At 36.2% G+C, this 115,343-nt stretch carries 113 protein-coding genes and 1 pseudogene (1 of these 114 running past the window's edge); 74 read left to right on the top strand and 40 right to left on the bottom strand.

The window, feature by feature from the left end; genetic code table 11:
* The 7 genes from tenA to tpx all read left to right on the top strand — a co-directional run.
* On the top strand, positions 1 to 293 hold the 3' end of the coding sequence (gene tenA, locus BMX18_RS00555) for a thiaminase II (protein ID WP_074602030.1). It extends 388 nt beyond the left edge of the window; only the last 293 of its 681 coding nucleotides appear in the window; the start codon falls outside the window, past its left edge; the stop codon is at positions 291 to 293.
* The gene (gene thiD, locus BMX18_RS00550) at positions 286 to 1,083 is read left to right on the top strand and encodes a bifunctional hydroxymethylpyrimidine kinase/phosphomethylpyrimidine kinase (RefSeq protein WP_093814586.1); all 798 of its coding nucleotides are present in this window, start codon (positions 286 to 288) and stop codon (positions 1,081 to 1,083) included. Before tenA ends, thiD begins: the two co-directional genes overlap by 8 nt.
* Positions 1,084 to 1,881 (top strand): hydroxyethylthiazole kinase, encoded by a 798-nt coding sequence (gene thiM / locus BMX18_RS00545; protein WP_093814584.1) that lies wholly within the window; start codon positions 1,084 to 1,086, stop codon positions 1,879 to 1,881. It abuts the gene before it with no gap.
* A complete protein-coding gene (gene thiE, locus BMX18_RS00540) occupies positions 1,874 to 2,506 on the top strand; it encodes a thiamine phosphate synthase (RefSeq protein WP_093814582.1) in 633 nt (210 codons plus the stop codon). Before thiM ends, thiE begins: the two co-directional genes overlap by 8 nt.
* Positions 2,507 to 2,617: 111 nt before the next feature.
* Positions 2,618 to 3,898, top strand: coding sequence for an O-acetylhomoserine aminocarboxypropyltransferase/cysteine synthase family protein (locus BMX18_RS00535; protein WP_093814580.1), 1,281 nt, complete (start codon positions 2,618 to 2,620; stop codon positions 3,896 to 3,898).
* 116 nt (positions 3,899 to 4,014) lie between these two features.
* Complete coding sequence (locus BMX18_RS00530; RefSeq protein ID WP_074560232.1) at positions 4,015 to 4,674, top strand: DNA alkylation repair protein; 660 nt, start codon at positions 4,015 to 4,017, stop codon at positions 4,672 to 4,674.
* Between the two features lie 115 nt (positions 4,675 to 4,789).
* Positions 4,790 to 5,281, top strand: a complete 492-nt coding sequence (gene tpx, locus BMX18_RS00525; protein WP_093814578.1) for a thiol peroxidase — start codon at positions 4,790 to 4,792, stop codon at positions 5,279 to 5,281.
* 44 nt (positions 5,282 to 5,325) lie between these two features.
* Here tpx and BMX18_RS00520 read toward each other — a convergent pair whose 3' ends face one another.
* Positions 5,326 to 5,874 carry a TetR/AcrR family transcriptional regulator gene (locus BMX18_RS00520; RefSeq protein ID WP_093814576.1) on the bottom strand — a complete coding sequence of 183 codons (549 nt, stop codon included), beginning with the start codon at positions 5,872 to 5,874 and terminating at the stop codon, positions 5,326 to 5,328.
* 146 nt (positions 5,875 to 6,020) lie between these two features.
* On the opposite strand from BMX18_RS00520, the gene BMX18_RS00515 reads away from it, so the two are divergent.
* The 25 genes and pseudogenes from BMX18_RS00515 to BMX18_RS00395 all read left to right on the top strand — a co-directional run bounded on the left by BMX18_RS00515 (position 6,021) and on the right by BMX18_RS00395 (position 31,367).
* On the top strand, positions 6,021 to 6,722 hold the full coding sequence (locus tag BMX18_RS00515) for an ABC transporter ATP-binding protein (RefSeq protein ID WP_093814574.1): 702 nt from the start codon (positions 6,021 to 6,023) through the stop codon (positions 6,720 to 6,722).
* A 10-nt stretch (positions 6,723 to 6,732) separates the two neighbouring features.
* Positions 6,733 to 9,369: an FtsX-like permease family protein gene (locus BMX18_RS00510; protein WP_093814572.1), complete on the top strand. Its 2,637-nt coding sequence runs from the start codon at positions 6,733 to 6,735 to the stop codon at positions 9,367 to 9,369.
* 111 nt (positions 9,370 to 9,480) lie between these two features.
* Positions 9,481 to 10,077, top strand: a complete 597-nt coding sequence (locus BMX18_RS00505) for a restriction endonuclease subunit S (protein ID WP_093814570.1) — start codon at positions 9,481 to 9,483, stop codon at positions 10,075 to 10,077.
* Positions 10,078 to 10,148: 71 nt separating this feature from the next.
* Positions 10,149 to 11,486, top strand: a complete 1,338-nt coding sequence (locus BMX18_RS00500) for a DUF2130 domain-containing protein (RefSeq protein WP_039696847.1) — start codon at positions 10,149 to 10,151, stop codon at positions 11,484 to 11,486.
* 87 nt (positions 11,487 to 11,573) lie between these two features.
* The gene (locus BMX18_RS00495; RefSeq protein ID WP_093814568.1) at positions 11,574 to 11,813 is read left to right on the top strand and encodes a DUF1858 domain-containing protein; all 240 of its coding nucleotides are present in this window, start codon (positions 11,574 to 11,576) and stop codon (positions 11,811 to 11,813) included.
* Positions 11,806 to 13,167, top strand: coding sequence for a DUF438 domain-containing protein (locus BMX18_RS00490; protein ID WP_093814566.1), 1,362 nt, complete (start codon positions 11,806 to 11,808; stop codon positions 13,165 to 13,167). The genes BMX18_RS00495 and BMX18_RS00490 overlap by 8 nt, the downstream gene beginning before the upstream one ends.
* Before the next feature lie 74 nt (positions 13,168 to 13,241).
* Positions 13,242 to 14,123, top strand: coding sequence for a tRNA pseudouridine(55) synthase TruB (gene truB, locus BMX18_RS00485; protein WP_074964623.1), 882 nt, complete (start codon positions 13,242 to 13,244; stop codon positions 14,121 to 14,123).
* A 13-nt stretch (positions 14,124 to 14,136) separates the two neighbouring features.
* A complete protein-coding gene (locus BMX18_RS00480) occupies positions 14,137 to 15,069 on the top strand; it encodes a bifunctional riboflavin kinase/FAD synthetase (protein WP_307770174.1) in 933 nt (310 codons plus the stop codon).
* 42 nt (positions 15,070 to 15,111) lie between these two features.
* Positions 15,112 to 15,516, top strand: coding sequence for a Spx/MgsR family RNA polymerase-binding regulatory protein (locus BMX18_RS00475; protein WP_006532216.1), 405 nt, complete (start codon positions 15,112 to 15,114; stop codon positions 15,514 to 15,516).
* A gap of 81 nt (positions 15,517 to 15,597) precedes the next feature.
* Positions 15,598 to 15,873 (top strand): UPF0223 family protein, encoded by a 276-nt coding sequence (locus BMX18_RS00470; protein ID WP_006532215.1) that lies wholly within the window; start codon positions 15,598 to 15,600, stop codon positions 15,871 to 15,873.
* Positions 15,863 to 16,627: an inositol monophosphatase family protein gene (locus BMX18_RS00465; protein WP_074964625.1), complete on the top strand. Its 765-nt coding sequence runs from the start codon at positions 15,863 to 15,865 to the stop codon at positions 16,625 to 16,627. The genes BMX18_RS00470 and BMX18_RS00465 overlap by 11 nt, the downstream gene beginning before the upstream one ends.
* A 97-nt stretch (positions 16,628 to 16,724) precedes the next feature.
* Positions 16,725 to 17,549 carry a ZIP family metal transporter gene (locus tag BMX18_RS00460; protein ID WP_074964626.1) on the top strand — a complete coding sequence of 275 codons (825 nt, stop codon included), beginning with the start codon at positions 16,725 to 16,727 and terminating at the stop codon, positions 17,547 to 17,549.
* A gap of 118 nt (positions 17,550 to 17,667) precedes the next feature.
* Complete coding sequence (locus BMX18_RS00455; protein WP_039696877.1) at positions 17,668 to 17,994, top strand: putative quinol monooxygenase; 327 nt, start codon at positions 17,668 to 17,670, stop codon at positions 17,992 to 17,994.
* Between the two features lie 46 nt (positions 17,995 to 18,040).
* Positions 18,041 to 18,373 carry a DUF6568 family protein gene (locus BMX18_RS00450; protein WP_074601994.1) on the top strand — a complete coding sequence of 111 codons (333 nt, stop codon included), beginning with the start codon at positions 18,041 to 18,043 and terminating at the stop codon, positions 18,371 to 18,373.
* Between the two features lie 13 nt (positions 18,374 to 18,386).
* Positions 18,387 to 19,741, top strand: a pseudogene (gorA, locus tag BMX18_RS00445) (glutathione-disulfide reductase).
* 300 nt (positions 19,742 to 20,041) lie between these two features.
* Positions 20,042 to 21,352, top strand: coding sequence for an RsmF rRNA methyltransferase first C-terminal domain-containing protein (locus BMX18_RS00440; RefSeq protein WP_093814562.1), 1,311 nt, complete (start codon positions 20,042 to 20,044; stop codon positions 21,350 to 21,352).
* A gap of 143 nt (positions 21,353 to 21,495) precedes the next feature.
* On the top strand, positions 21,496 to 22,362 hold the full coding sequence (locus BMX18_RS00435) for a phosphate ABC transporter substrate-binding protein PstS (protein WP_093814560.1): 867 nt from the start codon (positions 21,496 to 21,498) through the stop codon (positions 22,360 to 22,362).
* 9 nt (positions 22,363 to 22,371) lie between these two features.
* A complete protein-coding gene (gene pstC, locus BMX18_RS00430; RefSeq protein ID WP_039696856.1) occupies positions 22,372 to 23,289 on the top strand; it encodes a phosphate ABC transporter permease subunit PstC in 918 nt (305 codons plus the stop codon).
* Complete coding sequence (pstA, locus tag BMX18_RS00425) at positions 23,279 to 24,166, top strand: phosphate ABC transporter permease PstA (RefSeq protein ID WP_039696857.1); 888 nt, start codon at positions 23,279 to 23,281, stop codon at positions 24,164 to 24,166. Before pstC ends, pstA begins: the two co-directional genes overlap by 11 nt.
* Before the next feature lie 10 nt (positions 24,167 to 24,176).
* Entirely contained in the window at positions 24,177 to 24,980 is an 804-nt protein-coding gene (gene pstB / locus BMX18_RS00420; RefSeq protein WP_039696858.1) for a phosphate ABC transporter ATP-binding protein PstB, read from the top strand.
* Positions 24,981 to 24,991: 11 nt separating this feature from the next.
* On the top strand, positions 24,992 to 25,750 hold the full coding sequence (pstB, locus tag BMX18_RS00415; protein ID WP_039696859.1) for a phosphate ABC transporter ATP-binding protein PstB: 759 nt from the start codon (positions 24,992 to 24,994) through the stop codon (positions 25,748 to 25,750).
* A gap of 30 nt (positions 25,751 to 25,780) precedes the next feature.
* Positions 25,781 to 26,434 carry a phosphate signaling complex protein PhoU gene (phoU, locus tag BMX18_RS00410; protein WP_039696860.1) on the top strand — a complete coding sequence of 218 codons (654 nt, stop codon included), beginning with the start codon at positions 25,781 to 25,783 and terminating at the stop codon, positions 26,432 to 26,434.
* A 230-nt stretch (positions 26,435 to 26,664) separates the two neighbouring features.
* Positions 26,665 to 29,208 carry a M1 family metallopeptidase gene (locus BMX18_RS00405; RefSeq protein WP_093814558.1) on the top strand — a complete coding sequence of 848 codons (2,544 nt, stop codon included), beginning with the start codon at positions 26,665 to 26,667 and terminating at the stop codon, positions 29,206 to 29,208.
* A gap of 166 nt (positions 29,209 to 29,374) precedes the next feature.
* Positions 29,375 to 30,049, top strand: coding sequence for a response regulator transcription factor (locus tag BMX18_RS00400; RefSeq protein WP_074563738.1), 675 nt, complete (start codon positions 29,375 to 29,377; stop codon positions 30,047 to 30,049).
* Positions 30,039 to 31,367 carry a sensor histidine kinase gene (locus BMX18_RS00395; RefSeq protein WP_093814556.1) on the top strand — a complete coding sequence of 443 codons (1,329 nt, stop codon included), beginning with the start codon at positions 30,039 to 30,041 and terminating at the stop codon, positions 31,365 to 31,367. The genes BMX18_RS00400 and BMX18_RS00395 overlap by 11 nt, the downstream gene beginning before the upstream one ends.
* Before the next feature lie 85 nt (positions 31,368 to 31,452).
* Here the strand turns inward: BMX18_RS00395 and rpsT are convergent, their stop codons facing one another.
* Together rpsT and coaA are read right to left on the bottom strand one after the other, a co-directional pair.
* Positions 31,453 to 31,704, bottom strand: coding sequence for a 30S ribosomal protein S20 (gene rpsT / locus BMX18_RS00390; RefSeq protein ID WP_004231769.1), 252 nt, complete (start codon positions 31,702 to 31,704; stop codon positions 31,453 to 31,455).
* Between the two features lie 75 nt (positions 31,705 to 31,779).
* Complete coding sequence (gene coaA, locus BMX18_RS00385) at positions 31,780 to 32,700, bottom strand: type I pantothenate kinase (protein WP_074964631.1); 921 nt, start codon at positions 32,698 to 32,700, stop codon at positions 31,780 to 31,782.
* Between the two features lie 131 nt (positions 32,701 to 32,831).
* Here coaA and BMX18_RS00380 point away from each other — a divergent pair, with 131 nt between their 5' ends.
* The 7 genes from BMX18_RS00380 (at position 32,832) to nox (ending at position 41,023) form a co-directional block, all read left to right on the top strand.
* Complete coding sequence (locus tag BMX18_RS00380; RefSeq protein ID WP_093814554.1) at positions 32,832 to 33,425, top strand: class I SAM-dependent methyltransferase; 594 nt, start codon at positions 32,832 to 32,834, stop codon at positions 33,423 to 33,425.
* A gap of 501 nt (positions 33,426 to 33,926) precedes the next feature.
* Positions 33,927 to 34,592, top strand: coding sequence for a deoxyribose-phosphate aldolase (gene deoC, locus BMX18_RS00375; protein WP_093814552.1), 666 nt, complete (start codon positions 33,927 to 33,929; stop codon positions 34,590 to 34,592).
* A 194-nt stretch (positions 34,593 to 34,786) separates the two neighbouring features.
* Positions 34,787 to 35,851: a BMP family lipoprotein gene (locus tag BMX18_RS00370; RefSeq protein ID WP_039696865.1), complete on the top strand. Its 1,065-nt coding sequence runs from the start codon at positions 34,787 to 34,789 to the stop codon at positions 35,849 to 35,851.
* A 147-nt stretch (positions 35,852 to 35,998) separates the two neighbouring features.
* Positions 35,999 to 37,543, top strand: coding sequence for an ABC transporter ATP-binding protein (locus tag BMX18_RS00365; RefSeq protein WP_039696866.1), 1,545 nt, complete (start codon positions 35,999 to 36,001; stop codon positions 37,541 to 37,543).
* Positions 37,536 to 38,588, top strand: coding sequence for an ABC transporter permease (locus tag BMX18_RS00360; protein WP_074564775.1), 1,053 nt, complete (start codon positions 37,536 to 37,538; stop codon positions 38,586 to 38,588). The genes BMX18_RS00365 and BMX18_RS00360 overlap by 8 nt, the downstream gene beginning before the upstream one ends.
* A 1-nt stretch (position 38,589) precedes the next feature.
* The gene (locus BMX18_RS00355) at positions 38,590 to 39,546 is read left to right on the top strand and encodes an ABC transporter permease (RefSeq protein WP_093814550.1); all 957 of its coding nucleotides are present in this window, start codon (positions 38,590 to 38,592) and stop codon (positions 39,544 to 39,546) included.
* Positions 39,547 to 39,655: 109 nt separating this feature from the next.
* Entirely contained in the window at positions 39,656 to 41,023 is a 1,368-nt protein-coding gene (nox, locus tag BMX18_RS00350; protein ID WP_093814548.1) for a H2O-forming NADH oxidase, read from the top strand.
* A gap of 52 nt (positions 41,024 to 41,075) precedes the next feature.
* Here nox and BMX18_RS00345 read toward each other — a convergent pair whose 3' ends face one another.
* Positions 41,076 to 42,065: an L-lactate dehydrogenase gene (locus BMX18_RS00345; RefSeq protein WP_039696869.1), complete on the bottom strand. Its 990-nt coding sequence runs from the start codon at positions 42,063 to 42,065 to the stop codon at positions 41,076 to 41,078.
* Positions 42,066 to 42,415: 350 nt separating this feature from the next.
* Here BMX18_RS00345 and gyrA point away from each other — a divergent pair, with 350 nt between their 5' ends.
* The 6 genes from gyrA to BMX18_RS00315 all read left to right on the top strand — a co-directional run bounded on the left by gyrA (position 42,416) and on the right by BMX18_RS00315 (position 49,615).
* Complete coding sequence (gene gyrA / locus BMX18_RS00340; RefSeq protein ID WP_039696870.1) at positions 42,416 to 44,869, top strand: DNA gyrase subunit A; 2,454 nt, start codon at positions 42,416 to 42,418, stop codon at positions 44,867 to 44,869.
* A gap of 1 nt (position 44,870) precedes the next feature.
* On the top strand, positions 44,871 to 45,614 hold the full coding sequence (locus tag BMX18_RS00335; protein WP_257609185.1) for a class A sortase: 744 nt from the start codon (positions 44,871 to 44,873) through the stop codon (positions 45,612 to 45,614).
* Positions 45,615 to 45,680: 66 nt separating this feature from the next.
* A complete protein-coding gene (locus BMX18_RS00330; RefSeq protein WP_039696872.1) occupies positions 45,681 to 46,094 on the top strand; it encodes an SMU1112c/YaeR family gloxylase I-like metalloprotein in 414 nt (137 codons plus the stop codon).
* Between the two features lie 105 nt (positions 46,095 to 46,199).
* On the top strand, positions 46,200 to 47,144 hold the full coding sequence (locus tag BMX18_RS00325) for a DUF1002 domain-containing protein (protein ID WP_374057261.1): 945 nt from the start codon (positions 46,200 to 46,202) through the stop codon (positions 47,142 to 47,144).
* Positions 47,145 to 47,260: 116 nt separating this feature from the next.
* Positions 47,261 to 48,160 (top strand): TDT family transporter, encoded by a 900-nt coding sequence (locus BMX18_RS00320; protein WP_093814542.1) that lies wholly within the window; start codon positions 47,261 to 47,263, stop codon positions 48,158 to 48,160.
* A 195-nt stretch (positions 48,161 to 48,355) separates the two neighbouring features.
* The gene (locus tag BMX18_RS00315; protein ID WP_074867579.1) at positions 48,356 to 49,615 is read left to right on the top strand and encodes an NRAMP family divalent metal transporter; all 1,260 of its coding nucleotides are present in this window, start codon (positions 48,356 to 48,358) and stop codon (positions 49,613 to 49,615) included.
* Positions 49,616 to 49,814: 199 nt separating this feature from the next.
* Here the strand turns inward: BMX18_RS00315 and BMX18_RS00310 are convergent, their stop codons facing one another.
* The 4 genes from BMX18_RS00310 to BMX18_RS00295 form a co-directional block, all read right to left on the bottom strand.
* Positions 49,815 to 51,530 (bottom strand): phospho-sugar mutase, encoded by a 1,716-nt coding sequence (locus BMX18_RS00310; protein WP_074625722.1) that lies wholly within the window; start codon positions 51,528 to 51,530, stop codon positions 49,815 to 49,817.
* A 218-nt stretch (positions 51,531 to 51,748) separates the two neighbouring features.
* Positions 51,749 to 52,321: an ECF transporter S component gene (locus tag BMX18_RS00305; protein ID WP_093814540.1), complete on the bottom strand. Its 573-nt coding sequence runs from the start codon at positions 52,319 to 52,321 to the stop codon at positions 51,749 to 51,751.
* 89 nt (positions 52,322 to 52,410) lie between these two features.
* A complete protein-coding gene (coaC, locus tag BMX18_RS00300; RefSeq protein ID WP_074867577.1) occupies positions 52,411 to 52,950 on the bottom strand; it encodes a phosphopantothenoylcysteine decarboxylase in 540 nt (179 codons plus the stop codon).
* Positions 52,943 to 53,629, bottom strand: a complete 687-nt coding sequence (locus BMX18_RS00295) for a phosphopantothenate--cysteine ligase (RefSeq protein ID WP_093814538.1) — start codon at positions 53,627 to 53,629, stop codon at positions 52,943 to 52,945. Before BMX18_RS00295 ends, coaC begins: the two co-directional genes overlap by 8 nt.
* Before the next feature lie 367 nt (positions 53,630 to 53,996).
* On the opposite strand from BMX18_RS00295, the gene BMX18_RS00290 reads away from it, so the two are divergent.
* From BMX18_RS00290 to dapA, 4 genes are all read left to right on the top strand, one after another.
* A complete protein-coding gene (locus BMX18_RS00290) occupies positions 53,997 to 55,667 on the top strand; it encodes a formate--tetrahydrofolate ligase (RefSeq protein WP_074867570.1) in 1,671 nt (556 codons plus the stop codon).
* Between the two features lie 114 nt (positions 55,668 to 55,781).
* Complete coding sequence (gene cls / locus BMX18_RS00285) at positions 55,782 to 57,371, top strand: cardiolipin synthase (RefSeq protein ID WP_093814536.1); 1,590 nt, start codon at positions 55,782 to 55,784, stop codon at positions 57,369 to 57,371.
* Between the two features lie 343 nt (positions 57,372 to 57,714).
* Entirely contained in the window at positions 57,715 to 58,791 is a 1,077-nt protein-coding gene (locus BMX18_RS00280; protein ID WP_093814534.1) for an aspartate-semialdehyde dehydrogenase, read from the top strand.
* Positions 58,792 to 58,878: 87 nt separating this feature from the next.
* The gene (gene dapA, locus BMX18_RS00275; RefSeq protein ID WP_014334769.1) at positions 58,879 to 59,814 is read left to right on the top strand and encodes a 4-hydroxy-tetrahydrodipicolinate synthase; all 936 of its coding nucleotides are present in this window, start codon (positions 58,879 to 58,881) and stop codon (positions 59,812 to 59,814) included.
* Between the two features lie 54 nt (positions 59,815 to 59,868).
* Here dapA and BMX18_RS00270 read toward each other — a convergent pair whose 3' ends face one another.
* Positions 59,869 to 61,134 carry an aminotransferase-like domain-containing protein gene (locus tag BMX18_RS00270; protein WP_093814532.1) on the bottom strand — a complete coding sequence of 422 codons (1,266 nt, stop codon included), beginning with the start codon at positions 61,132 to 61,134 and terminating at the stop codon, positions 59,869 to 59,871.
* Between the two features lie 138 nt (positions 61,135 to 61,272).
* Between BMX18_RS00270 and BMX18_RS00265 the strand changes: the two genes are divergently transcribed.
* The 9 genes from BMX18_RS00265 to BMX18_RS00225 all read left to right on the top strand — a co-directional run bounded on the left by BMX18_RS00265 (position 61,273) and on the right by BMX18_RS00225 (position 69,229).
* Positions 61,273 to 62,133, top strand: coding sequence for a pyridoxamine kinase (locus BMX18_RS00265; RefSeq protein ID WP_093814530.1), 861 nt, complete (start codon positions 61,273 to 61,275; stop codon positions 62,131 to 62,133).
* Positions 62,130 to 62,687, top strand: coding sequence for an ECF transporter S component (locus tag BMX18_RS00260; RefSeq protein ID WP_093814528.1), 558 nt, complete (start codon positions 62,130 to 62,132; stop codon positions 62,685 to 62,687). Before BMX18_RS00265 ends, BMX18_RS00260 begins: the two co-directional genes overlap by 4 nt.
* A 158-nt stretch (positions 62,688 to 62,845) precedes the next feature.
* Positions 62,846 to 64,384, top strand: coding sequence for an ABC-F family ATP-binding cassette domain-containing protein (locus BMX18_RS00255; RefSeq protein WP_074560162.1), 1,539 nt, complete (start codon positions 62,846 to 62,848; stop codon positions 64,382 to 64,384).
* Between the two features lie 93 nt (positions 64,385 to 64,477).
* Positions 64,478 to 65,173: an ABC transporter ATP-binding protein gene (locus tag BMX18_RS00250; protein ID WP_074560160.1), complete on the top strand. Its 696-nt coding sequence runs from the start codon at positions 64,478 to 64,480 to the stop codon at positions 65,171 to 65,173.
* Positions 65,170 to 65,889 carry a lantibiotic immunity ABC transporter MutE/EpiE family permease subunit gene (locus BMX18_RS00245; RefSeq protein ID WP_093814526.1) on the top strand — a complete coding sequence of 240 codons (720 nt, stop codon included), beginning with the start codon at positions 65,170 to 65,172 and terminating at the stop codon, positions 65,887 to 65,889. Before BMX18_RS00250 ends, BMX18_RS00245 begins: the two co-directional genes overlap by 4 nt.
* On the top strand, positions 65,882 to 66,550 hold the full coding sequence (locus tag BMX18_RS00240) for an ABC-2 family transporter permease (protein WP_093814525.1): 669 nt from the start codon (positions 65,882 to 65,884) through the stop codon (positions 66,548 to 66,550). The genes BMX18_RS00245 and BMX18_RS00240 overlap by 8 nt, the downstream gene beginning before the upstream one ends.
* A 51-nt stretch (positions 66,551 to 66,601) precedes the next feature.
* The gene (locus BMX18_RS00235; protein WP_093814523.1) at positions 66,602 to 67,288 is read left to right on the top strand and encodes a response regulator transcription factor; all 687 of its coding nucleotides are present in this window, start codon (positions 66,602 to 66,604) and stop codon (positions 67,286 to 67,288) included.
* Positions 67,281 to 68,618 carry a sensor histidine kinase gene (locus tag BMX18_RS00230; RefSeq protein WP_093814521.1) on the top strand — a complete coding sequence of 446 codons (1,338 nt, stop codon included), beginning with the start codon at positions 67,281 to 67,283 and terminating at the stop codon, positions 68,616 to 68,618. The genes BMX18_RS00235 and BMX18_RS00230 overlap by 8 nt, the downstream gene beginning before the upstream one ends.
* Before the next feature lie 293 nt (positions 68,619 to 68,911).
* Positions 68,912 to 69,229, top strand: a complete 318-nt coding sequence (locus BMX18_RS00225) for a hypothetical protein (RefSeq protein WP_039696897.1) — start codon at positions 68,912 to 68,914, stop codon at positions 69,227 to 69,229.
* A gap of 218 nt (positions 69,230 to 69,447) precedes the next feature.
* On the opposite strand, the gene BMX18_RS00220 is transcribed toward BMX18_RS00225, so the two are convergent.
* A complete protein-coding gene (locus tag BMX18_RS00220; RefSeq protein ID WP_093814519.1) occupies positions 69,448 to 69,855 on the bottom strand; it encodes a DUF4231 domain-containing protein in 408 nt (135 codons plus the stop codon).
* Between the two features lie 188 nt (positions 69,856 to 70,043).
* Here BMX18_RS00220 and ylqF point away from each other — a divergent pair, with 188 nt between their 5' ends.
* From ylqF to BMX18_RS00145, 15 genes are all read left to right on the top strand, one after another.
* The gene (gene ylqF, locus BMX18_RS00215; protein ID WP_039696900.1) at positions 70,044 to 70,898 is read left to right on the top strand and encodes a ribosome biogenesis GTPase YlqF; all 855 of its coding nucleotides are present in this window, start codon (positions 70,044 to 70,046) and stop codon (positions 70,896 to 70,898) included.
* Positions 70,885 to 71,664 carry a ribonuclease HII gene (locus tag BMX18_RS00210; RefSeq protein WP_093814517.1) on the top strand — a complete coding sequence of 260 codons (780 nt, stop codon included), beginning with the start codon at positions 70,885 to 70,887 and terminating at the stop codon, positions 71,662 to 71,664. The genes ylqF and BMX18_RS00210 overlap by 14 nt, the downstream gene beginning before the upstream one ends.
* Positions 71,665 to 72,216, top strand: coding sequence for a sugar O-acetyltransferase (locus BMX18_RS00205; RefSeq protein WP_039696902.1), 552 nt, complete (start codon positions 71,665 to 71,667; stop codon positions 72,214 to 72,216).
* Positions 72,217 to 72,286: 70 nt separating this feature from the next.
* Positions 72,287 to 73,129: a DNA-processing protein DprA gene (gene dprA / locus BMX18_RS00200; RefSeq protein WP_093814515.1), complete on the top strand. Its 843-nt coding sequence runs from the start codon at positions 72,287 to 72,289 to the stop codon at positions 73,127 to 73,129.
* Between the two features lie 94 nt (positions 73,130 to 73,223).
* Positions 73,224 to 75,362 carry a type I DNA topoisomerase gene (topA, locus tag BMX18_RS00195; RefSeq protein WP_074601924.1) on the top strand — a complete coding sequence of 713 codons (2,139 nt, stop codon included), beginning with the start codon at positions 73,224 to 73,226 and terminating at the stop codon, positions 75,360 to 75,362.
* Between the two features lie 144 nt (positions 75,363 to 75,506).
* Positions 75,507 to 76,172, top strand: a complete 666-nt coding sequence (locus BMX18_RS00190) for a SatD family protein (protein WP_093814513.1) — start codon at positions 75,507 to 75,509, stop codon at positions 76,170 to 76,172.
* Positions 76,172 to 76,894 carry a DUF3307 domain-containing protein gene (locus BMX18_RS00185; protein WP_093814511.1) on the top strand — a complete coding sequence of 241 codons (723 nt, stop codon included), beginning with the start codon at positions 76,172 to 76,174 and terminating at the stop codon, positions 76,892 to 76,894. Before BMX18_RS00190 ends, BMX18_RS00185 begins: the two co-directional genes overlap by 1 nt.
* 11 nt (positions 76,895 to 76,905) lie before the next feature.
* Complete coding sequence (locus BMX18_RS00180) at positions 76,906 to 77,388, top strand: hypothetical protein (protein WP_093814509.1); 483 nt, start codon at positions 76,906 to 76,908, stop codon at positions 77,386 to 77,388.
* 173 nt (positions 77,389 to 77,561) lie between these two features.
* A complete protein-coding gene (gene trmFO, locus BMX18_RS00175) occupies positions 77,562 to 78,899 on the top strand; it encodes a methylenetetrahydrofolate--tRNA-(uracil(54)-C(5))-methyltransferase (FADH(2)-oxidizing) TrmFO (RefSeq protein ID WP_093814507.1) in 1,338 nt (445 codons plus the stop codon).
* Positions 78,900 to 78,927: 28 nt separating this feature from the next.
* Positions 78,928 to 79,749 (top strand): TIM barrel protein, encoded by an 822-nt coding sequence (locus BMX18_RS00170; protein WP_093814505.1) that lies wholly within the window; start codon positions 78,928 to 78,930, stop codon positions 79,747 to 79,749.
* A 453-nt stretch (positions 79,750 to 80,202) separates the two neighbouring features.
* Positions 80,203 to 80,955 (top strand): ABC transporter ATP-binding protein, encoded by a 753-nt coding sequence (locus tag BMX18_RS00165; RefSeq protein WP_039696908.1) that lies wholly within the window; start codon positions 80,203 to 80,205, stop codon positions 80,953 to 80,955.
* Position 80,956: 1 nt separating this feature from the next.
* Complete coding sequence (locus BMX18_RS00160; protein WP_093814503.1) at positions 80,957 to 82,933, top strand: FtsX-like permease family protein; 1,977 nt, start codon at positions 80,957 to 80,959, stop codon at positions 82,931 to 82,933.
* A gap of 101 nt (positions 82,934 to 83,034) precedes the next feature.
* On the top strand, positions 83,035 to 83,697 hold the full coding sequence (locus tag BMX18_RS00155) for a DNA-binding response regulator (RefSeq protein ID WP_093814501.1): 663 nt from the start codon (positions 83,035 to 83,037) through the stop codon (positions 83,695 to 83,697).
* On the top strand, positions 83,694 to 84,641 hold the full coding sequence (locus BMX18_RS00150; RefSeq protein WP_093814499.1) for a sensor histidine kinase: 948 nt from the start codon (positions 83,694 to 83,696) through the stop codon (positions 84,639 to 84,641). The genes BMX18_RS00155 and BMX18_RS00150 overlap by 4 nt, the downstream gene beginning before the upstream one ends.
* An 83-nt stretch (positions 84,642 to 84,724) precedes the next feature.
* On the top strand, positions 84,725 to 85,405 hold the full coding sequence (locus BMX18_RS00145) for a LexA family transcriptional regulator (protein WP_093814497.1): 681 nt from the start codon (positions 84,725 to 84,727) through the stop codon (positions 85,403 to 85,405).
* A gap of 102 nt (positions 85,406 to 85,507) precedes the next feature.
* Here BMX18_RS00145 and xerS read toward each other — a convergent pair whose 3' ends face one another.
* From xerS to BMX18_RS00115, 6 genes are all read right to left on the bottom strand, one after another.
* Positions 85,508 to 86,578 (bottom strand): tyrosine recombinase XerS, encoded by a 1,071-nt coding sequence (gene xerS, locus BMX18_RS00140; RefSeq protein ID WP_093814495.1) that lies wholly within the window; start codon positions 86,576 to 86,578, stop codon positions 85,508 to 85,510.
* Positions 86,579 to 87,116: 538 nt separating this feature from the next.
* On the bottom strand, positions 87,117 to 88,499 hold the full coding sequence (locus tag BMX18_RS00135; RefSeq protein ID WP_093814493.1) for an ATP-binding cassette domain-containing protein: 1,383 nt from the start codon (positions 88,497 to 88,499) through the stop codon (positions 87,117 to 87,119).
* Between the two features lie 4 nt (positions 88,500 to 88,503).
* Positions 88,504 to 89,193 (bottom strand): energy-coupling factor transporter transmembrane component T, encoded by a 690-nt coding sequence (locus BMX18_RS00130; protein ID WP_039696913.1) that lies wholly within the window; start codon positions 89,191 to 89,193, stop codon positions 88,504 to 88,506.
* Between the two features lie 67 nt (positions 89,194 to 89,260).
* Positions 89,261 to 89,848: an MptD family putative ECF transporter S component gene (locus tag BMX18_RS00125; protein ID WP_074867501.1), complete on the bottom strand. Its 588-nt coding sequence runs from the start codon at positions 89,846 to 89,848 to the stop codon at positions 89,261 to 89,263.
* Between the two features lie 9 nt (positions 89,849 to 89,857).
* The gene (locus BMX18_RS00120) at positions 89,858 to 91,591 is read right to left on the bottom strand and encodes an ABC transporter ATP-binding protein (protein ID WP_093814491.1); all 1,734 of its coding nucleotides are present in this window, start codon (positions 91,589 to 91,591) and stop codon (positions 89,858 to 89,860) included.
* Complete coding sequence (locus tag BMX18_RS00115; protein WP_200769641.1) at positions 91,588 to 93,324, bottom strand: ABC transporter ATP-binding protein; 1,737 nt, start codon at positions 93,322 to 93,324, stop codon at positions 91,588 to 91,590. Before BMX18_RS00115 ends, BMX18_RS00120 begins: the two co-directional genes overlap by 4 nt.
* A 171-nt stretch (positions 93,325 to 93,495) precedes the next feature.
* On the opposite strand from BMX18_RS00115, the gene BMX18_RS00110 reads away from it, so the two are divergent.
* Positions 93,496 to 94,524 (top strand): helix-turn-helix transcriptional regulator, encoded by a 1,029-nt coding sequence (locus BMX18_RS00110; protein WP_093814489.1) that lies wholly within the window; start codon positions 93,496 to 93,498, stop codon positions 94,522 to 94,524.
* A 33-nt stretch (positions 94,525 to 94,557) separates the two neighbouring features.
* Here BMX18_RS00110 and BMX18_RS00105 read toward each other — a convergent pair whose 3' ends face one another.
* From BMX18_RS00105 to BMX18_RS00005, 24 genes are all read right to left on the bottom strand, one after another.
* Positions 94,558 to 94,866: a DUF4176 domain-containing protein gene (locus BMX18_RS00105; RefSeq protein WP_093814487.1), complete on the bottom strand. Its 309-nt coding sequence runs from the start codon at positions 94,864 to 94,866 to the stop codon at positions 94,558 to 94,560.
* Positions 94,859 to 95,677, bottom strand: a complete 819-nt coding sequence (locus BMX18_RS00100; protein ID WP_074482994.1) for a hypothetical protein — start codon at positions 95,675 to 95,677, stop codon at positions 94,859 to 94,861. Before BMX18_RS00100 ends, BMX18_RS00105 begins: the two co-directional genes overlap by 8 nt.
* Positions 95,677 to 95,802, bottom strand: coding sequence for a hypothetical protein (locus BMX18_RS09435; protein WP_257609152.1), 126 nt, complete (start codon positions 95,800 to 95,802; stop codon positions 95,677 to 95,679). The genes BMX18_RS00100 and BMX18_RS09435 overlap by 1 nt, the downstream gene beginning before the upstream one ends.
* A gap of 533 nt (positions 95,803 to 96,335) precedes the next feature.
* The gene (locus BMX18_RS00095) at positions 96,336 to 96,569 is read right to left on the bottom strand and encodes a hypothetical protein (RefSeq protein WP_142350380.1); all 234 of its coding nucleotides are present in this window, start codon (positions 96,567 to 96,569) and stop codon (positions 96,336 to 96,338) included.
* 115 nt (positions 96,570 to 96,684) lie between these two features.
* Positions 96,685 to 97,500, bottom strand: a complete 816-nt coding sequence (locus BMX18_RS00090; RefSeq protein ID WP_074867481.1) for a tetratricopeptide repeat protein — start codon at positions 97,498 to 97,500, stop codon at positions 96,685 to 96,687.
* A complete protein-coding gene (locus BMX18_RS00085) occupies positions 97,490 to 98,188 on the bottom strand; it encodes a hypothetical protein (RefSeq protein WP_074482225.1) in 699 nt (232 codons plus the stop codon). The genes BMX18_RS00090 and BMX18_RS00085 overlap by 11 nt, the downstream gene beginning before the upstream one ends.
* Complete coding sequence (locus tag BMX18_RS09320; protein ID WP_159427428.1) at positions 98,154 to 98,324, bottom strand: hypothetical protein; 171 nt, start codon at positions 98,322 to 98,324, stop codon at positions 98,154 to 98,156. The genes BMX18_RS00085 and BMX18_RS09320 overlap by 35 nt, the downstream gene beginning before the upstream one ends.
* A gap of 178 nt (positions 98,325 to 98,502) precedes the next feature.
* The gene (locus BMX18_RS00080) at positions 98,503 to 99,279 is read right to left on the bottom strand and encodes an outer membrane protein assembly factor BamD (RefSeq protein WP_093814483.1); all 777 of its coding nucleotides are present in this window, start codon (positions 99,277 to 99,279) and stop codon (positions 98,503 to 98,505) included.
* Entirely contained in the window at positions 99,269 to 100,819 is a 1,551-nt protein-coding gene (locus BMX18_RS09430) for a T7SS effector LXG polymorphic toxin (protein WP_257609151.1), read from the bottom strand. Before BMX18_RS09430 ends, BMX18_RS00080 begins: the two co-directional genes overlap by 11 nt.
* 115 nt (positions 100,820 to 100,934) lie before the next feature.
* Positions 100,935 to 102,503 (bottom strand): signal recognition particle protein, encoded by a 1,569-nt coding sequence (ffh, locus tag BMX18_RS00070; protein ID WP_074867479.1) that lies wholly within the window; start codon positions 102,501 to 102,503, stop codon positions 100,935 to 100,937.
* A 63-nt stretch (positions 102,504 to 102,566) separates the two neighbouring features.
* Positions 102,567 to 102,899: a putative DNA-binding protein gene (locus BMX18_RS00065; protein ID WP_093814481.1), complete on the bottom strand. Its 333-nt coding sequence runs from the start codon at positions 102,897 to 102,899 to the stop codon at positions 102,567 to 102,569.
* Between the two features lie 137 nt (positions 102,900 to 103,036).
* Entirely contained in the window at positions 103,037 to 103,735 is a 699-nt protein-coding gene (locus tag BMX18_RS00060) for a GntR family transcriptional regulator (RefSeq protein ID WP_093814479.1), read from the bottom strand.
* Positions 103,736 to 103,896: 161 nt separating this feature from the next.
* Positions 103,897 to 107,754, bottom strand: coding sequence for a YobI family P-loop NTPase (locus tag BMX18_RS00055; protein WP_093814477.1), 3,858 nt, complete (start codon positions 107,752 to 107,754; stop codon positions 103,897 to 103,899).
* Between the two features lie 24 nt (positions 107,755 to 107,778).
* Positions 107,779 to 109,509, bottom strand: coding sequence for a DUF2075 domain-containing protein (locus tag BMX18_RS00050; RefSeq protein ID WP_093814475.1), 1,731 nt, complete (start codon positions 109,507 to 109,509; stop codon positions 107,779 to 107,781).
* Positions 109,510 to 109,649: 140 nt separating this feature from the next.
* Positions 109,650 to 109,802 (bottom strand): hypothetical protein, encoded by a 153-nt coding sequence (locus BMX18_RS09315; RefSeq protein ID WP_180366614.1) that lies wholly within the window; start codon positions 109,800 to 109,802, stop codon positions 109,650 to 109,652.
* Between the two features lie 20 nt (positions 109,803 to 109,822).
* The gene (locus BMX18_RS00045) at positions 109,823 to 110,182 is read right to left on the bottom strand and encodes a hypothetical protein (RefSeq protein WP_074964671.1); all 360 of its coding nucleotides are present in this window, start codon (positions 110,180 to 110,182) and stop codon (positions 109,823 to 109,825) included.
* A gap of 1 nt (position 110,183) precedes the next feature.
* Entirely contained in the window at positions 110,184 to 111,599 is a 1,416-nt protein-coding gene (locus BMX18_RS00040; RefSeq protein WP_093814473.1) for a Y-family DNA polymerase, read from the bottom strand.
* Complete coding sequence (locus tag BMX18_RS00035; RefSeq protein ID WP_074560101.1) at positions 111,600 to 111,803, bottom strand: hypothetical protein; 204 nt, start codon at positions 111,801 to 111,803, stop codon at positions 111,600 to 111,602.
* A 1-nt stretch (position 111,804) separates the two neighbouring features.
* Entirely contained in the window at positions 111,805 to 112,491 is a 687-nt protein-coding gene (locus BMX18_RS00030) for a LexA family transcriptional regulator (RefSeq protein WP_093814471.1), read from the bottom strand.
* 135 nt (positions 112,492 to 112,626) lie between these two features.
* A complete protein-coding gene (locus BMX18_RS00025) occupies positions 112,627 to 113,247 on the bottom strand; it encodes a TipC family immunity protein (RefSeq protein WP_093814469.1) in 621 nt (206 codons plus the stop codon).
* A 9-nt stretch (positions 113,248 to 113,256) separates the two neighbouring features.
* Complete coding sequence (locus BMX18_RS00020) at positions 113,257 to 113,877, bottom strand: TipC family immunity protein (RefSeq protein WP_093814467.1); 621 nt, start codon at positions 113,875 to 113,877, stop codon at positions 113,257 to 113,259.
* Between the two features lie 6 nt (positions 113,878 to 113,883).
* On the bottom strand, positions 113,884 to 114,501 hold the full coding sequence (locus tag BMX18_RS00015) for a TipC family immunity protein (RefSeq protein WP_074868697.1): 618 nt from the start codon (positions 114,499 to 114,501) through the stop codon (positions 113,884 to 113,886).
* Between the two features lie 6 nt (positions 114,502 to 114,507).
* Positions 114,508 to 115,119 (bottom strand): TipC family immunity protein, encoded by a 612-nt coding sequence (locus BMX18_RS00010; protein WP_093814465.1) that lies wholly within the window; start codon positions 115,117 to 115,119, stop codon positions 114,508 to 114,510.
* Between the two features lie 9 nt (positions 115,120 to 115,128).
* Positions 115,129 to 115,343: TipC family immunity protein (locus BMX18_RS00005; protein ID WP_180366615.1), on the bottom strand; the 215-nt coding region annotated here is incomplete at its 5' end.

Here is a 115,343-nt window from a genome sequence, read left to right as displayed (position 1 = left end):
CCATGCTTCCATGTCCGTGGATTTATCAGCAGGTTGCTAAAAAAGCACTTGAGACTGGTAAGGTTGCAAGTGATAATCCATTTAAAGCATGGTTTGAGTTTTACGCAGCTGACGAAGCAACAGCTTGTTTACCGACGTATTTTGACCTACTAAAGCGATTTAGTAGTCAACTACCAGAAGAAAAAAGAAAAGAAATGATTCGTGTCTTTTTGGAAAGTTGTCAGCATGAACGCAATTTTTTCCAAATGGCAATTGATCAGGAAGAGTGGCCAGAGGAGGTAAGAAATGTCTAAATTACAAGTAGCTCTAACAATTGCTGGAACTGATCCAAGTGGTGGGGCGGGTATCATGGCTGATTTAAAGAGCTTTCAAGCGCGTGGGGTTTATGGTATGGCGGTTGTTACCAGTGTAGTTGCACAAAATACCCAAGGTGTTCAAGCTATTTGTAACCTTGATCAAATGATTCTTGATGAGCAGCTAAAAAGTGTCTTTTCTGATATTAAGCCAGATGCGATTAAGACAGGGATGCTGGCGGAAGTTGAAACCATTGAATGCGTGAGTCAGTATTTGAATACTATGTCATGTCCTTACGTCCTTGATCCTGTCATGGTAGCAACAAGTGGCGATCGTTTGATTAGCCAAGAAGCAGTAGAGGCTCTTAAAGAAAAATTGCTTCCTTTGGCAACCATTATCACACCAAACTTACCAGAAGCTGAAGTACTTTTTGGACAAGAATTAAAAGACGAAGATGCCATTTTCAAAGCTGGAAAGTCTATTCAAGCTAAATACGGCGTTAAAAATGTTGTCATCAAAGGTGGCCATTTACAAAATGAAGCTAAAGACTTTCTCTTTTTAGAAAATGGTCAAGTGCAGACACTTACCTCTGAACGCATTGCGACCAAACATACACACGGAACGGGTTGTACTTATGCTGCAGTAATCACGGCAGAATTAGCCAAAGGTCGTTCTGTTCAAGAAGCAGTTGGAACAGCTAAGCGATTTATTACAGAAGCTATCAAAACCGCTCCAGAACTCGGTCATGGAAATGGTCCAGTTAATCACGTCACATACAAAGGAGATTAAATGACTTATTTAGATGACTTACGAGAGAATAATCCTTTGACCATTTGTTTGACAAATAATGTCGTCAAGAATTTCTCAGCAAATGGTCTGTTGGCTCTTGGTGCCTCTCCAGCCATGAGTGAATATCAGCCAGATTTGGAAGATTTTTTGCCAAATGCAAGTGGTCTGTTGGTTAATATTGGTACTTTGCACGAGGGAAGTTGGCAACTTTACAAGGACGCTCTAGATATTGCTGAGAAGTATTCGGTGCCAACTGTTTTGGATCCAGTTGCTGCTGGTGCTGGACCTTATCGCAAGAAAGTTGCGTCTGATTTGCTAAATCATCACAAGATTTCACTTTTACGCGGAAATGCCGGGGAAATTGCTGCGCTAGTTGGACAAGATGTTAAAAGTAAAGGTGTTGATTCTGCAGACGTTGATGACATTGGACATCTTGCTTGGTTAGCTAATCAAAAACTTGGAATTCCAGTTGTCATCACAGGAAAAACAGATGCCATTGCGGTCAATGGTCACGTTAAACTTCTTAAAAATGGTAGTCCCTTAATGCCACTTGTTACAGGAACAGGCTGCTTACTCGGAGCAGTGCTAGCTGCATTTATCGGTCTTGCTAAAGAAGGCGATTTACTTGCTTGCTTAGAAGAGGCAATCTCAGTTTATAATATCGCAGGTGAGCTGGCAGAAGTTGCGTCAAGCAATGGTCTACCTGGAAGTTTTCAGATAGCATTTCTAGATGCTCTTTGCAAAATCACAAATCAAGATGTTGAGCGCTTGAAGAGAGTTGAGGTATATTGTGAATAAAGAACAGTTGCAGGTCTATTTTATTTGTGGCACGCCAAATTGTCCTAAAGGGAAATTTTTGGATGTCCTAGAAGCAGCTTTTAAGTCAGGGGTGACATGCTTTCAATTTCGTGAAAAAGGTCAAGGTGCACTTTCTGGGCAAGAAAAAAAGGAACTTGCTTTAAAGGTTAAAGCCCTTTGTCGTAAGTACCACGTTTTATTTTTCATCAACGATGACATTGATTTGGCTTTAGAAATTGGTGTTGATGGTGTCCATCTTGGTCAAGATGATATGCCAGTCCGCGAGGCTAGAAAGTTGTTTCCAGATAAGTTGATAGGTCTATCGGTTGGAAATGCTAAAGAATATCATTTATCAGCAATTGATGTTGTTGATTACATTGGCGTAGGGCCTATTTTTCCAACTTCTTCAAAATCTGACGCTGGCCAAGTTATCGGATTAAATGGTTTGAGAGAAATGCGTGAATTAGATAAAGACATTCCAATTGTGGCAATTGGTGGCATTACATTTGGTGATGTAGCTGCTATTCGGCAATCTGGAGCAGATGGTGTTGCAGTGATTTCAGCCATTGCTCAGTCCAAAGAAGTTGAACTTGATACTCAGCGATTTGCCAGAGCATTTGATTAGGGTATAGTTTGAAACTATACCTAGTCTTTTTTAATAAGTATTAGTCAAGAATTTTAAAAGAGTGTAAAATTGTATGTACATTCAGAAAATTTAATGATTGGAGTACATGCCATGACACGAAAATATAACTTTGAAACTCTACAATTGCATGCTGGTCAAGAAGTTGACCCAACAACAAAATCTCGTGCTGTTCCAATTTACCAAACAACATCATATGTTTTTGATAATGCTCAAGAAGGTGAAGATTTATTTGGTTTGAAAAAACCAGGAAATATCTATTCACGTATCGGGAATCCAACAGTAGAAGTCTTTGAAAATCGTATTGCTGCCCTTGAAAATGGGGTCGGAGCAGTGGCGACATCATCTGGTATGGCAGCTATTACTTATGCTGTTCTTGGACTTGCACACTCTGGCGATCACGTGGTGGCAGCGACAACTCTTTACGGTGGAACATTTAACTTACTCAAAGAAACTCTTCCACGTTATGGCGTGACGACAACATTTGTTGATGTTGCCAATCTTGAGGAAGTTGAGGCAGCTATCAAGGATAATACAAAACTTGTTTTGATTGAAACGCTTGGAAATCCTGTTATCAATATTCCTGATATCGAAAAGATTGCTCATATTGCGCATGCTCACAAGATTCCATTGGTAACTGATAATACCTTTGGTACACCATATCTAATCAATGTTTTCTCACACGGTGTTGATATTGCCGTTCATTCAGCGACAAAATTTATCGGTGGACACGGAACAACTATTGCAGGTGTAGTTGTGGATTCAGGAAACTTCGATTGGGAAGCATCTGGTAAATTCCCACAATTTGTAGATGAAGACCCATCATATCACAATATCAGCTACACTCGTGATATCGGAGCTGCAGCTTTTATCACAGCCCTTCGTGTGCAATTATTGCGTGACACTGGTGCAGCTTTGTCACCATTTAGTGCTTTCTTACTTTTGCAAGGTCTTGAAACATTGTCACTTCGTATTGACCGCCATATTGAAAACACTAAGAAAATTGTCGACTTTTTGGCAAACCATCCAAAAGTTGAAAAGGTCAACTACCCAAGCTTGCCATCAAGCCCATATTATGACTTGGCTCAAAAATATTTCCCTAAAGGTGCTGGTTCAATCTTTACTTTCCACATCAAGGGAGGGCAAGAAGAAGCGCATAAATTTATCGATAACCTTGAAATCTTCTCTGATTTAGCAAACGTTGCGGATGCCAAATCTCTTGTTGTTCACCCAGCGACAACAACTCACCAACAACTTTCTGAAGAAGATTTGAAAGCTTGTGGAGTAACTCGAAATCAAATTCGTGTATCTGTTGGTCTTGAAAATGCTGATGACTTGATTGAAGATTTGCGTCTAGCTTTGGAAAAAATCTAATCAAACAATCGTATTGATGTTCATAGGGTAAAAGCAAGCAGTCTGTATGCCAAACAGACTGCTTTTTGATAGAATGAAAGTGAAAAATAGCTTAGTTACTCCAAGGAGGAAGAAAGTTGTCAAAGCTTGAAGAAATGACTCGATTATTTGAAGAAAACGCTGATTCGGCAAAAGCGCAAGTTATGTCAGCCTACATGAAAAATCGATTTTCTTTTTATGGCATTCAAACACCAAAACGCCGAGCACTTTATAAATCATTTTTAGCCAATGAGAAAAAATCAGAAAAGCTTGATTGGGCTTTTTTAAAGCAGGTCTGGCAAGATGACCACCGTGAGTGTCAGTATTTGGTTCTTGATTACTTGCGTACGATGCAAAGATTTCTGACTTATGATGATATTGAAAAGCTTGAATATTTTGCAAGAAGCAAACAGTGGTGGGATAGTATTGACATACTAGCCGTTGTTATTGGTCGCATTGGATTAACGGATGAGAGAGTTGATAAGGTGATGAAAGCGTGGGCACATGATGATAATATCTGGCTATGTAGACTAGCCATTCTTCACCAGCTTGGTAGAAAAGATCAGACTAAGATTGATTTACTCCAAGAGATTCTTCTGAGAAATCTAGGTTCAAAGGAATTTTTTATCAATAAAGCCATAGGTTGGGCTTTACGTGATTTGTCAAAAACTAACGCTGCTTGGGTTAGACAGTTTATCATGACAAACAAAGAACACTTATCACCACTTTCAGTTAGAGAGGCAAGCAAGTATCTTTAACTTTCAAGCATATTCTTCGTTTAAAAAGAGATTTTTCGGTAAAATGAAAGGAGAGTAAAAGGCTTTCTTTTCTTGCAAATAACAAAAAAACTCTCATAAATGGAAGGAATAAACGATGACAACTTTTCTTGGAAATCCCGTAACTTTAATTGGTAAACAACTAAAAATTGGTGAAACAGCACCAGATTTTTCATTGCGAGCATCTGATTTAAGTATTAAAAGCTTGTCTGATTTTGCTGGAAAGAAAAAAGTAATTAGCGTTGTGCCATCAATTGATACAGGGATTTGTTCAACACAGACACGTACGTTTAATAAAGAACTTTCAGCTATGTCTGATACCGTGGTAATTACGATTTCAGCAGACTTGCCATTTGCTCAAGTACGCTGGTGTGGTGTTGAAGGTCTTGATCAAGCGGTTATGTTGTCTGATTACTATGACAATGAATTTGGGAAGACTTATGGTCTTTTAATGGCAGAATGGCATCTTCTAGCGCGTGCTGTGCTTGTTTTAAATACGGATAATCAATTGGTTTATGCTGAATACTTGGAAAATGTTAACTCAGATCCAGATTATCAAGCGGCTCTTGCTGCCGTAAACTCACTATAGTTAAAAAATCTCACTTAAACTAAAGTGAGATTTTCTTAGTATTATCATACCATTTTATCAAGCGAAGCAACTTTAAGGATTATATCGGTGACTTCTTCAGAACTTTCAATTCCACCATTACTTACCCAAAGAGAGATAATACTTTCAATAGAAGATAAATAGACTTCAAGCGCATATTGATAAGGAATTTCATAATAGCTCACGAGAATATCTTTGAAATCAGGGATAGTTAAAAGAAAGCTGTAAATAAAATCTTTGATGGTTTTAGAGAAATCGGAAGAAGATGATTTTGAAATGGCATAAATAAACTCAAAATTCTTGTGGATGTAGTCCAGACACTGGATGATAACAGTCCGACTATCAGAAAAAAGAGAGTCGTCATTTAGAATAGCTAATAACTCATCAAGTGTTTCATTTTTTAGTTGGTCCATCATGTCACATTTATCAACATAGTGAAGGTAGAATGTTCCACGATTAATGCCAGCAGTTTTGGTTAAATCTGAGACACTAATCTCCTCAAATCGTTTTTCCAACAAAAGTTTAGCTAAAGCTTGCTTAAGATAGTTCTTGGTTTCTGTTTGTCGCTTGGCCATAAAAAATCAGCTCCTTTCTTAGTCTTGGTCTAAAATGAACAGATTGTCTATTTTTGTCCTTGTTTAATAATTTATCAAATTATATAATATAGTCCAAATTAAATCAACAAGATGTCTAATTAAGAAAAAATAAAGAGGTGAATCTCATGTCATATATTGAAATGAAGCATTCTTATAAACGTTATCAAGCAGGTGAAACTGAAATTGTGGCTAATAATGATATTAATTTTGCCATTGAAAAAGGAGAATTGGTCATTATTTTAGGGGCTTCAGGAGCTGGAAAATCAACTGTCTTAAATATTCTCGGTGGTATGGACACGAACGATGAAGGACAAGTTTTGATTGACGGGGTTGATATTGCTAAATACAATGCTAAAGAATTGACAACTTATCGTCGTAATGACGTCGGTTTCGTCTTTCAATTTTACAATTTGGTGCCCAATTTGACCGCTAAAGAAAATGTGGAACTAGCTTCAGAAATTGTTAGCGATGCAAGAGATGCTGAGCAGACATTGATTGATGTGGGACTTGGAAAACGTCTTAATAACTTCCCAGCTCAGCTATCTGGTGGTGAACAACAGCGTGTATCAATAGCTCGTGCGGTGGCAAAAAATCCAAAATTATTGCTCTGCGATGAACCGACAGGTGCCCTTGATTATCAAACCGGAAAACAAGTTCTAAAAATTTTGCAAGATATGTCACGTCATAAAGGCTCAACCGTGATTATTGTTACACACAACTCAGCTCTTGCTCCAATTGCTGACCGAGTGATTCATATGCATGATGCCACGGTAAGTAGTATCGAAGTGAACGAGCATCCTCAAGATATTGAAACACTAGAATATTGAGGTGATGGGTATGTCAAAAAAGACTTATTGGAAAGATATCAGAAAATCAATCGGAAGTTCTAAAGGTCGTTTTTTATCCATCATGCTCTTGATGATGCTTGGAGCCTTTGCCTTTGTCGCCTTGAAAGTAACAGGACCTGACATGCAAAGGACAGCAAGTGCTTATCTTAAAAAGCAAAATACCATGGACTTGTCAGTCATTGCAAGCTATGGTTTTAGTGATGATGATCAAAAAGAGCTAGCAACGATCAAAGACAGCGAAGTTGATTATGGCTATCTGACGGATGTGACAATTAAAAATACCGATGATGCTATTCGTGTGTTTTCAAACAGCAAGCGTATTTCAAAATATGAGTTAGTTTCAGGTGTTTATCCTAAAGCTACTGATGAGATTGCCTTAGCTTCAACCATGCAAAAGAAATACCATCTTAGTGATAAGATCAGCTTTACCCAATCTGACGAACAAGGCATTTTGAAAAAAACGACATTCAAAGTTGTTGGCTTTGTCAATTCCTCAGAGATTCTTTCAAAATCTAGCCTTGGAACATCAAGTGCTGGAAACGGAGTATTGAAATACTATGCCGTCGTTCCAGAATCAGCCTTTGACAGTGACTTTTACACGATTGCTAGAATTCGTTATGATGATTTAAAAAAACTAAATCCATTTTCAGAGACTTATAAGAAAAAATTAGCTAAAAAAGAAAAAGCCTTAGAGGACTTGCTTTCTGATAATCCTAGCCAACGCTTAGCACAATTAAAATCAGAAACACAAACCTCACTTGATGCTAATCAAGCAAAGGTCGATGCAGCTAAATCTCAACTGGAAGCGCAAAAAGCCATGCTCGCCCAATTACCAAATGAGCAACAATTGGCAGCACAAGACTCAATCAAGCAAGCGCAAGCTCAAATTGCTGAGAGTGAAAAGCAGCTTAGTGACGCTAAAACGAAGCTTGATTCTATGAAAGAGCCGACTTATACAACGTATACTCGCTCAACCTTGCCAGGTGGTGGAGGTTATCAAACCTACATTTCAAGTACCTCAAGTATTGGCAGCATCGGCAATGTCTTTCCGGTTGTCTTATATGTTGTTGCTGCTTTAGTGACTTTCACAACAATGACACGATTTGTTGATGAAGAACGCACTAATTCGGGTGTTTTAAAAGCTCTCGGTTACAGCAATAGCGACGTTATTAAGAAATTTGTTATCTATGGTTTTGTTGCCAGCATGACAGGAACCATCTTGGGAATTTTTGCGGGACATTACATTTTGTCACGAGTCATTGCTGAGATTGTTACAGGTGATACAACTTTAGGAAGTACGACTTATTATTTCTATTGGTCGTATACTTTGATTGCCATTGTATTTGCTCTTGTTAGTGCGGTTTTACCAGCCTTTATTATTGCTAGAAAAGAGCTTAGTGAGAAACCTTCTCAGCTTTTGTTGCCAAAACCACCAGTCAAAGGTTCAAAAATTTTCTTAGAACGTATCGGTTTTATTTGGCGCCGTTTGTCATTTACACATAAAGTTACTGCCCGAAATATTTTCCGATACAAGCAGCGCATGTTGATGACCATATTTGGTGTTGCCGGTTCGGTTGCCCTTTTATTTGCTGGACTAGGCATTCAATCGTCATTAGGAAAAATCATTGATAATCAATTTTCACGTTTGATGCCTTATGACATGATTGTGGTCACTAGTGATGATAGCAGTAGCCAAAAAGAGTTGACGTCTGTTTTAGATTCTAAAAAAGTATCCAAATACCAAAGCATATATTTATCACATGTCACAGAAAGTATTTCTGGATTGACAGATAAGCAAGACATTTCAATTTTGGTTAGTCAAGGTAAAAGTTTTGGTGACTTTATTCATTTGAAAGATGCTAAAACAGCACAAGACTTGACCTTAACAGATGATGGTGTTGTCCTATCAGAAAAATTAGCTGACTTATATCACATTAAAGCTGGTGATTCATTTGATTTTAAAGATCAAAATGGGAATAAGCATTCTCTTAAAGTCTCTGCAATTGTTGAAATGAATGTTGGTCATTATCTCTTTATGTCACAAAAAGCTTATGAAAAACTCTTCGATGAAGAGGTTAAAGATAATGCTTACCTTGTCACACTTAAAAATCATTCTAGTAAGAATATCGAAGATATGTCTACAAGATTATTAGCCATGGATAGTGTATCAGCTGTTAGCCAAAATGCTTCATTGATTAAGAATGTTAACTCAGTCGTTGTCTCTCTTAATGGCGCAATGACGATTCTAATCATTATATCCATTTTACTTGCTGTAGTTATTCTTTATAATTTGACTAATATTAATGTGGCTGAACGTATTCGAGAATTATCAACGATTAAGGTTCTTGGATTTTATGATAATGAAGTGACCATGTACATTTATCGTGAAACCATTAGCTTATCATTAATTGGTATTGTTGTTGGATTGATTGGCGGAAAATACTTACATCAACTGATTATGAATATGATTGGTTCAGATTCAATTAAGTTTGGGACTGAAGTTGGCTTATCAATCTACGTCATTCCAATTATCGTTGTTATTGGAATACTATTCTTGTTAGGTTGGCTTGTTAACCATATCCTAAAAACAGTTGATATGCTAGAAGCTTTGAAATCAGTTGATTGAGTTCTTGGAAAAAAACGAATAAATAGTAAAGGAGCAGTGAGTCTACTGCTCTTTTAACTTGTTTAATGTTCGAATTAGTATTATAATACTAACATGTAAGGAGAGATAGCTATGAGTGAATTGATTGAGAAATATGAAGCAAATCCGATTGCCAAAGTTTCTTTAAGTGACGTGACAGAGCATTTTAAAGGAAAGGCTGTTTCAAAATTAGGAGATACAGGAAATGTATCGGTTGTTAACTTAAGTGATATGACTGAGACTGATATTGATTACGACCATTTGAAAAAGATTGATGTCGAACAAGACAGTGTCTCACGTTACCTTTTGAAAGATGGAGATGTTTTAATTGCCTCAAAAGGAACAGTTAAAAAAGTCGCTGTTTTTCATGAGCAAGATAGGGCAATCATTGCCTCTGCTAACATTACTGTTTTAAGACCGACTGCTGACATTTCAGGGACATATATCAAATTATTCTTAGAATCTGAATTAGGTCAAGAACTTCTTGAGACAACTAATACCGGAAAAAATGTGATGAATTTGAATACGAAAAAGATTGTTAGTATTCAAATACCAAAACTTCAGCCACTCAAACAAGCTTTTCTCATTCAACGATATGAACAAGGTTTGAAAGATTACAAGCGAAAAATTACTAGAGCAAACCAAGAATGGCAACATATTCGTGATGATGTTGCAAAGAACCTATTCTAGATATATAGAAGAAGTCCCCGAGACTTCTTTTTGTTATAATAGGAGTAATTATAAAATCAAGCGAGGAAATTATGAATAACATTAAGTGTCCCCATTGTGGAACAGTCTTTACCATTAATGAAACAGAATACAGTCAATTGCTAGCTCAAGTCAGAAGTAGCGAATTCGACAAAGAAATTCATGAGCGTTTAGAAAAAGAAAAGGCACTTTTAGAAGAAAAATCAAAAAATGATTTGCAAGTTCAAGCTAGTGCTAAAGATAAAGAAATTGCAGATTTGACTACGCAATTAGAGCAGCTAAAACAAAGTTTAGAGCTTGACAATCAACGCCAACTAGCTAAGAAAGACCAAGAAATTCTCGAGTTAAAATCTAGCTTGGAAAATTTCCAATCAAATAAAGATTTGGAACTAACAAAAGCTTTAACGGAAAAAGATAAAGAAGTAGCTGAGCTTAAAAATCAACTCGAACGTTTATCACTTGAAAATAAAACAAGTCTGGTAGAAGCAGTTGCTAGCGTTGAAAAAGAACGTGATGATGTTAAGTCAAAATTAGCTCTCCAAGAAAAAGAAGCTGAATTATCTCTTGCATCTGTTAAAAGAGATTACGAAGCTCAATTGAAAGCTGCCAATGAACAAGTTGAATTCTACAAAAACTTTAAAGCTCAGCAATCAACTAAAGCAATTGGTGAAAGTCTAGAAGTATATGCCGAGACAGAATTTAATAAAGTGCGTGCCTATGCTTTCCCAAATGCAACCTTCGGCAAAGATAATGAAGTATCAAGCCGTGGCTCAAAAGGGGACTTCATTTATCGTGAAACTGATGAAAATGGTATTGAAATACTATCTATCATGTTTGAGATGAAAAACGAAGCCGATGAGACAAAAACTAAACACAAAAACAAAGATTTTTACAAAGAATTAGATAAAGATCGACGTGAAAAAAATTGTGAGTATGCGGTTTTAGTTACCATGTTAGAAGCTGATAATGATTACTTTAACACAGGAATTGTCGATGTTAGCCATGAATATGAAAAGATGTACGTGGTTCGTCCGCAATTATTCATCCAATTGATTGGTATTTTGCGAAATGCTGCGCTTAATTCTCTTAAGTACAAACAAGAATTAGCCTTGGTTCGTGAACAGAATATCGATATTACACATTTTGAAGATGACCTTGAAACCTTTAAAAATGCCTTTGCGAAAAACTATAATTCAGCAAGTAATAACTTCAAAAAAGCCATTGATGAAATTGACAAATCAATCCGTCGTATGGAAGAAGTGAAACGATTTTTAACAACAAGTGAAAACCAACTCCGCCTTGCAAATAATAAACTTGACGACGTTTCAGTCAAGAAATTAACCCGAAAAAATCCAACAATGCGAGCAAAATTTGAAGCTCTGAAAGATTAAAAAGATGTCATCTTTTATGACAGATGAAGTCAGTTTTAAAATTCTTGTGCTATAATGAACCTATCCCTAATAAAAGAGGTTATTATAATGAACAATATTATAGATTTGACAAGACCAGTAGCTGAGGTTGTAAAAGAACATCCTGAGATTAAAGCTATTTTGGTTGATTTAGGTTTTAAACCTTTAGCACAAGTAACTATGCTAAATACCGTTGGCAAAGTGACTTCTCTGAAAGCAGGAGCAAAACTGGCTAATGTCTCACTTGATAAAATTCAAAAAGTACTTGAATTTAACGGTTATGAAGTGATTGGAGGCAACAATGACTGAAAATCGTATTGAAGTACTAAAAGATATTTTGTTGCGTTTGCATCACGGTGCAGATGCTGATTCTGTTCAGGAAGATTTCAATCAAACCTTTAAAGGAGTTTCCGCGCTTGAGATTTCAATGATGGAGCATGAGCTAATGGGAGATGAGACAGGCATTACTTTTGAGGATGTGATGGGCTTGTGTAATGTCCACGCTAACCTTTTTAAGGGAGCTGTGTCAGATGTTGATGTCCCAGATACGGAACAAGAAGGACATCCTGTTTATGTGTTTAAACAAGAAAATCTCGCTTTACGCTCAGCCATGTTGCGTATTCGTCGAATCATTGAAAACTATGAGAAACCTGAAAATGCAGACTTTCGTGATGATTTGTTACGTGGTTTGAAATTTCAAATGGCTCTTCTAGGGCAATTCGATAATCACTACAAGCGTAAAGAAGAGCTCTTTTTCCCATTGATGGAACAACATGGTCATGATGCTCCGCCACGCGTCATGTGGGGTGTGGATGATGATATTCGTGAGCTCTTTAAAAAAGCACAAGCAGCAGTAGGTAAGTTGCCAGAAGTATCAATTGCTGAAGTGTCACAAGCCTTTGAAACTTTTGCTCATGAATTTGAAGAAATGATTTTCAAAGAAGAAGCTATTCTCTTGATGATTCTTCTTGAAGCTCTTACCCAAGATGATTGGTTAGCAATTGCTGATGAAAGTGATGCGTACGGTTATGCCATTATTAAACCAACAGCTAAATGGCAACCAAAACGTGAGTCATTTGACAATGAGAAACCAGAATCTGCTTCTGTAACAGTTAATTCTGATGACTCTTGTCAAACTAATGCTGAATCAAATGATAATCAATTGACGAAAGTTATCGATACGCCGGAAGGACAGTTCACCATTAGCTTTACACCTAAAAAAGAAAAGCCAGCTGTTAATCGTACAACCACTCAACCATTTGGCAACGGGTATTTGTCAGTAGAACAAGCCAACCTGATTTTAAATCATCTCCCTTTGGAAATAAGCTTTGTTAATAAAGACGATATTTTCCAATACTTTAATGACAATACTGTTCCAGAAAAAATGGTGTTTAAACGTACACCAAGTCAAATTGGACGTAATGTTGAACTTTGCCACCCACCAAAAGTGTTAGATAAAGTCAAAAAAGTCTTTAAATTACTTCGCTCTGGCGAACGCGATAAAGTGGTTATGTGGTTTAAATCTGAAAAAATGGGCAAATTCATCCACATTACCTATGCAGCAGTTCGTGATGAAAACGGTGAATTCCAAGGTGTTTTAGAATACGTCCAAGACATTCAAGAATTCTTAGATATTGATACAGATGTTAACCGTGACATCTAGAAAGAATGAACAAGTTAAAGCAATACAAAGTTTTAACTTGTTTTTTATTGATGAAAACAGGTATAATATTATTTATGATTAACGGAATTATTAATTTGAAAAAGGAAGCTGGGATGACAAGCCATGATGCTGTCTTTAAGCTTCGTAAAATTTTACATGAAAAGAAAATCGGTCACGGTGGTACGCTAGATCCAGATGTTGTTGGAGTCTTACCAATTGCTGTCGGAAAAGCAACTCGTGTGATTGAATATATGACTGAAGCTGGAAAAGTATATCGTGGGCAGATTTGCCTAGGATTTTCAACAACAACTGAAGATGCCAGTGGTGAAGTTGTTGAGAAGACTCCAGTTTCAACAGAGCTGACAGAAGATACCATTGACCATGCTATGGCGAGTTTTGTTGGTGAAATTACTCAGATTCCACCAATGTACTCAGCTGTTAAGGTCAATGGAAAACGTTTATATGAGTATGCTCGCGCTGGACAAACAGTTGAGCGACCTGAACGCCATGTGACAATCTATGATTTCAAACGCACTAGCCTGTTAGAATTCAAAGATGATTGTTGTTATTTTGACTTTGAAGTTGCTTGTAGTAAAGGAACTTACATTAGAACCTTATCAGTCGATTTAGGAAAATCACTTGGTTTTGCCAGTCATATGTCTTACTTGGAGCGCCAAGCTTCAGCTGGTCTTCAATTGGAAGATGCATTGACTTTGTCTGAAATCACTGAAAAAGTTGCGCAAGATGATTTTTCATTTCTTTTGCCAATCGAGTATGGCGTTATGGATTTGCCACGTATAGATTTGACAGAAGATCAAGTTACAGAGATTTCATTTGGGCGTAAAATTGCTTTAGATAGAACTGAAGAACAATTAGCTGCTTTCTATCAAGATAAAGTTGTTGCTATTCTAATTCCACGTGATGACCTATACAAACCAAATAAAGTGTTTATATAATGGAATGGAAAAAATGAATATTCAACATATAAAAGATGCTCGAGATATCAATCGTACTCGAGACAGTGTTTTAGTATTAGGCTACTTTGATGGCCTGCATAAAGGGCACAAAGCCCTGTTTGACCAAGCTAGATCAATCGCAAAACGCAATCAGCTAGACTTAACTGTTTTGACTTTTAATGAATCACCACGTCTAGCTCTTGCTCGTTTTACACCAGAATTATTATTGAATTTAACGGCGCCAGAAAAGCGTTACGAAAAATTTGCTGAGTACGGCGTTGATGATCTTTACTTAGTTGATTTTACATCAGCATTTTCAAAAGTGTCGTCAGAAGAATTTTTGAGGACTTATATCAAAGCTTTGCGAGCAAGAACTATTGTCGTTGGTTTTGATTATAAGTTTGGACACGATAGAAAAGACGCAGCTCATTTATCAGAAATTTTTGATGGTGATGTTATTGTAGTTCCTGAAGTTCAAGATAACGGAGAGAAGATTAGTTCTTCACGTATCCGACAAGAAATTCTATCAGGAAATGTTTCTGAGGTGAATCGTCTTCTGGGCTATGAATTTTCAACTAAAGGGATTGTTGTTCATGGCGATGCTAGAGGTCGCACGATAGGATTCCCGACAGCAAATCTTGCCGTTTTAGACCGTGTTTATCTTCCAGGTGATGGTGTTTACGTGACAGATATTATTGTTTTGGGAAAACGCTACCGCTCAATGACAAGTATCGGAAAAAATGTGACTTTTGGTGGCCAAGATTTACGACTGGAAGCAAATATTTTCGATTTTGAAAACGATATCTATGGCGAAACGGTCGAAATTATCTGGTTAGATAAAATTCGAGGCATGATTAAGTTCGCTGGAGCCGATGAATTGGTTGAACAGCTAAAATCTGATAAAAAATTTGCCCAAAATTGGGGAAAAAATAGAAAACTTTTTTAAAATTTTGTATAATTAAGTTAAGAAGATTAGAGAGGTGGTTTTATGATTACTTTATTTTTGTCACCAAGTTGTACAAGCTGCCGAAAAGCACGAGCTTGGCTTAATGAACACGATGTTAAATTTCAAGAACACAATATCATTACCAGTCCTCTTAGTCGCGATGAATTAATGGCTATCTTGGCCTTCACAGAAAATGGAACAGAAGATATTATCTCAACTCGTTCAAAAGTTTTCCAAAAGTTAGATATTGATCTTGACGAGTTATCTGTTTCAGAATTGATTGATTTAATTGCGAAGAATCCTGGTTTGCTTCGTCGTCCAATCATTTTGGATAACAAACGCATGCAAATTGGGTTTAATGAAGATGAAATTCGTGCATTTTTACCACGTGATTATCGTAAACAAGAATTGCGTGACGCAACGATAAAAGCAGAAATTGAAGGATAGAAAGGAATAACTCTTCAACAGGTTGATGTCTGTTGAGCTATGGAAAACGATTCGTTTTCTTAAGAGTTTGGGCATCTTTGTATGAAAAACTACAGCTATCCACTTGATTTGTCTTGGAGCACTGAAGAGATAGCATCAGTGCTTCATTTTTTGAATCAGGTTGAGGCCGCATATGAAAAGAAAGTTGCTGTTAGCGATTTATTAGACAGCTACGCAACCTTTAAGACAATTGTGAAAAGTAAAGCACAGGAAAAACAAATTGATCGCGAATTTCAACAAAGCAGTGGCTATTCAACTTATCAAGCCGTAAAAGCTGCTAAAGCAAAGGAGAAAGGATACATTTCCCTTGGAAAATAAGTTTCAATTTGCTAAAGACATTATTCGTGACGCAGGTGACTTTATTAAGTCTAATATGGTCAAGGATCTTGAAATTGAAGAAAAGACGCGTTTTGATGATTTGGTAACGAATCTAGATAAAGCAACTCAAGAATTACTAATTACCAAAATTAAGCAAGCTTATCCAAGTGACCATATCTTAGCGGAAGAAAATGGCGTACACCATGATATTACCGATGGAAATGTCTGGGTACTTGACCCGATTGATGGTACTGTCAATTTTGTGGCGCAAGGTACGCATTTTGCTGTTATGATTGCGTATTATGAAAATGGTGTCGGTCAGTTTGGTTTGATTTATGATGTGATGAACGATACCTTGTATAGTGGCGGTGGTCAATTTGATGTTTATATGAACGATCAAAAATTACCACCATTTCAAGATCGACCAATGAACCGATTCTTGGTAGGCTGCAATGCTAATATGTTTGCGTATAACTACCATGGACTCCATGATATGATTGAGCATACTTTAGGAGTTCGTGTTTATGGCGGTGCTGGAATCAGTATGGCAGCAGTTATGGCTGGACAATTATTGGCTTACTTTTCTTACATTCAGCCTTGGGACTATGCAGCCGCTAAGGTGATGGGAGAAAAACTTGGTTATGTCTTATTAACTATTGATGGTGAAGAACCAGATTTCACACATCGTCAAAAAGTCATGTTTGTTCCGAAAGCAAAATTATCAACGATACAAACTTATTTATCTCAAACCTAGTATTTTTACTAGGTTTTTCTTTTACACCTATGGTAAAATAAGAATGAATTTACAGAAAACGTTTTTATTGGAAATACACATATAAGGAGATTTGTTTATGATGAATTGGCTAATGACACAAAATGTTGTCTTTTTAGCCTTGTTAGCAGGCCTTTTTACTTGGGGATGTACCATTCTTGGATCTGCCGTTGTTTTTTTCTTTACTAAAGTTAGCCGAAAATTGCTAGATATTATGATGGGATTTGCCGCAGGTGTCATGATTGCAGCGTCCTTTTGGTCTTTGCTTGACCCAGCACTTTCTTATGCTAAGGCTGATTATGGTAATTTTGCTTGGGTACCCGCAGCAGTTGGATTTTTACTCGGTGGCTTTAGTCTCCGATTGATTGACGCCCTTGTTCCTCACTTGCACTTAGGGTTAGATGTTTCTGAAGCTGAAGGGATTCAACCAAAGAAAAAACTCTCAAAAACTGCTCTTCTCTTCTTAGCGATTACTATTCATAATTTTCCAGAAGGTCTAGCGGTCGGTGTTACTTTTGGAGCTTTGGCTTCTGGTAATATGACTAGTTCGGCGCTTATTGGTGCTATTGGTCTTGCCATTGGGATTGGTTTACAAAATATCCCAGAAGGTGCTGCGTTGTCGATTCCGATTCGAGCTGATGGGAGTTCTCGTTTTCGAGCTTTCTTTCTTGGCGCAATGTCAGCCATTGTTGAACCAATTGGGGCTGTTTTAGGAGCAGCTCTAGTGATTATTATGCTACAAATCATACCGTATGCCCTAGCTTATGCAGCTGGTGCCATGATGTTTGTGGTTGTCGAAGAGTTGATTCCTGAATCACAGACAAATGGAAATACTGACGTGGCCACTCTTGGATTAATGGTTGGTTTTGTTATCATGATGGTAATGGATGTAGCGCTGGGCTAATAACTTCATATTTAAAAAAGAGATTGAGATAAAATACCTCAGTCTTTTTTTGTGTGCAAATTATTTGAAACAGTTTTCAAAATTTATTAAAATGGACAAAAAAGAAAAAGGTGATGCTATGGCAATTACAGTCAATTTATATTATAAAGGTGTAAACGGCAGTGCTAGACAGTTTGTGGAAGAAATGGAAAAATCTGGTATAGCAGATGCTATTCGTGCTGAAAAAGGTAATTTACGCTATGACTATTTCTTTCCGGCTAAAGAAACTGAGACAGTTTTATTGATTGATAGTTGGGAAAATCAAGAAGCCCTTGATATTCACCATGCTTCACCAATGATGACTACTTTAGCGAAATTGCGCGATAAATATGATTTGCATATGACAGTTGAACGTTATATTTCAGATAATAGTGACGTTGATGACAGTGCTTTTATTCGCCATTAATTTATCAATTACATCGATTATTAAGTTTTCTACAGGAGGTATTCAGATGACATCATTTGCATCATTTTTTACAGAAATTACTGCACAAGAAGCTAAAAAGTGTTTAGAAGTAGCAGAAGGTTTTATTCTCTTTATTGGTCGCCCTAGTTGTCCATATTGTCGCCGCTTTGAACCGAAGTTAACTCAAGTTGCTAAAGATAATCAACTTACTGTTTACTTTATAAATAGTGAAGCAGCCGATTCTGATATTCAAGACTTAAGAACAGCATATAATGTTCCAACAGTACCAGGATTATTAGTTGCCAAAGCTGGTCATGTTAAAGTGGTGTGTGATTCGTCGTTGTCAGAAGAAGCAATTTTAGATTTTATCAAGAATTAGATTAGGAGAATATATGGACGTTAAGCAATATGACTATATTGTTATTGGTGGTGGTTCTGGTGGGATTGCTTCAGCTAATCGCGCAGCTATGCATGGTGCTAAGGTGATTCTTTTTGAAGCGAAAGAAGTTGGTGGTACCTGTGTCAATTTAGGATGTGTTCCTAAAAAAGTGATGTGGTACGGGGCTCAAGTCGCTGAGACGATTCAGACATATGCTAGCGAATATGGTTTTCACACGGCTGATGCTACCTTCGATTTCAAAACTTTAAAAGCTAATCGCGAGGCTTATATTGACCGTATTCATGGCTCTTATGAACGCGGATTTGATAACAATGGTGTTGAGCGTGTTTATGACTATGCTAATTTTGTTGATTCTCATACGGTTGAAGTTGCTGGTCAATACTATACAGCTCCGCATATTTTGATTGCGACTGGTGGTCATGCTCTTTATCCTGATATTCCAGGTGCTGAATACGGCATGATTTCAGATGACTTTTTTGCCTTAGATAGTCTTCCAAATAGCGTTGCTGTTGTTGGAGCTGGCTACATTGCTGTTGAACTTGCCGGAGTCTTACATGCACTCGGTTCAAAGACGGACCTTTTTGTTCGTAATGAACGACCACTTCGTACGTTTGATAAAGAAATTGTTGAAACCCTTGTTAAATACATGGCCGAAAGTGGTCCACAATTACATACGCACTCAATTCCAAAAGAAGTTAAAAAAATGTCGATGACTCTTTGACGTTAATTTTAGAAAATGGCGAATCTTACACGGTAGACGCTATCATTTGGGCAATTGGCCGTAAAGCAAATGTGAGTGGATTCGGACTTGAAAAAACAGGAGTAGAATTAACCAAAGAAGGTTTCATTAAAACAGATGCCTATGAAAACACCTCTGTTGACGGTATTTATGCTCTAGGAGATGTTAATGGCAAACTTGAATTAACGCCAGTAGCAGTTAAGGCAGGAAGACAATTATCAGAGCGTCTTTTTAACAACAAACCAAATGCAAAAATGGATTATAAAGACGTTGCCACAGTCATTTTTAGCCATCCAGCGATTGGTTCTATTGGCTATTCGGAAGAAAAAGCTACTGAAGTATTTGGTGCAGATAAGATTAAAGTTTATCGCTCAACTTTTACGCCCATGTATACTGCTCTAGGTAATCATCGCCAACCAAGTAAAATGAAATTGGTTACTCTAGGTGAGGATGAGAAAATTATTGGTTTGCACGGTATAGGCTACGGTGTTGATGAAATGATTCAAGGCTTCTCAGTTGCTATCAAAATGGGAGCTACTAAAGAGGATTTTGATAATACGGTAGCCATTCATCCAACAGGAGCTGAAGAATTTGTAACAATGAGATAACTTTTTTCGTTGCTATAACTTTATTTGATGCTTCAAAAGTCACATCTGTTGTCTGAATGCCTTCCATTTAAATAAGAGAAAGAGTGTCCTCTTTCTCCTTTCAAATCTTCCCCAAAGATTTGAAACTATTCATCCAGCAGGGGCCGAAGAATTTGTGACGATGAGATAGATTTAAAATTTTTATAAACAAACAAAGCAGTTCGGATAAGAACTGCTTTTTATTGGTTAAATTGCTTATTAAATCAGTCATATGCTTATCTTAAAGTTGTAATTAACATGTGAAATTGTTATCATATAAGTATGAAATTACCTGATAAATTTATTGAAAAATACCGTAATCTTCTTGGACAAGAAGCAGATGATTTCTTTGCAACTTTTGATCAAGAAGCTGTTTCTGGATTTCGTGTAAATCCTCTTAAAAATGCTCAGCATGTTTTTGAAGATTCTATTCCAAATACTCCTTGGGGTCATTATGGAAAAGTTTCTGGTAAGTCTGCTGAACATGTTTCTGGTCTGGTCTATTCTCAAGAACCTGCTGCTCAAATGGTTGCTCAAGTTGCAGCACCGGGTGATCACATGCGCGTGCTTGATTTAGCAGCAGCACCGGGTGGTAAATCCACTCACCTTCTTTCTTACATGAATAATACTGGCGTTTTGGTCAGTAATGAAATTTCCAACAAACGCAGTAAAATTCTGGTTGAGAATGTGGAACGCTTCGGAGCTAAAAATGTTGTCGTAACCAATGAAAGCTCAGACAGATTAGCCAAAGTCTTCAAAGAATACTTTGATTTGATTGTTTTTGATGGACCTTGTTCTGGAGAGGGCATGTTTCGTAAGGATCCTCAAGCTACTCAGTATTGGCATGAAGGTTATCCCGCAGAGTGCGCGAGTCTTCAAAAAGAGATTTTAGAAGAAGCAATGAAAATGCTAGCGCCTGGTGGAACACTGGTCTACTCAACATGTACTTGGTCTCCAGAGGAAAACGAAGGCGTCGTGAACTGGCTATTGTCAGAATACGATTATCTTGAGCTTCTTCCGATTGAAAAAATCAATGGAATGGCTGAAGGAATTGATATGCCAGAGGTTGCTCGCATGTATCCACACCGCTTTAAAGGTGAAGGGCAATTTGTTGCTAAGCTACATGATACGAGGGAACCAGCTCACCGTAAAGTTAAGCCAGTTAAATCTAATCTAACAAAAGATCAGCTTAATCTTTGGCAAGATTTCGCCAAAAAACATCTAAAAATTGAGCTAAATGGGCTCCTACAAACCTTTGGTGATAACCTTTATTTGTTGCCAGAAGGATTGCCTGATTTAGGTAAATTAAAAATTGCTCGCAATGGACTTCATCTAGGAACATTTAAGAAAAATCGTTTCGAACCATCTTTTGCATTGGGCTTAGCCCTTTCACCAAATGACGTAGAACAGTTTGTAGAAATTGATATAGAACAGTTCAAGGTTTATGTTACAGGAAATGTCATAAACTTAGAAAACCCATTAAAAAATGATTGGTATTTAGTTTCTGTAAACGGCAACGGCATAGGTTTTGCAAAAGTTACTGGGAATATTCTGAAAAATTACTTTCCAAAAGGACTTCGCTTTAATCCTTAAACTGTTATAGGTACAATTTTTGAATGTGATGGCCTGAAAACCACTTTTCAAGCTTTCAGTGATATGTTACTATTTGCATGTGAGGTGTTTGTAACACTTTATGTCAATTACTTTTTATTTTCAAAAAGAAGTAGGAATCGCAAATGAAAAAAATTAAAATTCTTAGCTTTTTATTGCTAGCTACCTCAGTAGCCTTTGTCTTATCTGGTTGTTCAAGCTGGATTGACAAGGGTCAGTCGATTACCAGCGTAGGATCGACAGCTCTACAACCACTTGTTGAAGCTGCCGCTGATGAGTTCGGATCGACGAATATTGGTAAGACAGTCAATGTCCAAGGTGGTGGATCTGGTACAGGTCTTTCACAAGTTCAGTCAGGGGCTGTTCAAATAGGTAATAGCGATCTTTTCGCAGAAGAAAAAGAAGGTATCAATGCTGATAAGTTGGTGGATCACCAAGTAGCAGTAGCAGGTCTTGCGGTTATTGTTAACAAAAAAGTCGCTGTTAACAATTTAACCACCGAGCAATTACACCAAATCTTCACTGGTAAAATTACAAACTGGAAAGAAGTTGGTGGACCAGACTTAGCTATTTCTATTATTAACCGTGCAGCAAGTTCTGGGTCGCGTGCGACATTTGATAGCATCATCATGAAAGGTGATTCAGCTATTCAAAGTCAAGAACAAGACTCAAACGGTATGGTTAAGTCAATCGTATCGCAAACTCCAGGAGCTATTTCTTATCTTGCTTTTGCTTACGTTGATAGTTCTGTTAAGACAATTCGTCTAAACGGTTATAAACCAACAGTTGAAAATGTAACCAAAAATAATTGGCCACTTTGGTCATATGAACATATGTACACTAAAGGTAAACCAACTGGTTTGACTAAAGAATTTTTGGATTTCGTTATGAGTGATGAGATTCAAAAAGGTGTCGTTGAACATATGGGTTACATTTCAGTTAACGAAATGAAAGTTACCAAATCAGCTGATGGCACTGTTACAGCAAAATAAGGAGATACTATGAGAAATCAAGATCTTGAGAAACAGTTAACAACGCCTTCAAAAAATTCTCGCCTTGAGAAGTTCGGAAAAGGCATCACATTCTTTTGTTTAGTACTAATTGTTTTCATCGTGGCAATGATTTTAATCTTCGTTGCCCAAAAAGGATTATCAACCTTCTTCGTTGATGGTGTTAATCCGATCACATTCCTCTTTGGAAGTAAATGGGATCCAAGTTCAGGATCATTTGGAGCTCTTCCAATGATTTTGGGATCATTTATTGTAACTATTTTGTCTGCCTTGGTAGCAACTCCGATTGCTATTGGTGCGGCAGTCTTTATGACAGAAATTTCTCCAAAATATGGAGCCAAAATTCTTCAACCAGCTATTGAATTATTGACAGGTATTCCATCTGTTGTTTATGGATTCATTGGTTTGCAAGTTATCGTTCCATTTACACGTTCTATCTTTGGTGGAACTGGGTTCGGTATCTTATCTGGTGTCTGCGTTTTGTTTGTTATGATTTTACCAACGGTAACCTTCATGACAATCGATAGTTTAAAAGCAGTGCCAAGACATTATAAAGAAGCTAGTTTAGCGATGGGAGCCACTCGTTGGCAAACAATCTGGCGTGTTATTTTAAATGCTGCTAGACCTGGTATCTTTACCGCAGTTATTTTCGGTATGGCACGTGCCTTTGGTGAAGCCTTAGCTATCCAAATGGTCGTTGGTAACTCAGCCGTTGTTCCAACCTCTCTAACAACTCCAGCAGCGACCCTAACATCCGTTCTTACAATGGGAATCGGTAATACCGTTATGGGAACTGTTCAAAATAATGTTCTTTGGTCACTAGCGTTGGTTCTACTCATTATGAGTTTAGGATTCAACATGCTTGTTAAATTTATTACAAGAGAAAGAAAGAGAAACTATGCACGCTAAGAAATTTGATAAGTTAGCAACAGGAATTCTCTATACAATTGCTGGAATTATTGTTGCGATTTTGGCATCATTACTACTATATATCTTGGTAAATGGATTACCTCATGTTAACTGGTCATTCTTGACTGGTAAATCATCATCGTATGAAGCAGGTGGTGGTATCGGGATTCAATTGTATAACTCCCTCTTTCTTTTGGTAATCACATTGGTTATTTCTATTCCTTTGTCAATGGGAGCAGGGATTTACTTATCTGAATACGCGAAAAAAGGACGTTTTACTAACTTCATCAGAACATGTATTGAAATCCTTTCATCTTTACCATCTGTTGTTGTTGGTTTGTTTGGTTATTTGATTTTCGTTGTTCAATTCCAATATGGATTCTCAATCATCTCAGGTGCCCTTGCTCTTACTGTTTTTAACCTTCCACAAATGACACGTAATGTTGAAGATGGTCTTCGTAATGTTCACCACACACAACGTGAAGCAGGTCTTGCGCTTGGTTTGTCACGTTGGGAAACAGTAGTTCACGTGGTTATTCCAGAAGCTCTTCCAAGTATTGTGACTGGTATCGTTCTTGCTTCAGGTCGTATTTTCGGTGAAGCAGCAGCGCTTATCTACACAGCCGGTCAATCAGCACCAGCTCTTGATTGGTCAAACTGGAATCCGCTAAGTATTACAAGTCCGATTTCAATTTTCCGTCAAGCCGAAACTTTGGCTGTTCACATTTGGAAAGTTAATAGTGAAGGAACGATTCCTGATGCGACTCAAGTATCGCAAGGAAGTGCTGCAGTTCTCTTGATTTTCATCTTAATTTTCAACCTCTCAGCACGTTATATCGGTAAAAAACTTCACGCCAAATTAACGTCAGCAAAATAAAGGAGAAGAGATGACAAAGTATAACTGGAATGAAAGACATATTATTACTTTTCCTGAAGAAAAATTAGCCCTTGCGACAAAAGACCTTCACGTTTATTATGGTCAAAAAGAAGCTATCAAAGGGATTGATATGCAGTTTGAAAAAAATAAAATCACTGCTCTTATCGGACCTTCAGGATGTGGTAAATCAACTTTTCTTCGTAGCCTAAATCGTATGAACGATACCATTGACATTGCAAAAGTTACTGGACAAATCTTGTACGAAGGTATTGATGTTAATGCCAAAAACATTAACGTTTACGAAATGCGTAAGCACATCGGAATGGTTTTCCAACGACCAAATCCATTTGCTAAATCAATTTATAAAAATATTACATTTGCCTATGAACGCGCAGGTGTTAAAGATAAACAATTTTTAGATGAAATCGTTGAGACTTCTCTAAAACAAGCCGCTCTCTGGGATCAAGTGAAAGATGATTTGCATAAATCAGCCTTCACTCTTTCAGGTGGTCAACAACAACGCTTGTGTATCGCTCGTGCTATTGCAGTGAAACCAGATATTCTTCTGATGGACGAACCTGCATCAGCCCTTGACCCTGTTGCGACAATGCAATTGGAAGATACAATGTTTGAGTTGAAAAAAGATTACACAATCATTATTGTTACTCATAACATGCAACAAGCCGCACGTGCTAGTGATTATACAGCCTTCTTCTATTTGGGGGATTTGATCGAATACGATAAAACCAATAATATTTTCCAAAATGCCAAATTGCAATCAACTAGCGATTATGTGTCAGGACACTTTGGTTAGAAAGGCAAGACATGACAGAACCTATTTTAAAAGTAAGAGACTTATCTGTTTACTATAATAAGAAAAAAGCGCTCAATAATGTCTCTATGGATTTCTATCCTAATGAAATTACAGCCCTTATTGGGCCATCTGGTTCAGGAAAATCAACTCTTCTTCGTTCAATCAATCGAATGGGAGATTTGAATCCAGAGGTGACTTTAACAGGCTCAATCGTTTATAATGGACATAACATCTATAGTCCACGAACAGATACGGTTGAACTTCGTAAAGAAATTGGAATGGTTTTCCAACAACCGAATCCATTTCCAATGTCGATTTATGAAAATGTTGTTTATGGCTTACGTCTAAAAGGAATTAAGGATAAACAAGTTTTAGATGAAGCAGTTGAAAGTTCCTTGATTGGTGCTTCAATCTGGGACGAGGTTAAAGACCGTCTGCATGATTCAGCGCTTGGTCTATCTGGTGGTCAGCAACAGCGTGTCTGTGTTGCGCGTGTTTTGGCAACGAGTCCAAAAATCATTTTGCTTGATGAACCAACATCAGCCCTTGACCCAATTTCAGCAGGTAAGGTTGAAGATACCCTTTATGGTTTGAAAGACAAATATACAATGCTTCTTGTAACACGTTCAATGCAACAAGCTTCACGTATTTCAGACCGTACAGGATTCTTCCTAGATGGTAAACTTATTGAATACGGAAAAACTCATGAAATGTTCATGAATCCTAAATGTAAAGAAACCGAAGATTATATCACTGGTAAATTTGGTTAGTTTTGGGAACACTCAAAAGGAGATGATATTATGTTAAGATCAAAATTTGATGATGAATTAGAAAAATTGCATAACCAATTCTACGCTATGGGTACTGAAGTGTTGTCACAAATTAACAAAACAGTTCGTGCTTTCATCAGCCATGACCGTGAATTGGCAAAAGAAGTTATTGAAGGTGATGAAATTGTCAATAACTTTGAAACAAAACTTGAAAAGAAATCTCTTGAGATTATTGCCCTTCAACAACCTGTATCACAAGATTTGCGTACAGTTATCACAGTTTTGAAAGCTTCAAGTGATGTTGAACGTATGGGTGACCATGCAGCCTCTATCGCAAAAGCAACTATTCGCGTTAAAGGCGAAGAACGTTTGCCAGAAGTAGAGGCAGAAATCAAAAAAATGGGTAAAGCTGTTCGCAACATGGTAGAAGAAGCGCTTGACGTTTACGTGACTGGTGATGAAGAACGCGCTTATGAAGTTGCTGCTTCTGATGAAGTGATTGATAACTACTTTAAAGAAATTCAAAATATGGCTGTTGAATCTATCCGCCAACAACCAGATACAGTGTTTGCGGGTAAAGAATACCTTCAGGTTATTACTTACTTAGAACGTATCGGTGATTACGCTCGTAACCTTTGTGAATGGGTTATTTACCTTAAAACAGGAAAAATCATTGAATTATAAACAAAAAGAAGGCTGCCACTAACAGGCAGCCTTCTTTTGTTCACAAGATTTTTAAAACTGACATATATCATATTTTGTGATATAATGATGAAGTTTGAAAGTATTGTTTGTCAATTCTGACATTTGCAAAAAATGAAAACAATACTTGGTAGCAAACTTAAAATTTAAAAGATTAGGTGATATGGGGCAAACAATACGTTGGTCCTCATTCTACGTTTTAAAGGAGTTATATGAAAACTGTAGAACATTTTATTGAAAAGTTTGTTCCTGAAAATTATAATATTTTCCTTGATATTAACCGTCAAGCTAAAACTTTTTCAGGTAACGTTGCCATTAGTGGTGAAGCTTTAGATAATGTTATTTCATTCCACCAAAAAGATTTAACGGTTGCTTCTGTTTTGTTAGATAATCAAAATCTTGAGTTTAAGATTGATAAGGACAATGAAGCTGTTCATGTTGAGTTGCCAGAAACAGGAACAATGACACTTGTTGTTGAGTTTTCAGGTAATATTACTGATAACATGACTGGTATTTACCCATCATATTACACTGTTGATGGTGTTAAAAAAGAAGTCATTTCAACTCAATTTGAAAGTCACTTTGCGCGTGAAGCATTCCCATGTATCGATGAGCCAGAAGCAAAAGCAACATTTGATTTGAGCATCAAATTTGACCAAACTGAAGGCGAAATCGTACTTTCAAACATGCCTGAAGTTGATGCTGAACGTCGTAAAGAAACTGGTCTTTGGACATTTGACACAACACCTCGCATGTCATCATACTTGCTAGCTTTTGCTCTTGGTGATTTGCAAGGTAAAACAGCTAAAACTAAAAATGGTACAGAAGTAGGAGTCTTCTCAACAAAAGCGCATGCTCTTAAAGCATTAGATTTCTCACTTGATATCGCTGTTCGTGTTATTGACTTTTATGAAGAGTACTTCGGTGTTAAATACCCAATTCCATTGTCATATCACGTTGCTCTTCCTGACTTCTCAGCGGGAGCTATGGAAAACTGGGGCTTGGTGACTTATCGTGAAGTTTATCTTCTTGTTGACGAGAACTCAACTGTTAAGAGCCGCCAAAGCGTTGCGCTTGTTGTTGCTCACGAATTAGCTCACCAATGGTTTGGTAACCTTGTTACAATGAAATGGTGGGATGATTTATGGTTGAATGAATCATTTGCCAACATGATGGAATATGTTTCTGTTGATGCTATTGAACCATCATGGAATATCTTTGAAGATTTCCAAACAGGTGGTCTTCCATTAGCTCTTAAACGCGATGCTACTGATGGTGTTCAATCAGTTCACGTTGAAGTCAAACACCCTGATGAAATCAATACTTTGTTTGACCCAGCTATCGTTTACGCCAAAGGTAGTCGCTTGATGCACATGCTTCGTCGTTGGTTAGGAGATGACGATTTCCGTGCAGGTCTTAAAATTTACTTTGAAAAACACCAATATAGCAATACAATCGGTCGTGACCTTTGGGATGCTTTATCAGAAGCATCAGGAAAAGATGTTGCTGCCTTCATGGATGCATGGTTAGAACAACCAGGATATCCAGTGGTTACTGCTGAAGTGGTTGATGATACACTCGTTCTTAGCCAAAAACAATTCTTCATCGGTGAAAGCGTTGATGAAAACCGTATTTGGCCAATTCCACTTAATAGTAATTGGAAAGGACTTCCAGATACTCTAACAGAAGCTCGTCTTGAAATTCCTAATTACAGCAAGCTTGCTGCTGAAAACGAAGGTGCTTTCCGTTTAAATACAGAAAATACTGCTCACTATATTACAAACTACAAAGGTGACTTGTTAAATACAGTTCTTGAACAATTGACTGAACTTGATACTGTTTCAAAACTTCAAGTTATCCAAGAACGTCGTTTACTTGCTGAAAGTGGTGAAATTTCTTACGCTGAGTTAGTTCCACTTTTGACAAAACTTTCTGATGAAACATCATACTTAGTAGCGGAAGCTATTTCTCAAGTTGTTGAAGGTTTGGATATCTTCTTAGAGGAAGGAAGTCAAGCACAAGCACAATTTAAAGCCTTGATTAGCCGTTTGATGCAAAAGAACTACGATCGTCTAGGATTTGAACCAAAAGCTGGTGAATCAGACGAAGATGAAATGGTTCGTCAAAACACTATTTCATTAATGTTGTATGCTGATAACGAAGATGCTGTCACAAAAGCGGAGGCTATTTTCCACCAACACAAAGACAATATCGAAGCGATTCCAGCCTCAATTCGTATGTCAGTTCTTGCTAACCAAATCAAACACGCTGAAACTGAAGAATTAGTATCTCTATACCTTGATACTTATGTGAAAACTAATGATGGTAACTTCAAACGTCAATTAGCATCAGCGTTGTCAAATACAAAAGAAAATGCAACGGTTGAACGTGTCTTGGCTGAATTGAAGAACAAAGACGTTGTTAAACCTCAAGACTTGGCAATGAGCTGGTACCGTCCATTCCTTGATAAACCATTCTCTCAAGGGGCATTTTGGACTTGGGCTCGTGAAAACTGGGATTGGATTAAAGCTGCACTTGGTGGCGATATGAGTTTTGATAAATTCGTTATCTACCCAGCTAACTCATTCAAGACAACTGAACGTCTTGAAGAATACAAAGCGTTCTTTGAACCCCAATTAAATGATATGGCCATCAGTCGTAACATCACAATGGGTATCAAAGAAATCTCTGCTCGTCTTGATTTGATTAGCACAAGTAAAGTTGCTGTCGAAGAAGCTCTTGCAGCTGTAAAATAGTAGAAAATATAAAGGGCGTTTGAGTGAAAACTCAGACGCTTTTTGTGTTTTTAGGAAATCTTAAGCTGCTTACGATATGCTTTTGATAAACTGAAATTATTGTATTAAATACTTAGACTTAAGGGTTAAGTCATGATATAATAAGACGAATAAGGGAGCAAGATATATGATTAAGATTTTATTAGTAGAAGATGATTTGAGTTTATCAAATTCAATCTTTGATTTTTTAGATGATTTTGCAGATGTTATGCAAGTCTTTGATGGTGAAGAAGGGCTTTATGAGGCAGAAAGTGGTGTTTATGACCTCATTTTGCTTGATCTGATGTTGCCAGAAAAAGATGGTTTCCAAGTTCTGAAAGAATTACGTGAACAAGGTATTACGACACCTGTCTTAATTATGACAGCCAAAGAAAGCCTTGATGATAAAGGACACGGTTTTGAACTTGGTGCTGATGATTATTTGACAAAACCATTTTATCTTGAAGAGTTGAAGATGCGTATTCAAGCGCTTTTAAAACGCTCTGGAAAATTCAATGATAATACTCTTTCTTACCACGAATTAACAGCTGATACATCAACTAACACAACAACTGTTAACGGTGAAAAGGTGGAGTTACTAGGTAAAGAATTTGATTTATTGGTTTATTTCTTGCAAAACCAAAATGTTATTTTGCCAAAATCACAAATTTTTGACCGTATTTGGGGATTTGATAGCGATACTACAATTTCAGTTGTTGAAGTTTATGTTTCTAAGATTCGCAAAAAATTAAAAGGAACAAATTTTGCTAAAAATCTACAAACACTTCGTAGTGTAGGGTATATTCTAAAAGATGCTGAATAACATACACAAAAAATTATCAACAGGAACGTTTTCTAATTTTTTCCATTTCTTCATTGTATTTACAGGAATTTTCATCATTATGACCACGATTATCTTGCAGATTATGCGTTATGGTCTATATTCTTCTGTAGATACCACTTTAAAAAATGCAGCTGACAACGCAAGTGATTACGTCACACGAACAATGGAGCGTAGTGATTCCTTACAATCTAATAATAGTTTTAGTAATTCTGGAAAGGGAAAACCTAGCTCAAATGTGGCAAGTTTAAGTAATGTCAGTGTGCTATTGTACGATACAAATGGAAAAATCGTAAATGCAATTGATGCGTTTGTCCAGTTCGGGACATTAGCATCTAGTGTTGATGAAGACACTATTGGTGAGATTAAAGACGAGAAAATGACAACTATCTTTGGTCAAACCGAAAAATACCATGTTTTAACGGTTAGAGTGTATAGTAGTGACTATCCAACGATTGAATACGCGACTTTCTTAATCAGTGTTAGTCAGCTTGATGAGGCAAACGAACGTTATGTAACCATAACTGTTTCAGTCATGATTATTTTCTGGATGATTTCAATTTTAGCAAGTATTTACTTGGCAAATTGGATGCGTAAACCAATTTTAGAAAGTTATGAAAAACAAAAGCGTTTTGTTGAAAATGCTAGTCACGAATTAAGAACGCCGTTAGCGGTGCTTCAAAACCGACTTGAAAGTCTTTTTAGACGACCGAATGCAACAATTCTTGATAACAGTGAAAGTATTGCAGCGAGTCTTGACGAAGTTCGTAATATGCGTATTTTAACAACCAATCTTTTGAACCTTGCTAGGCGAGATGATGGATTGAAAGTTGAATTAGAAGAAATCCAACCTTCAATCTTTAATGAAATTTTTGAGAATTACAACATGATTGCCGAAGAAAATGGTAAAACTTTTGTTGCTCATAATTCTGCGGATCGTCCGATAAAAACTGATCGCACCTTGCTTAAACAATTGATGACAATCTTGTTTGATAATGCGATTAAGTACACTGATGACGACGGTTTTATTGAATTTGCAGTTAAAACAACAGAACGCCAGACTATTCTAACCGTCGCTGATAATGGGCCGGGTATTAGTGACGCTGATAAAGCGAAAATTTTTGATCGCTTTTATCGCGTTGATAAGGCAAGGACACGTCAAAAAGGTGGCTTTGGACTTGGTCTATCCTTAGCTAAACAAATTGTTGATGCCTTAAAAGGTGATATTCAAGTTAAGGATAATCATCCAAAAGGAACTATCTTTGAAGTTCGTTTTAACCGACATAATTTTGGTAAATAAAAAAAGGATGCTTTAAGCATCCTTTTTAGTTTGTAAGAGTGTTCATTAGAAAAAGAAAAACTCCATTTGGAGTTTTCATTGGATATTATTTAGCCAATTTAGCAGCAAGACGTGCTTTATCGCGGCTAGCTTTGTTTTTGTGAATCAAACCTTTTGATTCAGCTTTATCGATGCTTGCAGAAGCAGCACGGAAAAGCTCTTCAGATGGGTTAGCTTCAAATGCTTTGATAGCAGAACGCATAGCTGATTTTTGTGCTGAATTTTTTTCGTTTTGTTTAACGTTAAGTTCAGCGCGTTTGATAGCTGATTTAATATTTGCCAATGTTTTCACCTCCAAATTAATCTAACTACATTATTATATAGAATTTATTGCGTTTTGGCAAGTCTTAATCACTGTTTCAGGAAAATTTACTTATTTTTTCAAGTAAATGTGATCGATTTTGTGATTATCAGTTTTGTGTAAAATTAATTCTGCCCTATTTCGAGTGGGTTCAATATATTTTTCTAGGTTTACAAGATTGACAGTTTTCCAAACCATTTTGGCAAACTCTAACGCGTCTTTGTGTGGCATTTTAACAAATCTATTATAGTAGTTTGTCTTGTCTGTCTTAGCAAGTTCTAGTAAGCTGTCAAAACGTTCTAGGTACCATTTTTCAATTAAATCATTTTCAGCATCAATATAGATAGAAAAATCAAAGTAGCCAGTCATATAGATACGTTTGTTTTTTTGATTCTGAAAAACGTTGATACCTTCGACGATTAAGAAATCAGGTGCTTCGATAACTTGTTCTTGATCAGGAACTATATCGTAAACTTCGTGTGAGTAAACAGGAATGCGAGCTGTCATTCCATTTTTGACAGTGTCAAGAAAGTTTAAAAGAAGTTCCATATTATAACTTTCAGGAAATCCTTTACGGTCTAAGATATTTTGCTCTATCAAGACCTTATTGGGATAAATAAATCCATCGGTCGTCACCATTTCAACTTTGCTATCCTTAAATGTTCGAGATAGTAGAAGTTGTAGAAGACGACTGGTCGTTGATTTCCCAACAGCTACAGAACCAGAGATTCCGATAATAAAAGGTCGTTTACTCGCATCTTTTTTTAAAAAGATGCTTTTTGAAAACGAAAGGTTTTCTTGAGCGTTTTTGTAAATTTGAATCAAACTGATTAAAGGAAGATAAACTTCAACAACATCCTGGATACTGATATTATCATTTAAACTTTTAATCGATTCAAGCTCCTCAGCTGTGAGAAGCGGCTGAGTTTTTCGATGCAATTCCTGCCAAGTCTCGCGAGAAATAAGATCAAAATTAATAAATTCGTTAGTCATACGAAACTCCTTAAAGAGGTTATGTACCTTATTATAGCATTTTAAGCTTTAGTTGAAAACAGTTACAATGCTTGATATGATAGAAGAGTATGATAAAATAGAAGTGCATTATAAGAGAAAGTGATAGAAGAATGACTAAAATGTATTATGCAGAAAACCCTGATAGTGCTCACGACATTCATGAATTAAAAGTTACCTTGCTTGGGCAATCGTTTACTTTTTTAACTGATTCAGGCGTTTTTTCAAAAAAAATGGTAGATTATGGGAGTCAAGTCCTTTTAAATACCCTAGATTTCGAAAAAGGGAAGACACTGTTAGATCTTGGTTGTGGGTATGGTCCTTTAGGAATTTCACTAGCAAAAGCTCAAGGTGTTAAACCAACTATGGTTGATATCAATAATCGTGCAATTGATTTAGCGAAACAAAATGCACAAAAAAATGGTGTCGAAGCTGATATTTTCCAATCAAATATCTACGAGAAAGTCAATGGAACATTTGATTATATCATCAGTAATCCGCCAATTCGTGCAGGAAAACAAGTTGTCCATACAATTATTTCTGAAAGTATTAACTATTTAAAAGTTGGTGGCAATTTGACAATTGTTATTCAGAAAAAACAAGGTGCACCAAGTGCAAAAGCCAAAATGGAAGAAGTTTTTGGAAATGTTGAGATTTTAAAACGCGATAAAGGCTATTATATTTTACGAAGTGAAAAAACAAAATAAGTGAATAAAAAATCTTTATTGAATTAGTTATTATTTCTAGTTCAATAAGGATTTTTTTGTTAAATTCCTTTAATGACAAGCTTTGTGACAAATGTCATAGAATAATTATGACATCGTAGTCACTTTTTAAAGTATAATTATTCACATAAAAATCATAAAATACACTAATATAAAGCGATTACAAAACCGAAAGTCACTAATTTTACGGTCGCAAAATCTTGTTGTTTATAGTAAAATGATAGAAAAAGGTTCAGAAATACCGAATATGACATATGACACATATGTCATATTTAGTGCGAAAAGGTTGCTATAATAAGGTTTTTATATAGAAGTGAAACGAAATAAGCGTTTTAATGAATTTTCGGTTTTTGCCATTTTTACTCTTTATTAAAAAAATAGCAAAAAAGACTTACATTCTATCAAAAAAATGGTAGAATAGATAGAGTGTAATTATTAATGAAATGAAAATAACATTTTCAGGAAGGAACGGAAATTATATTAATGTCAATTAACAAATACATTGATCACACTTTATTGAAACCTGAAAGCACTCAAGATCAAATTGATAATCTTATTGCTGAAGCTAAAGAATACAACTTTGCTAGTGTCTGTGTTAACCCAACTTGGGTTTCTCATGCTTCAGAAGCCTTAAAAGATTCTGATGTAAAGGTTTGTACTGTTATCGGCTTCCCTCTAGGAGCTAACACAAGCCGTGTGAAAGCATTCGAAACAAAAGATGCTATTGAAAATGGTGCTGACGAGATTGATATGGTAATTAACATCGGTCGCTTGAAAGCAAAAGAGTATGATTTTGTTGAAAATGATATTCGTGCTGTTGTTGAAGCAAGCGGAGATAAATTAGTAAAAGTTATCATTGAAACATGTCTTTTAACTGATGAAGAAAAAGAAAAAGCATGTCAATTGTCAGTAGCCGCTGGAGCTGATTACGTTAAAACATCTACTGGTTTCTCAACTGCAGGAGCAAATGTACATGATGTTGCTCTTATGCGAAAAACAGTCGGTCCTCACATTGGTGTAAAAGCTGCTGGTGGTGCACGTTCATATGCTGACGCTGAAGCGTTTGTTAAAGCTGGTGCAACACGTATTGGTGCCTCATCTGGTGTTGCAATTGTTAATGGTGAAACAGCTGCAGAAGGTAGCTACTAATCATTAATTAGAAGATCTTCAAACGATAACTTATTTTTGATTGTGGGACGGTCGTGACGACGGTCAGGTGGTAACATTGCCACAGTTTTGTAGACTTTTTGGAGTCTATTTTCAGAGTGTTCATTAAGCCATTTGGCTTGATAGATTTTAGCAACAAAAGTTGCTTATAAGTTTTTTAGGAGGGTTCATTTTTCATGAACAAGAAAATTGTTGGTCTTGGACTTGCTGCAGTAGCAACATTAGCGCTTGGCGCATGTAGTCGTTCAAATTCATCTAGCTCTAGCTCAAACTCAAGCGTAAAAGCTGCAATCGTTACTGATACAGGTGGTGTTGATGATAAATCATTCAACCAATCTGCTTGGGAAGGTATGCAAGCTTGGGGTAAAGAAAACAAATTGAAAAAAGATACTGACTACACTTACTTCCAATCTGATAGTGAGTCAGACTATGCAACAAACCTTGACTCAGCTGTTTCAAATGGTTACAACCTTGTTTTTGCAATTGGTTACAACCTTCACGATGCAGTTGATGAAGCTGCTCCACAAAACGAAGATACAAACTATGTTATCATCGATGATGTTGTTGCAGACCACAAAAATGTTGAAAGTGTATTGTTCGCAGATAACGAAGGTGCTTACCTTGCAGGTATCGCAGCTGCAATGCAATCTAAAACAAAACACGTTGGTTTTGTAGGAGGTGTCGAATCTGATACAATCACTCGTTTTGAAACTGGATTCAAAGAAGGTGTTGCTTCAGTAGATAGCTCAATCAAAGTTGACGTTCAATATGCTGGTTCATACTCTGATTCAGCTAAAGGTAAAACAATCGCTGCAACAATGTATGCTAGCGGTGCTGATGTTATTTACCATGCTGCTGGTGGTTCAGGTACTGGTGTCTTCTCACAAGCTAAAGAAATCAATGAAAAATTACCAGCTGATAGCGACAAAAAAGTTTGGGTTGTTGGTGTAGACCGTGACCAAACTGAAGAAGGTAACTATACTTCATCTGATAAAGTGAAATCAAACTTTGTTTTGACTTCAACAATCAAAGAAGTAGGTCAAGTTGTTAAAGATATCGCTAACGGTCAACTTAAAGATGAAAAATTCGGTGGTAACCAAACTCGTACATACGGTCTTAAAGATGGTGGTGTAGATCTTGTTACTACAAACCTTCCAGATAACATCAAATCTGCTGTAGAAACTGCAAAAGAAAAAGTTATCAAAGGCGAAGTAAAAGTTGATGATGGCGTAAACAAATAATCGCTCTTTTGAAAAAAGCGACCAAATTGGTCGCCTTTTTTCAGGGGCTGAGGTAAAAAGTCATTTTTATCTCAGTTAAGTTCATTAAAGGTCTTTTAATGGGCTTAACTGACCTAAAAATTATTATTAGACTGAAAGGGATCACACATGACACATGAAAACGTCATAGAAATGCGTGAGATTACCAAGAAATTTGGTGATTTTGTCGCAAATGACCATATTAATTTAGAAGTCAGAAAAGGTGAAATCCACGCTCTCCTCGGAGAAAATGGTGCCGGTAAATCGACTTTGATGAATATGCTTGCTGGTCTTCTACAACCAACAAGTGGTCAAATCTTAGTAAAAGGTGAAGAGGCTACACTAGATTCACCATCTAAATCAGCTAAGATGGGTATCGGAATGGTTCACCAACACTTTATGTTGGTTGAAGCTTTTACAGTTGCTGAAAACATTATCTTAGGTAATGAAGTAACAAAAGGTCCTGGAATTCTTGACCTTAAAAAAGCAAGTAAAGAAATCAAAGAATTATCTGAAAAATACGGTTTAGCGGTTGATCCGTCTGCCAAAATCTCTGATATTTCAGTTGGTGCGCAACAACGTGTTGAAATCTTAAAAACACTTTACCGCGGAGCTGATATCATTATCTTTGATGAACCAACAGCTGTTTTGACACCTTCTGAAATTACTGAATTGCTTGATATTATGCGTAATTTGGTTAAAGAAGGCAAATCAATCATCTTAATCACTCACAAACTTGATGAAATTCGTGCCGTAGCAGACCGAGTTACAGTTATCCGTCACGGTAAATCAATTCAGACAGTTCCAGTTGCTGATTCAACAAGTAACGAATTGGCTGAAATGATGGTTGGTCGTGCTGTTTCATTTAAAACAGATAAAATTCCAGCTAATCCAAAAGACGTTGTTCTTTCAATCAAAGATTTGGTTGTTAACGAAAACCGTGGTGTTCCAGCTGTTAAAGAATTGTCATTGGATGTTCGTGCTGGTGAAATCGTTGGTATCGCAGGTATCGATGGTAATGGTCAAACAGAATTGGTTGAAGCATTGACTGGTTTGCGTAAAGTTGAATCAGGTAATTTCTTCATCAAAGGTGTTGACATGACAAACCAACGTCCACGTAAGATTACTGAATTGGGTGTTGGACACGTGCCAGAAGATCGTCACCGTGATGGTATGGTCCTTGATATGACCATTGCTGAAAACATCGCTCTTCAAACTTACTACAAAGAGCCGTTCAGTAAACATGGTTTCATGAACTATCATAAGTTGAATGAACATGCTCGTCAATTGATGGCTGAATTCGACGTTCGTGCCGCAAGTGAATTAGTATCTGGCGGTGCTCTTTCAGGTGGTAACCAACAAAAAGCTGTTATTGCTCGTGAAATTGACCGCAATCCTGATTTGCTTATCGTAAGTCAACCAACACGTGGACTTGATGTCGGTGCGATTGAATATATCCGTAAACGTTTGGTTGCCGAACGTGATAAAGGTAAAGCCGTTTTAGTTATTAGTTTTGAATTAGATGAAATCCTTGATGTTTCCGACCGTATTGCCGTTATTCATGATGGTAAAATTCAAGGTATCTTAGACGCTGCCACAACCAATAAACAAGAACTTGGTATTTTGATGGCTGGTGGAAAAGTGGAAAAGGAGGATTCTAATGTTAATGTCTAAGAAAACCCAAAAATGGGCTGTTCCATTGATTGCAGTATTCCTTGGAATGTTACTCGGAGCAATCCTTATGCTTTGCTTCGGATACAATCCTTTGTGGGCATATAATGATTTGCTTTACACTGCATTTGGTTCAGTAAAAAATATTGGTGAAATCTTCCGTGCAATGGGTCCACTTATCCTAATTGCCCTTGGTTTCTCAGTTGCTTCAAAAGCTGGTTTCTTTAACGTTGGTCTTCCTGGTCAAGCGTTAATGGGTTGGGTAATGTCAGTTTGGTTTGCTTTGTCATTCCCTGATTTACCAAAACCAGTTTCAGTAATTTGTACTGTTTTGGTTGGTCTTATTGCTGGTGGTATCGCTGGTGCCATTCCTGGTATTTTACGTGCTTTTCTTGGTACAAGTGAAGTTATCGTTACGATCATGATGAACTACATTATCTTGTACGGAACACAATACCTTATCCAAGATGTCTTCCCAGATAAAATCATGCGTACAACAGAAGCGACTATTAAAGTTTCTGAAAATGCATCATATCAAACAGAATGGCTATCTGCTCTAACAGATAACTCACGTATTAACATCGGTATTTTCATCGCTTTATTTGCTGTCTTTATCGTATGGTTCTTAATGCGTAAGACAACATTGGGTTATGAAATTACTTCTGTAGGGATTAACCCACACGCAGCTGAATACGCTGGTATGTCGGCTAAACATTTGATTGTAGTTTCAATGATTATCTCAGGTGCTCTTGCTGGTCTTGGTGGTACTGTTGAAGGTCTTGGAACATTCGGAAATGTTTATTCTCAAACAAGCTCATTAAGTATCGGATGGGACGGAATGGCCGTATCTCTACTTGCTGTTAATACAGCTCTTGGTATTCCATTTGCTTCATTCTTGTATGCCGTTCTTTCAATCGGTAAAACAGGTATGATTGGTATCCCGTCAGAAGTTATCGATGTTGTGTCAGCATTCATCATCTTCTTTGTTGGAGCTGACTACTTGATTCGTCAATTTATTAAAACTAAAAAAGAAGAAGGAGGAAAGTAAGATGAGTTTTTCAACAACGTTAGCCCTATTAGTTTCTTCCATGCTAATTTATTCTGCACCTTTGATTTTCACAAGTATCGGTGGAACATTCTCTGAACGCGGAGGTATCGTTAACGTCGGTCTTGAAGGGATCATGGTTATGGGTGCTTTCTCAGGTGTTTTGTTCAACCTTACATATGCTGATGTTTTCGGACATGCAACACCTTGGGTTGCTTCAATTGTTGCTGGTTTAGTTGGTCTCTTGTACTCACTTATCCACGCAGTAGCAACTATTAATTTACGTGCTGACCACGTAGTGTCTGGTACAGTATTGAACTTGATTGCACCATCATTTGCGGTTTTCCAATGCCGTCACTTGTTTGGAAAAGGTCAAACAGATACTATCACACAAACATTCGGACGTTTTTCATTCCCGATTTTAAAAGATATTCCATTTATCGGAAAAATCTTCTTCAACAATACATCTTTGGTAGCATACGTAGCTATCTTGGTATCATTTATTTCATGGTACATCATCTTCAAGACACGCTTTGGTCTTCGCCTTCGTTCAGTTGGAGAACACCCACAAGCAGCTGATACACTAGGTATTAATGTTTACCTTATGCGTTATGCAGGTGTTATGATTTCAGGTTTCCTTGGAGGAATCGGTGGTGCTGTTTACGCACAAACTATTTCAAATAACTTTGCGGTTACAACAATTGCAGGTCCTGGTTTCATCGCTCTTGCTGCTATGATTTTTGGTCGTTGGAATCCAGTCGGAGCTATGCTTTCAAGTCTATTCTTCGGTTTATCACAATCTCTTGCGATTATTGGAGCACAGTTACCATTCTTCTCAAATATTCCATCTGTTTACCTTAAAGTTGCACCATACGTATTGACAATCGTTGTCTTGGCTGCCTTCTTTGGTAAAGCAGTTGCGCCAAAAGCGGATGGTGTTAACTATATTAAATCTAAATAAGACAAATAAGTTGGTGTTATGCCAACTTATTTTTTAAGCTAAATAATTGTAAGCGTTTTAAATATATGGTATAGTTACCTTAATAAATAAGATAATCGAGGTTACTTCTATGAGTAAAATTGTTGTAATTGGAGCAAATCACGCTGGTACAGCTTGCATAAAAACGATGTTAACTAATTATGGTTCTGAAAACGAAGTAGTGGTCTTTGACCAAAATTCAAACATCTCGTTTTTAGGATGCGGGATGGCTTTATGGATTGGTCAGCAGATTTCAGGACCAGAAGGGCTTTTTTATTCAAATAAAGAAGAACTTGAGCAGTTGGGCGCAAGAATTTACATGAATTCTCCTGTAGAGTTAGTTGATTACGACAAGAAATTGGTGACAGCTCTAGTTGACGGTAAGCCACATCTAGAAAGCTACGATAAGTTGATTTTTGCGACAGGTTCAAGGCCAATAATTCCACCGATTAAGGGAGTTGAGCTGAAAGAAGATAGCCAAGAATTTGAAGCTAAGTTGGAAAACATTCAGTTTGTAAAACTCTATCAAAATGCTCAAGATGTCATTGAAAAGCTTAAGGAAAAAGAGATTTCACGTGTTGCAGTTGTGGGTGCTGGTTACATTGGTGTAGAATTAGCAGAAGCCTTTCAACGTAAAGGAAAAGAAGTAACATTGATTGATGTTGCTGATACATGTCTTGCAGGTTATTATGACAAAGATCTAAGCGGTATTATGGCAAATAATCTTCAAGCTCACGGCATCAGGCTAGCTTTCGGAGAAACCGTTAAAGAAGTTGTCGGAAAAACAAAGGTTGAAAAAATCATAACTGACAAAGCAAGTTATAATGTTGATATGGTTATCCTTGCTGTTGGCTTTAGACCAAATACAAGCCTTGCTGCTGGAAAAGTTGAACTCTTCAAAAACGGCGCTTTTCTCGTTGATAAAAAACAAGAAACAAGTCTCCCTGGTGTTTATGCTATCGGTGATTGTGCAACCATTTATAACAATGCTTCTCGAGAAACAGATTATATCGCACTAGCTTCAAACGCTGTAAGGACAGGTATCGTTGCTGCGCATAATGCATGTGGTCATAATCTTGAAGGAATTGGAGTGCAAGGATCAAATGGTATCTCCATTTATGGCTTAAATATGCTATCAACTGGTTTAACGCTTGAAAAAGCAAAAACCAAAGGCTTTGATGCAGAAGAAGTTGAATACAGTGACAAACAAAAACCAGATTTCATCGAGAAGAATAACTTCGAAGTCACTTTAAAGATTGTTTATGACAAAGAAAGTAGACGTGTATTGGGTGCTCAGATGCTGGCTATGGCAGATGTTTCATTAGGTATTCATCTTTTCTCACTAGCTATTCAAGAAGGTGTTACGATTGATAAATTAGCTCTCACAGATTTGTTCTTCTTACCTCACTTCAATAAGCCGTACAACTATATTACAATGGCTGCCTTAAATGCAAAATAAGACACAAAAAAAGCTATCCTTACGGATAGCTTTTTATTTTAAAAACTAGAAATTAGTTTTTGCAAGCAGAAGCGAATTCTTCTTTAGAGAAAGCTTCGTCGATGATAGCTTTCAATTCTTTAGCAGAAGCTTCCATTTTTTGTTGTTCAGCGTCATTCAATGGAATGTTAACTGGACGAACGATACCGTGTGCACCAACGATAGCTGGTTGACCGATGTAGCAGTCAGTTACGTTAGCGTATTGACCTTCTTGGAATACAGAAAGTGGAAGTACTGCATTTTCATCGTTAAGGATTGCTTTAGTGATACGAGCAAGCGCAACAGCGATACCGTAGAATGTAGCACCTTTTTTGTTGATGATTGAGTAAGCAGCGTCACGAACACCTTCGAAAAGTTCAACCAATTCAGCTTCTTCAACGTTTTGAACGTCTTTAAGGTAGCTTTCAAGGTTTACACCGGCAACGTTAGCGTGTGACCAAACAGCAAATTCTGAGTCACCGTGTTCACCCATGATGTATGCGTGAACTGAACGAGCATCAACATCAAGTTTTTCAGCCAATGCTTGACGGAAACGAGCTGAGTCAAGTGAAGTACCTGAACCGATAACGCGTTCTTTAGGGAATCCAGAGAATTTCCATGTAGAGTAAGTCAAGACGTCAACTGGGTTTGCAGCAACCAAGAAGATTCCTTTGAATCCAGATTTAACAACTTCAGTTACGATTGATTTGTTGATAGCAAGGTTTTTACCAACAAGGTCAAGACGAGTTTCACCTGGTTTTTGTGGAGCACCTGCAGTGATAACTACAAGGTCAGCATCTGCACAGTCTTCGTATTTAGCTGCGTAGATTTTTTTAGGTGAAGTGAAAGCAAGAGCGTGGCTAAGGTCTTCAGCATCCCCAACAGCTTTGTTGAACAATTGTGGGATTTCGATGATACCAAGTTCTTGAGCGATTCCTTGGTTTACAAGTGCGAATGCGTAAGAAGAACCTACGGCACCGTCACCAACAAGGATAACTTTTTTGTGTTGTTTAGTTGCAGTCATTTATCTAAACATCTCCTTAATTTTTTTAGGCTGACGCCCATACGAATAATATTTTAACACGTTAAGTGAGAAATGTCACGAACTTATTGTAAAAATTTGAAAAAAGAAGAAAGCAAAAATTTTAGGCGAAAACTCTCTATTTTTATCTTAAAAGTTAGTGAATTTTTCACAATGATTTTACTGATTTATTGCCATATTATTATTTTGAAAATACTTAGGAAAACTTTGATAGCTAATCTTACATTTAGTTAATAAGACGTAAAAGGAGATTGGTCAAGATATGGTTTTACCGTACTTTTTGTGGTATAATATAGTTGAGTTTTACACTAGAAAAGGAGTGTTTTTCCTTAATGCAGGATAAGAATTTAATTGACGTAAATCTAACTTCAGAAATGAAGACAAGCTTTATTGATTACGCCATGTCTGTTATTGTTGCTCGTGCTCTTCCTGATGTACGCGATGGATTGAAACCAGTTCATCGTCGTATCTTGTACGGGATGAATGAGCTCGGTGTAACGCCAGATAAACCTCATAAGAAATCTGCACGTATCACCGGTGATGTTATGGGTAAATATCACCCACACGGTGATTCATCAATTTATGAAGCAATGGTGCGTATGGCACAATGGTGGAGCTACCGCCACATGCTCGTTGACGGACATGGAAACTTTGGTTCTATGGACGGAGACGGCGCAGCCGCACAACGTTATACAGAAGCACGTATGAGCAAAATCGCTCTTGAAATGCTTCGTGATATTAACAAGAATACTGTTGATTTCCAAGATAACTACGATGGTAGTGAACGTGAACCACTTGTTTTGCCATCACGTTTTCCTAACTTACTCGTTAACGGTGCGACAGGTATTGCCGTTGGTATGGCAACTAATATTCCACCACACAACTTAGGGGAATCTATCGATGCCGTTAAACTGGTTATGGATAATCCTGATGTTACAACACGTGAGTTGATGGAAGTATTGCCTGGTCCTGATTTCCCAACAGGAGCGCTTGTTATGGGTAAATCTGGAATTCGTAAAGCCTATGAAACTGGTAAAGGTTCTATCGTTCTTCGCTCACGTACTGAAATCGAAACAACTAAGAGCGGTCGTGAACGTATTGTTGTCACAGAATTCCCATACGGAGTTAACAAGACTAAAGTTCACGAACACATCGTTCGTTTAGCACAAGAAAAACGTATCGAAGGAATTACTGCCGTTCGTGATGAATCAAGCCGTGAAGGTATCCGATTTATCATTGAAGTGCGTCGTGACGCATCAGCAAACGTTATTCTAAATAACTTATTCAAACTTACTAGCTTGCAAACAAACTTCAGCTTTAACATGCTTGCTATTGAAAATGGTGTTCCGAAGATTCTTTCTTTGAAACAAATCATTGTTGACTACATTGAACACCAAAAAGAAGTTATTGTTCGTCGTACAGAGTTCGATAAAGCCAAAGCTGAAAAACGTGCTCACATCTTAGAAGGTTTGTTAATCGCTCTTGACCATCTTGATGAAGTTATTAGCATTATTCGTAACAGTGAAACTGATGTCATTGCTCAAGGCGAATTGATGAGTCGATTCAACTTATCTGAACGTCAAAGTCAAGCTATCCTTGATATGCGTCTTCGTCGTTTGACAGGATTGGAACGCGAAAAAATCCAAGCCGAATACGATGACCTTCTCGCATTGATTGCTGATTTGGCTGATATTTTGGCAAAACCAGAACGTGTTATCACAATCATCAAAGAAGAAATGGATGAGATTAAACGTAAATACGCTGATCCACGTCGTACTGAATTGATGGTTGGTGAAGTTCTTTCACTTGAAGACGAAGATTTGATTGAAGAAGAAGACGTCTTGATTACTCTTTCAAATAAAGGATACATCAAACGTCTTGCTCAAGATGAATTCCGTGCTCAACGTCGTGGTGGACGAGGTGTTCAAGGAACTGGTGTTAATGACGATGATTTTGTTCGTGAATTAGTTTCTACAAATACCCATGACCATGTATATTTCATGACCAATAAAGGACGTGTTTACCGCTTGAAAGGTTATGAAATTCCTGAGTATGGTCGTACGGCTAAGGGATTGCCAATTGTTAACCTTCTAAAACTTGATGAAGGTGAAACTGTTCAAACTATTATCAGTGAAAAAGGCAGTGATGATAACGAAAATTACTTGTTCTTTGTCACACGACAAGGTGTTGTAAAACGTACCAAAGAGTCTGAATTTAGCAATATCCGTCAAAATGGTCTTAAAGCCCTTAACTTAAAAGAAGGTGACGAGTTAATCAACGTTATCCGAACAAACGGTAATGATGATATTATCATCGGAACTAAGACTGGTTACAGCGTTCGCTTTAACGAATCTGATGTTCGTAGCATGAGCCGTTCAGCAACTGGTGTTCGTGGTGTTAACCTTCGTGAAGGCGATGAAGTTATCGGTGCTTCACGTATTACAGATGACCAAGAAGTTCTTGTCATTACTGAAAAAGGTTATGGTAAACGTACACTAGCTTCTGAATATCCAACTAAAGGTCGTGGTGGTAAAGGTATCAAGACTGCTAATATCACTGAGAAAAATGGTCAATTGGCTGGACTTGTAACAGTTAACGGCGATGAAGATATCATGGTTATCACAGACACAGGTGTCATGATTCGTACAAGCGTCGCTGACATTTCTCAAACTGGTCGTGCAACATTGGGTGTTAAAATCATGCGCCTTGACCAAGATGCGAAAATCATGACTCTAGCTCTTGTTCAACCAGAAGAAGAACAAGAAACTGAAGAAGTAGAAGATTAGAATAATGAAAAAGAAGAAAACACATCGTTTTTTGACTTTCCTTAGGATTACACTTTGTTTAGTTCTATTGCTTTTAGGACTTGCCTTGATTTTTAATAAATCCATTTGTAATTTTTTGATTGGCCATCAGTCAAATCATTATCAAATCAATAAAGTCTCTAAAAAGAAGATTAAAGATAATCAAAATGCTAAAGTGACTTATGATTTCTCAGCTGTTGAACCAGTAACAGTCGAATCGGTCTTAAAAGCTCAATCGACTAATCTTGACCTTCCTGTAATTGGTGGTATTGCTATACCAGATCTTGGTATTAACCTACCAATCTTTAAAGGACTTGGAAATACCGAATTATCTTACGGTGCTGGAACGATGAAAGAAGATCAAGTAATGGGTGGACAGAATAATTACGCCCTTGCTAGCCATCACGTCTTTGGCATTTCTGGTTCATCTAAGATGTTGTTTTCACCTTTGGAGAATGCTAAGGCAGGAATGAAGATTTACCTTACCGATAAATCAACGGTTTACACCTACGTTATCACTGAAAAATTTTTAGTGACACCTGACCGTTCGGATGTTTTAAATGACGTTCCTGACCAAGCTTTGGTCACTCTAGTGACTTGTACGGATCAGGAAGCAACTGAACGAATTGTTGTCAGAGGTAGCTTAGAATCGTCTGTCGCTTATGACCAAGCTTCAAACGACATTCACAAAGCCTTTGATTACTCTTACAATCAAATGACCTTTTAAAGAAAAAAGCTGAGAGTAGGTTTTATTCTCGGCTTTTTCTAAACATACATTAACAAGGAGATTTTTATGAAATTAAACGCTGTTCACCATGTGGCACTTATTGTCTCTGATTATGACAAATCACGTGATTTTTACGTTAACAAACTTGGTTTTGAAATTATCCGCGAAAACCATCGTCCAGAACGTCACGATTACAAGCTTGATTTGAAATGTGGTTCTATCGAACTTGAAATTTTCGGGAATAAGACATCAGATCCAGCTTATGTTGCTCCACCAAAACGTGTTGGGCAACCAGAGTACCATATGGAAGCTTGCGGTCTTCGTCATTTAGCTTTTTACGTTGAAAATATCGAAGCCTATAAGGCTGAACTCGAAGATATGGGAATTTACGTACAGCCTATCCGTCACGATGACTATACTGGCAAGAAAATGACTTTCTTCTTTGACCCAGATGGTCTACCGCTAGAATTACACGAGTAGAATGTGAGTAAATAACAGTTTTTTTCAGACGCTTTAAACAAGAAGTGCTATAATTAAATACCTAAGTGAAAGGAATTAATTAAGATGAAATTTAAAAAGACACTCATGGCTTGTGCGCTAGCATTATTCTCAACTCTTGCAGTTGGTCACGTTCAAGCAGCAAGTAACTCAGTTCAAGATGTCATTGATGAAACATATGTGCAACCAGATTACGTCCTTGGTTATTCTTTATCGGATGATCAACGCAATCAAACCTTATCATTGCTTGGTTACGATAGTTCCAAAGATACTAGTGTCAAAACAATTACAACAAGCGCTTATGCTCAAATTATGGATGTCGCTGATGATCCAAGTTTACAATTGTATTCATCAGTTAAAATTCAAAAATTGGGCTCTTCAGAGACATTAACAGTGAATATTGTCACTCCTGAAAATATCACAAAAGTAACGTCAGATATGTACCGCAATGCTGCAGTAACACTCGGTATCGAACATGCTGCAATTACAGTAGCCTCACCAATTCCAGTAACTGGTGAATCAGCTTTGGCGGGAATTTATTACTCACTTGAAGAAAATGGTGCTAAAGTTTCTGATGAAAGCAAACAATTAGCACAAGAAGAATTGAACACTTTGTCTACTATCAATGCTGAAAATCAAGGGACAGATGGTTATGACGCTGATAAATTGAACGTTGCTTTAGCTGATATCAAGTCAGCAGTAGCAGACGCAGGCTCTGACGTGACTAAAGACGATGTTCGCAAAATCGTTGATGAAACACTTGAAAACTATAAATTGAAAGATGTTCTATCAAATAATCAAATCAACATGATTGTAAACTTTGCTTTCAATCTTTCAAAATCAAGCATCATTGATAGCAGTAGCTTCAAATCAGCTTTGGCATCTTTGAAAAATAGCATCGTTTCAAATGCTGGATCAACTTTCAAAGGCATTAACTTGAATTTTGATTCATCAAGTGCTTTAGAATCTGGAAAAGGTTTCTTAGCAAACATCTGGCAAGCTATTGTCAACTTCTTTAAAAACTTATTCTAAAAAGATTTGGTTTTGAGGAGCTTTTGACTTCAACTTATTTATGTTACAATAACAATACCTCATGGATTGACATGGGGTATTTTCGTTATCATAAAAATATATTTTAAGGAGAATGGATGAGAAAGTTAAAAGAACCTCCTCTAGCCATTGGTGGTTTAGGCTTAAGCTTTTTTTCACTGGGAAATACCTTAGGAGAGTATTCAATCACTTTGCGCTATGCATTAGGCGGGATAGCTTTTGTTTTATATTTACTATTATTGACAGCTTTCGTGAATTCTTTTAAAAACTATAGAGTGGCTCTTAAGGAGCCTTTGACGGCTTCAATTTTTCCAACACTCCTAATGCAGGGAATGCTAATGATTGTCTATCTAGATGACTTTCCAGACTGGCACGGAATTACTGAGATTATTTTTCGAACGATTTGGTGGTTATCCTTTATAGCTTTAATTGCTTATATCATCATTTTCTCAAAACGATTTCTTTGGTCTTTTAACTTAAGGAATGTCTATCCATCTTGGGCAGTTCTTTATATCGGAATCGGGATTTCTAGTCTTACGGTTCCATGGACCGGATATGCTCAACTTGGTAAAATCGTTTTTGTTTATCTTTTAATTGCTCTAACAGCCCTTTTGCCAACAGTCTTTTTAAGGCTCTGGAAACACGGTATCCCAGACGAGGTTAAAGCTAACCTTGCGACACTTTGTGCCCCAGCATTAGTAATCCTTGCTTATCTAAATGCTTTTGAAACAATATATCGTCCATTATTGCTTGGATTGTTGATTCTATCGCAGCTTTTATATGTTTTAGTGATTTCTTGTCTTCCAAAAATCTTGAAGAAGGATTTCAATCCAGGGTTTTCAGCCTTGACTTTTCCTTTAATCGTTACAGCAGTAGCTTTAAAAGGGGCTGCAAAGTATTTTGAAGTCTTACAATACCTTTTTATCATAGAATTATTAGTAGCAATTTTCATCTTGATAAAAGTAGCTGCAGGATATATCAAGTATTTTAGAGATTAGTTTTATAAAAACACCAAAAATCATTAGTACCGAGAGTTATGTCTCGGTTTTTTTGATAGTTAAAATATATTTTTCAGTTTTTTCAGAAAATTTACGTAAAAAGGTTGACTTTCTTTAGTTTGAGTTGTAAAATAAATCTTGCACAATTCAGAATTATCTGAAAATTGAAAGTTTATTTAGAAAGAGGTCTGGTTTATGACTGAAAGCACAGAACAACAGTCGACCTGGCGCACTAAACTTAAAGCACTTGGCCCTGGTATTCTAATGGCGTCAGCTGCCGTTGGCGGCTCACACATCGTTTCTTCTACGCAAGCAGGAGCTATCTACGGATGGCAATTGGCTTTGCTAATCATTTTGATTAACATTTTCAAGTATCCATTTTTCCGTTTTGGTTCCCAATACACAATGGAAAATAATAAAAGCTTGATTGAAGGATACGCTGAAAAAGGTAAAGGTTGGCTTGCTGTTTTCTTCGTTTTAAATGTCTTCTCAGCAATCGTTAATACTGCTGGTGTTGGGATTCTTTGCGCAGCAATTTTATACAATGTCTTCCCAAATGGCTTTGGATTAAGTATTTCACAATTGACAACAATTATCATTGTGATTATTTGGGCCATGTTACTGATCGGTGGTTATCGTTTCCTTGATTCGCTTGCGAAATGGGTAATGACTGCCTTGACTTTGGCAACTGTTTTGGCGGTTGTTGTTGCATTATTCAAACACCGTGAATACGCTCCAAACTTTGAAGCTCCAACACCATGGCGCATGGCAGCTTTACCATTTATTGTTTCTTTGATGGGATGGATGCCTTGTCCAATCGAAATTTCAGCTATCAACTCAATGTGGTCAGTTGAAAAACGTAAAACAGTCAATATGTCCGAAGACGATGCCGTCTTTGATTTCAATACTGGTTACGTTGGAACTGCCATTTTAGCTCTTATTTTTTGTGCTCTTGGCGCCTTAATTCAATTTGGTTCAGGTGAAGAAGTACAAAGTGCATCAGCAGCCTACATCGCTCAATTCGTTAACATGTATGCAGAAGTTCTTGGTGAATGGGCTCGCTTCTTGATTACCTTGATTGCCTTCCTATGTATCTTTGGTACAGTTATTACAGTTATCGATGGTTATTCTCGTGCCAATAACGAATCACTCCGTTTGTTACTTGGTAAAAAAGAATCATCTCAAAAAGCTCTTTATGCTTGGATGACTGTGACAGCAGCCGTTGGTCTTGTGATTGTTTACCTTTTTGCTGGTAACGTGGCAACAATGCTTCGCTTTGCCATGATTGCATCATTTATTACAACACCATTCTTTGGTTACCTTAATTATTCTTTGGTTAATAACAAAGATCACCAAATCAAACCTTGGTTGAAAGTTCTATCAATCATTGGTCTTATTTACCTCTTTGGTTTTGCATTGTTCTTTATCATTGCTTGGCTAACTGGTAATATTTAATACGTTTTTTCATGAAATGAACACCCCCTAAAAAACAAAAAAGAAACAGCACCTTATCTCCCTTGGGTGTTGTTTTGTTGTATATAAATATATTTATGTAAACTGATTGGCGGTTGCCTTTTTAATATTAAAAGATCTAATTTAGTGCGTAAAAAAACTCCTTCTAGAATAGAAGGAGTTTTAGAATATCTAACTAAAATTATTTAACAAATGCGTTAATTTCTTTTTCGATGTTAGCAATTTTAGCTTCAGCATCAGCTAAGTCAGAACCAACTGTTGCGAAGTAGAATTTGATTTTTGGTTCTGTACCTGAAGGACGAACAGCAATCCAAGAATCATCAGCAAGTGTGTATTTCAAAACGTTGCTTGGTGGAGTTGTCAATTTTTCAACGCCAGCAGCGCTAGTAGCTGTTTGTGCTAAGAAGTCTTCAGTTTTAACAACATCAGTTGAGTTGAATTGAACTGGAGCGTTGTCACGGAATTTATCCATGATTTTCTTGATTTCTGCAGCACCGTCAACACCACTAAGTGTTACTGAGATAGTTTTTTCTGCGAAGTATCCGTATTCTTTGTAGATTTCTTCGATACCATCAGCAAGTGTTAAACCACGTGAACGGTAGTAAGCAGCAATTTCAGCTACGATAAGAACAGCTTGAACGGCATCTTTATCACGTACGAATGGTTTGATAAGGTAACCGAAGCTTTCTTCGAAACCAAACATGTAAGTGTGGTTGTGTTTTTCTTCAAATTCTTGAATTTTTTCTGCGATGAATTTGAAACCAGTCAAGACATTAAACATTTTAGCGCCGTAGCTTTCAGCGATTTTAGTTACCAATTCAGTTGATACGATTGATTTTGCCAAAGCTGCATTTTCTGGAAGAGTTCCAGCTGTTTTATGTGCTTCAAGAATGTATTTAGCAATGATCGCACCGATTTGGTTACCAGAAAGGTTACGGTATGAACCGTCAGCTTGACGAATTTCAACACCAAGACGGTCAGCATCTGGGTCAGTTGCAACAAGAACGTCAGCATCAACTTTGCGTCCAAGTTCTTCAGCAAGAGCAAATGCTTCTTGATTTTCTGGGTTTGGAGATTTTACAGTTGAGAAGTCTGGGTCTGGAACAGCTTGAGCTTCAACAACTTGTACAGATTCAAAACCAGCTTGTGCAAGAGCTCGACGAGCAAGCATTTCACCAGTACCGTGAAGTGGAGTGTAGACAATCTTCATGTCTTTGCCGTATTCATCAATCAATTTTTGGTTGATGTTGACGTCTTTAACTTCTTTAAGGTATTCAGCATCGACATTTTCACCGATAACTTCAATAAGACCAGAAGCTTTGCTTTCTTCAAGATCAGCTAATTCGATGGCAAATGGATCATCGATAGCACGAATGAAGTCAGTCAAGGCATCAGCATCAGCAGGTGGCATTTGTCCACCATCTTCACCATAAACTTTGTAACCATTAAATGGAGCAGGGTTGTGACTTGCAGTAACCATGATACCAGCAAAAGTACCAAGGTGACGAACAGCAAATGACAATTCTGGAGTTGGGCGAAGTGATTCGAAAACATATGCTTTAATGCCATGTTTTGCTAAAACTTGAGCAGATTCGAAAGCAAATTCAGGTGAGAAGTGACGTGAGTCGTAGGCGATAGCAACACCACGTTTTTTAACATCTTCACCTTTTGTTTCGATAAGTTTTGCAAGACCTTCAGTAGCTTGGCGAACAACGTAAACGTTGATACGGTTAGTACCAGCGCCGATAACACCACGCATACCTGCTGTACCAAACTCAAGGTTTGTGTAGAAAGCATCTTCTTTTGTCTTTTCGTCCATGGCTAACAATTCTTCACGGAGATAATCGGGAAGCCCCGCAAAATCGAGCCATTTTTGATAGTTTTCAGTGTAAGTCATTAATGGAACTCCTTTATATGTTCTTATAAACGCTTTCATTATACCACTTTGCGAAAATTATTTCTAGTAAAAATTTAATATAAGTGAAAATATTGTTAAATCAAGCTTTTTGAGCGCTTTTGTTTAGTTACGCAAACGTTTGTGTAAGGTAAAAATTAACCAATTTTTTAACTTCATGTGACTAAAAAAAACCACGGTTTTCCCGTGATTTTCATTATTTATGCTCTGATTTTCTGTAATTTTGGAACAATTGCAAGCGTTAAAATAGCTGAAATAATCATCTCTGCAATCGCATTTGTACCAAAGACAACTGCAAGTAGTGCTTTGATATCTCCACTATACACATTTGCAAAGAGGAAGAAAATACCACCCAAAACAAAAATTGTATTTGTCATAGAACCAATAGCACCAGCGACAATGATACCAAATCTATTATGAATCCATTTGTAAACAAAGTATGGTGTGATACCAATCAGAATACGAGGTACCATGGCAACAATTAATGAAGAAAGATTACCATTTTCAACAAATGGAGAGAAGAGGTAACTTGTTGGTAGAAGAGTCAAAGTGTTCACTGTTACACTGATAACTCCCATTAAAGCACCAAGCGTAGCACCGATTCGTGGTCCGTAAACAATAGATGCAATGATTACCGGAACGTGAATAAGTGTCGGCTTGATTGGCACAGGCCAAAGGTTAAAGACAAGGCTTGTTAAGAAATTAATAACAAGCATGATAGCAAAGAAAATTGCAACTGTGGCAATATTACTTGTTGCTTTACTGTTTTTCATAACTCCTCCTAAGAGATGACTTTTTTGGTTTTTCTTTTGAAAGCCCAATACATTATACAAATTTACAGGTGTCTTGACAAGGGTAAAAATTATAGACGTTTTTCGATACGCTCGATAATTGTGTCAAGTTCAGCCAGCGCACCGCGACCAAGATCTCCACAAGCTAAAAGGCTTGAGCGTGGCTCAATTTCCTCATAACCGACCTCTTTTAAGATCGATAAATTACGCTGCGTTAAGGGATTTTCATACATTTTTGTGTTCATGGCTGGCGCAATTAATTTAGGTGTTTCAGCTGGCAAAGCAAGAGCAGTAGCTGTAACCATATTATCAGCTAAACCGTGTGCTAATTTTGCTAAAGTATTAGCAGAAGCAGGGGCAAGGATAAATAAATCAGCTTTTTTAGCTAATTCGATATGATTAACGCTCTTAGGATCCTCTTCGGTCATAACATCAAGATGAACAGTATTTTTTGACAAGACCTGAAGCGTCAATGGCGTGATAAAATCAGTAGCTGCCTTGGTCATTAAAACATGAACATCATAGCCAAGTTTCGTTAATTGATTAGTTAAATCAGCTGCTTTGTAGGCAGAGATACTACCAGAAACAGCTAATAAAATACTTTTAGACATGATTTGTCACCCTTTCAAAAATCAAGTTTGCAATAGCTTTTTTAGTGTCCGCTTCATAGACATGAGATTCCTCTAGCAAATAAGCATGGTGCTTATCTCCCTTAATCTCAGTTAAATCATTGGCAAGAATATAGCGTGCTTTATTTTTTTGTAAACTCTCACGCGCAACAGCAAAAAGCTCGTCTTTGCTGACATTAACTAACAATTTAAAGCCAATTAAGCAAATATCAGGATTCCAAGTTTTCACTAAAGAAATCACTTTTGGTGTTTTTTTCATAAAAAGCACTTGGTAGTCTTCTTTAGAAGAAATCTTAGATTCTGTATTTTGACGATTTAGCAAATCCGAAACGTGTTCAGCCTGTTCAACTTCATTAAGATCTGTCATATAAACAGGCGTATAATCAGACACCGCCATGCTATGAATAAAGACATCATGCGTTTTGACGAGAGGCTCAAGCGTACTTAGCAAACTGTCAACATTTGTAATGATCTGCACAGTTAAAAGAGGGTGATCCTTTGGTTTAACAGCTTCTTTAGTTGTAACCAAAGTTACGTGGTACCCTTTTTCTAAAAATGCTTCTGCAATGTATTTTCCTAAAGTTCCAGTAGCGTGGTTAGTAATGCCACGCACAGAATCTATCTTCTCGGTTGTTCCACCGGATGTTATTAAAATTTTCATAGCCTTATTTTACACAAAAACATTTTTTTCGTAAATTGTTTGACACACTTTTAATTTAGAAAGTGCCTATTTTTCACAAATATTTACCTAAAAACGAACAATAACACCCTTTTCTCCTGAGAAGTTTGAAGAATGAAACAATTGATTTCAATGGTTTTCAAAACGAACAATCTCTAATGAATTCTGTTATTTCAAGGATTTTAAAAACGTTCTTTGTTATAACGAATAACTATAACTATTGATAAAAAAAGTTGTTTAATAACAGCGAAACACGAACAATAATAATTATCTTAATAAATATCGTGCGTTTTTAAAAAAGTGTGTTATAATGTTTTTATCAATCAAAAAATATCAGAGGAGAGTCCCCGTGAAATCAGATATCGAAATTGCACAAAGCGTTGAGCTTAAACCAATCACAGAAGTTGTTGAAAAAGTTGGTATCACATTTGATGATATTGAACTCTATGGTAAATATAAAGCAAAATTATCATTTGATAAAATCAAATCTGTTCAAGAAAATAAACCAGGTAAACTTGTCCTTGTCACAGCCATCAACCCAACACCTGCTGGTGAAGGAAAATCAACAATGTCTATCGGTCTTGCTGATGCGTTGAATAAAATCGGCAAAAAAACAATGCTTGCTCTTCGTGAACCATCACTTGGTCCTGTTATGGGGATTAAAGGTGGTGCCGCAGGTGGTGGTTACGCCCAAGTTCTTCCTATGGAAGATATCAACCTTCACTTCACAGGTGATATGCATGCTATCACAACTGCAAATAATGCCCTTTCAGCAATTATCGATAACCACATGCACCAAGGAAACGAATTAGGTATTGACCAACGTCGTATCATTTGGAAACGCGTTGTCGACCTTAATGACCGCGCTCTTCGTCATGTCACTGTCGGTCTTGGTAGCCCAGTTAATGGTATTCCTCGCGAAGATGGTTTTGATATCACAGTTGCTTCAGAAATTATGGCTATCTTGTGCTTGGCAACAGATATTAAAGACTTAAAAGAACGTTTGGCAAATATCGTTGTTGCTTACCGTTACGACCGTACACCAGTTTACGTGCGTGACCTTAAAGTAGAAGGTGCTTTGACTCTTATCCTTAAAGATGCTATTAAACCAAACCTTGTTCAAACTATCTATGGAACACCAGCCTTCGTTCATGGTGGACCATTTGCCAATATCGCACATGGTTGTAACTCTGTTCTCGCAACAACAACAGCTCTTCACTTAGCTGATTACACAATTACAGAAGCTGGTTTTGGTGCTGACCTTGGTGCTGAAAAATTCCTTGATATTAAAACACCAAATCTTCCAACAACACCAGATGCTGTGGTTATCGTCGCTACAATTCGCGCCCTTAAAATGCATGGTGGCGTAGCTAAGACTGATCTTGGTGAAGAAAATGTTGAAGCTGTTCGTGCTGGATTTGCTAACCTTAAACGTCACGTTGAAAACGTCCGTAAATTTGGTGTGCCAGCAGTTGTTGCTATCAATGAATTTGTAGCTGATACAGAAGCAGAAATCGCTGCCCTTAAAGAACTTTGTGCTGAAATTGATGTACCAGTTGAACTTGCAAGTGTTTGGGCAAATGGTGCTGACGGTGGGGTCGACCTTGCTAAAGCTGTTGTTAATGCTGTTGAAAATGGAAATGCCAACTATAAACGTCTTTACTCTGATGACGACTCACTTGAAGAAAAAGTCACTAAAATCGTTACTGAAATCTACGGTGGTAACAAAGTTATCTTTGGTAAAAAAGCCAAAAACCAATTGAAACAATTTGCTCAATTTGGTTGGGACAAATTGCCAGTATGTATGGCTAAAACTCAATATAGCTTCTCTGACAATCCAACACTTCTTGGAGCACCAGAAGGCTTTGATATCACAATTCGTGAATTTGTTCCAAAAACTGGTGCTGGATTCATCGTTGCTTTGACTGGTGATGTGATGACAATGCCAGGACTTCCTAAAAAACCAGCAGCGCTTAACATGGACGTTGCTGAAGATGGAACAGCTATCGGATTGTTCTAATAAACTTACCACTAAAAGGTCGGCTTTTGCCGGCTTTTTCTATTTTTCCAGAAAAAAGCAGCCAGTAAAGTATGATATAATAGAAGTAAATGAAGAAAAAATGATGTGGAGGTTATGATTATCGACAATAAAAGCACTAATAAAATCAAAGCATTACGCTTATTAGATAAAAGCCGACGCAGTTTTCTTCGAGGAATTTTTAGTCGGACAACTGTCATTTCTATCCTGTTGATCTTGCAACTTTTGTTCATCATTGCATCATTTGCTTGGCTCGATCACTATCGTATTTGGGTCGCTATGATTGAACGTGCTCTTGCCATTGCAACTGTATTATATCTTGTAAACAGTGAAATGGACGCTCTATCACGTGTGACTTGGCTTATTCTGGTAATGATTGCACCTTTGTTAGGGTCACTTTTTCTCATTTATACCAAGCTTGATTGGGGTTATCGCGGTCTCAAACTTCGAATGAACCATTTGGTTGATGCTAGCAGCCAATATTTGCAAGATAATTTGGAAACATTGAGAGTTTTGAAAAGTAATACGTCGACGACCTATCATCTGGTTCAGTATTTTGACCGTAGTCGCGGTGACTTTCCAGCTTATCAAAATACCGAAGTGACTTATTTCCCAAGTGGAGAAGAGTTTTTCGAAGAACTAAAAAAACAATTGCTCAAGGCTGAAGAATACATTTTCATGGAATTTTTCATCATTGCAGAAGGTAAGATGTGGGGTGAAATTCTACGAATTCTAGAGCAAAAAGTTAGGGAAGGAGTGGAAGTTCGTGTCCTCTACGATGGCATGATTGAATTTTCAACCTTATCTTTTGATTACACACAACGCTTAGAGAAAATTGGTATCAAAGCTAAGGCGTTTTCACCGATTTCACCATTTATCTCAACTTATTACAATTACCGTGATCACCGAAAAATCATTGTGATTGATGGTAAAGTAGGTTTCACCGGCGGAGTGAACTTAGCTGACGAGTATATTAACAAAATCAATCGTTTTGGTCATTGGAAAGACACTGCTCTGATGCTTGAGGGTGAGGCAGTTGATAGTTTCTTAGTACTGTTCTTACAAATGTGGTCAATCACCGAAAGACAAATGGTTGTCAAACCTTACCTTGCTAAGCATAATAAAAAACGAAAAGCAAATGGTTATGTTATTCCATATGGTGATTCGCCACTTGATACCGATAAAATTGGTGAGAATGTTTATATTGATATTCTTAACCACGCCAGAGAATACGTCTACATCATGACACCTTATCTCATTCTTGATAGTGAAATGGAGCATGCGCTTTGTTTTGCCGCGGAACGTGGTGTAGATGTGCGAATTATCATGCCTGGAATTCCAGATAAAAAAGTCCCATACATGCTGGCAAAAACTTACTTTAGCAAACTTATGCGCTCAGGGGTTAAAATCTATCTCTACACACCAGGATTTGTCCACGCTAAAGTCTTTATCAGCGACGACAGTAAAGCAGTAGTAGGAACAATTAATCTAGATTATCGTAGTTTGTATCATCATTTTGAATGTGCGACATACATGTACAAAGTGGATGCCATTCGTGATATTTACGATGACTGCATTCAAACCATGCGAAAAAGTAAACGCGTCACTCAAGAGACGCTTGATAGTCGACCAACCCATGAAAAACTCATTGGATTACTGGTCAAAACCATCGCACCCTTGATGTAGAAACAAAGTATTTGCAAATCTTACCTTCTATGGTATACTAGGAACATGCGATGAGCCGAATTAACTCGATTTGAGAGTTTATTTGCGCAGGAGGAGGTCATTCTAGTTCGACTAGAAACGCAGGAGCGGACTTTGGCAATCTGTGTGAACCTTTTTGCCACATTCATTTTTGAATGCCTCATATCCCTACCAATTTTGGTGGGGATTTTTTTGTTGTCAAAATATTTTTAAAATTAAATAAAATTCAGACTTTTCTTTTGAGTTAAAAAATTGTATAATGTAGCTACTATAAATTTTTAGAAAATTGAGAATAGTATACTATTTTCCAGGAAGAGGTATTGAAATGGGCTATACAGTCGCTGTCGTTGGTGCCACAGGTGCCGTTGGAACTCGCATGATTCAACAATTAGAACAATCAACACTCCCTATTGACAAAGTACGTCTTTTGTCATCTTCACGTTCTGCTGGGAAAGTTTTGAAGTATAAGGGACAAGATGTTACTGTTGAATTAACAACTGAAGATTCATTTGAAGGCGTTGATATTGCTCTTTTCTCTGCAGGTGGTTCTGTTTCTGCAAAATTCGCTCCATACGCTGTTAAAGCAGGAGCCGTTGTTGTCGATAACACATCTTATTTCCGTCAAAATCCAGATGTGCCACTTGTCGTACCTGAAGTCAATGCTCACGCTTTAGACGCACATAATGGTATTATCGCTTGTCCAAACTGTTCAACTATCCAAATGATGGTTGCTTTGGAACCCGTTCGTCAAAAATGGGGTTTGAGCCGTATCATCGTCTCTACTTACCAAGCCGTTTCTGGTGCTGGTCAATCAGCTATCAATGAAACACTTCGTGAAATCAAAGAAGTTGTTAATGATGGTGTTGAACCAAAAGACGTTCACGCTGACATCTTGCCATGTGGTGGTGATAAAAAACACTACCCAATCGCATTTAACGCTCTTGCACAAATCGATGTCTTCACCGATAATGACTACACTTACGAAGAAATGAAAATGACAAACGAAACTAAGAAAATCATGGAAGAACCAGATCTTCCTGTTTCAGCAACATGTGTTCGTGTGCCAGTTCTTTTCTCACACTCAGAATCAGTTTACATCGAAACAAAAGAAGTAGCTCCAATCGAAGAAGTGAAAGCAGCTATCGCAGCTTTCCCAGGTGCTGTCCTTGAAGATGATGTTGCTAACCAAGTTTACCCACAAGCAGCTAACGCTGTGGGCAAACGCGAAACATTTGTTGGACGTATCCGTAAAGACCTTGATGTTGAAAATGGTATTCACATGTGGGTTGTTTCTGATAACCTTCTTAAAGGTGCTGCATGGAACTCTGTTCAAATCGCTGAAACACTTCACGAACGCGGTCTTGTCCACCCAACTAAAGAGCTTAAATTCGAACTAAAATAACAACTCAAACCAGTTTCTTTTAGAAGCTGGTCTTTGAGCATTTTTAATCAAACAGGTATAAATTCTTAGACAAAGAGGGAGAGTATTATGTCTATTGAAGATTTAAGAGATGTTAAAATCATCACCGCGATGATTACCCCATTTAACGAAGACGGTTCAATTAACTTTGACGCACTACCAAAATTAATTGAACATTTGCTTGCACATCACACAGATGCTCTTTTGCTTGCTGGAACAACTGCTGAAAGTCCAACTTTGACACACGATGAAGAATTGGAACTTTTTGCTGCAGTGCAAAAGATTGTTAAAGGTCGTGTGCCATTAATTGCTGGTGTTGGTACCAATGATACCCGCGATTCTATCGAATTTGCGCGTGAAGTTGCTGCATTTGGTGGTTTCGCTGCTGGTCTTGCCATCGTTCCATACTACAACAAACCATCACAAGAAGGCATGTATCAACACTTTAAAGCTATTGCTGATGCTAGTGACCTTCCAATCATTATTTATAACATACCTGGACGTGTTGTTGTTGAAATGACGCCAGAAACAATGTTACGTTTGGCAGAGCACCCAAATATCATCGGTGTTAAAGAATGTACGAGTCTTGCTAACATGGCTTATCTTATCGAACACAAACCAGATAATTTCTTGATTTATACTGGTGAAGATGGTGATGCTTTCCACGCTATGAATTTAGGTGCTGATGGGGTAATTTCTGTTGCTTCTCATGTTAACGGTGATGAAATGCACGAAATGCTAACAGCTATCGAAAACAGCGATATCAAGAAAGCTGCAGCTATCCAACGTCAATTCATTCCAAAAGTTAATGCTTTATTCTCATATCCAAGTCCAGCACCAGTTAAAGCTGTGCTTAATTATCTTGGATTTGAAACTGGACCATTACGTTTGCCTTTGGTTTGCTGTCCACCAGAAGATGCTAAACGTATCATCGATGTTGTTATCGATGGAGATGTGGAAGCAACAAAAGAAACCGTCAAAGGTGTTTTGCGTCCTGATTATTAATTTTCCTATTAACGATATAAAAAGCCAGAGATTCTGTTTCTCTGGCTTTTTATTTTATCGCTCACTTATCATTCTTAAAATGCTGAAAATATCCTGATTATTTGAAAGCTTAATGAATCGTTTTTCTGTCAAAGAAAGGTAGTTATCCTCCAAATAGTTGATTTTATCAGTGAATTTTAGGTCACCTAAGTGTTGGTCCTTAGGAAGTTCAAGTACCAATCCTTGAAGAGAGCTACTGAAATGCTGAATCCTTGGAAAGTCAGCAAGAACGATATCAATTTTCTGCCTTTGTTTTTGAAAAACTTGCTTGAGGTAATTCAGATTTTTTTCAAACAAACCACTATCCAGATAAAGCGATAGCGCTTTTTGCATGATAAGGTTGGTATCATAGTCAATCATTTTCTTATGGTCAAGAAAAGCTTTTGTTAAAGCTGGTGGCAAGATAATGGTCCCCAAACGCAAAGCAGGAAAAATGGTCATTGAAAAGGACTTAAGGTAAATAACGTGACCAGAAGTGTCGTAATAATGGAGAGGTAAATCCGTTGATTTCGCAAAATCTCCCATGTAATCATCCTCGATGATGTAGACATCGTAGCGTTCAGCCAATTCAACAATCCTTTGCTTTTCACTGGTCGAATACGATAAACCAAGGGGATTTGAAAAGCGTGAAATAGTGTAGAAAAACTTGATATCACCAGTCTTAAACAATTCTTCTAGCCTTGCTAAATCAATCCCTTCAAAATCACGTTCAATGGTCTGATAAGGCAGTTTTAGAGAAGTAACCAAATCATTCATTCGATGATAAGTTGGCTGTTCCAAAAGAATCGTCTTCTTGTGATTTGGAAAAGGCAACTGCGAAAGGATGTAAAGCGCTTGTTGGGTCCCTGAAGTAACTAAAATGTCCTCTTTTTTGGCGTAAATGGCACTCTTTTCAAGATAATCTTGCAAGGAATCGATTAATTCTTGTAATCCTTCTTGCTGATAATAGTAGTTAAAGAGATAATTCTCACGATTCACAAGGGTTTCTGTTAGACACGTTGTAAAGTCTTCATAAGCCATGTTGTTGTAGTCAGATAAACTGAGATTCAGCGGTGTTTCCTTTTGGCTTTTTCCTTCAAGGACATAATAACCACTTTTTTCAACAGCATAAATGTAGTTTTTAAACTTTAATTCCAGCAAAGCCCGTTGAACAGTGTCTTTACTGCAGTGGAATTTTTGGCTTAGACGGCGAATGGAAGGAATGCGCTCACCTTTTTGTAATTTACCATTTTCGATTTGGTCGATGATAGTTGTTATGATTTCTTGGTATTTACTAGTCATAATCTGTCCCCATACAGTTTCTTATGATACCTATTGTATAATAAATTGAATTTTCTTACAATATTTCTAAACTCTTAATTTAAAACCTTTTCAAGTTATTGAATGTGGTTTTGAGGTGAGATTAGAAAGTCATTTATTATGAATCAAATTACACGTTCTGTGATTGTTGCCAACGATGTTGTTGGGGTTGGAAAAGTGGCGCTATCCAGTGCTTTGCCCGTTTTATCAACTTGTCAAATCGAAGTTATTCCTATGCCGACAGTTTTGCTATCATCTCATACGGGGGGATTTGATAAGATTGCTATTACAGATTTAACTCAAGCAACACAGGGATTTATCAACCAGTGGGAGACACTTGATTTTCCATGTCATGGTTTGATTACAGGGTATTTTAAAAATCAAACACAGTTAAAAGAATTAGCTAAATTTGCCAGCAAGCATAAGCTGTCACGCTTTGTTGATCCTATTATGGCTGACAAGGGGCATTTATATGCGGGTTATGATCAAGATTTTGTGCTAGCTATGCGAGAATTTTGTAAAAATGCCGATGTGATCACGCCAAATTTAACCGAAGCTTGTCTTTTAGCTGATTGTCCTTATCTTGGCGAGACTTATACAAAAACTGATATCGAGCAACTCTGCGAGCGTTTATCTCATCTTCATAATAAACACATCATCTTAACTGGAGTTTCTTTTGAAGCTGATGATGTTGGATTAGCGCATTATGATAGTGAGAGTGGAGAAATTACTTATCATTTTTCGAAAGCCTATCCATATCATTTCTTTGGAACAGGGGATTTAGTAACGGCAGTTCTTGGGGCTGGTTATTTTCACGGCTTAAGTCTAGATGATGTTGCCAAAGTTGCTCTAAACTTTATCGATAAGACCTTACAAAGGACTTTGTCATTAAAGCGAGATTTGCGTTTTGGCTTGTCATATGAACCTTATTTGCCAGACTTAGCTTTACAAATCAAACAATTAATGGAGGAAAAAGTATGAAAAATCTTACCACACGTCAACTGGTTGAACTTAGTTTTTATTCAGCATTAATCTTTATCAGTGTTCAGTTTTTACGTATTCCACTGGGTGCTCAATTTGTTCATTTTGGTAATGCCTTGGTTGTAATAGCGGTTCTACTATTTGGTTCAAGAATTGCAGCACTTGTTGCATCTATCGGGCTAGGCTTGTTCGATGTGCTTAATGGCTATGCTGCGGAAGTATGGATTACGATTTTAGAATCATTAATTGTTTGTTTAGTTCTTCATTTTGTTTTTGAAAAACTTTTGCATTCTGATACTAAAACACGCAATGTGATCATTGTTGGGATCGTAGCTGCTATTACAAAAATCATTAGTAACCTTGTTAAATATACTTTGATTAATAGTCTTGTGGGTGGGCTTCATTTGCAAGTAGCCTTTTTGACAGCTTTGGTTAAAATCGGTGGGACATTTGGTTCAGCGCTTGTCACAATTATTTCTGTGCCAATTTTATACCCAATCTTAAAACAATTCTTCATTCCAGAAAAAAGCCATGCTAAAGCTATCTCTGATTAAATCACAAAAGCCTTTTAAAAAGGCTTTTTAGTTTACGTTTTCAACAGCTAAAGTCATTGCTTTAGCGCTTAAAGTCATGCTATAATTGAAAAGATTATTATAAATAAGCTGTTTGCGCAGCTATTTTCAAAAAGAAAATAAACGAAAGAATATAAGAGATGAGTATTTTAGAAGTTAAACATTTAAGCCATGGCTTTGGTGAGCGTACGATTTTTGAGGATGTGTCTTTCCGTCTATTGAAAGGAGAGCATATTGGTCTTGTCGGAGCAAACGGTGAAGGAAAATCAACTTTCATGAGTATCGTAACTGGACATTTACAACCTGATGAAGGAAAAGTTGAGTGGTCAAAATACGTCACTGCAGGTTACTTGGACCAACATACTGTACTTGAAGCAGGGATGACAGTACGTGATGTCTTACGTACAGCTTTTGATGAGCTTTTCAAAACAGAAGCACGTATCAATGACATTTACATGTCTATGGCTGATGAAGGCGCAGATATGGATGCTCTGATGGAAGAAGTAGGAGAGTTGCAAGATCGTCTAGAATCACGCGATTTTTACACTTTGGACGCCAAAATTGATGAAGTTGCACGCGCTCTTGGTGTTATGGATTTTGGCATGGAGTCTGACGTCACAGAACTATCTGGTGGTCAACGTACCAAAGTGCTTTTAGCAAAACTTTTGCTTGAAAAACCTGATATTTTGCTTCTTGACGAACCAACAAACTACCTTGATGCTGAACACATTGAATGGTTGAAACGTTACCTTCAAAACTATGAAAATGCCTTCGTTTTGATTTCACACGATATTCCATTCTTAAATGACGTGATTAATATTGTTTATCACGTGGAAAATCACGATTTGGTTCGTTACACTGGTGACTATGATAACTTCCAAGCCGTTTATGCTATGAAAAAAGCACAGCTTGAAGCTGCTTACGAACGTCAACAAAAAGAAATTGCTGACTTGCAAGACTTTGTTAATCGTAACAAAGCGCGTGTTGCCACACGTAATATGGCTATGTCACGCCAGAAAAAATTGGACAAGATGGACCGCATTGAGTTGCAAGCTGAAAAACCAAAACCATCCTTTGAATTCAAAGAATCACGTACACCAAGTCGCTTTATCTTCCAAACACAAGACTTGGAAATTGGTTACGATCGTCCATTGACAAAACCACTTAACCTAACTTTTGAACGTAATCAGAAAGTTGCCATCATTGGTGCCAACGGTATTGGTAAAACAACACTTCTTAAGAGCTTACTAGGAATCATTCCGCCAATTTCAGGAAGTGTTGAACGTGGTGATTACATTGAACTTGGCTACTTTGAACAAGAAGTCGCTGCTGGTAATCGTCAAACACCGCTTGAAGCTGTCTGGGATGCCTTTCCTGCATTGAACCAAGCAGAAGTCCGTGCCGCTCTTGCTCGTTGCGGTCTGACATCAAAACATATCGAAAGTCAAATTCAAGTGCTTTCTGGTGGGGAACAAGCTAAAGTGCGTTTTTGTCTGCTTATGAACCGCGAAAACAATGTGCTAGTCCTTGACGAACCAACCAACCACTTGGACGTTGATGCTAAAGAAGAATTGAAACGTGCTCTTAAAGCCTACAAGGGTAGCGTCCTAATGGTCTGCCACGAACCTGATTTCTATGAAGGTTGGACAGAAGTTTGGGACTTCAACGAATTAATGTAATAAATGAGCTTGAGAAATTTCTCAAGCTTTTTTCTTTTTCTGAACTAATTCTGAAAAAACTAATGTATCCTTGATAAAAAAGGAGGTTAGCTTATGCAAATTCAAGTCAAACATATCAAAAAGATCTTCAAGGATAAGGAAGTTTTAAAGGATATTTCATTTACCATCAAATCAGGTTCGATTTGTGGACTTTTGGGAGTCAATGGGGCTGGGAAATCCACATTAATGAAAATTCTCTATGGTTTAGAAAGTCAGAGCGCTGGTGAAATCTTATTTGATGGAAAAACGAGTAAAGAGATAAAAGACGATAAAAAATTCGGTGCTTTAATTGAGTCTCCAGCTATTTACATGAATTTATCAGCTTTTGATAATTTAAAAACTAAAGCACTGCTTTATGATATTCCAGACGAAACCATACGAAAAACCTTGAGTTTAATTGGTTTAGCAAATACTGGTCGTAAAAAAGCTGGCAAATTTTCTTTAGGAATGAAGCAACGTTTAGGACTTGGCATGGCAATTATTACCAATCCAGAATTTCTGATTTTAGACGAGCCGACTAATGGCTTAGATCCAGATGGCATCAAAGAACTTTTAGATTTAATCAACTCTCTCAAACAAAAAGGAATGACGATTCTCATCTCAAGTCACCAATTACATGAAGTCAATAAGATTGCTGATGATATTGTTATCCTGCATCAAGGAAAAATTCATTACAATCAGCCCAATCAAGATAAACAAGATTTAGAAAAGCTCTTCTTTTCTATTGTCCATGGAGGTTATGAAAAATGATAAAAATACTTCAATCAGAATGCCTAAAACAAAAACATGGTGCTTACTTTAAATTATGTTTATTCTTGCCATTTATCTCTCTGTTTATCGCTTTTTTGCTTTGCGGACCAACGATTCTAGAGAGTTTTTCAATTTATTGGTGGGAAGCATTGTTTTTATTTACTTTGGCAGGATTGTTATTTGTTTATGACTATAAAGCTGAAGAAGGAGCTGGACATTTTCAAAACACACTTCAAGGTAAATTAACTGGAAAAATTAAAATCGCAAAAGTCATGACAGCATTAAAGAACCTATTTTTAGCAAGTTGTGTTCTGTCACTTTTTCTTTATCTTGTCTCATTTGTTTTTTGCGGTGTGATGACTGTCCACTTTTTTCGTGACGCTTGGGTACTATTATTGATGCTTATTGCTTCTGCATGGAATGTGCCTCTCTTATTTTACCTTTCAAAATGGATTAATTGTTATTTGGTCTTAGTTCTAAATTCGTTTTTATGCTTGCTCGTTGCGCCATTTTTAGCACAAACGTCTTTTTGGTATTTATTTCCCTACACATATCATTATAAAATCGCCCAAGCACTCCTCCACTTAAAACCTTCTGGGGAAGTAGAAGTACTAAATCACCCTCATCCTGTAGGACTATGCATTGTAGCAATCAGTTTATCCGTCCTTTTATTTCTTATCTTCATCAAAGTACTAAAGGAGCAAAAACGTGGTTAAGATTTTAAAAAGCGAGTTCTTAAAATTAAAAAATTCGGCTATTTTATACCTGATGATTGGTTTATTTGCGTTAGAATGGTTAACCATACCGGTTTATTTATCAACTCATCAAACCTCCTACGCCCTGGAGGCGATGACCTTTTTGCCCATGCTAGCTTATTGTTTAATGCAGGCTATTGTCTCATTGCTAACAATAGAGCAAGAAGGACATGCCAATCACTATCAAAATATCAACAGTAGTCACAATAGAGCTAGAATCTGGTTACTTAAGTTGTTGGCGCGTGATCTTATTGTTATTCTGCCTTGTCTTATTTTATGGGGAAGTATCGGATATGTGATAAAAGATGGCTCTTTTGCCTTTTACTCAGGAAGCTTGACTTGGCTTTTACTTGTCTTTCTCAATCATTTTCATCACTTGCTTAGCCTATGGGTAGGAAAAGGACTTAATCTCATTATCTCATTCGTGGAGTGTCTTTTTATCATTTTTGCTTCAAATCATGCTTTTGTGAGCAATTTCTGGATTCCTATCATTTTGCCAGTTAATGCTATCTTAATACCTGAAAACAAGCTAATGTTTAAGACCATTTTCATCTTGTTAGCTTGGATACTGATGTTAGATGTTATAGCCGTTTTAACACTTAAACGCAATAAAAATGAGTGAAATCATGTTTCTTATAGTAAAATAGAAACAAATACAATTGAGGTGACAAAAGTGTACAAAATTTTAGTTGTGGACGACGATTTTGAGATTTTAAAACTAATGACTAATATTTTTGAAATGCAAAATTACGCTGTAACAACTTATCAAGGGGTAAACTCTCCTATTGATATCAATGATTTTATGGGATTTGACTTAATTTTACTCGATGTTATGATGCCAAATGTGGATGGTATGGCTCTTTGCCAAGAAATTCGCCATCGTATTGCAACACCAATTATCTTTGTTAGTGCTAAAGATAGCGAAGAAGATATCATTTCTGGTCTCAAACTCGGAGGTGATGACTACATCACCAAACCATTTAGTATTAAACAACTAGTCGCAAAAGTAGAAGCACATTTAAAAAGGGAAGAACGCTCTAAGCAGGCAAAAAAAGACTTTCAAGAATTTAAACGTGAATTTTCTACAATGACATTTTACTTGCAGGAAAAAAGCATTTACATTAATGGTGAACGCGTTCCTCTAACCAGTCGTGAATACCATATTCTAGAGCTCTTGTCTAGCCAGCCTAAAAAAGTTTTTACACGTGAAAATATCTACGAAAGCGTATATAACGATGATTCGGATACTCTTTTTAGATCTATTTCAGAATATGTTTATCAAATTCGTCAAAAATTTTCTCTCTATGACATTAATCCTATAAAAACAGTTCGAGGAGTGGGATATCAGTGGCATGATTAAAGCAAAAAAGATTAAAACATTAAAACAACGCATTTTTCAAACCGTCATTGAAGTGATTGTCGGAATCGTCCTTGTTATCTGTTTGATTTTAACCTTAACAAGTGTCCTTGCCTATACGAAACAAATCACTCTCAGCAATCAGCTAAATATTAGTCTTTCAGATAAGGTCTCTAAGGATAAGATTGTCAAGGAAATGACGAAAACACCTTATGACTACGTTTTGTATGATCAAACCGGAAAGGTCATTAAGCAAACAAACGTTCCTGAGGATTTGATGTATTACCAAAAAGCTTTTAAAGAGAGAAAAAACTTAAACGAAAATGGGGTTACCTATTACCTTGCCCAAAATTCGCACTACGTTTTAGTTGTCCGACAATCTAGCATACCAGAGTTTTCAAATCATGCGCTTCGCTCAATTTCGTACAATACGCTGACTTACATCATCTTTATCATCGGCTTTTTGCTGGTCCTTATTTTTGCAATCACAAGACTGCTCAAAGAATTCACTTCAAATTTTTATGCTATCCAAAAATCAACTCAAAATATGGGAACTAAGTCTCACTCAGATTTCCTAGAGCATTCTAGAATTGCGGAATTTGATGACACCTTAACTGTTTTAGCACAAAAAAGTGATGAATTAGCTGAACTGATTGAAAGAGAAAGAAGCGAAAAGAAAGATTTATCTTTTCAAATCGCTGCCTTAGCTCACGATGTCAAAACTCCGTTAACGGTCATTAAGGGAAATATCGAACTGCTTGAAATGACACCACTTAACGAACAACAAACGAGTTTTCTAACATCAATCAATAATAGCCTTTTAGTATTTGAAAACTATTTCAATGCAATGCTTAACTATAGTCGTCAATTAAGCGATAACGACCATAAAGAAAAGCTATTCTTAAAGCCTTTTTTAGCTGATTTATCGGTAAAAATTGAAGATATTCTAAAACCAAATGCAATTGATTTCAAGATGAGAAATACCTGTGCTACCGATTCTTTTTTAGCAAATAGCTTAAATCTTAAACGTGCACTGATTAATATCCTAGTAAACGCTACTCAACATGCCCCAAAAGGAAAAATTCGCCTTAGCATTTCAGAAGATGATAGTCATCTCATATTCTCCATTTGGAATGATGGTCAACCATTTTCAGATGAAGCTCTTAAAAATGCCGCAAAATTTTTCTTCACTGAACATAATAGCAGAAGCGGAAAACACTATGGTATTGGACTATCTTTTGCGAAAGGCGTAGCTGAAAAACATCATGGAGGTTTAAGAATTTCAAATCCTAGTATAGGTGGAGCAGAAGTCATTCTTTCCATTAAAAAATAACCGTTCACGACGAAAAAACGACTGTTTACGACATGGTCGTTTTTTTAGTGATTAATCTGGTAAAATAGAGGATAGAAGTATTACTTTGGGGTAAATTAGATGCAACAATTGATAACAATAGTTAGTTATTTAAGTTTTTTAAGCATTTGTCTAGCTATCACGCGATTAATGAAGTGGCCTAGAAAACTTAAATCTAATATTCAAAAGTCTCTAAGTATCATCGTCCTAGTGAAACTGATAGTTACTGTAATCTTTTAGCAAATCATAAAAAGGGAAATAAAAAAGGAGAAAAAATGAAAGCTACTTATAAGGGAAAAGTTGCAGATGTTTGGCAAGTCAGCAAAGATAATCGAAATAGTCCTGACTGGGTAAAAGAAGCTTTTGCAAAAAGATATTTTTGCTGGTTAGATAACCACCTTCGTGTTTTAACGGCTGGTTTAAAGCCATCGACAGTTAAAAACCTTAAAACAGGAGCGATTGGAAGCCTAGGTGGCGGATTTGCTGGCTACGGTATGTATGAATTGGCATACTTGGGCGATTATATCGATATTACCAATCGCCGTATTATTGCTCAAAAAACATTTGAAAAGGAATATCAGATTATTGATTAAAAGAGTCAATTCGTTTATAAGAAATCACCCTAAAACGACAGCAAAATTATGGCTAGGATACTGTGCTTTTTATTTAATCATGAGTTACGTTATGCTTGGTCAAAGTCACAAATGGTTTTATGTTTTATATTACCTAACGCTTACTAGTATTCCAATACTAATTTCACTACAAAAGAAAAAATAGACCCCATGTTTCTAAAAACACGGGGTTCTTTTAATTAATTGCGATACTTAATAATCACTTCACAGCGTTCAACCAAGAGTGAAAAACGTTCATCATCTGATTTTTCCTGATAGATGCCAGCTTTAGTCTCAAAGGCAAATTTTTCTGAAGCGAGCGTTTTTGAAGTTTCTTGATAAAGTTGCCATTTATCTTTATGACTTGAAAGTGCAATGAGAGCTTCGAGAACGAGAACTAAAGAAGCAATAATCACTGCCAACAATTTAAAGCAAGGAATTGGTAAAGTAGCTAAAATCGGGATTAAAGCTAAAGTAATGATTTGAATGACTTTAAACACGATAAACCAAGCACGATGAAAACGAGCTTTCTTATCATAGCTTTTAATCGCTTGCTCTAAACGCTCTGAAAGATACGTTTTACTTGTCATTCCTTTGTAATCGTCCATTTGAATCTCCTTGATTGAAAGCTTTTTCCTATGTGATTTTATTGTATCGTCTTGCTAAGAGATAGTCAAGAATTGACTTTATGGTATAATAGAACGTGGTTTAAGATTTTAAAAATCTTAATAAAACAAGATAAATAGAGTATCAAACACAAGCAAATAAAGCTTACTATGAAAGGATAAATATCTTAATGGCTACTATTCAATGGTTCCCAGGTCACATGTCTAAAGCTCGTAGACAAGTGCAAGAAAATATTAAACACGTAGATTTCGTGACTATTTTGGTCGATGCGCGTTTGCCACTATCAAGTCAAAATCCAATGCTAACTAAAATCGTTGGTGATAAACCAAAACTTATGATTTTAAATAAAGCTGATTTGGCTGATAGCAATCGTACAAAAGAATGGCGTCGTTATTTTGAAAGCCAAGGAATTAAAACTCTTGCTGTCAACTCAAAAGAACAAGCAACTGTAAAATTAGTTACAGAAGCAGCTAAATCTTTAATGGCTGACAAATTAGCTAAATTGCGTGAACGTGGTATTCAAAAAGAAACTCTTCGTACGATGATTATCGGTATTCCAAATGCAGGTAAATCAACTCTTATGAACCGCTTAGCTGGTAAGAAAATCGCCGTTGTCGGAAATAAACCTGGTGTCACAAAAGGACAACAGTGGCTTAAATCTAATAAAGATTTGGAAATTCTTGACACCCCAGGGATTCTTTGGCCAAAATTCGAAGACGAAGTGGTTGGTCTAAAACTTGCTCTTACTGGAGCCATCAAAGACCAACTCTTACCAATGGACGAAGTAACTATCTTTGGACTTAATTTCTTCAAAGAACATTACCCAGAACGTTTGATTGAACGTTATAAAGGCATTGACTTGGAAGAAGAAGCACCAGAAATTATCATGGCTATGACACAAAAACTTGGTTTTCGTGATGACTATGATCGTTTCTACGCTCTTTTTGTCAAAGATGTTCGCGAAGGTAAACTCGGGCGCTACACATTAGACATTGTAGGAGATGTTGAAAATGGCGACCGTTAAAGAAATCAAAGAAGCCTTAGCTGAGATTGATAGTCTTGACGATGCGCGCTGGAAAGTCTATGAAGAAGATAGCAGAGCAGGTGTTCAGAAGGCTATCATTCAGCGTAAAAAGGCTATTCAAGCTGATATCGATGAAAATTTACGTCTTGAAAAAATGCTGCGCTACGAAAAAGAACTTTATCAAGCTGGTTATGAAGCTATCGGAGGCATTGATGAAGTAGGACGTGGGCCATTAGCGGGTCCTGTCGTAACTGCCTGCGTTATTCTGCCTAAGAATTGTAAAATCAAGCATCTTAATGATTCCAAGAAAATTCCTAAAAAACATCACGAAGAAATTTATGAAGAAGTTCTTGCGCGTGCTTTAGGAATTGGTATTGGTGTGATTGATAATACTGTTATCGATGATATCAACATTTATGAAGCGACAAAAGTTGGTATGCTCCAAGCAATTGACGAGATCAAGGGACAAGTGACTAAACCTGATTATCTTTTGATTGATGCCATGCACTTAGACACTGACATTCCACAGCAATCACTTATCAAAGGAGATGCTAATTCTTTATCAATTGCGGCAGCCTCTATCGTTGCCAAAGTCACTCGTGACCGCATGATGGCGGATTACGCCAAAGAGTATCCTGGCTATGCATTTGAAAAAAATGTCGGTTACGGTACTAAAGACCATCTTGCAGGCCTTAAAGAACACGGTATTACACCAATTCACCGTAAAACATTTGAACCAATTAAATCTATGTTGAAGGAGAACTAAATGACAAGCGAAAAAGAAAAAATGCTAGCTGGTCAGCTATATGATGCTGGTGACAGTGAGCTACTTGCCATGCGATTACATGCCCGTAAACAAATCACACTCTTTAATAATGAAGAAGACCGTCAGAAACGTAAAGAAATTATCAAATCATTATTTGGTTCCACAGGCGATAACTTGCTAATGGAGCAGCGTTTTGTCTGCGATTACGGGTCAAATATCTACGTTGGTGAGAACTTTTTCGCTAATTATAACTGTACCATGTTAGATGTCTGCGAGATTCACATTGGAGACAACGCTATGATTGGTCCGAATTGTCAGTTTTTAACTCCTCTTCACCCACTAGATGCAAAAGAACGTATTTCTGGTTTGGAATACGGAGCGCCAATAACTATTGGTGATAATGTATGGCTTGGTGGTGGGGTAACCATTCTACCAGGTGTCACTTTAGGTGATAATGTCGTCGTTGGTGCTGGCGCTGTTGTAACCAAATCATTTGGAGATAATGTGGTTATCGCCGGAAATCCAGCTAAAATCATCAAAATATTAGATTAACTCAAAAAAATCTCACAAAGTCCTATGGTTATAGGACTTTTTTTCGAATAGAAAAGTAGTGAGGTGACTAATGAATAATTTTGAACTATTTAAATTAAAACAAGCAGGACTAACAAATCTCAATATTCTAACCATTTTAGATTATCAAAAGCGAGAGAATAAATCTCTTTCCTTGCGCGATATGGCAGTTGTGTCCAAATGTAAGAATCCTATTTTATTTATAGAAAAATACAAAGATTTGGATAGTAAAACTTTGCGAAAAGTCTTTAACCAATACCCTAGTATTTCAATACTAGATGACGACTATCCGCTGGAATTAAAACACTCTTATAATCCGCCTGTTTTGCTTTTTTATCAAGGCAATATTGAGCTACTCAATCGTCCAAAAATGGCAGTAGTAGGAGCACGCACAGCCACACAGACAGGAACCAAGTCCGTTCAAAAAATTATCAAAGAACTTGGAAATCAATTCGTCATTGTCAGTGGCTTAGCTAGAGGAATCGATACCAGCGCACATATTTCAGCCCTAAAAAATGGCGGAGCGACAATAGCAGTTATTGGTTGTGGTCTTGACGTCTATTACCCCAAAGAAAACAAGCAGTTGCAGGACTACCTTGGAAAAAATCATTTGATTTTAAGTGAGTACACAGCAGTAGAAGCGCCACTAAAATACCATTTTCCAGAACGCAATCGCATTATCGCAGGGTTATCCCAAGGCGTCATTGTAGCAGAAGCTAAATTGCGATCTGGCAGCTTAATTACTTGTGAGCGAGCCCTAGAAGAAGGACGAGACGTTTTTGCCATTCCAGGTAATATTTTAGACGGAAAATCTGACGGATGTCATCATTTGATCAAAGAAGGCGCAAAGTGCATCACATCAGGCTTAGACGTCCTTTCAGAGTACCAATTGTAAACAAGTTTTTTCTATTAAATACAACTTTTTTATTGACAGTTTGGAAAAAGCGGGGTATCATGTTATAAGTTTATTACTGATAGGAAGTGAGCTTATGGCAACGACTACTACAAAAGCCCAAACAGCTGTTAAAAAGACAAGTAAAAAAACAACAAAGAAAAAAACAGCTGCCAAGAAAAACTTGGTTATTGTGGAATCACCAGCTAAAGCAAAAACCATTGAAAAATATCTAGGACGCAACTACAAAGTTGTCGCTTCAGTTGGTCATATCCGTGATTTGAAAAAATCAAGCATGTCTATTGATTTTGAAAACAACTATGAACCGCAGTATATTAATATCCGTGGTAAAGGTCCTCTAATTAATGATTTGAAAAAAGAGGCTAAAAAATCTAAAAAAGTTTATCTCGCAAGTGACCCGGACCGTGAGGGAGAAGCTATTTCATGGCATTTGGCACACATTTTGGGACTTGACGAAAATGATAAAAACCGTGTTGTTTTCAATGAAATTACTAAGGATGCTGTTAAAAATGCCTTCGTTGAACCACGTCAGATTGACATGGATTTGGTAGATGCGCAACAAGCCCGTCGTGTTCTTGACCGTATTGTTGGGTATTCTATCTCACCATTGCTTTGGAAAAAGGTTAAAAAAGGTCTTTCTGCAGGTCGTGTTCAGTCTGTTGCATTAAAACTCATTATCGACCGTGAAAATGAGATTAAAAACTTTAAACCTGAAGAATACTGGACAATTGATGGATTCTTCAAAAAAGGAACTAAGAAATTCCAAGCAGCCTTTTATGGCATTGATGGTAAAAAATTAAAACTCAACACTAACGAGGATGTCCAAGCAGTTCTTGCTCGACTTACAAGTGACGAGTTTAACGTAGCAAAAGTTGAAAAGAAAGAGCGTCGTCGTAACGCACCACTTCCATATACAACATCATCTCTTCAACAAGATGCTGCTAACAAAATCAACTTCCGTACACGTAAAACTATGATGGTTGCTCAACAGTTGTACGAAGGGATTAGTCTTGGTAAGAGTGGTACACAAGGTTTGATTACTTACATGCGTACCGACTCTACACGTATCAGCCCTGTTGCGCAAAATGATGCTGCAGGCTTTATTACAGAACGTTTCGGTGAAAATTACTCTAAACACGGTAGTCGTGTGAAAAATGCTTCAGGTGCTCAAGATGCCCACGAGGCTATTCGCCCATCAAACGTTAACCTAACACCAGAATCTATCGCAAAACACTTAGACAAAGACCAATTGAAACTCTACACATTGATTTGGAATCGATTTGTCGCAAGTCAAATGACAGCTGCGGTGTTTGATACCATGAAAGTTAACTTGGAGCAAAATGGCGTTCGCTTCACAGCTAACGGTAGTAAAGTCAAATTTGACGGTTACTTGGCTGTCTACAACGATTCTGATAAGAATAAAATGTTGCCCGACATGGTTGAAGGCGATGTTGTTAAGAAAGTTTCAACAAATCCTGAACAACACTTCACTCAACCACCAGCACGTTATTCTGAAGCCACATTAATCAAAACGCTTGAAGAAAACGGTGTTGGACGTCCATCAACATATGCACCAACACTTGATGTTATCCAAAGACGTTACTACGTTCGCTTGGTTTCAAAACGCTTCGAACCAACTGAATTGGGTGAAATCGTTAATAACTTGATTGTTGAATTCTTCCCTGATATCGTTGATGTCAAGTTTACTGCTGATATGGAAGGTAAACTTGATGAAGTCGAAGAAGGTAAAGAACAATGGCAAAAAGTCATCGATGCTTTCTACAAGCCATTTGAAAAAGAATTGGCAAAAGCAGAAACTGAGATTGAAAAAATTCAAATCAAAGATGAACCTGCCGGCTTTGATTGTGATGTTTGTGGACACCCAATGGTAATCAAATTAGGACGCTATGGTAAATTCTACGCTTGTAGCAATTTCCCAGAATGTCACAATACCAAAGCTATCACAAAAGAAATTGGCGTGACTTGTCCAATTTGTGGCGAAGGTCAAGTGATTGAACGTAAAACAAAACGTAATCGTCTTTTCTATGGCTGTGATCGATATCCTGAGTGTGAATTCACTTCATGGGACAAACCAGTCGGACGTTCTTGTCCAAAATGTGGTCAATTCCTCGTTGAGAAGAAAATTCGTGGCGGTGGTAAACAAGTCGTCTGCAGCAATGAAGAATGTGACTACGAGGAAGCAAAAGTTAAATAAATCTTTCAAACCTTGCAAATTTTCTTTGTGAGGTTTTTTTAGGTCAGTTTTCATTGCCATTATAATAGACTTTTTAAATAATTTCCGTTATAACGGACTTTTTTTGATAAGTCTGTTATAATAGACCTATAAGAGAGGTGGCCTATGAATTATTTTGCATTAATTGGCGACATTATTGATTCAAAGAAAATCGATAATCGATACCAAGTTCAAAAAATATTAGAAACTTGCTTAAATGATTTGAATACAGAATTTAAAGAAGTATTGGTTTCAAAATTATCTATTACATTGGGAGATGAATTTCAAGGATTATTGACGCTTGATGCCCCTTTATTTCAAATCATTGATCGTATTAATCTTGCTATGCAACCTTATCAGGTACGTTTCGGAATTGGGATAGGAAAAATTCTAACAGACATCAATCCCGAACAAAGTATTGGTGCTGATGGCCCAGCTTATTGGCACGCTAGAAAAGCAATTAATTATATTCATCAAAAAAATGACTACGGCAATACACAAATTGCGGTTTCTTTTGATGATGAGAATCAAGTCAGCGTTGTTAATACCTTGATTGCAAGCAGCGAAGCTATTAAATCAGACTGGCGAGCAAGTCAAGAAATTATCTTAAAAGAGTTATTAGCGCTTGGAATTTACGATGAGCAGTTCGACCAACAAATGCTTGCTAAACGATTAGAATTAACGACCAGTGCCTTATCAAAACGGCTTAAAAGCAGTAATATCAAAGTTTACCTTCGCGCACGTAAAACGGCTTTAAAATGCCTTAAACATCATGGAGAGGAGTTAGCTTAATGCCTATTACTGGACTTTCTCACTATCTCATTCAAAATCCCATTTTGACACTTTTCTTAATCTGTCACTTTTTATCTGATTTTCACCTACAAAGTCAAACAGTTGCAGATCGTAAAAATACGGAGAGTAAATATCTTCTAATTCACCTTTTAGGTGTTGCCTTTCCTTTGGCAATAGTAACTCTCTTTTTACCAAGTTTGTGGAAGATTAGTTTAGTCATTTTAGTGACACATTCGATTATTGATTTTGGAAAATCTAATGTGGCTAACTGGCTTCGGTTAAATCCTATGGCAACTTTCCTTCTTGATCAGATTTTACATTTAGTGATTATTGTTTTGTTAACACGTTATCAAGTAGATTCTAGTTTGATAACTAGCCAGGTTACAGGACCAGTTTTAAATATGATTTTATTTCTTGTCTTAATCACCAAACCAACGAATGTTGTCTTCAAAATCTTTTTTCAAAAATATCAACCACACGATAATCAGAAAATGGATACTATTGCAGGGGCTGGGGCAACTATTGGACTATTGGAACGTATTGTGATGAGTATTTGTATTATCTTTAATCAATTCGCCTCAATCGGTCTGGTTTTCACAGCAAAATCAATTGCACGTTATAATAAGATTTCAGAGAGCCCAGCTTTTGCAGAATATTATTTAATTGGTTCATTATTTAGTATCTTAAGTGTTCTATTAGCTGCTTGGATTTGTATATTCTAGGGAGGATAATCATGCATTTTGGCTTTTCTTATGTTGGATTGATCTTTTTAGTACTGCTAACTGTACCAAATCTTATTTGGACACGACATAAACCAAAAGATTATGACCACTATCAGTGCCAAGAAAATAAGTACTTAACCCTACTTGAACGTATTGGAGAAGTGCTTGTTACCTGTCTAGTTCTTATCTTTTCTGATTTTAATTGGCGTTCTTGGACTAATTGGAATTGGTGGCTGATAGCAGCTGGTCTTTGCATGCTTCTTTATGAAATCTTTTGGATTCGTTATTTTATGGGATCAAAAAGGATGACTGATTTTTACGCCCCTATTTTGAAAATACCAGTAGCAGGAGCAAGTTTACCAGTGCTTGCAGTTCTATGCCTAGCCATCTATGGTAAGAATCCTTTTTTAGCCTTAGCAGCAATTATTTTAGGAATTGGTCATATCGGCATTCACTTACAGTATCAGAATATGATTAGAAAAGATAATTATTGATTTTTACATAATTTTACTTACGTAAACAATTACAAGATTTTATTTGTATTTCACTGATTTTATGTTATGATAGTCAGGTATCAAAAATAGAAAGATTCAGATATGGGCAAACTCCCACATCTGGAAAATGAGTTTTAGGCTTTTCTAAGCTCATTTTTGGAGGTATTAGTATATTGTCTCAATCATCATACATTAACGTTATTGGAGCTGGTTTAGCTGGTTCTGAGGCTGCTTATCAGATTGCTAAGCGCGGTATTCCAGTTAAACTTTATGAAATGCGTGGGGTCAAACCAACACCTCAGCATAAAACTGATAAATTTGCTGAACTCGTCTGCTCAAACTCGCTTCGTGGTGACAGTTTGACAAACGCGGTCGGTCTTTTGAAAGAAGAAATGCGCCGTTTGGATTCTGTTATCATGAAAGCTGCTGAAAGCACGCGCGTCCCTGCTGGTGGCGCTCTTGCAGTTGACCGTGACGGATTCTCACAAATGGTAACTGACGAAGTCACAAACCACCCACTTATCGAAGTCATTCGCGAAGAAATCACTGAAATCCCAGATGATGCTATTACAGTTATCGCTAGTGGACCACTTACTTCAGATGCCTTGGCTGCAAAAATCCACGAATTAAACGGCGGCGACGGCTTCTATTTCTACGATGCGGCAGCACCAATTGTTGATAAAAGTTCTATCGACATGGATAAAGTTTACCTTAAATCACGTTATGACAAAGGGGAAGCTGCTTACCTTAACTGCCCAATGACAAAAGAAGAATTCATGGCTTTCCACGAAGCGCTTGTCAACGCTGAAGAAGCACCATTAAATTCATTTGAAAAAGAAAAATACTTTGAAGGATGTATGCCTATCGAAGTTATGGCCAAACGAGGCATTAAAACAATGCTTTACGGTCCAATGAAACCAGTTGGTCTTGAATACCCAGAAGACTACAAAGGACCTCGTGATGGTGAATTTAAAACGCCTTATGCCGTTGTTCAATTGCGTCAAGATAATGCAGCTGGTAGCTTATTTAACATTGTCGGTTTCCAAACACACCTTAAATGGGGTGAACAAAAACGCGTTTTCCGCATGATTCCAGGTCTTGAAAATGCTGAATTTGTCCGCTACGGCGTTATGCACCGTAACTCATACATGGATTCACCAAACCTTTTGACAGAAACATTTGCTACACGTCAAAATCCAAATCTTTTCTTCGCTGGTCAAATGACTGGTGTTGAAGGTTATGTTGAATCTGCTGCATCAGGTCTTGTAGCTGGTATCAATGCTGTGCGTCGTTTCAAGGGTGAAGAACCTGTTATTTTCCCTCAAACAACAGCTATCGGTGCTTTACCACACTACATCACTCATGCTGAAAGCAAACATTTCCAACCAATGAACGTTAACTTTGGTATCGTTAAAGAACTCGAAGGACCACGTATCCGCGACAAAAAAGAACGTTACGAAAAAGTTGCTGAACGTGCTTTGAAAGACTTAGCAGAATACCTTAACGTTTAAACCTATTAATCAAAGAAGAGGTGACAAAATGTTTCCGATTCAATTAGGATTAAAGGCTAGTTGTGCTCCTGAACAAGTAGCTAGCCGTCTAAAATATCATCCAGATGTTTTTGAATTTTTTACAAGCGAAGCCGATTTTACAACTAATGGAGTAAAACAGCTAGAAGAAGCTATCAAGAAAGTAAAATCAAGTAGTGTAAAGACTATTGTTCTTCATCACCCTATGAAATACCAAGGAAAGCGTTTGGAATTAGTAGCTCATCCAAAAAATAATGCTGAATTGGTTAACTTTATTGATTTTTCAACGCAAAAATTACTTGATTTAGCTAAAACTTATCACTGCAAAGTACTTGTCCACGGATCTTATGAATTAGAAGAAGCTGAATTACTGGAGCCATTTGATTCTATTGAGGATGCTCGTCAGTATCTTTTCTCTCGCATGGATCATTTTTGCCATATTGGCAAAGGCCATATCATGTTTGAAAATGGTATTTCAAAACTCTATTCATATGGAAATCCTGATTTTGATCACTTGCTTGCTGAAAAAGGTTATCCACTAGCTTACGATGTTTCACATGCTTTTATTTACCTTCACGGTGACAACAAAGCTTTGCAAAAATCTCTAAAAACATTAAAAGATAATATTGTTCATTACCATTTAGTAGATTCTCTAGGTAAAACCCATGATAGCCTGACACTCGGACATGGAAAAATCGATTGGGCTAAAGCTTTGCCACTCTTTAACGAAAAAGCAAGTAGTATCTACGAGATTAACTTAAAAGACTTAACTAATCCAGTTGAACAGCTCGAAAGTCATGCTTACCTAAAACAGATTGCACAAAGCTTGTAAGATAATACAAAACACAGAAGCCAATATACTTCTGTGTTTTTCTTACATTTTTGTAAGGTTTCATCCCCAAAACTGTAAGAAAAAAAGAGCTGATTTCCGATAAACTAAAGATGTCAATAAGAAAGGAGTAGCAGTATATGAAAGAAGAAATTAAACACTATCTTAGCCTATGGATTCATTTTTTCATTTGGATTGTATTGCTATTTCTGGGATCTATTGTTTATATCATCTCATATGCCTTTCGTATAACAAAGTAAAAGGAGGTGCTTAAAATGGTTGCACTATATAGCCTGATAAGTATTCTATTTATCATCATAGTAGGAGTAGCAAGCTTGGCTTTTTGGTACTGGAGTGGTAGAAGACCGCTAAAAGAGCGCTAAAAAGTTTTCAAAAGTAAAAGACTAACTAAGCATTTCTGAGCTTGAAAGGGTATAATGAAAAAAAGGAGAAATTATGTTACTGGAAATCAATCACCTCGAGAAAGTTTTTCGCACACGCTTTTCAAAAGAAGTCACACGTGCTTTGCAAGATGTCGACTTTAAAGTAGATAAGAATGAATTCATCGCCATCATGGGGGAATCAGGTTCAGGAAAAACAACATTGCTAAATATCCTAGCAACACTGGAAAAACCTACTAAAGGTTCCGTTATTCTAAATGGTGAAGAAGTCACTAAAATCAAAGAAAGCCAATTGGCTGAATTTCGTTTAAAAAATCTTGGCTTTGTCTTTCAAGATTTCAACTTGCTCGACACTTTGTCTGTTAAAGACAATATCTTCTTGCCTTTAGTTCTTGGTCGAGTTCATCATCAAGAAATGGAAAAACGTATTGCAACACTTGCTCCAAAATTACACATTGAAGAGTTGCTTGAAAAACGCCCTTTTGAATTATCTGGTGGTCAAAAACAACGTGTTGCCATTGCTCGTAGTTTAATTACTAATCCGCAGCTTCTTTTGGCTGATGAACCAACCGCAGCGCTTGACTATCGTAATTCAGAAGATATCTTAAATCTTTTTGAAGACATTAACAGCTATGGCCAAACAATACTTATGGTAACTCACTCAGCCAACGCCGCAAGCCATGCTAAACGTGTGCTTTTTATCAAAGATGGTCGTATTTTCCACCAAATTTACCGTGGTAACAAAACCAATCAAGAATTTAGTAAAGACATTTCACTTGCCATGACAGCCCTTTTAGGAGGTGAATAAGATGTTCTATGCTAAACTAGCTTGGTCAAATTTGAAAAAATCACTTGATATTTTCGGCCCATTTTTACTCGCCAGTGTAGTCCTTTTTATCCTTGACTGTTCAACCTTGTTAATTCTCTTTAGTCCAGTATCAGACGACATGCGTTACAGTAACACCGTATTAGGGCTGGCTATTGTTGTTTTGATGATTTTTACAGTCATCATGGAGATTTATAGTTATAATTTCTTGCTCAAGCAAAGAAGTAGGGAATTCGGTCTTTACAATATCCTTGGGATGAATAGACGTCAGGTCGGTTTGGTGTCAACAATTGAATTAGCTATTATGTTTGTAGGTGTTATCGTAATTGGTAGCATCTTATCAGCCATATTTTCACAATTGTTCTACCTAATTTTTGTTAATCTCTTACATTATGATAAGTTTGTTTTGACATTATCACCACTTGCCTTTATGTTTGCTGCTTTTGCTTTTGCGGCTATCTTTGTATTGCTAGAAGTTATTAATCTGGTTATTATTCATCGTTCATCACCACTTGCTTTGTTTAAACGTCAAGAAAAAGGTGAAAAAGAACCTCGTGGAAATATAATTTTAGCTTTGCTAAGTATTATCAGCCTAGGTATTGGCTATTACATGTCTATTTCCTCTGCAAAAGTAGCTGCGCTTGTGGTTGTCTATCGTTTCTTCATTGCAGTAGTGCTTGTTATTATTGGGACTTACCTATTTTACGTCAGCTTTATGACATGGTATCTCAAACGCCGTCGTAAGAATAAAAACTATTTTTACCAACCAGAACACTTTGTCACAACTGCACAAATGATTTTCAGAATGAAGCAAAATGCCGTTGGTCTTGCCAATATCACTTTGCTTGCTACAATGACTTTTGTAACCATCGCAACAACAACTTCTTTATATGTTAGTGGTCAAAATCAAGCCAATATTCTATTTCCTAAAAATACACAAATAACCTTTTCTAATAATGGCTATGTCGAGAAGGATTCTAGAATAATCTCTGAGGATGAATTTAAAGAAGAATTCCAAAATCAAATCGTCGATAAACTAGATAAGCCAAGCAGTGATTACATAACTTATCAGTCAGCCATGTCTTCAGCTTCCCTTGCAAATGAAAAAGTAATGGCTATTAATGACGATTCAATCAAACATCCCGATGTCAATACGTTTGGTGCTCTTTATTTAACAACTCAAGACGCTATTCAAAAACTCGGAAATGATCTTCCGAAATTAAAAGACAATCAAATTGCTTTTTACAAACAAAAGGGAGACAGTCAACTTGAAACATTGACATTGTTTGATAAAAAATTTGAAAACGTCAAAAACTTTAAAGATCTCAAGTTTCCTGAACTAGGAAATACCTATAATCCGAGTGTTATTATTTTCAGTAATAATGCGGTTATGGAAGAAATGCTAGAGCTTTTCAAACAACATGATCTCATGTTTCAAAGTACTTTTACAGCTTATGCTGATCTTTCAACTAAAGACATTTCAACAATCTCTGACGGATTAAAATCAGATAAAAACAGTGAAATCCAAAGTGATATTTACACTAAGAAAACCTTTATGAATGACATGTATGCTATTACTGGAGGTTTCTTGTTTACAGGATTCTTACTAGGACTCAGTTTCTTGCTTGGTGCAGCCTTAATCATTTACTACAAACAACGTACAGAAGGAATTGAAGATAAAAAATCTTATAAAATCCTGCAAGAAGTCGGAATGAGCAAAGAAGCAGTGAAACGAACAGTTAATTCACAAACATTACTTGTTTTCTTCATGCCACTTGGCGTTGCTATCTTACATTTTGTTTTCGCTTTAACTATGCTAAAACAAATGCTCTTACTCTTTGGAGTAGCTGGTTCAAGTATGGTTACTGTAAGTGGTATTACAATACTATGCTTGATTATCATTTACTTCTTTATCTATAAACTAACAAGCCGAACTTATTATAAGCTCATCAATCGTTAGTTACTAAAAACTACTTTCTTTAATAAGACTAACTACAAATATTTTGATAAGAAACTCAGCTAAAAATGGTCGTAAAGACCATTTTTTGTTAGAATGAAGCTATGAAACAAGGAAAAATTTATATCGTAGAAGATGACAATACCATTGTAACTCTATTAAAACAGCATTTAAGCAAAGTTTATGATGTCTTTAGCGTTAATAATTTTCGTGCGATTAAGCAAGAAATCGAAGAAATTAAGCCTGATTTGATTTTGATGGATATCACTTTGCCTTATTTCAATGGTTTTTATTGGACAACAGAAATTCGTAAAACGATGACTTTACCAATCATCTTTATCTCATCCAGCGATGATGAAATGGATACTGTTATGGCACTTAATATGGGAGGAGACGATTTTATTTCTAAACCCTTCTCATTGACTATTTTAGATGCTAAGATATCTGCTTTTTTGCGTAGAGCTTATCAATTCACTTCCGATAATTATCAGCTCGATGAGTTTTCATTATCCCGTGAAGGAATCCTGTCAAATGGCAGCAAACAAATTAATCTCTCGCCAACAGAAAATAAAATTCTTAGCATTTTATTCGAGCACCAAAATCAAGTGGTTCCAAAAGAAGATTTGCTTGAAAAGCTGTGGGAAAATGAGAGTTTTATTGACCAAAATACCCTAAGTGTCAACATGACTCGCTTACGCAAAAAAGTACAGCCGCTAGGATTTGACCGCATTCACACCGTGAGAGGAGTAGGTTATCTGTTAAAATGATTCGACAGTTTTTTAAAGAATACGGCATTTGGTACCTTACCTATGCCATATTAACCATTTCATTTTTCCTGACCTTTATGTTATTTCACTTGCCAGTAACTTACTTCAGAGTAAGCTTTAGTATTAGTATCACAATACTAATTTTCATTAGCATTTGGCAGTACTTCAAATTTAAAAAGAAACAAGTAATTTTACAACAATTTATTTATGTAAAAGAATTAGATGACTTCAATCTCCCATCAGAAAAAGCCTTTAAAGCTATTATTTGTAAACAAAAAGAAGCGCATACCAGCGATGTTCTAGCTATTCAGACACAGATGGAAGATACTCAGAATCTCATCAAAATGTGGTCGCATCAGATGAAGGTCCCATTATCTGCCCTTTCACTGATGGCTCAAACAAATCAACTTGAACCAAAAGAAGTGGAGCAGCAATTAAATCGTCTACAAAATTATTTAGATACCTTGTTAAATTATCTTAAATTCAGCCAAAATAAAGACGATTTTCGATTTGAGAAACTATCTGTCAAAAATATCGCAACCTCAATCATCAAAAAATACCGTATTCCTTGTTTATTAAAACACCTCTCTGTTGAGGTGACAGGTGATTGGGAACTCAAGTCTGATAAAAAATGGGTGACCTTCGCACTGACACAAATAATTGACAATGCCATTAAGTATTCGAAAGATAACGGCAAAATCATCATCCGCATTTCTCAAGCTAGTATTGAAATATCAGATGATGGTATTGGCATACTTGAAGAAGATTTACCACGTATTTTTGAAGAAGGTTTCACAGGCTTTAACGGTCATGAACATCAAAAAGCCACAGGTCTTGGTCTTTATATGACAAAACAAGTCCTAGATAGCCTTAATCTAGATATCACGATTCAAAGCCAAATTGATCAGGGAACGCAAGTATACATCACACCTAAAAAACGTTAAGCAAGACGAAATAGTCTTGCTTTTTTACTGAATATCTTTTATAATATTGTTAGTTTATAAACTAACACAAAAAGGAGGAAGCTATGTTTTCTGGAGAAAAATTAAAAGCATTGCGTCAAGAAAATGGCTATTCTCAAGCTGATTTAGCCAAAAAGTTACAGATATCAAGAGCTTCGTACTTTAATTGGGAGAATGGTAAAACAAAACCAAATCAAAAAAATTTAGAACAATTAAGTCAGATTTTTAAAGTTGATGAAACGTATTTTCTTTCTGAGCATGATATTGTCAATACTTACCTACAATTGAATCCAGATAATCGCTTAAAGTTAGAGAACTACGCAGAAAATCTCCTAAAAGAGCAAGAAATTGTTAAACCATTACCAAAACTTTACTCTTATAAGGTTTTTGAAAAGTTATCTGCAGGTACTGGTTACTCTTATTTTGGCGATGGCAATTACGATACAGTCTTTTATGATGAGCAGTTAGACCACGATTTTGCATCTTGGGTTTTCGGTGATTCAATGGAACCAACCTATTTAAATGGTGAAGTGGTTCTCATTAAGCAAACAGGCTTTGATTATGATGGAGCCATTTACGCTGTCGATTGGGATGGGCAAACTTACATCAAAAAAGTTTATCGAGAAGAAGATGGATTACGTTTAGTCTCTCTCAATAAACATTATGCTGACAAATTTGCTCCCTATGATGAAAATCCAAGAATCATCGGAAAAATCGTTGGTAACTTTAAACCCTTAGAAGTTTAATTCAAAAGACATAATAATATTTATGTAAAATACACATTTTAAGAACTTTTAAAAATTCTTTATATATAAAAATCTGGACTATTAATTAGCCCAGATTCATTTTTACAATTTATCAAGCGCATTTTTTTGTTCATCATTAACGATATGGGTATACAAGTCAGTAACCTGAGTGCTGGCATGCCCTAGTTGGTGACTAACCAAAACTTGTGATTTAGTTGCGCCATACAGTCTGGTTGCCAATGTGTGACGAAGTTTATGGGGTGTCACACGTACTTTGAAATCTTGTGAGTATTTGGCTACCAATTTTTCAATACTTGAAGCATCGATACGATTTGGAACACCACGGTATTCTGTTAAAAATAGTGCTTGATCTTGTTTTTCTGCTTTATAACGAGGTGCACGAATTTTTAAATACTCTTCAAGGTACGGTTTAGCAAAAGAAGCAACGTTAACTGAATCGCGTTTACCACCTTTACGAGTGACTTCGATAACCATCATATTCAGATGTAAATCCTTCAAATCAAGATTAACAGCCTCAGAAAGACGAACACCAGATGCAAGAAGAAGGGCGATAATTGCCAAATCTCGCTCCTTGTTCTTCTGGAAGGAGGAGAGAGCACGGTGAGAGAGCTTATTTTGGTACTCTTTATCGATATACTCGATAAAAGCCATTGTTTCATCACCCAAGAAGAGCTTTCCTTTAATGTTTTCAGCACGAGCAGCCAAGGTTTCCTTCTTTTTCTTGGTCGAAATCTTTTTCATGACATTTCGATAGAAGTAGGGGTCACCATTTTCGTCCTCGACCTCTTCTGTCAGATATTTAAATAAGCTTGAAAGTGCTGAAAGAGTGCGGTTGATAGTGGTTTGTGAAACCCCTTGCTTAGTTGAATAAGTATTTAAAGAAGGACGTTCACGTAGATAAAGAACGAAGGATTCCATATCTTTTTTGGATAAATGCTCTAAAGTGCTTAAATCAATATCAGCAATCTGATTGGCATTTGAAATACCAGATTCGAGAATCCATTCGAAAAATCGTCTATATTCCTTGAGGTATTCATACAAGGTTGTAAAACTATATGGTACAGAAAGTTTTGATTGGTAATAGTCTAGGACATACCAAGGCATGATTGTTTTGAGTTCATCAATTTTTTCGAGTAATTTTTCACGTTTCATCTAAAAATCTCCCTAGATGTCTTTATAATAGTAGTTTATCATAGACTGATTTGTTTTTCAAGAAAATTACAGTTTTTCGGAAAGATGTTATAGAAAATTTTAGGAAGAGCTGATTTATATTAAATTTATATTATCGTCAAAAACACTTGATTTTATGCGTTTTTCTGCTCATTAGTTTTTATTGACTACTTATTCTTCCTATTCTCATGCTCAAAATTTTTTTCGAAAAAATTTTCACTGGATAAATGGTAAATTGTCTTTAGCAAATCTTTATAAGGTAAAATTTTGACGATTTATCTGTTTTTTAGGTTTTATAGCTTACCTACTTTAAGTTTTTTTATCGTTTTTTTCGCATTTTTAGCTTTTAAAATGCCGTTTTTAGGCGTTTTTTTGTCTTTTCTTCGTGTCATTGGTCATGAAATTTGCTAAAAATACCTTCTATTTTGGCTTTTTAGACTTGATTTTTAGTATTTGTAAGCGAATTTATCGTTTTTTCACACATTAAAGAATCCCACAGCTTTTAACTGCGGGAATTTTTTTATTCGACAAGCTCAATGATATTGCCTTTGCAATTCTTGATTAATTCATAATCGTGCGTCACGACGATAATCGTTTTTCCATTTTTCGCCATTTCTTGTAAGTCTTCAATCATTTTGTTCATTTGACCATGACATAAGCCGCTTGTTGGCTCATCTAAGACAATAATTGGTTTATTGGAAGCTTTTGCCATAGCTAGTAATAAACGTTGTTTTTCGCCTCCAGATAAGCTTTGCGGATGTCTATTTAGCTTGCTGATTAAGCCAAACTGCGTTAGAGCATCTTTTTTAGCTTGATCACTATCACTAACTAGAGAGATTTCGGACCAGACAGACTCGGTAAAAAGCTGATAATTCACATCTTGAACGACCTCACTTAGCCATTTATAGCTTGGTTTGACGAGTTTCTTATCGTAGTATGTTTTTCCTTTGAATTTCTTATTTAACCCCGATAGGCATCTTAAAAAAGTTGTTTTCCCGATACCATTTTTCCCGATGATAAAGTTAATGCCTTGATCGATACCTAGATTGAAATCAAAAATTTTCTTTGGCTGGTCGTCGTGTTGATAGCTATAACGTTGACAAATCAACTTGCCATTTGCCTGATTTGAAGAGTATTTTGATTGTTTTTGGTACGAGCAAATCTTGATAAGCTCAGATTTGCTGATTTCTGTCAATGCGCGCAAATTTTTCGCTTGAATCAAGTCATCATTAACCGCTGAAATGGGATAAACATGCGCTTTATTGTCAGAAATAAGGACAAACTGGTCCATCAAGTCTTTCAGATAATAAAGTCTATGTTCAGCAATGATAATGATTTTTCCAAGCTCTTTAAGCTTTATCAAAACGCGTTTAAAGCGAGAAATTGCCTCACGGTCCAACGATGACGACGGTTCATCAAAGAGATAAATGCCATTATCCATGCAAGCAACGCTGGTAATAGCAAGTAATTGCTTTTCACCACCTGATAAAGTAAAAATATCACGGTCAAGCAAATCCTGCATTTCTAATAAATCCGTGTAATAGTTGATACGATCAAAAATGTCTTTGGCAGGAATATTGCGATTTTCAAGCGCAAAAGCCATTTCATCCGTTGAATTAACGGCATAAAATTGCGTTTTAGGATTTTGAAAAACACTAGCCACTACTTGACTTCTTTCAGCCATATCCAAATCAAGCAAACTTTCTCCATCATAAGTCATATCACCAGATAACTTAGCAGGTTGAAAATACGGGATGACACCGTTAATTGCTTTTAAAAGACTACTTTTCCCACAACCAGATGTTCCTGTTAAAACAGTAATTTCACCTGGTTTAAAACTTAAATTGATATCTTCTAAGATTGGCTGGTCATAAGTTAGTGAAAAATGGTTGAGTTTTAGCATAGTTTTAACTCCAAATCATTAAGATTAAAATGGTCAACATGGCAAACATCCAAAAATAATCAAGTAATCTCAAGCGACTCTTTGAAATACTTGAACGTTCCTGACCGACTGTCATACCTCTGGTTGTTGCCGAAATAGCCACATCATCTGCCGTGCGAGACAAACACATCAAAAGCGGAACAAATCGGTATTCAATCATGCGTAAAGGTTGACGGAAGAATTGACTAGTCACCAAACCCTGCAAGTACATAGCTTCCTTGATTTGGCGATAATCTTCTTTTACCGTATAAAAAAAGCGAAACATGACTGATAAAGGAATAATTAAACTATCTGGACACTTCATTTTCTTTAAAGAAGCTACTAAGTCGCTCATGGTTGTCGTTAAAAGACTGTATTCTCCCATGGCAAGCCCTGGTCCCATCCGTAAAACGATAATAGAAAAGAATAACACAACAGACGCTCCAATGCCGCTAAACGCATGCAAGCCCGCATAGTATTGCAATACTAAAGCAAAAATCATTAAACTTGCTCCCTTAAGGGCTTTGCTTACTTTTCTTTCTAGCAGTAAAAAAGCATAAGGCAAAAAGGTTACAATCAAACCAATAATCGGGTAGCTTCTTTGCAAATTGCCAAATAGCAAAACAAAGGAAATGACAACTGTCATTAGTAATTTTGTTCGAAAATCTAACTTCATCTCATTCACTCTCAAAATGCATCTTGGCCGCACCAAGCGACCAAGTTTGCATTCATTTTTTTGTATTTTACGCCATTTCAAGTTTTTGGAAATGTTTTTTCAGCATCTTGACACCAATTGTTGCTCCTAGGTAACCACCTACTGCTCCTAGGGCAAGAACTGGGAAGAATGACCAATAAGGTAAGATACTCATCATTTTATCAGCGTAAGCTTGACCATAGCCTTCTTCGACCAAACGTTGCACATAAGCAGCCCTAGAAACATAAATCGGAATCATATTGAAACCAAATGATAAACAATAGACGGTAAAAGCCCACTTCGTGTGATTTACGCTAGCATAGCTACCTTTTTTCAAAATGTATTCAGCTACTAAAGACAAGAGTGTCATTCCTGGTAGGATATAAATTCCGTGACCTGTGACAGTAAAAACAAGTCCGATAATGACTCCCATAATTAAAACCATACCAAAACGGTGAATCTTGGTGCTGTAAAGCATAAAGACAGGACCAGCAAAAAGCCCGCATAGAAAAGGAATGAATGGCATAAAAATCGGAATCAACCCAAACATGCCACTAGCAAAAATAGCTATAAAAACTAAGAGTGAAAATAAACCAGCATTAATCAAATCTTTAACAGTGAAGGAATTTGTTTTCATCTTTTTCTCCTAAGCATTCTTTTGATATTTGAACTCTTCAATTTTTTGCGATGTTTCAATGAGATCACGGTAAACAGCTGATTTTTCAAGCAAATCACGATGCTTACCAATACCATCAACCTGACCATCTTTCATCACAACAATCTTATCTGCATTTTCAATTGATTTGAGGCGATGTGAAATGATAATGACGGTTTTACCTTGTAATAAATAATTTAAACTATCTTGAATCAACTTTTCATTTTCAATATCGAGTGATGAAGTGATTTCATCAAGGATAACAATTGGTGCCTGTTTCAAAATGGCACGTGCAATAGATATACGTTGACGTTCTCCGCCAGATAATTTTGCACCATTTTCACCAATTCTTGTTTCATAACCTTCTGGTAATTTTTCAACAAAATGTTGACAATTTGCCAGACGAGCAGCTTCTTTTACTTCTTCATCTGTTGCATCTGGTCGACCAAGGCGAATATTTTCCAAAATCGTATTATCAAACAACGTAACGTCTTGAAAGACAATTGAGATGTTATCAAATAAACTATTGGTGCTAATGTCTTGGATGTTCTTGCCGTCAATAGTGATTTGACCTTCTTGATAATCATACAAGCGAGATAAAAGTCTTAATAGGGTTGTTTTACCACATCCTGATGGTCCGACAAGTGCTGTGATTTCATTTTGTTTGGCAACAAAAGATACACCGTCGATGATCTTTTGTCCATCTTTATAAGCAAAGCCAACATTTTTGAGTTCGATGTCAAAATGCTTGAGAGTAACATCTTGTCCACTTTGTTGTTTGACTGCACGAAGTTCTTTAATATTTTTAACAGCTGAGTCAATGTAGAGAATTTCACCGACATTTAAAACAATGTTTTCAGTACTGTCAGAAACTTTGATAGCAAGTAGAATAAACATCAGCAAAACCAGAAGACTCACTTGACCTTGGAAATAAAGATTTGTTCCAACCAAAATCACCAATCCGATTGTCAATCTGATAATTGAGTTGGATATATTAATTGGAATACCTTGAAGAACTTCAGAAATAATATGGATTTTTTCACTTTTTTCCATTTGCTGATAAAGCTTATCATGGATGGTTTGTCTTAAATTGTAAGCTTTTATTTCTTCCTGTAATTCAATAGCTTCTTGGAAGCTATCAGAGTTTTCGCGGAGCTGTTTCCAGTATTTCTTAACAGCTCTTTTTTGCATATTTTTTGACAAAATAAGTGCTAAAAAAGCTAGAAAAATGGGGACAAAAATACACAAAGCTAAAGGAAGATTGATGAAAAAAAGCGTAATCGTTAATAAAATAAAGTAAAGGACAAAGCCAATCGTTTTAGAAATTGCATGGCTAAGAGCATGTTCAAGACGTTCCACATCACTCATCAAGGTTTGTGACAAATCTGTCAAATCACGTTGTGAGAAATACGATAAAGGCATTTTTTGTAAAGTATCAGCAATATCGATCCGAAGATCAGCACTTTCTTGATAAGTAGCCGTATAAGTCGCATTATAATCGATGTAGAAAAAGCCATAAGTCACTGCAGCAACTAAAACTAAACCTAGAATAACTGTCCAAAAAGAAAGAGTTTCCTGTGCCAAGATATGCTTGATGTAGTACATCATCAAGATAATCGGTGTTAATTCCGCTGCTGATACAAATAATCCCGTGACGCAAGCATATAATAAACGACTTGCACCGTGTTCTGTCAAGGCAAAAAGTTCTTGTATTTTCTTTTTCATGACACCCTCCATTCATTTGCTGATGCATAAAGATCGCTAAAGGCTTTATATTTACCACCTTTTTCCAGTAATTCATTACTGTTACCACGTTCGATAATTTGACCTTTATCAATCACTAAAATATCATCAACACCTTTAATTGATGACAAACGGTGTGCAATGATAATAACCGTTTTATGAGCAATCAAATTAGCAAAAGCTTTTTGGATTTGGTATTCGTTATTAACGTCTGTAGAAGCTGATGCTTCATCTAAAATAACAATTTTTGCATCTTTTAGAATGGCGCGTGCGATAGCAATGCGTTGTTTTTCACCACCTGAAAGATAAACACCTTTGGAACCAATCATCGTTTGTTCACGTTCAGGGAATTTATCAAGGATTTCTTCACATGAGGCTAATTCCAAGGCTTTCATAACCTCTTCATCGCTTACATTTGGATTACCGATTTTGACATTGTCAAAAATAGACATTTTAAAAAGTTTTGATTGTTGAAAGACAAATGCAATCTGTCTCATCAAAGCATCCTGACTATAGGATTCAATGGGTTTTCCACCTAATTTGATACTTCCGCTATCAACTCGATAATGTCCAGCAATCAATTTGGCAATTGTTGATTTCCCACTACCACTACTTCCAACAAAGGCATAGACCTTGTTTTCTTCCAATTCAAATGATAGATTGTCAATAACTTTTTGATCTTCATAACCAAAACTTACGTGATCAAAGATGATATTACCATTTTCAAGAAGTTCTTCATCTCCAAGAGCTACACGATGGCTGGTCATATCATTGTACAAAGTTTCAATCTTTTCTGCTGAGACACTTCCTTTATACTGATACATGAAAACATACATGATTCTCATAAAGGTAACATAAAGCAAACCAACCGCAAAATAGAAGAAAATAAATTTTGGTAGCAGAGCTAATTGTTGTGATTGCGGTACGAAATATAAGTAAATTGGCACAATCAAAGTTGCGTAAGTCGCAAACATTACTTGAAAGATAATGAAGGCTGTACGACAAGAAAAGCTATAATTGAGAGCATAATCTGAATAAGATTTAATAGCTGTATAAAGAGCTTTAAAGGATTGTACAGAAGTTTTGAAAATCTTGATAACTTGCATCCCGCGAACATATTCAACGGTTTCACTATTCATTTTTTCCAAAGCTTTCATATAAGCATCCATGAACTCAGCGTTTCCCATCATCTGTTTAATCTGCAACAAAGCAACGACTGCTAACAGAATTAAAGCAAGTCCCAGATAAACATTAACTGCAAAAGTTGCAAGGACCAGTAATAGCAAAGTCATGACACTTGTTGTATTATCAGGAATCAAATGAGCAACAATCGTATGTGTTTCTGCAGCATTATCATCAATGGTTTTACGAATGTATCCTGATGTATGAGTATCAAAATAAGCAAAATTTGATTGACTTAAAGCATCAATCCCTTTTTTTCTAAGATTAGTTTCCAAACGAAAAGCTACTATGTGGGTTAATAGCCCTGAAATGAGGTAAATACCAATCCCAGTCATCATAAAACCAACAACCGTTTTAGCATAATGGGCAATATTTGTCGCATTATTCTGAACAATTAGATGGTTTAAAAAGAGATACATGTCATAAAAAGCACCAATCGTAAAAACAGTTGACAAAGCTGCTAGCAAAATAGCAAGATAAGCCAAATACTTAAACTCAGGCACATAAGAAAATAACTTTTTATAAACCTTAATCATATGAGCTCCTTCTTATTTTTATCCAAAATATTGATAAATAGGCATTTAAACATTATAATGGATTTGACATACATTCTAGCATGTAATAATTATGTATTCAATGCATATTCAGCAATATTGGCGAATTGTGCTATTCGTCCAATCGTGTTATTTTAAAAAGGAGATTTCATGTCAGCCATCTTTTTCAATGATAACATCAAGCAAAAAGCTATTTTACTCCCTAATTGCAGCCGCTTTGCTCCACACGGTCAAAGCTATTACTTGTCATGTGATGATTTAGAAGGATTTTATTGGACCTATGAGACTGAATACTTCCGAGTTAGTATTTTTGATTTTACTCTAAAAAAGGAAACTATCTATTGTTGCGATTTGTCGGCTTTTCCTGATACTGCCCTCTTTTCAGCCCATGTCATTTCTGCTAATGGTGAAATCTTGCCACCTTACCAGCAACTCTCAAGTAACGATAGCTTTGTGATTTGCAATCAACATCAAATTCTTCAGACTTTACTACATGAGCACACTAATTTTCAAGCCGTTTGCTTTGACTTTAAACAAAAAATCATCGATGACTGCCTTGTCGGACGCTACCAATTAAACCCTGATGATTTATGTCATATTTTCAAAGAAGCCAATCACTTTCTGGGAGCAGGACTTGGAAAAATCGCTGATGATATTTTACACTATAAGTTGGGATCTTCTGCCAGCGAACTTTTCTATGAAATCAAGGCTAAAGAATGGCTAAGCGTCATTATTAATAACTATTATGCCGCACAAGATGAACAAGAAATGAGTCAAGAAGATAGCCTCGCTTTGGATAATGTCCGCCATTATATCAATGATCATCTGATGGCAACAATTCCACAAGATTTACTGGCTAAAATTGCTATGATGAGTAAAACCAAGCTCAAAACAGCCTTTAAGACCAAGTATCATATGACAATTACCGAATACATCCAACGACGTCGTATGGCGCTAGCAGAGCACTTATTAATGACAACCCAACTAGAAATTAAGGAAGTGGCTATTGCGGTCGGCTATACCTCTCACAGCCGCTTTGCTAGCCTATTTAAAAAGTATATCGGTGTTTACCCGCATGATATCAAAAAACAAACTACACCCAACAAAGATAAACATCCCTGCCATGATTGCCTCAATAAATTCTGTGAAGCAAAGATAGATGCTGAAAAACTAAAGTAAAAAACACGAGTTAACTCGTGTTTTTGTATGATTTTACTTTTTGTAATCTTCAACTGTAAATTTAGGATATTGAATATTTGAAATGAGTTCATCGTAATTAGCGATCAATTGCTGAAATGACACATCAACATAGCCCAAAAAGAGAACTTTATCAATATCTTCTTTGTTGAAAAAAGCTAAATCCTGATTAACCACTCCTAAAGGAAGAGGCACTGCTCCAAAATCAAAATAACCTTTTTTTCCACCTTTTTCAGTGACAGGAAAAAGTGTCGTAATCATTAAACTCTGCGAACCACCATTCACACGAACGACAGTCCCAATTGGCAAATGCTCTCTATTCATTATCTAATTCCTCCAAATATTTCTTAGCCTCACGAACGTAGAAAAGTTCTGGATTCTCATTTGCGATTTTTTGGAAGTTTTCTTTGGCAGCAAATTTATTTTCTTTAATAAGCTGATTTCTTCCTTCATAGTAATCAAACATCAATTGAATCAATTTTTTACTAGATTTCATTTTTGAGATTTCTGATAGATTTTTATTTAAAATGATTAACTGACGTATTTCAGAACAATTTTGTAAAAGAACTTCCTTAAGCTTTTTATTCTTATTATTTTTTAAACTAATATTTTCAAACTCTAAAAATAGCTGATTAATATAGTTGTCATCCTTAAAGGAATGAATTGCACTCAAAATATGATAGTATTTTTGAACTAATAAACTATTTTCAGGCGAGTTCTTATTTTTTGAAGATATCGATTCATTACCAAACGCCAAGCAAGCAGCTTCAAAATTTCCTTTATAAAAATCAACAATTATTCGATTATTCAAATAAACATTCTTCTCTTTATTTTTTTGTCTTTGTAAAACATAATCTAAGTATGAAAGATATCTTTTTATATCAAGATTTTGATATAAAATATCCTCGATTAATTGTTTATCCTTTTGATTTTCCTTAAAAAGATAAAATAGTAAACCAAAATAAATAATTGCAACAAGCGTAGACAACACTGTTAATTGAAAATGATTTTTTAAAATACTGATTATAACGAAACCAAGAAGCAAAATCAAAAAAGGGGAAAAAAATAAAAATCTCTTTTTAGGCTTAAAGTAAAGTTCTTCATTTGAGATATTATCTATATTAGGTAATGACATTAAATTCCTCCTTTATCTTCTTTGTCATCTATAATTTGTTCTGCAAGGACTATAGATGATACTGCTATTCCATAACCAACAGCACCAGCAGTTCCAAAACTTTGAAATGCTACATAACCTCCCAAAGCGACACCTCCAACAATAACCGTACCTGCAGCAACATACTTTCCAACTTCAAAAGTTGCTTTTCCAACATTGAGTAAACCTTCACCTATATCCGACCATTCTGGTCCCCTCGTTTTTCCCCCACCATCTCTTAGGTATTGTCCTTGTTCAAAAGTGGCTTTTTCTTTTAGGTTAGGGACTCCGTTTCTATTTTCTTGAGGTAAGGTGAAGTTTGATTCATTGCTGGTATAGGCTGCCAGAGCGCCATTGATATACTTAACACCATATGTTGTCTTAGACTTTTCATTTCCGATACTGCCTGATACACCAGCGATCCCCTTAGAAGTTGCAGTAACATCATATGATGGATAATTCTCTATAGCTGACCCAGAAACTGGTAAGGTTAATCCTCCTTTTTCAGCTTAGTATCTCCTGACTTAATATTGTTCAAACCTGAACGATTAAAAGTAAAATCAACCTTTTTCCTTGCTTGATACTGAGCTTTCAAAAGTACATTTGGCAACCATACAGGTTATCATATAAGAGAATTTCTTTATCTTCCTTGATATTTGTATGATGAAATTTCATCTAATGCTTTAAGATAAGGCTCTGGAAATAAGGCATCAGTTAAAATCATGTAAACTCCTTTTGTTATAGCAGCAGCTATAAATGGATAAAAAAATATAAATGTTACCATTGCGATAGTTAATAGCCAAAAAACAAACATCATGTCCTTACTAAGCAGAAAAAACGTACCGATAATATAAATAATTGTAAGTAAAAACATTAACAGTTTTATACGAAACTGATAGTTTTGAATATTCTCAGTCGACATTTTTGATATTTTTTTTGAAATATTATTGAACATTACACGAACGACAGTCCCAATCGGTAAATGTTCTCTATTTATTATCTAATTCCTCCAAATACTTCTTAGCCTCACGAACATAGAAAAGTTCTGGATTTTCATTTGCGATTTTTTGGAAGTTTTCTTTGGCAGAGGATTTATCATTAGCATTTAAATAATTAAGTGCTTGGTAATAATAACTTCCGATACTCGCCAACTTTGTACATGACTCAGAATCAAAATCATAGCCGCTCACATTACCTTTTATAATTTCCAAAATATTTTGTACAGAGTTTTCTCTAGAATTAGTTCTAAGTGATTGATGCATCTCTTCAACTTTTTTAACATCTTTTAACATTATATAGTTGAGACATTTAAAATAAAGAATACTATTCTGATAAAAATCGCGATGCCTTAATGTCACCTTAGAAAGATCGATTCTCTCGAGAATATGTAAACTTTTTTCAAAGTTCCCAGAAAAATATTCTACTTGTCCCATACCAAATCGATTAATTTGAAAATATTCTTTTTTTATCTTTTTATTTTTCTCTATTTTATATAAAATATCCAATATTTCTAAATATTTTTCAAAATCAATCTGTTCATAAAAAACAAAGTCAATAATAGATGATAAAATCCTACTAAAGCAAAGAAAAAAGGCAAAAATAAGGAAAGCAATCATAATCATAAATATAAAAATAATATTTGTAAAATTTTTATTATCACTATTTAGTGTTATGCTATACCAATAAATTCCTACAAGTGCTAGTATTATTAATAATGCAAACAAAAAATACTGCATTTTTTTGATACCAACAACAATTTCTTTTCCACTCTTTTTGCTTAACTTCTGTACATACTTATCTTTCATTATTTGAAACCTCATTATTCTCTATAACCAAACTTATTGCTCCACCTACAAGTAATTCAGGTGAAGCTAAAATAATACCTGCACCAATCACAGCACCAACAAGTATTCCAACTGCAATTTCACCAAAATGATTCCAAACAAAGTCACCTGTACTTTTTGCAGTTTTTACTGTTGTATCCGTAGCATTAGAAAAAGAAGTCTTTATATCCGACCACTCTGGACCTCTCGTTTTTCCCCCACCATCTCTCAGGTATTGGCCTTGTTCGAAAGTGACTTTTTCTTTTAGGGTCGCTACATCGTTTGTGGCTTGTTGTGGCAATGCGAAATTCGATTGGTTACTTGTGTAAGCAGCTAATGCCCCATTAATATACTTAACACCATAGGTTGTTTTTGATTTATCATTTCCGATGCTTCCTGATATGCCGCTAACCCCCTTAGCATTAGCACTAACATCATATGATGGATGTCCTTCTAAAGCAGAACCAGAAACTGGTAAATTTAGTTCACCTTTTTTAGTTAAAGTGGTATTTCCAGATGTCACACTATCCAATCCTGATTGACTAAAAGTAAAGGCAACTTTTCCTTTGTTGGAAACTGACGTTTCAAAAGTATATTTTGCGTAACCATACAGATTATCATATAAGAGAATTTCTTTATTTTTCTTGATGTTTGTATGATGAAATTTCATCTAATGCTTTAAGATAACGCTCTGGAAATAAGGCATCAGTTAAAATCATGTAAACTCCCTTTATTAAAGCAGCAGCTATTAATACATAAAGGGTTATAGAAGCAATCATCGCAATAGTTAATCCCCAAAAACGCAAATATCATCTCCTTACTAAGCAAAAATATAGCACCAATAACATAAATATTTATAAGCAAAAACATGAACAGTTTTATACGAAACTGATAATTTTGAATATTCTCAGTCGACATTTTTGATATTTTTTTGAAATATTATAGAACATTACACGAACGACAGTCCCAATTGGCAAATGCTCTCTATTCATTATCTAACTCCTCCAAATATTTCTTAGCCTCACGAACATAGAAAAGCTCCGGATTTTCATTGGCAATTTCTTGGAATTTTGCTTTGGCAGCGGGCTTATTGTCAGCATTTAAAAAATTAAGTGCTTGGTAATAACATCTCCCAATCTTCACTAACTTTGTACGTGGTTCAGACTCAAAAACATAGTCGCTTACGTTGCCTTTTAAAACTTTCAAAATAAATTTTGAACTTTCTTTATACTCTTTAGGTAGCTTATCTAAAAGAATTTCAGCATTTTCAAACTGAGATAATTTACAATAATTTAAAAATTCGTAGTATAATTGATTTTCTTTAAGAGTCTCACTGCTTGATGAAAATACCTCATTGTTTTTTAATTGAGTTAGTAATTGCAATGATTCTTCAAAGTTACCACGTAAAAAAGCTACTTGTGCTTTACTAAACAGGCAATAACAATTTATCTTTTTTCTCTGACCTACAGGCGTATGGGAGTAGGCATAGCTAAAATAGTTTACAAATTTTTGTAAATCAATTTTTTCATATAGCATTAAGTAGACAGATTTCCTTATTAAATTATTAATAAAAATCCCCCATAATGCTAAAATGGAAATCACTATCAATAATAATATTTTCATACTATCTTTTTGCTCTTGTAAAAATTGATAAATACACCATAAAATTGGTATCATCAATAAAATAAAATTAATTTTTGGTAAATTAAAAACTAACTCTACTTTTTGTCTAACTATCCACTCTTGAAATTTATTCTTCATTCTTTTTCTCCTTATGATTAACACTTAACCCAAGTCCTAGCGCCCCTCCAGCTAAACCTCCAACTGCTAGACCACCGATACCAAATGTGGATACTACAAACGCTCCAACAGCCACTGTTGCAACAGCCATAACACCAATCTCCAAACTTTTGGTTGCTTCACGTTTCATTATCTCACCAGCTGATTCAAGATTCCCCTTTTCCACCCAATAATCATACTTAGTTAAATGTGGTCCATCCCCACCATCTCTCAGATATTGTCCTTGTTCGAAAGTGACTTTTTCTTTTAGGTTAGGGACTCCGTTTCTATTTTCTTGAGGTAAGGTGAAGTTTGATTCATTGCTGGTATAGGCTGCCAGAGCGCCATTGATATACTTAACACCATATGTTGTCTTAGACTTTTCATTTCCGATACTGCCTGATACACCAGCGATTCCCTTAGAAGTTGCAGTAACATCGTATGATGGATAATTTTCTATAGCTGACCCAGAAACTGGTAAGGTTATTTCACCGTTTTTTAAATTAGTATCACCTGATTTTACGCTATTTAGCCCAGAGTTATTAAAAGTAAAAGCAACCTTTCCTTTGATTGATGCTGAGCTTTCAAAAGTACATTTGGCATAACCATACAGGTTATCATATAAGAGAATTTCTTTATTTTTCTTAATCCCTACACCAATACTTTCTAAGTCTTTTTCACTCGGACCACCTGGTTTAGATAAGGTTTTATTAATCTTAGCACCTTTTTTCCAAGTTAGGGCAATTGGCATAGCTGCCTCAAGTGCCATTGCACCTGATAAGTTCATATAACCGCTATATTTTGAAACTTGAAGTTCTTTGGCTAAATCACTCTTAAGTCTAGCTTTTCTATTCTTATCATTGATGACCAGATTAGTTTCTTTAACTTCTGTCTTGAAGTCTGTTTTCTTGTAAAAGTTCTTGGCTTTCTTACTTGTATATGAGCTGCTGCCTAGGTCTGACAAACTACTAATTTGCGTGTTCTGCTCATCTAAAATATCAGTAGCTTCGCTTGTAAAGACAGTGTTATTAAAAATCCCCATATCCTTGATGGTATTGGTAAGGACTTTTTTGGCACCTTTGAATTCTGAGACGGCATCGTCTGTTGTCACCTTGGTCAGCGTGACAATGTCTGCGACTTCATCAATAGCCTTGTTAATAGCATCTGAGCTAGTCTTTAATTGCTCTAGCGGTGAATCAAACTTATCCACCATTTGTTGAAGAACATCTGTGTCGATAATGGCACTGTCACTGTTTTCGCTGACAATACTCTTAAAAGTACTGATAAGATTGTCATAGCCCTGCGAAATAACTTCCAAACTGTTCACATAATTGGTCAACAAAGGCACTTGGTAGTTAGTGATTTTATTATCAATAGCGTCTTTGACGTCACCTTTTAGAGCATCAGAATTTGCAGCGCTCTTTAGCTTTTTCTTGGCACTTGAAAGTTGACTCTTGGTCTTACTAATCGAGCTTTTGAGGCTATCACGTTGTTCTATGACCTCGCTCATCTTAATCTTCATAAATCTCTCCCAAAATTTAACCGATTTTTTTCTAATCATTATATCATAAATTGAAACAGTTTTCAGAAACAAACCAAAAAAGCCGCGGAATTCCGCGACCTTTTGCTATTAAGCTTTATTTTTTATTACGTTTTTTCTTAGCTTTTTTCATTTTGTTTGCCATGCGCTTCATTGATTGTTTCATGGCAAATTCACCGATTTTACCTTTGAATCCGCCACCCATCATTTGGCTAAGGTCCATATCTCCACCGCCAAGTGCTGAAAGGTCTGGCATTCCGTTTCCGCCCATCATGCCTTCAAGTGATGACATGTCCATGCCGTTTGGCATATTTTTAGGAAGGTTATTTGGGTTGATACCCATTTTCTTCATCATTTTTTCCATGTCACCAGACATAACACCTTGCATCATTTGTTTAGCTTGGTTGAAATCTTTGATGAATTTGTTAACTTCGACAAAGCTGTTTCCTGAACCAGCTGCAATACGACGGCGACGGCTTGGGTTAAGCAAGTCAGGATTTTCACGTTCTTCTGGTGTCATTGATGACACGATGGCACGTTTACGAGCGACAGCTTTTTCATCAACCTTGAAGTTCTTAAGAGCTGGGTTGTTAGCCATACCAGGAATCATTTTAATCAAGTCTTCCATCGGCCCCATATTTTGAACTTGGTCAAGTTGTTCGATGAAATCGTTGAAATCAAAGGTATTTTCACGCATTTTTTCTGCGAGTTCCATTGAACGTTTTTCATCGTATTCTTGACTGGCTTTTTCAATCAATGTAAGCAGGTCACCCATACCAAGGATACGGCTTGACATACGATCTGGGTGGAATGTCTCAATATCAGTGATTTTTTCACCAGTACCAGTGAATTTGATTGGTTTACCAGTGATTTCACGAATTGAAAGTGCTGCACCACCACGAGTATCACCATCAATCTTAGTCAAGACAACCCCTGTGATATCCAATTGTTTGTTGAATTCATCAGCGACATTGGCAGCTTCTTGACCAATCATGCTATCAACAACCAAAAGAATTTCATTTGGTTTCGCAAGAGCTTTAACATCACGGAGTTCTTCCATGAGTTTTTCATCAATTTGCAAACGACCAGCCGTATCGATGATAACGTAATCGTTGTGGTTTTCTTTGGCTTGTGCCAAACCATTTGTCACGATTTCAACGGCTGAATGGTCAGTACCCATATCAAAGACAGGAACATTGATTTGGCTACCAAGTGTTTTCAACTGATCAATGGCTGCTGGACGATAGATATCGGCAGCAATCATCATTGGACGAGCATTTTCTTCTTTGATCAGCTTGTTAGCCAATTTACCAGCAAATGTTGTTTTACCAGCACCTTGAAGACCGACCATCATAATGATTGTTGGAATTTTAGGTGATTTTTCAAGTTCAGCTGTTTCAGAACCAAGGATTTCTGTTAATTCTTCGTTAACGATTTTTACGATTTGTTGTGTTGGGTCAAGGGTATCAATGATTTCGTGACCAACCGCACGTTCGCGCACACGTTTGATGAAAGTCTTAACAACTGGAAGAGCAACGTCAGCTTCAAGCAAAGCAAGACGAATCTCTTTGGTTACTTCTTGAACATCCTTTTCAGAGAGTTTTTTCTTTCCACGAATATTTTTAAAAACCCCTTGAAGGCGTTCTGTTAAACTTTCAAAAGCCATAATATAATTCTCCTACCTCATATCTCTATTATCTTAGCAAATCTCGCTAGTTTTCAAATCAACCTAGTCACGGTTATCAATGCTACTCAAAATAGCGATTTTTTCTTTCAAAAATTCATCATCAGGATATTTGTCTAAAATATCATCAAAAATCTGACTGCGAACAATGTAATCAGAATACATGTGCAATTTCATCTCATAAGCTTCTAAAATCTTTTCTGTTCGCTTGATGTTATCATAGACCGCTTGACGACTAACGCCGAATTCCTCAGCAATCTCAGCCAAGCTGTAATCATCCGCATAATAAAGTTCAATATAATTCATCTGCTTGTCTGTCAGCAAAGCTGCATAGAACTCAAACAGAACATTCATACGATTGGTTTTTTCAATTTCCATAATCCTCATTTTACCATATTTTGACTGAATTTAATAGTCAGAATTGGTTAATAAGACTTATTTTGATATTTTTTGTAAACGATACCAGAAATATCGCTAAAAATAGGGCAACACTATGATGTGCTGTCCTATTGATTTTAATTATTCTCCAAATAAAATTCGAAGCGGTCGCCAACATACTGACTGTGAACATACTCGAATGGACGTCCATCTGAGAAATATGACACCTGAGTCAAGGCAAGCACCGCATGATTTTTAGGCACTTTAAGATAATTAGCCACGCGCTCACTCGCATTTTTGGCATAAATGGTTTGCTGACTCTTACCAATCTCATAGCCATTATCCGTCAAAGTCTGGAAAAAATGCTCCGTGATGTCCTCACGCTTAAACTCACGAATCAACTTCTCTGGGATTGACGCCACCTCAAAAACAAGCGGCATATTATCCGCATAACGCACGCGCTCCATGCGAACCACATAATCGCTAGGCTTCAGTTGCAACTGCTGAATCTCAGTCTCATTAGCAGGCTTACGCTGATAAGAAACCACCTGAGATGACGGGGTCTTGCCTTGCGAACGCACAATCTCTGTGAAACTTGTTGTCCCGCGCATCTTCTCTTGCACACGATGGCTAGCCACGTAAGTCCCACTACCCACACGACGCTCAAGAATCCCTTCTTCCACCAAAAGCGTAATCGCCTGACGAAGCGTCATACGACTCACCTCATAGTCATCTGCCAAATCACGCTCACTCGGCAAACGCTGACCAATCTCCCAAAAACCATCGTCAATCTTTTTCTTTAACGCATCATGAATTCTAATATACGCTGGAACCATAACCTCTACTCCCGTTCTGTTCTAAATAACTTAGCTCTATTTTAGCATAAAATCAAGGAAGTTTTTAGTCACGGTATTATTTCTTTTGGAAAATGGCGGAGCTGTATAGATGATTTTCAGAGAACAATACTTGTTTGAAATTTTTATGAGTGTGGAGAAAATCAGCTGTTCTTATATGAATTTATTTGATAGTATTCACCATGTTCGCTATATGTAGAAATTTTGTTATTTTTATCTAAATAATCAAGAATTTTTTTATTATAATACGTTTTTTGAATCCTAGGTCTTTTACCATTTCCGCTAATGGCAATAATTATTGTATCTAATCCAACAACTTTAAGTAAATCAACAACTTCAGAATCAGTAAATTCAGATAAAAATTCAGATAAAATCAATTTTCTTTTCTCAACATTTACTTCTTCGTTATTTAATGCTGCATATAGTAAATGTTTGTTTATTGGATACTTTTCAGTTAATACTGTTTCATACCACTCTGAAAAAATACTTTCTGTGATTCGTTTAGTAGGCTCGTCCAAATTATCATAATTCGCTAAAAGATATTCTAAATCACTTTCATCAAATTTATTTTCTAAAATATAATTCGTTATAGTTAGGCTATATGATTTATTTGAGATACTTACTCCGTTATCAAAATGATCAATGACCTTCTTCTTATTTTCCTCCGAAATATTTTCTTCCAAAAGTTCTAACAATTCACTTTCGTGATAAATATCCCCGTAATTATCTTCAACATCTTGATTATCATCAAATTCAAGATAGCTTTCAATATACGTTTTTAGATATTGTATAACGTGATTCGGATAATTTGCCCTTAAAAACTCTAATGTACTCAAATTGAATTTTTCTGAAATAGATTTAGTTTTAATCAGTATTGACATCTTATCTTCAGAGATATTTTCTATCACTAGTTCTGATTCTAGTTTAGAAAACTGCATTTCTATTTTAGATAGTATTTCCTCATATCTATCATTTTCTAAGCCGTTACAATTTGCAGTGTCTCTAAAAAAGAATTCCTTTTGATCATTTTCGTATCCATCAAAAACTTCTTTTTTAAAATCAAAATCTTCTGAAGTATTTACAAAAGTTACCAAATCTGGAAACCATCTGCCATATCGATAAAAGGAATCTATAATATTTTTAGTATCGCATTTTATTTTTTTAGATTCTAAAACAAACTCGAACGTATCTGAGAATATCCTATCACTATTAAGAGTATAATTTGGGATTTTATCCAAATATATTTTTCTCGCCTCTAAAGATAAATTATTACAATTTAAAATGTCATAACTGTCTTCTAAATCATCGGATATAAAATCATTCTTCATAGATGGCAAAATTCGACTAATGTAAAGTTCTTTATTATCATTTACATATTTTGATAATTTATCATATTTTTTAATAGCTGTAATTGGACTATTTTTAAATTTGAAGTACAAATCATTCCCACCTAGATAAAAAACCAATTTTGAAATATTATCATAATTAATCTCATATAGGTTATTATTATATACAAAGTCGCTCATTGATTTACGAGAATTATCAAACGGAAATTGTTTAAGTTTAGCTTCAATATATTCTAGATTATTTTTGACCATTTCTTCATCAGTAGGCAATTCAAAATTATCAATAAATTCTTGAATACCTGCCCATTCGCTATTCACGAATTCAAGGATTATCTCCTGTAAATCATCCTGCAAATCGGAAGTAGATAAATCTATACATGATAACATTAAAACAATTATTATATATTTCTCTTTTCTATTATCGGTAGAGATAAGCAGTTTTAAAGTGTTCTGATTCAATTTAATCATATAACGGATTGCACTAAGTTTAGCCGCTATAGCTATCTTCATCTGTTGAAAGAATTCATTAATAAACTGAACGTTAGACTCTGACAGGACACTTTTTATTCTATACTCATCAGCTATAAATAAAATATAACTAAATAAATCATAGTTTAATGCGTACACATTCTCAAAGTCAGAATCATTAAGTCGATCATTTACTTCTCCTATATTTACTAAATCATAATCAGGATCAAGTTGCTTTTCTCCTTGTACCGCTATTATGAATTCTTGATCCTGTTTTTTAAGACTATTAGCATAAAAATAAGTAATATAATTAGGGTAGCTCCCATCTAGATAGCCGTTTCGAATTAAATACAGAATCAAAGAAACTTTTAAATCCGTTTCCAGATACTCATAATCATCATCAGAACTAATAATATCATCAAAATAATCACGATTAATTAATTTAACTAATTTTTCATTCTTTATTTCTTCATACTCTTTACGTAATAATTTCAAATCAACATCAAATTCCTCAAGATGATTTTTGTTTTCTAAATTTTTCAATCTTTCTTTGAAATTGCTATCTTCTATAGGAAAAATAGAGGATAGCGTTTCTTGTTTAGGATTTATAAGACTTTGATAAGGATTTCTAGCATAAGATACAATTTTCGCGTTATCTGAAAGTATTTCTTGAATAAACTCCAGTCTACTAGAAAAATCTGATTCGAATCTATCATTGACAGAAATACAAGCTCTTCCTTCTGGAATTTTCATGAACATTGAGTACAATTCAATTTTATTTTCACAGAATTCTTGTTCAGCAGAACTTATTTTTTCTTTTAGTTCTTCAATTTTCTCAGCTTTTTTCTTTAAATTTTCTTGTTTTAAACTATCAATCTGATGAAATAATTGGTAGACAAATCCTTTATCTTTCTGCAACAGCGAAAAATCTTTTGGAAAAATATTTTTATAAACAATTATAGCAAATAGTTTATCCTCTGATAAACTGAGTTTACTGTTACTGTTCTCTTTATCATTTTCTTCCTTCTCTTGACTAAGTAAATTATTCTTATATAAAATAAATTCATTGTAGATATTATAAGCCAAACGCATATCATCAACATAAATTGACAGTTGTTTCAATAGTCCCTTGCTAACATTACTTTTTTTAGCTAATATCTCCGTAATTTTTTCTACAGAATTTGAAGAAGTAATTACAGGTATCATTGGAATTATAAAATCAAAAAACTTAGTTCTATCATTCGAAGTGAACATATCGTCTTTTATGAGGTAAATAAATAAAATCTTATCAGCACTTTTCCTTTTATTATTTACAAGTGTATTTATTTCTCTCAGTTTTTCAAAAATTAGATTTGTTTCAAACCTATCAATATCTTCAAAAACAATAACATTACTTCCGCAATTATCAAAAAGATATAACACATCATCCAAATATTTATCGAAATAAGAGCAACTAACATCTTGAAATAACTCAATATCTCCAGAAATATTTTGGCTTTGAATGGAAATATTCTTAATAAAGTGCCTCTCGAGTTGTAATTTTGACATCTTATACACATCAATGATTACAATAACAATCATAATCGCTATTATAATTATTGTCACCCATGGCCACAGAGTATTAGAAGGTTGGATAGAAAATAATTTTTTAGCTAACTCTACTATAGAATTATAGTTTAATAAAAATAATATTGGTAAAAGAATTCCTAATATAGCCAAAGATAAAGATATGTGCTCCCATCCTCCTGGATTTTTCTTTGACTTAAATACTGTCAGTGGAATTTTTTTTGAATCAATCTGATGTAATAACTGATTAATCACCTTTCCTTCGATAAGGTTAACTTGACTACTTGATTGACTTTGTTCTTCACTGACATCAATTTTTTCTTTCCCGTCATCCATAGCAGAAAAATGTGCTAATGAAATATGTATTGGTTTAAATTTTTTATTAATCTCTTTATAAGTTTCAATAAAGCTACTTTTCCCTGAGCCATAGTTTCCTGCTATGGCTACATTCTTAATATCATCCTCCTCTAAAGCAAACTTCATAGCAGCAACATATGATTTATCAATATCAATATCATTTAAAGGAGTTAATTTTTTGAATTCAAAATTTACAATATCTTTATCTTGTTCAGTATTATTAATTTTATGAAACAATGTTTTTATTTTATCTGAAATCTTCATTTACACCTCTCAAAATAATTAATTTTACTCACTTGCCTCTTTCAACGCTTTTTGCAATTCTTCATCAACAGCAAATAGATACAAGCCATTAACGCCACGAGTTAGTAAAACATTCAGTTCATTTTTTAATAATGTTTCGCCAAATTTCATTTTAATTCCATCGGACAGTGTTCTATTACGAATGGCTTTTTCGTTGCAGCTAGCGCTTGGATCAAAAACGATTTTCCCATTGCGATATTTTACTGATGGTCCAATAATGACTGCGGCATAATTCAAGTCAAATCCCTGAATCGTATACGTTGAACCAACTTCAGCAATTGTTTGTTTCTGTTCTGCCCAAGAAAGATTTTTTGTTGCTTTATCTTTTGGTAACTGTAAATTCCATGGCATCGAAAAATCCCCAATTGTCACATTCCAATATTGGTCGTCTTCTGGTTTACCGTTTTGCTTATATTTCCAATCATAAGTCGCCAGCATTCGTGAAATGCCATGTTCTTGGTCTTGGTTCTTTTCTTTGATGGCTTCGTACATCTCTTGTGGAGAATCAAATACTCTAAAATCATATTTATCGTCTTTTCTGAACGGATAAATAACTTGCTCATCTACTAAACTGCGAATCCAATCAATAGTTGATTGTTGGGCGTTAATTCGCATTTGATTGCGTAACGATATCACACACTGAGCATCCAATCTGATTTCTGCTAAATCAGAACTTTCCCAAACTTGTTCAGTTGTCAAAATTTGATTTTCATCAAAAACAGCTACCACAACTTTGGCATTTGCCAATAAATCTTTTAAGTGATTTTTTCCTCGATATGATTGTTTTCCCTGAGTTAATAATAAGTGCGCCTCGTCGACAATAACAATATCTGCTTTTAAATCCATTTTAGACTGTGAGTTAATAAAGCTTGTTGGTTTCATAACAACATCAACGCCATTTTTATTCTTCAATCCTAATTTCTTAGCCAATTGCTGATAAACCGTTAATTGTTGCTCATGGTTAACCAAAAGATGGACAGACACCTTATCTTTATCAATAGGAAGCTCGTCTGAATTAAACAATTCATAAAGCAAACTGCTCATTAGAACAGTCTTCCCAGACCCAGCTTCTCCCTCGACTAAGATTAATTTTCCTTCCATATTTTGACTTAAAATTGAAAGAATACGAAGGATAATTTCATTTTTTGCGTTATTTTGCTCTTTGGTTAATTTATGAAAAGGTGAAGCCTTAAATAGTGCAGAATCACGAATAACAGATTCTAATGGGAAAAGTACACTATTTAACGAATGTAACTTTCGCCATACTTTTGAAAAAATTGAATCCATCATATCAGAAGTATAGTAATCATTTTGAGGATTTCCTCTTCGATTACTAACATTTTTTACAGACTCTGAACTTAATAAGTATTGTAGGAGTTTATTTTCAATATCTAGCGTCAGCGATTTATTAAAATAACGATGACCTATAATATACATCTCAGAAGTCGTTGACCCTTTTAATTTTTTAAAATCTTCACGAGTCTCATCATTTAAATGTTGTTTTGTCCGACGTTTAATGTCAGAGGTTTCCCCGACGTAAACACTGTAATTATGTTTTTTATTAGATAGTTCATCATCAATGATATAAACCGTTGGATAATCTAAAAGTAATTGTTCCTCTTTCTCAGAGAGGTTCTTATCCTTAATAGCTTTTACCGAGAAAGAGTTATAACTCACCTTTTCAATTATTGGTGAAATATTATCTTTGAGTGGCATAATCTCAATCCTTTTCTGAAAACGTTTTGTTGCTTTCTATTATATCACTTATATATCACTTAAAATCAAAAAATCTTGATTAATCAAACAAAAAAGCACTCTATCTAACAATAATGTCTAGGTAGCGTGCACTGTTTTATTTACTTAGTCTTCCAACCCCACCAATTGTCGTTGGCGTCAGCAATGTATTTCATCACAGTTTTAAATTCTTTTGCGGTGCCGTTGTTAGATAACTCTGAAAAGCTTTCGTTATATTTATCAACGATTCTTTCTACTTCTTCTTTTGTGGTCATTGTAGTCTCCTTATCTCTCCTCACACTCCCTCGACTTCGACGCCGATTGCTAGGATGTCCTTGGTTTTGATGAGGTGGTAATGAGATTTTGTTTTGATGGTGATTTCTTGTGGGGTGATTTCGGTGATTTTGCCTCTGAGTTGTTGACTGTGGTCTTTGTCTTTTGTGGTTGTAAAAACACCAGTGAGGTGGCTGGTGTAGAGTTGGCTTAGGAGAAGGGCTTTTTGGTCTTTAGTAAGGTTGGTGTGTAGGAGTTCTTTGGTTTTGTCAGCTTTTAGCGAGCTGGTGTGTTCTGATAAGAAAAAGCCCATCCATTTTTCCATGCCTCTGTCGTAGTGCTCACGCGCCGCTTGAAATGGTAAATAACTGCGGTCAATCATCTTAACTTAATCCATCCAATCCTCCTGCGGAATGCCCTCCGACCAATTTGCTGCGCTCTAGGCTGCGTGAGGCTTCTTGCAAAGCATTAGCCTTTTGAATGGTTGTAAAACCAAACTGGTCTCGGATGGCATCAATGGCTGATTGGAGCCTTTCTTCTTTTTCTATGGTTTCAATGTCATCAAATAAGGAAAACGTAGTGTACGATTCGTCGACTAATCCCGAATAAGATACCGCGATATGTCTGACTGCACCTGAATCGTATTTTTTGCGCAGCAGAGTTAAGACGTGCTCAGTCAGTTGCTTAGTGTTATTACTAGGCTCTATTTTCATTTGCGCCTGAATGCGGTGCTTTTTCTCTTGCTTTGAAAAGCCGACGTAAATCGACACTTGAGTCGCTTTCTTATGGGCTCTTCTCAGGCGAATGGCAACCTGCTCTGCCATTTCCCTAAAAACTAACTCGATATCAGCTTTCTTGCGATAATCGCGTGGCAAAACCTGAGAATTGCCAATGCTCTTAGACTTAGGCTTGTAGGGCTGGTGAACGTTGCTTTCATCAATGCCGTTAGCATGAAAGAAGAGGTCGACCCCCACGATACCAAGCTCTTTCTTGAGAATATCGGGATTGAAATTAGCGAGTTCTTTGATAGTAAAAATGCCAAGCTTATTAAGACGCTTTTCCATACGGCTGCCAATCCCCCAGAAGTCAGTCATCTTAGGAATCGCCCAAACCTTAGTCTCGACATCCTCGTAAGACCAATTGGCACGCATGTTCTGATTGTGCTTGGCTTCGTTATCAAGAGCAAGCTTTGCAAGCAATGGATTGGCATTTGACATGCCAACCGTTGAGTAGATGCCTGTCTTTTGCCAAATTTCTCGCTGAATCATAGCAGAAACCTTATCCAGCTTTTCTTTCTTACCTAGGGTCTTGTCAGGGATAAAATAGTTCAGCGACGAGGTCAAATCAATGAAGCCTTCATCAATAGAGTAAGGTAAAATGTCCTCAATGCTACCGTAATTCTGGAAAATATGCTGAATCTCAATATTCTTTTCAATGTAAGCATCCATGCGCGGTGGCACAATCCAAGTCGCCTTTGCCCAATTTTCAATGAAAGCCACATACTCAGGCGTGGTTGGTAAACCTTGACGTTTGGCATTGTAATAGGAAAACTTGCGCGTGTGCACATCAAAAGGCAAATCATAAGCACGGCTAACATTTGACTTGCCAAAAACTTTCTTGAACGTCGGTGAAGATGCCAAAATCAAGCCACTGGCATTTTCAGCACGGCTCATGACGCAAAGCGAAGTTTTTAACGGGTGCAAACCACGGTCGACACATTCCACACTGGCATAAAATGATTTCATATCCACAAAAGCGATGTCTGCGCGTGGCTCCCGTGAATAATCAAAGTAGCCCATCTAAGCCTCCATGGTAATCAGGATAGAATCATTGACCAAAAAGGCATATGGTGAGAGTTCGCTGTCTTGATTTTCTGGTAAATAAACTCTTGAAAAGCGCTGATGCATGACAGAATCCGCAAAATCATCCATATCAAAAATTTCGACCTTGCTATCAGGAGCTAAGTCATATGAATCTAAATCTAAAATATCTTTTAATCGCATCTTATCCTCCTATGATTGGTATAAAACTTCCAACGATTTTTCCGACAATGCGCGGATTTTCATCGTATGGTGCAAATTTATCGGCGTAATCTTTATTAATTGATACCAAGCGCAAGCCATTTTCCTCGCGGTAAACTTTTTTGATATAAGTCTGTGAATTCCAAACAACGGCATAAACTGCACCGTCATAATCAAAACCAGTGTCACGAATGAGGGCTACTGAGCCATTATGATAAGTCGGTTCCATAGAATCCCCATCAATCCACGAGGCAAAATCATGTGCCAACTCTTTATCAAAATAAACTGTATCGTAATCCATATCATCATAGACATTAGCACCAACACCAGCTGACAGGCGCTCATAAACCTTGTAGGCAAAACGTGGTTCTTGAACCATAGTAACCACCTTATGCTGCTGTTCAAGTAAATCTTGAACATAAGTCAAAGCTTTATCCTGATTTTGGTCAGTTAATTGCTTATAAAGAGTCGCAATCTCAAGCTCAGAAAAATAGCCGTGCGACACTTGCAAAAGCTCTTCTAACTTAGCCAAGTTAGCTTTTGTTGGCTTTGCCGTACCTTTTTCCCAAGCAAAATAAGACTGTTTAGAAATCCCAAGCTCCTTTGCTAGTTCTGTCTGCTTCAAACCAAGCTCCAAACGACGATTTTTTAACTTTTCAGGATAATACATCAAACTCACCTCTTTTATCGTATTTTGTAAAGATAAACTGATTTGTTTTTAAAAGTCAGTTATACAACTGACTTCATTATATAAAAAAAGTGGAACATTGTCCACTTTGACATGTAGATGAAGTCGCAAAGATTATTACCAATTCTCCCACTCGGTCTTGACAGTCACGTCACCATAATCCTTAGGTGAAAACTTACTATCATAGATAGAACACCAGTCTTTTAACACTTTTTGGTTCACAACTTCATCGTAGTATTTGTCTAAATCAGATGCCGTGATGCCGTATTTTGCAAGATAAGCCTTAACTTTAGATTGGTCTTCGATGTATTTATCTGAGTTAGCTAGATTCAGTCGAAGTGTTTTATCTAATATTCTCTCTCTTTTTGAATAATAGACATTAAAGACAACACTTTCTTTTGCATTAATGTACTTCTCAAAAAACATGTGAATCCCTTTGCTATTTTGATATAAATCAAAAGATAGATGTAGGTTTGGGCTATAATCATCAAGATAATAATTTGGATAACTAATAGTCGGTTCAAACTTATCAGTTTCATTCATGTCTTTATCAATGATTTTATAATTTTTAATGTCAGCATCCTTTATTTTATAGAAATCATTCTCACCTAAATAATTTCCTTTCATTTCTAAATACATTTCATCAAAGATATTTTTGGGTTGACTAAGATAATGATGAAGGCCAAAAGCTAGGGCCGCAACTAGCAAGACTAGAATACCGATTAATTTTTTTGTCATAATAATTTACTACCAATTCTCCCACTCGGTTTTGACAGTCACATCACCATAATCCTTAGGTGAAAACTTACTATCATAGATAGAACACCAATCCTTCAACACTTTTTGGTTTACGATTTCGTTGTAATGTTTATCTAAATCAGATGCCGTGATGCCGTATTTTGAAAGATAAGCCTTCACTTTAGATTGGTCTTCAATGTATTTATCTGAATCGCCACTTTTCACCCTAATCTCTACAGTTTTAGTTAAAGTTTGCTCCTTAGCACTATATAAACTCCAGAATGATAAGCTAACTTTTGAATCTAATTCTCTGTTAAAAGAAATAAGAACTGTTTTATATTTTCTTTTAAAATTAAAATCAATAGAAACATCATAATAATGTGAAGCAGTAAATTTTTGATTATTATATATTCCAAACGGAGTTTTTGAAATATTCGAATCATCACTAGGCCATGAACCTCGAATATCAAAATCCTTAATTTTCTCTAAAACATTATTATTTTGGTATGTCTTTTTAGTTTCTTGATAGATCTCATCAAAAATATTCTTTGGCTGACTAAAATATTGATGAAGGCCAAAAGCTAGGGCCGCAACTAGCAAGACTAGAATACCGATTAATTTCTTCGTCATAACTTATTACCAATTTTCCCACTCGGTTTTGACGGTCACATCGCCATAATCTTTAGGTGAAAACTTGCTGTCATAGATAGAACACCAGTCTTTTAACACTTTTTGGTTCACAACTTCGTTGTAATATTTATCTAAATCAGATGCCGTGATGCCATATTTTGAAAGATAAGTTTTGACTTTGATTTTGTCGTCAACGTACTCACCTGCTTTTCTTGGCTCATTAAAAATCGCAACCTCTTTAGTGAATGTTTTGCTCTTTTTATTATAAAAGCATAAGTACCAAACAGTGATTTTTGAATTTGGATGCCATTCAAAGCGGAAATTTTCTCCCTTATTTCCCTCTCCAAAATTAAAACTAATTTCAATATCAGAATACTTTTGAGGCAAATCTTTTTCATTGTACTTACCAAACGGAGTTTTTGAAATATTCGGATCATCGCTAGGCCATGAACCTCGAATATCAAAATCCTTAATTTTCCCTAAAACATTATTATTTTGGTATGTCTTTTTAGTTTCTTGATAGATTTCATCAAAGATATTCTTGGGTTGACTAAGATAATGATGAAGGCCAAAAGTTAATGCTGCAGCTAGCAATACTAGAATACCGATTAATTTCTTTGTCATAACTTATTACCAATTTTCCCACTCGGTCTTGACAGTCACGTCACCATAATCCTTAGGTGAAAACTTACTGTCGTAGATAGAGCACCAGTCTTTTAACACTTTTTGGTTCACAACTTCATTGTAGTATTTATCTAAATCAGATGCCGTGATGCCATATTTTGCAAGATAAGTTTTGACCTTAGATTGATCTTCGATGTATTTATCTGAATCGCCATTCTCTAGAGCAATTTTTACTGTTTTAGTTAAGATGCCTTTACTATGAGAATATTTACTCCATATCCTCACTCTAACTTTTGAAGCTATACTTTTTTCAAAAGTGATAGAAGTGATTTGAGCATCATTTTGAAAATTAAAATTGACTTTAATTTCAGAATAACCTTCTGGTAAATCTTCATATTTTCCAAAAGGCATATATTTATTATCTGGATTATCAGTAGGCCATGAACCTCGAATATCAAAATCTTTAATTTTCCCTAAAACATTATTATTTTGGTATGTCTTTTTAGTTTCTTGATAAATCTCATCAAAAATATTCTTGGGCTGACTAAGATAATGATGAAGGCCAAAAGCTAGGGCCGCAACTAGCAAGACTAGAATACCGATTAATTTCTTTGTCATAATAATTTATTACCAATTTTCCCACTCGGTTTTAACGGTCACGTCACCATAATCCTTAGGTGAAAACTTACTGTCGTAGATAGAACACCAGTCTTTTAACACTTTTTGGTTCACAACTTCGTCATAGTATTTGTCTAAATCAGATGCCGTGATGCCGTATTTTGCAAGATAAGTTTTGACCTTAGATTGATCTTCGATGTATTTATCTGAATCGCCATTCTCTA

This window comes from Streptococcus sp. 45 (assembly GCF_900108865.1).
Classification (GTDB): domain Bacteria; phylum Bacillota; class Bacilli; order Lactobacillales; family Streptococcaceae; genus Streptococcus; species Streptococcus ruminicola.
This window is presented reverse-complemented; position numbering and strand designations above follow the sequence as displayed.

Bases quoted from the DNA above. Each gene is read 5' to 3' on its own strand.
- BMX18_RS00130 (WP_039696913.1), bottom strand. From the start codon at position 89,193: ATGAAGTTAGATTTTCGAACAAAATTACTAATGACAGTTGTCATTTCC.
- BMX18_RS00505 (WP_093814570.1), top strand. From the start codon at position 9,481: ATGAGTGAATTGATTGAGAAATATGAAGCAAATCCGATTGCCAAAGTT.
- BMX18_RS00280 (WP_093814534.1), top strand. From the start codon at position 57,715: ATGGGCTATACAGTCGCTGTCGTTGGTGCCACAGGTGCCGTTGGAACT.
- BMX18_RS00310 (WP_074625722.1), bottom strand. From the start codon at position 51,530: ATGACTTACACTGAAAACTATCAAAAATGGCTCGATTTTGCGGGGCTT.
- BMX18_RS00330 (WP_039696872.1), top strand. From the start codon at position 45,681: ATGAAATTAAACGCTGTTCACCATGTGGCACTTATTGTCTCTGATTAT.
- BMX18_RS00065 (WP_093814481.1), bottom strand. From the start codon at position 102,899: ATGGAAATTGAAAAAACCAATCGTATGAATGTTCTGTTTGAGTTCTAT.
- BMX18_RS00250 (WP_074560160.1), top strand. From the start codon at position 64,478: ATGCAAATTCAAGTCAAACATATCAAAAAGATCTTCAAGGATAAGGAA.
- ffh (WP_074867479.1), bottom strand. From the start codon at position 102,503: ATGGCTTTTGAAAGTTTAACAGAACGCCTTCAAGGGGTTTTTAAAAAT.
- BMX18_RS00500 (WP_039696847.1), top strand. From the start codon at position 10,149: ATGAATAACATTAAGTGTCCCCATTGTGGAACAGTCTTTACCATTAAT.
- BMX18_RS00015 (WP_074868697.1), bottom strand. From the start codon at position 114,501: ATGACAAAGAAATTAATCGGTATTCTAGTATTGCTAGCTGCAGCATTA.
- BMX18_RS00225 (WP_039696897.1), top strand. From the start codon at position 68,912: ATGAAAGCTACTTATAAGGGAAAAGTTGCAGATGTTTGGCAAGTCAGC.
- BMX18_RS00535 (WP_093814580.1), top strand. From the start codon at position 2,618: ATGACACGAAAATATAACTTTGAAACTCTACAATTGCATGCTGGTCAA.
- cls (WP_093814536.1), top strand. From the start codon at position 55,782: ATGATTATCGACAATAAAAGCACTAATAAAATCAAAGCATTACGCTTA.
- thiD (WP_093814586.1), top strand. From the start codon at position 286: ATGTCTAAATTACAAGTAGCTCTAACAATTGCTGGAACTGATCCAAGT.
- BMX18_RS00135 (WP_093814493.1), bottom strand. From the start codon at position 88,499: ATGCTAAAACTCAACCATTTTTCACTAACTTATGACCAGCCAATCTTA.
- BMX18_RS00440 (WP_093814562.1), top strand. From the start codon at position 20,042: ATGAAATTACCTGATAAATTTATTGAAAAATACCGTAATCTTCTTGGA.
- pstB (WP_039696858.1), top strand. From the start codon at position 24,177: ATGACAAAGTATAACTGGAATGAAAGACATATTATTACTTTTCCTGAA.
- BMX18_RS00295 (WP_093814538.1), bottom strand. From the start codon at position 53,629: ATGAAAATTTTAATAACATCCGGTGGAACAACCGAGAAGATAGATTCT.
- BMX18_RS00085 (WP_074482225.1), bottom strand. From the start codon at position 98,188: ATGAAATTTCATCATACAAACATCAAGAAAAATAAAGAAATTCTCTTA.
- BMX18_RS00315 (WP_074867579.1), top strand. From the start codon at position 48,356: ATGACTGAAAGCACAGAACAACAGTCGACCTGGCGCACTAAACTTAAA.
- BMX18_RS00305 (WP_093814540.1), bottom strand. From the start codon at position 52,321: ATGAAAAACAGTAAAGCAACAAGTAATATTGCCACAGTTGCAATTTTC.
- BMX18_RS00270 (WP_093814532.1), bottom strand. From the start codon at position 61,134: ATGACTAGTAAATACCAAGAAATCATAACAACTATCATCGACCAAATC.
- BMX18_RS00245 (WP_093814526.1), top strand. From the start codon at position 65,170: ATGATAAAAATACTTCAATCAGAATGCCTAAAACAAAAACATGGTGCT.
- BMX18_RS00325 (WP_374057261.1), top strand. From the start codon at position 46,200: ATGGCTTGTGCGCTAGCATTATTCTCAACTCTTGCAGTTGGTCACGTT.
- BMX18_RS00125 (WP_074867501.1), bottom strand. From the start codon at position 89,848: ATGAAAACAAATTCCTTCACTGTTAAAGATTTGATTAATGCTGGTTTA.
- BMX18_RS09430 (WP_257609151.1), bottom strand. From the start codon at position 100,819: ATGAAGATTAAGATGAGCGAGGTCATAGAACAACGTGATAGCCTCAAA.
- BMX18_RS00455 (WP_039696877.1), top strand. From the start codon at position 17,668: ATGGCAATTACAGTCAATTTATATTATAAAGGTGTAAACGGCAGTGCT.
- BMX18_RS00260 (WP_093814528.1), top strand. From the start codon at position 62,130: ATGAAAAATCTTACCACACGTCAACTGGTTGAACTTAGTTTTTATTCA.
- BMX18_RS00095 (WP_142350380.1), bottom strand. From the start codon at position 96,569: ATGTTTTTACTTACAATTATTTATATTATCGGTACGTTTTTTCTGCTT.
- BMX18_RS00320 (WP_093814542.1), top strand. From the start codon at position 47,261: ATGAGAAAGTTAAAAGAACCTCCTCTAGCCATTGGTGGTTTAGGCTTA.
- BMX18_RS00510 (WP_093814572.1), top strand. From the start codon at position 6,733: ATGTCAAAAAAGACTTATTGGAAAGATATCAGAAAATCAATCGGAAGT.
- BMX18_RS00050 (WP_093814475.1), bottom strand. From the start codon at position 109,509: ATGCCACTCAAAGATAATATTTCACCAATAATTGAAAAGGTGAGTTAT.
- BMX18_RS00110 (WP_093814489.1), top strand. From the start codon at position 93,496: ATGTCAGCCATCTTTTTCAATGATAACATCAAGCAAAAAGCTATTTTA.
- BMX18_RS00030 (WP_093814471.1), bottom strand. From the start codon at position 112,491: ATGTATTATCCTGAAAAGTTAAAAAATCGTCGTTTGGAGCTTGGTTTG.
- phoU (WP_039696860.1), top strand. From the start codon at position 25,781: ATGTTAAGATCAAAATTTGATGATGAATTAGAAAAATTGCATAACCAA.
- BMX18_RS00490 (WP_093814566.1), top strand. From the start codon at position 11,806: ATGACTGAAAATCGTATTGAAGTACTAAAAGATATTTTGTTGCGTTTG.
- pstB (WP_039696859.1), top strand. From the start codon at position 24,992: ATGACAGAACCTATTTTAAAAGTAAGAGACTTATCTGTTTACTATAAT.
- BMX18_RS00380 (WP_093814554.1), top strand. From the start codon at position 32,832: ATGACTAAAATGTATTATGCAGAAAACCCTGATAGTGCTCACGACATT.
- ylqF (WP_039696900.1), top strand. From the start codon at position 70,044: ATGGCTACTATTCAATGGTTCCCAGGTCACATGTCTAAAGCTCGTAGA.
- BMX18_RS00220 (WP_093814519.1), bottom strand. From the start codon at position 69,855: ATGGACGATTACAAAGGAATGACAAGTAAAACGTATCTTTCAGAGCGT.
- BMX18_RS00155 (WP_093814501.1), top strand. From the start codon at position 83,035: ATGAAACAAGGAAAAATTTATATCGTAGAAGATGACAATACCATTGTA.
- BMX18_RS00520 (WP_093814576.1), bottom strand. From the start codon at position 5,874: ATGGCCAAGCGACAAACAGAAACCAAGAACTATCTTAAGCAAGCTTTA.
- BMX18_RS00060 (WP_093814479.1), bottom strand. From the start codon at position 103,735: ATGGTTCCAGCGTATATTAGAATTCATGATGCGTTAAAGAAAAAGATT.
- BMX18_RS00515 (WP_093814574.1), top strand. From the start codon at position 6,021: ATGTCATATATTGAAATGAAGCATTCTTATAAACGTTATCAAGCAGGT.
- BMX18_RS00160 (WP_093814503.1), top strand. From the start codon at position 80,957: ATGTTCTATGCTAAACTAGCTTGGTCAAATTTGAAAAAATCACTTGAT.
- pstC (WP_039696856.1), top strand. From the start codon at position 22,372: ATGAGAAATCAAGATCTTGAGAAACAGTTAACAACGCCTTCAAAAAAT.
- BMX18_RS00150 (WP_093814499.1), top strand. From the start codon at position 83,694: ATGATTCGACAGTTTTTTAAAGAATACGGCATTTGGTACCTTACCTAT.
- BMX18_RS00475 (WP_006532216.1), top strand. From the start codon at position 15,112: ATGATTACTTTATTTTTGTCACCAAGTTGTACAAGCTGCCGAAAAGCA.
- BMX18_RS00365 (WP_039696866.1), top strand. From the start codon at position 35,999: ATGACACATGAAAACGTCATAGAAATGCGTGAGATTACCAAGAAATTT.
- BMX18_RS00035 (WP_074560101.1), bottom strand. From the start codon at position 111,803: ATGCGATTAAAAGATATTTTAGATTTAGATTCATATGACTTAGCTCCT.
- nox (WP_093814548.1), top strand. From the start codon at position 39,656: ATGAGTAAAATTGTTGTAATTGGAGCAAATCACGCTGGTACAGCTTGC.
- BMX18_RS00470 (WP_006532215.1), top strand. From the start codon at position 15,598: ATGAAAAACTACAGCTATCCACTTGATTTGTCTTGGAGCACTGAAGAG.
- BMX18_RS00120 (WP_093814491.1), bottom strand. From the start codon at position 91,591: ATGAAAAAGAAAATACAAGAACTTTTTGCCTTGACAGAACACGGTGCA.
- BMX18_RS00230 (WP_093814521.1), top strand. From the start codon at position 67,281: ATGATTAAAGCAAAAAAGATTAAAACATTAAAACAACGCATTTTTCAA.
- BMX18_RS00010 (WP_093814465.1), bottom strand. From the start codon at position 115,119: ATGACAAAGAAATTAATCGGTATTCTAGTCTTGCTAGTTGCGGCCCTA.
- BMX18_RS00185 (WP_093814511.1), top strand. From the start codon at position 76,172: ATGCCTATTACTGGACTTTCTCACTATCTCATTCAAAATCCCATTTTG.
- BMX18_RS00370 (WP_039696865.1), top strand. From the start codon at position 34,787: ATGAACAAGAAAATTGTTGGTCTTGGACTTGCTGCAGTAGCAACATTA.
- BMX18_RS00080 (WP_093814483.1), bottom strand. From the start codon at position 99,279: ATGAAGAATAAATTTCAAGAGTGGATAGTTAGACAAAAAGTAGAGTTA.
- BMX18_RS00100 (WP_074482994.1), bottom strand. From the start codon at position 95,677: ATGTCATTACCTAATATAGATAATATCTCAAATGAAGAACTTTACTTT.
- BMX18_RS00405 (WP_093814558.1), top strand. From the start codon at position 26,665: ATGAAAACTGTAGAACATTTTATTGAAAAGTTTGTTCCTGAAAATTAT.
- coaA (WP_074964631.1), bottom strand. From the start codon at position 32,700: ATGACTAACGAATTTATTAATTTTGATCTTATTTCTCGCGAGACTTGG.
- BMX18_RS00210 (WP_093814517.1), top strand. From the start codon at position 70,885: ATGGCGACCGTTAAAGAAATCAAAGAAGCCTTAGCTGAGATTGATAGT.
- xerS (WP_093814495.1), bottom strand. From the start codon at position 86,578: ATGAAACGTGAAAAATTACTCGAAAAAATTGATGAACTCAAAACAATC.
- deoC (WP_093814552.1), top strand. From the start codon at position 33,927: ATGTCAATTAACAAATACATTGATCACACTTTATTGAAACCTGAAAGC.
- BMX18_RS00205 (WP_039696902.1), top strand. From the start codon at position 71,665: ATGACAAGCGAAAAAGAAAAAATGCTAGCTGGTCAGCTATATGATGCT.
- BMX18_RS00355 (WP_093814550.1), top strand. From the start codon at position 38,590: ATGAGTTTTTCAACAACGTTAGCCCTATTAGTTTCTTCCATGCTAATT.
- gyrA (WP_039696870.1), top strand. From the start codon at position 42,416: ATGCAGGATAAGAATTTAATTGACGTAAATCTAACTTCAGAAATGAAG.
- BMX18_RS00395 (WP_093814556.1), top strand. From the start codon at position 30,039: ATGCTGAATAACATACACAAAAAATTATCAACAGGAACGTTTTCTAAT.
- BMX18_RS00360 (WP_074564775.1), top strand. From the start codon at position 37,536: ATGTCTAAGAAAACCCAAAAATGGGCTGTTCCATTGATTGCAGTATTC.
- dapA (WP_014334769.1), top strand. From the start codon at position 58,879: ATGTCTATTGAAGATTTAAGAGATGTTAAAATCATCACCGCGATGATT.
- BMX18_RS00145 (WP_093814497.1), top strand. From the start codon at position 84,725: ATGTTTTCTGGAGAAAAATTAAAAGCATTGCGTCAAGAAAATGGCTAT.
- BMX18_RS00170 (WP_093814505.1), top strand. From the start codon at position 78,928: ATGTTTCCGATTCAATTAGGATTAAAGGCTAGTTGTGCTCCTGAACAA.
- BMX18_RS09315 (WP_180366614.1), bottom strand. From the start codon at position 109,802: ATGACCACAAAAGAAGAAGTAGAAAGAATCGTTGATAAATATAACGAA.
- BMX18_RS00495 (WP_093814568.1), top strand. From the start codon at position 11,574: ATGAACAATATTATAGATTTGACAAGACCAGTAGCTGAGGTTGTAAAA.
- BMX18_RS00190 (WP_093814513.1), top strand. From the start codon at position 75,507: ATGAATTATTTTGCATTAATTGGCGACATTATTGATTCAAAGAAAATC.
- thiM (WP_093814584.1), top strand. From the start codon at position 1,084: ATGACTTATTTAGATGACTTACGAGAGAATAATCCTTTGACCATTTGT.
- BMX18_RS00105 (WP_093814487.1), bottom strand. From the start codon at position 94,866: ATGAATAGAGAGCATTTGCCAATTGGGACTGTCGTTCGTGTGAATGGT.
- BMX18_RS00090 (WP_074867481.1), bottom strand. From the start codon at position 97,500: ATGAAAGATAAGTATGTACAGAAGTTAAGCAAAAAGAGTGGAAAAGAA.
- BMX18_RS00045 (WP_074964671.1), bottom strand. From the start codon at position 110,182: ATGATTGACCGCAGTTATTTACCATTTCAAGCGGCGCGTGAGCACTAC.
- BMX18_RS00255 (WP_074560162.1), top strand. From the start codon at position 62,846: ATGAGTATTTTAGAAGTTAAACATTTAAGCCATGGCTTTGGTGAGCGT.
- dprA (WP_093814515.1), top strand. From the start codon at position 72,287: ATGAATAATTTTGAACTATTTAAATTAAAACAAGCAGGACTAACAAAT.
- BMX18_RS00345 (WP_039696869.1), bottom strand. From the start codon at position 42,065: ATGACTGCAACTAAACAACACAAAAAAGTTATCCTTGTTGGTGACGGT.
- BMX18_RS00040 (WP_093814473.1), bottom strand. From the start codon at position 111,599: ATGGGCTACTTTGATTATTCACGGGAGCCACGCGCAGACATCGCTTTT.
- BMX18_RS00435 (WP_093814560.1), top strand. From the start codon at position 21,496: ATGAAAAAAATTAAAATTCTTAGCTTTTTATTGCTAGCTACCTCAGTA.
- BMX18_RS00055 (WP_093814477.1), bottom strand. From the start codon at position 107,754: ATGAAGATTTCAGATAAAATAAAAACATTGTTTCATAAAATTAATAAT.
- truB (WP_074964623.1), top strand. From the start codon at position 13,242: ATGATTAACGGAATTATTAATTTGAAAAAGGAAGCTGGGATGACAAGC.
- pstA (WP_039696857.1), top strand. From the start codon at position 23,279: ATGCACGCTAAGAAATTTGATAAGTTAGCAACAGGAATTCTCTATACA.
- tpx (WP_093814578.1), top strand. From the start codon at position 4,790: ATGACAACTTTTCTTGGAAATCCCGTAACTTTAATTGGTAAACAACTA.
- BMX18_RS00025 (WP_093814469.1), bottom strand. From the start codon at position 113,247: ATGACAAAAAAATTAATCGGTATTCTAGTCTTGCTAGTTGCGGCCCTA.
- BMX18_RS00165 (WP_039696908.1), top strand. From the start codon at position 80,203: ATGTTACTGGAAATCAATCACCTCGAGAAAGTTTTTCGCACACGCTTT.
- BMX18_RS00460 (WP_074964626.1), top strand. From the start codon at position 16,725: ATGATGAATTGGCTAATGACACAAAATGTTGTCTTTTTAGCCTTGTTA.
- BMX18_RS00020 (WP_093814467.1), bottom strand. From the start codon at position 113,877: ATGACGAAGAAATTAATCGGTATTCTAGTCTTGCTAGTTGCGGCCCTA.
- BMX18_RS00180 (WP_093814509.1), top strand. From the start codon at position 76,906: ATGCATTTTGGCTTTTCTTATGTTGGATTGATCTTTTTAGTACTGCTA.
- coaC (WP_074867577.1), bottom strand. From the start codon at position 52,950: ATGTCTAAAAGTATTTTATTAGCTGTTTCTGGTAGTATCTCTGCCTAC.
- BMX18_RS00450 (WP_074601994.1), top strand. From the start codon at position 18,041: ATGACATCATTTGCATCATTTTTTACAGAAATTACTGCACAAGAAGCT.
- topA (WP_074601924.1), top strand. From the start codon at position 73,224: ATGGCAACGACTACTACAAAAGCCCAAACAGCTGTTAAAAAGACAAGT.
- BMX18_RS00400 (WP_074563738.1), top strand. From the start codon at position 29,375: ATGATTAAGATTTTATTAGTAGAAGATGATTTGAGTTTATCAAATTCA.
- BMX18_RS00480 (WP_307770174.1), top strand. From the start codon at position 14,137: ATGAATATTCAACATATAAAAGATGCTCGAGATATCAATCGTACTCGA.
- BMX18_RS00265 (WP_093814530.1), top strand. From the start codon at position 61,273: ATGAATCAAATTACACGTTCTGTGATTGTTGCCAACGATGTTGTTGGG.